107 protein-coding genes and 5 pseudogenes (2 of these 112 running past the window's edge) are annotated in these 112,151 nt (G+C 59.4%); 50 read left to right on the top strand and 62 right to left on the bottom strand.

The annotated features are described in order from the left end of the window. Positions 1–91, top strand: the 3' portion of a protein-coding gene (locus KHQ23_RS17845; RefSeq protein ID WP_004180069.1) for a YmjA family protein. It extends 155 nt beyond the left edge of the window; 91 of the gene's 246 nt are visible here — the last part of the coding sequence; its start codon lies off the left edge, out of view; the stop codon is at positions 89–91. Positions 92–158: 67 nt separating this feature from the next. Here the strand turns inward: KHQ23_RS17845 and KHQ23_RS17840 are convergent, their stop codons facing one another. Then, complete coding sequence (locus tag KHQ23_RS17840) at positions 159–1,052, bottom strand: LysR family transcriptional regulator (RefSeq protein WP_004200027.1); 894 nt, start codon at positions 1,050–1,052, stop codon at positions 159–161. 113 nt (positions 1,053–1,165) lie between these two features. Between KHQ23_RS17840 and KHQ23_RS17835 the strand changes: the two genes are divergently transcribed. Together KHQ23_RS17835 and sra are read left to right on the top strand one after the other, a co-directional pair. Next, positions 1,166–2,017 carry a Vmh family MBL fold metallo-hydrolase gene (locus KHQ23_RS17835; RefSeq protein WP_029602101.1) on the top strand — a complete coding sequence of 284 codons (852 nt, stop codon included), beginning with the start codon at positions 1,166–1,168 and terminating at the stop codon, positions 2,015–2,017. A 177-nt stretch (positions 2,018–2,194) separates the two neighbouring features. Further along, a complete protein-coding gene (gene sra / locus KHQ23_RS17830) occupies positions 2,195–2,335 on the top strand; it encodes a stationary-phase-induced ribosome-associated protein (RefSeq protein ID WP_004143727.1) in 141 nt (46 codons plus the stop codon). Here sra and KHQ23_RS17825 read toward each other — a convergent pair. Further along, positions 2,332–2,460 (bottom strand): hypothetical protein, encoded by a 129-nt coding sequence (locus KHQ23_RS17825; protein WP_002906122.1) that lies wholly within the window; start codon positions 2,458–2,460, stop codon positions 2,332–2,334. The two genes, sra and KHQ23_RS17825, sit on opposite strands and share 4 nt — an antisense overlap. A gap of 56 nt (positions 2,461–2,516) precedes the next feature. On the opposite strand from KHQ23_RS17825, the gene KHQ23_RS17820 reads away from it, so the two are divergent. From KHQ23_RS17820 to KHQ23_RS17810, 3 genes are all read left to right on the top strand, one after another. After that, entirely contained in the window at positions 2,517–4,214 is a 1,698-nt protein-coding gene (locus KHQ23_RS17820) for an NAD-dependent malic enzyme (protein ID WP_004200028.1), read from the top strand. A 183-nt stretch (positions 4,215–4,397) separates the two neighbouring features. Further along, the gene (locus KHQ23_RS17815) at positions 4,398–5,105 is read left to right on the top strand and encodes a hypothetical protein (protein WP_004214036.1); all 708 of its coding nucleotides are present in this window, start codon (positions 4,398–4,400) and stop codon (positions 5,103–5,105) included. A gap of 396 nt (positions 5,106–5,501) precedes the next feature. Next, positions 5,502–7,217: an ABC-F family ATP-binding cassette domain-containing protein gene (locus KHQ23_RS17810; RefSeq protein ID WP_211776855.1), complete on the top strand. Its 1,716-nt coding sequence runs from the start codon at positions 5,502–5,504 to the stop codon at positions 7,215–7,217. 36 nt (positions 7,218–7,253) lie between these two features. Here the strand turns inward: KHQ23_RS17810 and KHQ23_RS26365 are convergent. Further along, positions 7,254–7,580: pseudogene (locus KHQ23_RS26365) on the bottom strand (GNAT family N-acetyltransferase); the annotation flags it as partial. Here KHQ23_RS26365 and KHQ23_RS26360 point away from each other — a divergent pair. After that, positions 7,503–7,661, top strand: a pseudogene (locus tag KHQ23_RS26360) (hypothetical protein); the annotation flags it as partial. The pseudogenes KHQ23_RS26365 and KHQ23_RS26360 sit on opposite strands and share 78 nt — an antisense overlap. Positions 7,662–7,922: 261 nt before the next feature. On the opposite strand, the pseudogene KHQ23_RS26355 reads toward KHQ23_RS26360, so the two are convergent. Together KHQ23_RS26355 and KHQ23_RS17800 are read right to left on the bottom strand one after the other, a co-directional pair. Then, positions 7,923–8,138: pseudogene (locus KHQ23_RS26355) on the bottom strand (MarR family transcriptional regulator); the annotation flags it as partial. Positions 8,139–8,404: 266 nt separating this feature from the next. Then, positions 8,405–8,974 (bottom strand): inorganic diphosphatase, encoded by a 570-nt coding sequence (locus KHQ23_RS17800; protein ID WP_047694722.1) that lies wholly within the window; start codon positions 8,972–8,974, stop codon positions 8,405–8,407. Between the two features lie 252 nt (positions 8,975–9,226). On the opposite strand from KHQ23_RS17800, the gene adhP reads away from it, so the two are divergent. From adhP to KHQ23_RS17765, 7 genes and pseudogenes are all read left to right on the top strand, one after another. Further along, a complete protein-coding gene (adhP, locus tag KHQ23_RS17795; protein ID WP_002906221.1) occupies positions 9,227–10,237 on the top strand; it encodes an alcohol dehydrogenase AdhP in 1,011 nt (336 codons plus the stop codon). A gap of 169 nt (positions 10,238–10,406) precedes the next feature. Beyond that, positions 10,407–12,029: a TIGR04028 family ABC transporter substrate-binding protein gene (locus KHQ23_RS17790; protein ID WP_002906226.1), complete on the top strand. Its 1,623-nt coding sequence runs from the start codon at positions 10,407–10,409 to the stop codon at positions 12,027–12,029. A gap of 10 nt (positions 12,030–12,039) precedes the next feature. Next, positions 12,040–12,984 (top strand): ABC transporter permease, encoded by a 945-nt coding sequence (locus KHQ23_RS17785; RefSeq protein WP_211776856.1) that lies wholly within the window; start codon positions 12,040–12,042, stop codon positions 12,982–12,984. Continuing rightward, a complete protein-coding gene (locus KHQ23_RS17780; RefSeq protein ID WP_004180077.1) occupies positions 12,981–13,829 on the top strand; it encodes an ABC transporter permease in 849 nt (282 codons plus the stop codon). The genes KHQ23_RS17785 and KHQ23_RS17780 overlap by 4 nt, the downstream gene beginning before the upstream one ends. After that, positions 13,826–15,442: pseudogene (locus KHQ23_RS17775) on the top strand (dipeptide ABC transporter ATP-binding protein). Before KHQ23_RS17780 ends, KHQ23_RS17775 begins: the two are co-directional and overlap by 4 nt. Beyond that, complete coding sequence (locus tag KHQ23_RS17770; RefSeq protein ID WP_073553695.1) at positions 15,442–16,428, top strand: putative FMN-dependent luciferase-like monooxygenase; 987 nt, start codon at positions 15,442–15,444, stop codon at positions 16,426–16,428. The pseudogene KHQ23_RS17775 and the gene KHQ23_RS17770 overlap by 1 nt, the downstream one beginning before the upstream one ends. A 9-nt stretch (positions 16,429–16,437) precedes the next feature. Continuing rightward, positions 16,438–17,526 (top strand): alkylhydroperoxidase domain protein, encoded by a 1,089-nt coding sequence (locus KHQ23_RS17765; protein ID WP_211776857.1) that lies wholly within the window; start codon positions 16,438–16,440, stop codon positions 17,524–17,526. A gap of 6 nt (positions 17,527–17,532) precedes the next feature. Here the strand turns inward: KHQ23_RS17765 and araJ are convergent, their stop codons facing one another. Beyond that, the gene (gene araJ, locus KHQ23_RS17760) at positions 17,533–18,687 is read right to left on the bottom strand and encodes an MFS transporter AraJ (RefSeq protein ID WP_004189866.1); all 1,155 of its coding nucleotides are present in this window, start codon (positions 18,685–18,687) and stop codon (positions 17,533–17,535) included. 264 nt (positions 18,688–18,951) lie between these two features. On the opposite strand from araJ, the gene KHQ23_RS17755 reads away from it, so the two are divergent. From KHQ23_RS17755 to KHQ23_RS17740, 4 genes are all read left to right on the top strand, one after another. Continuing rightward, positions 18,952–19,392: a VOC family protein gene (locus KHQ23_RS17755; protein ID WP_002906451.1), complete on the top strand. Its 441-nt coding sequence runs from the start codon at positions 18,952–18,954 to the stop codon at positions 19,390–19,392. Between the two features lie 67 nt (positions 19,393–19,459). Then, on the top strand, positions 19,460–20,278 hold the full coding sequence (gene ppk2 / locus KHQ23_RS17750) for a polyphosphate kinase 2 (protein ID WP_004200045.1): 819 nt from the start codon (positions 19,460–19,462) through the stop codon (positions 20,276–20,278). A gap of 178 nt (positions 20,279–20,456) precedes the next feature. Next, complete coding sequence (locus tag KHQ23_RS17745) at positions 20,457–20,642, top strand: hypothetical protein (protein WP_004175994.1); 186 nt, start codon at positions 20,457–20,459, stop codon at positions 20,640–20,642. Then, entirely contained in the window at positions 20,639–20,965 is a 327-nt protein-coding gene (locus tag KHQ23_RS17740) for a CcdB family protein (RefSeq protein WP_020947744.1), read from the top strand. Before KHQ23_RS17745 ends, KHQ23_RS17740 begins: the two co-directional genes overlap by 4 nt. 52 nt (positions 20,966–21,017) lie before the next feature. Here the strand turns inward: KHQ23_RS17740 and fdnI are convergent, their stop codons facing one another. The 3 genes from fdnI to fdnG are packed head-to-tail and all read right to left on the bottom strand — an operon-like array spanning position 21,018 to position 25,610. After that, positions 21,018–21,674 carry a formate dehydrogenase-N subunit gamma gene (fdnI, locus tag KHQ23_RS17735; RefSeq protein WP_002906457.1) on the bottom strand — a complete coding sequence of 219 codons (657 nt, stop codon included), beginning with the start codon at positions 21,672–21,674 and terminating at the stop codon, positions 21,018–21,020. Next, positions 21,667–22,551, bottom strand: a complete 885-nt coding sequence (fdxH, locus tag KHQ23_RS17730; protein WP_004143747.1) for a formate dehydrogenase subunit beta — start codon at positions 22,549–22,551, stop codon at positions 21,667–21,669. Before fdxH ends, fdnI begins: the two co-directional genes overlap by 8 nt. A gap of 11 nt (positions 22,552–22,562) precedes the next feature. Then, positions 22,563–25,610 (bottom strand): formate dehydrogenase-N subunit alpha, encoded by a 3,048-nt coding sequence (gene fdnG, locus KHQ23_RS17725; protein ID WP_086523033.1) that lies wholly within the window; start codon positions 25,608–25,610, stop codon positions 22,563–22,565. A gap of 225 nt (positions 25,611–25,835) precedes the next feature. Between fdnG and yddG the strand changes: the two genes are divergently transcribed. Beyond that, positions 25,836–26,714, top strand: coding sequence for an aromatic amino acid DMT transporter YddG (gene yddG / locus KHQ23_RS17720; RefSeq protein WP_073553696.1), 879 nt, complete (start codon positions 25,836–25,838; stop codon positions 26,712–26,714). Here yddG and benD read toward each other — a convergent pair. The 7 genes from benD to KHQ23_RS17685 all read right to left on the bottom strand — a co-directional run bounded on the left by benD (position 26,711) and on the right by KHQ23_RS17685 (position 32,963). After that, positions 26,711–27,484: a benzoate diol dehydrogenase BenD gene (gene benD, locus KHQ23_RS17715; protein ID WP_004143751.1), complete on the bottom strand. Its 774-nt coding sequence runs from the start codon at positions 27,482–27,484 to the stop codon at positions 26,711–26,713. The genes yddG and benD overlap by 4 nt on opposite strands. A 9-nt stretch (positions 27,485–27,493) precedes the next feature. Further along, a complete protein-coding gene (gene benC, locus KHQ23_RS17710; RefSeq protein WP_032434606.1) occupies positions 27,494–28,510 on the bottom strand; it encodes a benzoate 1,2-dioxygenase electron transfer component BenC in 1,017 nt (338 codons plus the stop codon). A 9-nt stretch (positions 28,511–28,519) separates the two neighbouring features. Further along, entirely contained in the window at positions 28,520–29,005 is a 486-nt protein-coding gene (benB, locus tag KHQ23_RS17705; protein ID WP_004180096.1) for a benzoate 1,2-dioxygenase small subunit, read from the bottom strand. Then, positions 29,005–30,387 carry a Rieske 2Fe-2S domain-containing protein gene (locus KHQ23_RS17700; protein ID WP_023341627.1) on the bottom strand — a complete coding sequence of 461 codons (1,383 nt, stop codon included), beginning with the start codon at positions 30,385–30,387 and terminating at the stop codon, positions 29,005–29,007. The genes benB and KHQ23_RS17700 overlap by 1 nt, the downstream gene beginning before the upstream one ends. A gap of 109 nt (positions 30,388–30,496) precedes the next feature. After that, positions 30,497–31,423 (bottom strand): catechol 1,2-dioxygenase, encoded by a 927-nt coding sequence (catA, locus tag KHQ23_RS17695; protein ID WP_004175986.1) that lies wholly within the window; start codon positions 31,421–31,423, stop codon positions 30,497–30,499. 66 nt (positions 31,424–31,489) lie between these two features. Further along, on the bottom strand, positions 31,490–31,780 hold the full coding sequence (gene catC / locus KHQ23_RS17690; protein WP_004180100.1) for a muconolactone Delta-isomerase: 291 nt from the start codon (positions 31,778–31,780) through the stop codon (positions 31,490–31,492). A 19-nt stretch (positions 31,781–31,799) separates the two neighbouring features. Continuing rightward, on the bottom strand, positions 31,800–32,963 hold the full coding sequence (locus tag KHQ23_RS17685) for a muconate cycloisomerase family protein (RefSeq protein WP_072158546.1): 1,164 nt from the start codon (positions 32,961–32,963) through the stop codon (positions 31,800–31,802). A gap of 115 nt (positions 32,964–33,078) precedes the next feature. On the opposite strand from KHQ23_RS17685, the gene KHQ23_RS17680 reads away from it, so the two are divergent. Continuing rightward, a complete protein-coding gene (locus KHQ23_RS17680; RefSeq protein WP_009485870.1) occupies positions 33,079–33,969 on the top strand; it encodes an IclR family transcriptional regulator C-terminal domain-containing protein in 891 nt (296 codons plus the stop codon). On the opposite strand, the gene kmrA is transcribed toward KHQ23_RS17680, so the two are convergent. Beyond that, positions 33,964–35,463, bottom strand: coding sequence for an efflux MFS transporter KmrA (gene kmrA, locus KHQ23_RS17675; RefSeq protein WP_032434608.1), 1,500 nt, complete (start codon positions 35,461–35,463; stop codon positions 33,964–33,966). The two genes, KHQ23_RS17680 and kmrA, sit on opposite strands and share 6 nt — an antisense overlap. A gap of 123 nt (positions 35,464–35,586) precedes the next feature. Between kmrA and KHQ23_RS17670 the strand changes: the two genes are divergently transcribed. The 6 genes from KHQ23_RS17670 to narI all read left to right on the top strand — a co-directional run bounded on the left by KHQ23_RS17670 (position 35,587) and on the right by narI (position 44,487). Then, entirely contained in the window at positions 35,587–36,162 is a 576-nt protein-coding gene (locus KHQ23_RS17670; protein ID WP_004888643.1) for a TetR family transcriptional regulator, read from the top strand. 174 nt (positions 36,163–36,336) lie between these two features. Then, entirely contained in the window at positions 36,337–37,719 is a 1,383-nt protein-coding gene (locus KHQ23_RS17665) for a NarK family nitrate/nitrite MFS transporter (protein WP_032434610.1), read from the top strand. A gap of 114 nt (positions 37,720–37,833) precedes the next feature. Then, on the top strand, positions 37,834–41,574 hold the full coding sequence (locus KHQ23_RS17660) for a nitrate reductase subunit alpha (RefSeq protein WP_032434612.1): 3,741 nt from the start codon (positions 37,834–37,836) through the stop codon (positions 41,572–41,574). After that, positions 41,571–43,115: a nitrate reductase subunit beta gene (gene narH, locus KHQ23_RS17655; RefSeq protein WP_004148517.1), complete on the top strand. Its 1,545-nt coding sequence runs from the start codon at positions 41,571–41,573 to the stop codon at positions 43,113–43,115. The genes KHQ23_RS17660 and narH overlap by 4 nt, the downstream gene beginning before the upstream one ends. Continuing rightward, positions 43,115–43,810, top strand: coding sequence for a nitrate reductase molybdenum cofactor assembly chaperone (gene narW, locus KHQ23_RS17650; RefSeq protein WP_002906547.1), 696 nt, complete (start codon positions 43,115–43,117; stop codon positions 43,808–43,810). Before narH ends, narW begins: the two co-directional genes overlap by 1 nt. Next, complete coding sequence (gene narI, locus KHQ23_RS17645) at positions 43,807–44,487, top strand: respiratory nitrate reductase subunit gamma (RefSeq protein ID WP_004175972.1); 681 nt, start codon at positions 43,807–43,809, stop codon at positions 44,485–44,487. Before narW ends, narI begins: the two co-directional genes overlap by 4 nt. A gap of 551 nt (positions 44,488–45,038) precedes the next feature. On the opposite strand, the gene nhoA is transcribed toward narI, so the two are convergent. The 4 genes from nhoA to KHQ23_RS17625 all read right to left on the bottom strand — a co-directional run bounded on the left by nhoA (position 45,039) and on the right by KHQ23_RS17625 (position 49,343). Then, on the bottom strand, positions 45,039–45,884 hold the full coding sequence (nhoA, locus tag KHQ23_RS17640) for an N-hydroxyarylamine O-acetyltransferase (protein WP_023286503.1): 846 nt from the start codon (positions 45,882–45,884) through the stop codon (positions 45,039–45,041). A gap of 76 nt (positions 45,885–45,960) precedes the next feature. Then, complete coding sequence (locus KHQ23_RS17635) at positions 45,961–47,616, bottom strand: iron ABC transporter permease (RefSeq protein ID WP_032434614.1); 1,656 nt, start codon at positions 47,614–47,616, stop codon at positions 45,961–45,963. 57 nt (positions 47,617–47,673) lie between these two features. After that, complete coding sequence (locus KHQ23_RS17630; protein ID WP_004214344.1) at positions 47,674–48,642, bottom strand: ABC transporter substrate-binding protein; 969 nt, start codon at positions 48,640–48,642, stop codon at positions 47,674–47,676. After that, positions 48,639–49,343: an ABC transporter ATP-binding protein gene (locus KHQ23_RS17625; protein WP_004189827.1), complete on the bottom strand. Its 705-nt coding sequence runs from the start codon at positions 49,341–49,343 to the stop codon at positions 48,639–48,641. The genes KHQ23_RS17630 and KHQ23_RS17625 overlap by 4 nt, the downstream gene beginning before the upstream one ends. A gap of 211 nt (positions 49,344–49,554) precedes the next feature. Between KHQ23_RS17625 and KHQ23_RS17620 the strand changes: the two genes are divergently transcribed. Next, positions 49,555–50,136, top strand: a complete 582-nt coding sequence (locus KHQ23_RS17620; RefSeq protein WP_211776858.1) for a flavin reductase family protein — start codon at positions 49,555–49,557, stop codon at positions 50,134–50,136. A gap of 54 nt (positions 50,137–50,190) precedes the next feature. Here KHQ23_RS17620 and KHQ23_RS17615 read toward each other — a convergent pair whose 3' ends face one another. Next, on the bottom strand, positions 50,191–51,015 hold the full coding sequence (locus tag KHQ23_RS17615) for a helix-turn-helix domain-containing protein (RefSeq protein WP_004180112.1): 825 nt from the start codon (positions 51,013–51,015) through the stop codon (positions 50,191–50,193). A gap of 204 nt (positions 51,016–51,219) precedes the next feature. Between KHQ23_RS17615 and KHQ23_RS17610 the strand changes: the two genes are divergently transcribed. Genes KHQ23_RS17610 through KHQ23_RS17600 form a run of 3 tightly spaced genes read left to right on the top strand, consistent with a single transcriptional unit; the run spans position 51,220 to position 55,854 of the window. After that, entirely contained in the window at positions 51,220–52,788 is a 1,569-nt protein-coding gene (locus tag KHQ23_RS17610) for a family 78 glycoside hydrolase catalytic domain (protein WP_020804708.1), read from the top strand. Positions 52,789–52,811: 23 nt separating this feature from the next. Then, complete coding sequence (locus KHQ23_RS17605; protein ID WP_004151222.1) at positions 52,812–54,194, top strand: MFS transporter; 1,383 nt, start codon at positions 52,812–52,814, stop codon at positions 54,192–54,194. A gap of 43 nt (positions 54,195–54,237) precedes the next feature. After that, positions 54,238–55,854 (top strand): carbohydrate porin, encoded by a 1,617-nt coding sequence (locus KHQ23_RS17600; RefSeq protein WP_004151221.1) that lies wholly within the window; start codon positions 54,238–54,240, stop codon positions 55,852–55,854. A gap of 566 nt (positions 55,855–56,420) precedes the next feature. On the opposite strand, the gene nadS is transcribed toward KHQ23_RS17600, so the two are convergent. The 12 genes and pseudogenes from nadS to KHQ23_RS17535 form a co-directional block, all read right to left on the bottom strand. Next, positions 56,421–56,717, bottom strand: a complete 297-nt coding sequence (gene nadS / locus KHQ23_RS17595; protein ID WP_004148529.1) for a NadS family protein — start codon at positions 56,715–56,717, stop codon at positions 56,421–56,423. A gap of 75 nt (positions 56,718–56,792) precedes the next feature. Further along, on the bottom strand, positions 56,793–57,110 hold the full coding sequence (locus KHQ23_RS17590) for a type II toxin-antitoxin system RelE/ParE family toxin (RefSeq protein ID WP_021469727.1): 318 nt from the start codon (positions 57,108–57,110) through the stop codon (positions 56,793–56,795). A gap of 206 nt (positions 57,111–57,316) precedes the next feature. Beyond that, complete coding sequence (pptA, locus tag KHQ23_RS17585) at positions 57,317–57,544, bottom strand: tautomerase PptA (RefSeq protein WP_002906690.1); 228 nt, start codon at positions 57,542–57,544, stop codon at positions 57,317–57,319. A gap of 70 nt (positions 57,545–57,614) precedes the next feature. Then, a complete protein-coding gene (locus KHQ23_RS17580; protein ID WP_032425015.1) occupies positions 57,615–58,232 on the bottom strand; it encodes a glutathione S-transferase family protein in 618 nt (205 codons plus the stop codon). Between the two features lie 77 nt (positions 58,233–58,309). Beyond that, positions 58,310–59,161, bottom strand: a complete 852-nt coding sequence (locus tag KHQ23_RS17575) for a transporter substrate-binding domain-containing protein (protein ID WP_072198177.1) — start codon at positions 59,159–59,161, stop codon at positions 58,310–58,312. A gap of 38 nt (positions 59,162–59,199) precedes the next feature. Next, the gene (locus tag KHQ23_RS17570; protein WP_002906697.1) at positions 59,200–59,979 is read right to left on the bottom strand and encodes an amino acid ABC transporter ATP-binding protein; all 780 of its coding nucleotides are present in this window, start codon (positions 59,977–59,979) and stop codon (positions 59,200–59,202) included. Then, positions 59,963–60,889, bottom strand: coding sequence for an amino acid ABC transporter permease (locus KHQ23_RS17565; protein WP_002906700.1), 927 nt, complete (start codon positions 60,887–60,889; stop codon positions 59,963–59,965). The genes KHQ23_RS17570 and KHQ23_RS17565 overlap by 17 nt, the downstream gene beginning before the upstream one ends. 9 nt (positions 60,890–60,898) lie before the next feature. After that, a complete protein-coding gene (locus KHQ23_RS17560) occupies positions 60,899–61,408 on the bottom strand; it encodes a GNAT family N-acetyltransferase (protein WP_004180127.1) in 510 nt (169 codons plus the stop codon). Positions 61,409–61,419: 11 nt separating this feature from the next. Then, a pseudogene (locus KHQ23_RS26350) lies at positions 61,420–63,683 on the bottom strand (NtaA/DmoA family FMN-dependent monooxygenase). A 24-nt stretch (positions 63,684–63,707) separates the two neighbouring features. Next, positions 63,708–64,829 carry a M20 peptidase aminoacylase family protein gene (locus tag KHQ23_RS17545; protein ID WP_015958491.1) on the bottom strand — a complete coding sequence of 374 codons (1,122 nt, stop codon included), beginning with the start codon at positions 64,827–64,829 and terminating at the stop codon, positions 63,708–63,710. Next, positions 64,819–65,826: an MsnO8 family LLM class oxidoreductase gene (locus KHQ23_RS17540; protein ID WP_004151219.1), complete on the bottom strand. Its 1,008-nt coding sequence runs from the start codon at positions 65,824–65,826 to the stop codon at positions 64,819–64,821. The genes KHQ23_RS17545 and KHQ23_RS17540 overlap by 11 nt, the downstream gene beginning before the upstream one ends. A gap of 91 nt (positions 65,827–65,917) precedes the next feature. After that, a complete protein-coding gene (locus KHQ23_RS17535) occupies positions 65,918–66,469 on the bottom strand; it encodes an adenylate kinase (RefSeq protein ID WP_004180132.1) in 552 nt (183 codons plus the stop codon). Between the two features lie 273 nt (positions 66,470–66,742). Here KHQ23_RS17535 and KHQ23_RS17530 point away from each other — a divergent pair, with 273 nt between their 5' ends. Further along, positions 66,743–67,630: a LysR family transcriptional regulator gene (locus tag KHQ23_RS17530; RefSeq protein WP_002906776.1), complete on the top strand. Its 888-nt coding sequence runs from the start codon at positions 66,743–66,745 to the stop codon at positions 67,628–67,630. 189 nt (positions 67,631–67,819) lie between these two features. Continuing rightward, on the top strand, positions 67,820–69,274 hold the full coding sequence (gene ansP, locus KHQ23_RS17525) for an L-asparagine permease (RefSeq protein WP_002906778.1): 1,455 nt from the start codon (positions 67,820–67,822) through the stop codon (positions 69,272–69,274). A gap of 50 nt (positions 69,275–69,324) precedes the next feature. Here ansP and KHQ23_RS17520 read toward each other — a convergent pair whose 3' ends face one another. After that, complete coding sequence (locus KHQ23_RS17520; RefSeq protein WP_002906779.1) at positions 69,325–69,546, bottom strand: YgdI/YgdR family lipoprotein; 222 nt, start codon at positions 69,544–69,546, stop codon at positions 69,325–69,327. A gap of 168 nt (positions 69,547–69,714) precedes the next feature. Continuing rightward, positions 69,715–70,776 carry a YncE family protein gene (locus KHQ23_RS17515; protein ID WP_002906780.1) on the bottom strand — a complete coding sequence of 354 codons (1,062 nt, stop codon included), beginning with the start codon at positions 70,774–70,776 and terminating at the stop codon, positions 69,715–69,717. A 258-nt stretch (positions 70,777–71,034) separates the two neighbouring features. On the opposite strand from KHQ23_RS17515, the gene pqqU reads away from it, so the two are divergent. Continuing rightward, positions 71,035–73,140: a TonB-dependent receptor PqqU gene (gene pqqU, locus KHQ23_RS17510; RefSeq protein WP_002906783.1), complete on the top strand. Its 2,106-nt coding sequence runs from the start codon at positions 71,035–71,037 to the stop codon at positions 73,138–73,140. Between the two features lie 197 nt (positions 73,141–73,337). Next, the gene (locus tag KHQ23_RS17505; protein WP_029602928.1) at positions 73,338–75,044 is read left to right on the top strand and encodes an amidohydrolase; all 1,707 of its coding nucleotides are present in this window, start codon (positions 73,338–73,340) and stop codon (positions 75,042–75,044) included. Between the two features lie 97 nt (positions 75,045–75,141). Here the strand turns inward: KHQ23_RS17505 and KHQ23_RS17500 are convergent, their stop codons facing one another. Both KHQ23_RS17500 and KHQ23_RS17495 read right to left on the bottom strand, forming a co-directional pair. Then, entirely contained in the window at positions 75,142–75,441 is a 300-nt protein-coding gene (locus KHQ23_RS17500) for a DUF406 domain-containing protein (protein ID WP_002906788.1), read from the bottom strand. A gap of 89 nt (positions 75,442–75,530) precedes the next feature. After that, positions 75,531–75,761, bottom strand: coding sequence for a hypothetical protein (locus KHQ23_RS17495; protein WP_020324766.1), 231 nt, complete (start codon positions 75,759–75,761; stop codon positions 75,531–75,533). Between KHQ23_RS17495 and rihA the strand changes: the two genes are divergently transcribed. After that, positions 75,723–76,658 (top strand): pyrimidine-specific ribonucleoside hydrolase RihA, encoded by a 936-nt coding sequence (rihA, locus tag KHQ23_RS17490; protein ID WP_104467597.1) that lies wholly within the window; start codon positions 75,723–75,725, stop codon positions 76,656–76,658. The genes KHQ23_RS17495 and rihA overlap by 39 nt on opposite strands. Positions 76,659–76,721: 63 nt before the next feature. On the opposite strand, the gene KHQ23_RS17485 is transcribed toward rihA, so the two are convergent. Together KHQ23_RS17485 and KHQ23_RS17480 are read right to left on the bottom strand one after the other, a co-directional pair. Beyond that, positions 76,722–77,759 (bottom strand): NADP-dependent oxidoreductase, encoded by a 1,038-nt coding sequence (locus KHQ23_RS17485; RefSeq protein ID WP_002906792.1) that lies wholly within the window; start codon positions 77,757–77,759, stop codon positions 76,722–76,724. 65 nt (positions 77,760–77,824) lie between these two features. Continuing rightward, positions 77,825–78,406 (bottom strand): XRE family transcriptional regulator, encoded by a 582-nt coding sequence (locus KHQ23_RS17480; protein ID WP_002906794.1) that lies wholly within the window; start codon positions 78,404–78,406, stop codon positions 77,825–77,827. 162 nt (positions 78,407–78,568) lie between these two features. Between KHQ23_RS17480 and KHQ23_RS17475 the strand changes: the two genes are divergently transcribed. Then, positions 78,569–79,087 carry a GNAT family N-acetyltransferase gene (locus KHQ23_RS17475; protein ID WP_002906796.1) on the top strand — a complete coding sequence of 173 codons (519 nt, stop codon included), beginning with the start codon at positions 78,569–78,571 and terminating at the stop codon, positions 79,085–79,087. After that, the gene (locus KHQ23_RS17470) at positions 79,084–79,533 is read left to right on the top strand and encodes a DMT family transporter (protein WP_004180135.1); all 450 of its coding nucleotides are present in this window, start codon (positions 79,084–79,086) and stop codon (positions 79,531–79,533) included. The genes KHQ23_RS17475 and KHQ23_RS17470 overlap by 4 nt, the downstream gene beginning before the upstream one ends. 8 nt (positions 79,534–79,541) lie before the next feature. Here the strand turns inward: KHQ23_RS17470 and KHQ23_RS17465 are convergent, their stop codons facing one another. After that, entirely contained in the window at positions 79,542–79,775 is a 234-nt protein-coding gene (locus KHQ23_RS17465; protein ID WP_002906801.1) for a YdcY family protein, read from the bottom strand. A gap of 16 nt (positions 79,776–79,791) precedes the next feature. Next, on the bottom strand, positions 79,792–81,390 hold the full coding sequence (locus KHQ23_RS17460; protein WP_002906804.1) for an ABC transporter substrate-binding protein: 1,599 nt from the start codon (positions 81,388–81,390) through the stop codon (positions 79,792–79,794). 269 nt (positions 81,391–81,659) lie between these two features. Between KHQ23_RS17460 and KHQ23_RS17455 the strand changes: the two genes are divergently transcribed. After that, entirely contained in the window at positions 81,660–83,093 is a 1,434-nt protein-coding gene (locus KHQ23_RS17455) for an aldehyde dehydrogenase (RefSeq protein ID WP_015958499.1), read from the top strand. Positions 83,094–83,106: 13 nt separating this feature from the next. On the opposite strand, the gene KHQ23_RS17450 is transcribed toward KHQ23_RS17455, so the two are convergent. Both KHQ23_RS17450 and KHQ23_RS17445 read right to left on the bottom strand, forming a co-directional pair. Beyond that, positions 83,107–83,856 carry an alpha/beta fold hydrolase gene (locus KHQ23_RS17450; RefSeq protein ID WP_015958500.1) on the bottom strand — a complete coding sequence of 250 codons (750 nt, stop codon included), beginning with the start codon at positions 83,854–83,856 and terminating at the stop codon, positions 83,107–83,109. Between the two features lie 88 nt (positions 83,857–83,944). Further along, entirely contained in the window at positions 83,945–84,118 is a 174-nt protein-coding gene (locus tag KHQ23_RS17445; protein ID WP_002906888.1) for a GhoT/OrtT family toxin, read from the bottom strand. Between the two features lie 195 nt (positions 84,119–84,313). Here KHQ23_RS17445 and yncL point away from each other — a divergent pair, with 195 nt between their 5' ends. After that, positions 84,314–84,406, top strand: coding sequence for a stress response membrane protein YncL (gene yncL, locus KHQ23_RS17440; protein WP_002906891.1), 93 nt, complete (start codon positions 84,314–84,316; stop codon positions 84,404–84,406). Positions 84,407–84,457: 51 nt separating this feature from the next. Here yncL and KHQ23_RS17435 read toward each other — a convergent pair whose 3' ends face one another. Both KHQ23_RS17435 and KHQ23_RS17430 read right to left on the bottom strand, forming a co-directional pair. Continuing rightward, on the bottom strand, positions 84,458–84,709 hold the full coding sequence (locus KHQ23_RS17435; RefSeq protein WP_015958502.1) for a hypothetical protein: 252 nt from the start codon (positions 84,707–84,709) through the stop codon (positions 84,458–84,460). A 137-nt stretch (positions 84,710–84,846) separates the two neighbouring features. After that, positions 84,847–85,044 (bottom strand): hypothetical protein, encoded by a 198-nt coding sequence (locus KHQ23_RS17430; RefSeq protein WP_004189776.1) that lies wholly within the window; start codon positions 85,042–85,044, stop codon positions 84,847–84,849. A gap of 148 nt (positions 85,045–85,192) precedes the next feature. On the opposite strand from KHQ23_RS17430, the gene KHQ23_RS17425 reads away from it, so the two are divergent. Beyond that, positions 85,193–85,315, top strand: a complete 123-nt coding sequence (locus KHQ23_RS17425; RefSeq protein ID WP_004175940.1) for a small membrane protein — start codon at positions 85,193–85,195, stop codon at positions 85,313–85,315. A gap of 340 nt (positions 85,316–85,655) precedes the next feature. Here the strand turns inward: KHQ23_RS17425 and patD are convergent, their stop codons facing one another. The 6 genes from patD to KHQ23_RS17395 form a co-directional block, all read right to left on the bottom strand. Next, on the bottom strand, positions 85,656–87,083 hold the full coding sequence (patD, locus tag KHQ23_RS17420; RefSeq protein ID WP_004151216.1) for an aminobutyraldehyde dehydrogenase: 1,428 nt from the start codon (positions 87,081–87,083) through the stop codon (positions 85,656–85,658). Positions 87,084–87,105: 22 nt separating this feature from the next. Beyond that, entirely contained in the window at positions 87,106–87,912 is an 807-nt protein-coding gene (locus tag KHQ23_RS17415) for an ABC transporter permease (protein WP_015958503.1), read from the bottom strand. Next, on the bottom strand, positions 87,902–88,831 hold the full coding sequence (locus KHQ23_RS17410; RefSeq protein ID WP_004189770.1) for an ABC transporter permease: 930 nt from the start codon (positions 88,829–88,831) through the stop codon (positions 87,902–87,904). Before KHQ23_RS17410 ends, KHQ23_RS17415 begins: the two co-directional genes overlap by 11 nt. 1 nt (position 88,832) lies before the next feature. Next, positions 88,833–89,846, bottom strand: a complete 1,014-nt coding sequence (locus tag KHQ23_RS17405; RefSeq protein ID WP_004184243.1) for an ABC transporter ATP-binding protein — start codon at positions 89,844–89,846, stop codon at positions 88,833–88,835. Positions 89,847–89,862: 16 nt separating this feature from the next. Beyond that, complete coding sequence (gene ydcS, locus KHQ23_RS17400) at positions 89,863–91,008, bottom strand: putative ABC transporter substrate-binding protein YdcS (RefSeq protein WP_002907384.1); 1,146 nt, start codon at positions 91,006–91,008, stop codon at positions 89,863–89,865. Positions 91,009–91,312: 304 nt separating this feature from the next. Further along, positions 91,313–92,725, bottom strand: a complete 1,413-nt coding sequence (locus tag KHQ23_RS17395) for a PLP-dependent aminotransferase family protein (RefSeq protein WP_032417452.1) — start codon at positions 92,723–92,725, stop codon at positions 91,313–91,315. Between the two features lie 687 nt (positions 92,726–93,412). On the opposite strand from KHQ23_RS17395, the gene KHQ23_RS17390 reads away from it, so the two are divergent. The 5 genes from KHQ23_RS17390 to KHQ23_RS17370 all read left to right on the top strand — a co-directional run bounded on the left by KHQ23_RS17390 (position 93,413) and on the right by KHQ23_RS17370 (position 96,722). After that, positions 93,413–94,810, top strand: a complete 1,398-nt coding sequence (locus KHQ23_RS17390; RefSeq protein WP_004151214.1) for a cytochrome ubiquinol oxidase subunit I — start codon at positions 93,413–93,415, stop codon at positions 94,808–94,810. Continuing rightward, complete coding sequence (cydB, locus tag KHQ23_RS17385; protein ID WP_014907503.1) at positions 94,810–95,820, top strand: cytochrome d ubiquinol oxidase subunit II; 1,011 nt, start codon at positions 94,810–94,812, stop codon at positions 95,818–95,820. The genes KHQ23_RS17390 and cydB overlap by 1 nt, the downstream gene beginning before the upstream one ends. Further along, positions 95,820–95,945: a DUF2474 domain-containing protein gene (locus KHQ23_RS17380; RefSeq protein WP_004180143.1), complete on the top strand. Its 126-nt coding sequence runs from the start codon at positions 95,820–95,822 to the stop codon at positions 95,943–95,945. Before cydB ends, KHQ23_RS17380 begins: the two co-directional genes overlap by 1 nt. A 95-nt stretch (positions 95,946–96,040) precedes the next feature. Further along, positions 96,041–96,343 carry an acid shock protein gene (locus KHQ23_RS17375; RefSeq protein ID WP_021466040.1) on the top strand — a complete coding sequence of 101 codons (303 nt, stop codon included), beginning with the start codon at positions 96,041–96,043 and terminating at the stop codon, positions 96,341–96,343. A 148-nt stretch (positions 96,344–96,491) separates the two neighbouring features. After that, complete coding sequence (locus KHQ23_RS17370) at positions 96,492–96,722, top strand: DUF2554 family protein (RefSeq protein ID WP_004143781.1); 231 nt, start codon at positions 96,492–96,494, stop codon at positions 96,720–96,722. Between the two features lie 12 nt (positions 96,723–96,734). Here KHQ23_RS17370 and KHQ23_RS17365 read toward each other — a convergent pair whose 3' ends face one another. Continuing rightward, positions 96,735–98,696, bottom strand: coding sequence for a U32 family peptidase (locus KHQ23_RS17365; protein WP_002907469.1), 1,962 nt, complete (start codon positions 98,694–98,696; stop codon positions 96,735–96,737). 33 nt (positions 98,697–98,729) lie between these two features. Here KHQ23_RS17365 and KHQ23_RS17360 point away from each other — a divergent pair, with 33 nt between their 5' ends. Beyond that, positions 98,730–98,897 carry a hypothetical protein gene (locus tag KHQ23_RS17360; RefSeq protein WP_020806151.1) on the top strand — a complete coding sequence of 56 codons (168 nt, stop codon included), beginning with the start codon at positions 98,730–98,732 and terminating at the stop codon, positions 98,895–98,897. Between the two features lie 10 nt (positions 98,898–98,907). Here KHQ23_RS17360 and KHQ23_RS17355 read toward each other — a convergent pair whose 3' ends face one another. After that, positions 98,908–99,477, bottom strand: coding sequence for a helix-turn-helix domain-containing protein (locus tag KHQ23_RS17355; RefSeq protein WP_002907473.1), 570 nt, complete (start codon positions 99,475–99,477; stop codon positions 98,908–98,910). Positions 99,478–99,662: 185 nt separating this feature from the next. Between KHQ23_RS17355 and KHQ23_RS17350 the strand changes: the two genes are divergently transcribed. Continuing rightward, a complete protein-coding gene (locus KHQ23_RS17350) occupies positions 99,663–100,829 on the top strand; it encodes a benzoate/H(+) symporter BenE family transporter (RefSeq protein ID WP_015958506.1) in 1,167 nt (388 codons plus the stop codon). On the opposite strand, the gene KHQ23_RS17345 is transcribed toward KHQ23_RS17350, so the two are convergent. Next, positions 100,806–101,675: an AraC family transcriptional regulator gene (locus KHQ23_RS17345; protein ID WP_004151213.1), complete on the bottom strand. Its 870-nt coding sequence runs from the start codon at positions 101,673–101,675 to the stop codon at positions 100,806–100,808. The genes KHQ23_RS17350 and KHQ23_RS17345 overlap by 24 nt on opposite strands. Positions 101,676–101,855: 180 nt before the next feature. Here KHQ23_RS17345 and KHQ23_RS17340 point away from each other — a divergent pair, with 180 nt between their 5' ends. Beyond that, a complete protein-coding gene (locus tag KHQ23_RS17340; RefSeq protein ID WP_004175913.1) occupies positions 101,856–102,752 on the top strand; it encodes a DMT family transporter in 897 nt (298 codons plus the stop codon). Positions 102,753–102,798: 46 nt separating this feature from the next. Here KHQ23_RS17340 and KHQ23_RS17335 read toward each other — a convergent pair whose 3' ends face one another. The 3 genes from KHQ23_RS17335 to tehA form a co-directional block, all read right to left on the bottom strand. Next, positions 102,799–103,467 carry a DUF3313 domain-containing protein gene (locus tag KHQ23_RS17335; protein WP_004184252.1) on the bottom strand — a complete coding sequence of 223 codons (669 nt, stop codon included), beginning with the start codon at positions 103,465–103,467 and terminating at the stop codon, positions 102,799–102,801. A 260-nt stretch (positions 103,468–103,727) separates the two neighbouring features. Continuing rightward, positions 103,728–104,324, bottom strand: a complete 597-nt coding sequence (gene tehB / locus KHQ23_RS17330; protein ID WP_015958508.1) for a tellurite resistance methyltransferase TehB — start codon at positions 104,322–104,324, stop codon at positions 103,728–103,730. After that, the gene (gene tehA, locus KHQ23_RS17325) at positions 104,321–105,325 is read right to left on the bottom strand and encodes a dicarboxylate transporter/tellurite-resistance protein TehA (protein WP_015958509.1); all 1,005 of its coding nucleotides are present in this window, start codon (positions 105,323–105,325) and stop codon (positions 104,321–104,323) included. The genes tehB and tehA overlap by 4 nt, the downstream gene beginning before the upstream one ends. Before the next feature lie 111 nt (positions 105,326–105,436). On the opposite strand from tehA, the gene ydcK reads away from it, so the two are divergent. Continuing rightward, entirely contained in the window at positions 105,437–106,417 is a 981-nt protein-coding gene (ydcK, locus tag KHQ23_RS17320) for a YdcK family protein (RefSeq protein WP_015958510.1), read from the top strand. On the opposite strand, the gene rimL is transcribed toward ydcK, so the two are convergent. Both rimL and KHQ23_RS17310 read right to left on the bottom strand, forming a co-directional pair. Beyond that, a complete protein-coding gene (rimL, locus tag KHQ23_RS17315) occupies positions 106,403–106,981 on the bottom strand; it encodes a 50S ribosomal protein L7/L12-serine acetyltransferase (protein WP_004200103.1) in 579 nt (192 codons plus the stop codon). The genes ydcK and rimL overlap by 15 nt on opposite strands. Before the next feature lie 53 nt (positions 106,982–107,034). Continuing rightward, entirely contained in the window at positions 107,035–108,690 is a 1,656-nt protein-coding gene (locus tag KHQ23_RS17310) for a glucan biosynthesis protein D (protein WP_002907489.1), read from the bottom strand. 437 nt (positions 108,691–109,127) lie between these two features. Here KHQ23_RS17310 and KHQ23_RS17305 point away from each other — a divergent pair, with 437 nt between their 5' ends. Then, entirely contained in the window at positions 109,128–110,216 is a 1,089-nt protein-coding gene (locus KHQ23_RS17305; RefSeq protein ID WP_032434631.1) for an NAD(P)-dependent alcohol dehydrogenase, read from the top strand. A 46-nt stretch (positions 110,217–110,262) separates the two neighbouring features. Here KHQ23_RS17305 and KHQ23_RS17300 read toward each other — a convergent pair whose 3' ends face one another. Both KHQ23_RS17300 and KHQ23_RS17295 read right to left on the bottom strand, forming a co-directional pair. After that, entirely contained in the window at positions 110,263–111,768 is a 1,506-nt protein-coding gene (locus KHQ23_RS17300; protein ID WP_211776859.1) for a carboxylesterase/lipase family protein, read from the bottom strand. Between the two features lie 41 nt (positions 111,769–111,809). Beyond that, positions 111,810–112,151: the 3' end of a VOC family protein gene (locus tag KHQ23_RS17295; protein WP_004200106.1), read on the bottom strand. 1,002 nt of this gene lie beyond the right edge of the window; 342 of the gene's 1,344 nt are visible here — the last part of the coding sequence; its start codon lies beyond the right edge, outside the window; its stop codon occupies positions 111,810–111,812.

Raw genomic sequence — 112,151 nt, 5'->3', positions numbered from 1 at the left:
GGCGCAGCGAGAAATGGCCCGCGAGGCGGCCATTAACGAAAACCGCATTGACGATATCGCTAATTTTCTTAATCAGTGGGGCAACGAATAAAGCTCAACGTCAGCCTACCGGCGGAATTGCCTTCCGCCGGTGCTGCCTGGGCACGAAGCGCCTAGACTCAGCCGTGGCCAGTCTCCTCTCCCAGACGCCTCTGCAGCGCATCAAGAAATAGCGGTAATCCGTCAGGTTGGTAGTCGCGGGAAAGATAGATGCCGTAAACGCTCAACGCCTTTGGCGTCCACTCCGGAAGCACCACCTCCAGCGTGCCGCTGTCAATCGCGCCCCGGGCCTCCAGTTCGGGAAGCATCGCAATGCCGCACCCGGCAACCGCCGCCTCCAGCAGCAATGAAGATATCCCTGCGCTCAGATTACCGTTCACCGCCACCGACGCTTCCCGCCCCTGCGCATCGCTGAACTGCCAGTGCTGGCTGGCGAAATGGCTGTATAGCAGGCAGTTATGTCGTTGCAGATCGTCGGGCGTCGTCAACGGGCCATGCTGGCGCATCCAGCGCGGCGCGGCGCAGAGCAGCGAACGGCACACTCCGAGGCGACGAGCGATGGCCCCCGCTTCCGGGTTGTCGGTAATGCGAATGGCCACGTCGATACGCTCGCCGATCAGGCTGACCGGATGGTTATTGATATCCAGCTCCAGGCGCAGTAGTGGATAGCGGGCGAGAAAGTCCGGCAGCAGCGGAGAGATCAGCTGCATGGCGGTAAAGTGCGCGCAGGCGACGCGCAGTGTGCCGCTAGGATCGGCCCGCTGACGCTCGCCGGCGATTTCATCGGCGATCCGCGTCAAACCGCGGGTCTTGAGCAATACCTTCTCCCCGGCCGGGGTCAGCGTCAGCCGCCGGGTTGAGCGATGGATCAGCCGGGCGCCGGCCCAGCTCTCCATTTGTTCCAGATAACGGCTCACCATCGGGCGCGACATACCCAGCGCCCGCGCCGCGGCGCTAAGACTTCCCAGCTCGCAGATGCGCAGATACACCTGCGCAGCAATCACCCTGTCCATCACTCCCCCTGATCTGCACGTTTTATGAAACTCAGCATCTCTTGTTTCAGGAATTTTATCAAATAGCGAAATCCGTACAATGGAACGCATTCACCTGTTACTGAGAATAAATCATGAAATTATCTGCCCTTGCTGTTGCTACCGCCCTGTTCAGCGGCGCGGTCTTCGCGGCGCCTCTGACGCTGCAAACTTACAACCCGCAGGAAAAAGGACTTTTTGCCGTCAACTCGACCCTCGTTTCCGGTCCGCATGAAGCGGTACTTTTCGACGCGCAGTTCAGCGTCAAAGATGGGGAAAAGCTGGTGGAGATGATCAAGAAAAACGGCAAACCGCTATCGCGGATTGTGATCACCTCTGGCGATCCGGATTTCTATTTTGGTCTTGAGCCGCTGGTAAAAGCCTTCCCGCAGGCGGAGGTGGTCGCCACGCCGGAGGTCGTCAAACATATTGCAGCCACCAAAGCGGCCAAACTGGCGTACTGGGGCCCGCAAATGAAAGACGGCGCGCCGTCGCAGGTGTATGTCCCACAGGCGCTGGAGGCCAACAGCTTTACCATCGATGGCGAGAAAGTGACCATCATGCAGCCGCATGACTACGCGGCGTTCGTCTGGATCCGGGCGAACAAAACGATCCTCGGCGGCACCGGCGTGGCGTGGGGTATGCATCTCTGGACCGCCGACACCCAGACGCCGGCCAGTCGTCAGCAATGGCGTAATACGCTGGACCAGATGATCGCCCTGCACCCGCAGCGGGTGATCCCGGGTCATTATCTCGGCACCCCGCCGGAGGGAGACAGCGCGGTGCGCTTTACAAAAACTTATCTCCAGCAGTTCGAGCAGGCGCTGAAGACGCATTCGGATTCGGCCGGGGTGATCAAGGCGATGGAGGCACAGTGGCCGGGCCTGGCGGAGACCAGCTCGCTGGAGTTAAGCGCCAAAGTTAATACCGGTGAGATGAAGTGGTGACCCCTGCGGCGCGCAAGGAGGACTGTTCTTAATCTGGCTCCCCAGGGTTGCTATTACCGAGAAAATGGACCACCCTACCTGTGGCCGCACAAAAAACGCGCGGCCGACTTTGGGTTACATTTCATCCGGTCATTACCGGGTTTGCCCTTGAAACCAGAACAGGATAAAGGAGTCAGAATGAAATCGAACCATCAGGCACGTCATCTTCTCGGTCTGAACTATAAGCTTTCCCGGCAGAAAAAAGTGGTGCTGGAAGGCGATGAAGAAACCACCATCAACCACATCCATGCTACCGGCCGCAAACGCCGCGGTGGTTAATTTTCAGCCTGAGTGATGATAAACAACACCGTCCTGTTGCCAGGATGGTGTTTTTTTATGGCAATTGACTGCTTGTTTACCCGCTTGAAGACCTTCTGCTCTATACTCTGCCCGCTGCTTTCCACCCGCCCTTCGCTTATCGCCGCGCCGGGACTGTGGTCATGATCAAGGAGTTAGTGCGATGCAATTTACCCATAAGAAAAACCGTTCCCTGTACATCCCCTACGCGGGTCCCGTTCTGCTTGAATTCCCCCTGCTCAACAAGGGAAGCGCCTTCAGTATGGAAGAGCGCAGCAATTTCAACCTGCTCGGCCTGCTGCCGGAAGTGGTTGAAACTATCGAAGAGCAAGCGGAACGCGCCTGGATCCAGTATCAGGGATTCAAAACTGAAATCGACAAACATATTTATCTGCGTAACATCCAGGACACCAACGAAACCCTGTTTTATCGCCTGATCGGCAACCACCTTGAAGAGATGATGCCGGTTATCTATACCCCGACGGTAGGCGCGGCCTGCGAACGGTTCTCCGAGATCTATCGTCGCGCCCGCGGCGTCTTTATCTCCTACCAGAATCGCCATAACCTTGACGACATCCTGCAGAACGTCCCGAACCACAACGTGAAAGTGATTGTGGTCACCGATGGCGAGCGCATTCTCGGCCTCGGCGACCAGGGAATCGGCGGAATGGGGATCCCGATCGGTAAACTGTCGCTGTACACCACCTGCGGCGGCATCAGCCCGGCTTACACCCTGCCAATCGTGCTGGACGTCGGAACAAACAACCAGCAGCTGCTCGACGATCCGCTGTATATGGGCTGGCGCCACCCACGCATTACCGACGACGAGTACTATCAGTTCGTTGACGACGTGATCCAGGCGATTAAGGCCCGCTGGCCGGACGTGCTGCTGCAGTTTGAAGATTTTGCGCAAAAGAACGCCATGCCGCTGCTCAACCGCTACCGCAATGAAATCTGCTCGTTTAACGACGATATTCAGGGCACCGCGGCGGTGACCGTCGGGACGCTGATCGCCGCCAGCCGCGGCGCCGGAAGCCAGCTGAGCGAGCAAAAAATCGTCTTTCTCGGCGCGGGTTCGGCCGGCTGCGGTATCGCTGAACAGATTATCGCCCAGATCGTCCGCGAAGGACTCAGCGAAGAAGAGGCCCGCCAGCGCGTGTTTATGGTTGACCGCTTCGGCCTGTTAACCGACGGCATGCCTAATCTGCTACCGTTCCAGAACAAGCTGGTGCAAAAGCGTGAGCAGCTGCAGAGCTGGGATACCACCAGCGAGGCGCTGTCCCTGCTGGAAGTAGTGCGCAACGTGAAGCCGAACATCCTGATCGGCGTCTCGGGTCAGCCGGGACTGTTCACGGAAGAGATTATCCGCGAGATGCACAAGCACTGCCCGCGGCCGATCGTGATGCCGCTCTCCAACCCAACCTCACGGGTGGAAGCGACGCCGCAGAATATCCTGAGCTGGACCGACGGCGAGGCGCTGGTCGCCACCGGCAGTCCATTCTCCCCGGTTACCGTGAAAGGCAAGCAGTATCCCATCGCCCAGTGCAATAACTCCTATATCTTCCCGGGTATTGGACTGGGGGTGATCGCCTCCGGCGCGTCGCGGGTCACCGACGAGATGCTGATGGCTGCCAGCGAAACCCTGGCGCAGCACTCGCCGCTGGTCAACAACGGCGAAGGTCCGGTGCTGCCGGAGCTGAAGGATATCCAGACCGTCTCACGGGCAATTGCCTTCGCGGTCGGCAAGGTGGCCCAGGAGCAAGGCGTGGCGGTGAAAACTTCCGCTGAAGCGCTGCTGCAAGCGATCAGCGATAATTTCTGGCTACCGGAATATCGCAATTATCGCCGCACCTCGATTTAATCACGCTCACCGGGTCGACATATCGGCCCGGTTTTTAATAACGTCAGAATAATACCTCCCGCCACAGAAACGTTTTTTCCGCCTATATACATTCATCGTAAAAATATAAAACGGATAGCATTTGCCGCGCGCCCTCCGCTGTGCAAAATAGTTGTTTCTCACCCCCTCACAACGGAATGTGAAATGCTAAAATTAACCCCTGGCGCGAATAAAGCGAATGCGATTCTGATCCGTATTGTCTTGTTTCTTATCGGAGGTATCGCCATCATCACCGGAATGTGCCTCTTCAGCGGCGATATGTGGATGCTCACCCCGCGGGCGGAACAGTATCAGCCCGCCACCGGCGATCTGGTGGATGTCGTCATCTATGAACCGAGTAAATTTTTCTTCGCTCTGCTCTACGTGTTTATTATTACCCTGGTCTGGCTGTTGGCGGTACGTAAAATCCCCTGGCGGCCGATACAGCATCCTATATTACCGCTGATGGTACTGATTGCCGCCGGGATATTTATTTTCCTCCACCCGGAGGTCACCCCGGGTCGGGATGCCAGTATTCAGTACGGTAAACACAACATTTCTTACACTGCCATTTTCTGGAGCAAAACTAATTCAGATCGACATGTCACTCAACCCTCTAAATATGAAATTTTTGTTGAAGCGAAAGATCCCCGCTGGCTTATCGACAGAAACAATCTTGGCCGCGCCTGGCGCTGTGAAGTCAAGCGGCATACCCAGTTTTACACCCTGTCATTCAATGAGGGCTGGTTTCCGGACGGCGATCCGCAGGTCATGGCCCGCCAGTGTACTCAGGTAAGCGATCTGAATGCGCTCAGTGAAACGGCAATCATGATTGCCCGCCCGATCGCCACCGTCCCTGTGGAGGCACCGTAAATGAGCCAGCAAAAAAATGGTTCTGCAACCATGTTCTGGCAAACACATAAGCCCTCTGCGCCAACCCGGCATCGTAGACAAAGGCGGCGCAGGTGACAGCTGGCGGGGCCCCCTGCCAGTTTTGTCACTGGCGCGCTTTCCCTTTCCCCACTACACTGCCATCACCCATCCACTTACTGAATAAAAAAGGAGGCCCCCCATGCTGTATTGTGAAATGTTTATTGTTTCACATGCCTTAGGCAATTGCGCCAGCTCAAGCGTTATCGGTATCGTGCTGCGATAACTATGGCTTGAGCGAAGACCCTTCACGCAATCCCTTCTCTCCGGCTTACCGGGTTATCGTCAGCGAGTTTTGACGAGGCATTTGCATGCCTGTAACTCTTGAGTAAGTTGACTATGAGTACATTACTAACTGCCCATGCGCTCCACGTGGAGACGGCTTTTGGGCCGCTGTTTAACTCCCTCTCCTTCACCCTGAAGAAAGGCGACCGGATCGGTCTCATCGGCCATAACGGTTGCGGCAAAAGCACCCTGCTGCAAGTGCTGGACGGCACCCTCGCGCCCACCTCGGGCAGCGTCTCGCTCGCCGGTCAGTGTCTGATGGCCCGCGTTGAACAGCATCTGCCGGAGGCGCTGCATACGCAGTCGCTGCTGCAGGCGGTGCTGGCCCCATTACCCGCCGACGCGCGGGAAGCACAGCGCTGGCTGGCCGAGCGCCTGCTGGCGCAGATGGGCTTTACCCCGGCGGTGATGGAGCAGCAGACCGCCACCCTGAGTGGCGGCCAGCACACGCGTCTGCTGCTGGCCCGGGCGCTGATCCGCCAGCCTGATCTGCTCTTGTTGGATGAGCCGGGCAACCATCTCGATCTGCCCACCCTGCTGTGGCTGGAAAGCTTCCTGCAAACCTGGCAGGGGAGCTTTGTACTGGTGTCACACGACAACACCTTACTGGATGCTGTAACTAATGCGAGTTGGATCCTCCGTGACCAGACGCTACATTGCTTCGCCTTGCCCTGCAGCGCTGCCCGTCAGGCACTGCAGGAGCAGGATGAAAGCGCCGCGTTACGTCATAAGGCGGAGCAAAAAGAGATCGACCGGGTCAGCGCCAGCGCCCGGCGGCTGGCCACCTGGGGTCGGGTCTATGACAATGAAGATCTCGCCCGCAAAGCCAAACAGATGGAGAAGCAGGTCGCCCGCCTGAAAGACGAGCAGACCGAGCTCAGCGTCGGCCCGCCGTGGCGCCTGGTGTTACAGGGGGACGCCCTGCCGGCCGACCGCCTTTTGGAGATGGACACCCTTCCCGTCTCGCCCGCGCCGGGTCAGCCATCCCTCTTCACCACCGGCGTGGCGCGCCTGCGCAGCGGCGATCGCGTGGCCATCATGGGACGTAATGGCGGCGGCAAATCGTCCCTGCTGCGCCTGCTGTGGCAGCAGATGAACAAGGCATCGCCTCTCCCGGGGCTGCGCCTGCATCCCCGGTTGCCCCCCGGCTACTATGACCAGACGCTGGCGCAGTTGCCGGACGAGGCCAGCCTGCTCGAGGCCCTGACGCCGTTTGCCCCGTCGGCGGACACCCGTAAACGGGCGCTGATCGCCGCCGGGTTTGGCTGGGCGAGACATAGACAGAAGGTCAGCATCCTCAGCGGCGGCGAGCGATCGCGGCTGCTGTTCGTTGGCCTGTCGCTGGCGCGCTACAGTCTGCTGCTGCTGGATGAACCCACCAACCATCTTGATATGGAGGGTAAAGCGGCGCTGGCGCAGACGCTGCGTGATTACCCCGGCGGCGTGCTGCTGGTCAGTCATGACCGCCAGCTGATTAGCGAAAGCTGTAACCGCTTCTGGCTGATTGACAGCGCCGGGCTAACGGAGTGGCACAGCCTGGAGGAGGTCTATGCCCGTCTGCAGGCCGTGGCGCCCGCCCCGGACAGTCGGATCGCTTTGCAAAGTACACCCGCCGGGGCTGACGATGATGAGGAGGCGCTGCTGGCGCGGCTGATTGACCTGGAGCAGTGGCTGGCTGACGAAATGGCCCGCAAGCCAAAACATCAAAAGCCGTCACTGCAGGCACAGTGGCAAGAGGAGATTGCCCGCCTGCTTAACCAACTGACGTAATCTCCATGTCCCCCCACCGGCTAAGGCGCCACGCCCTTAGCCGGTGTTTCCGGACCGGGTAAATTGTTGCTCGGTCATTACCTTTCCCCACTGCTCCCCCTGCCATTCGCGGATTAAAGTGAAGCCAAAGGATTCATACAGTTTGCGGGCCGCGTCCAGCCCTTTAAAGGTCCACAGCTGCACCGCGCTAAACTGGCGACTATCGCAGAAAGCCATCGCCTCGCTGAGGAGCCGCCTGCCAATGCCGCTTCCCCGGCAGCTGTCATCGAGAATGAACCAGCGCAAATGCGCCTCCTGCTGGCCGAGGTCCTCGCCATCGATAGCCAGCGAGCCGACGATTTTCCCTTCGCGGATCGCCAGCCAGATCTGGTTGGCCGGGGAGGAGAGCCGGGTGGCAAATTCCGCTACGCCGCTGGCGACCTTGCCTTCAAAAAAAGCGCCAAAGTCATGATGACGGGCGTAATACTCCCCGTGCATCTGGGCTATCCGGCCGATCATCCCCGGCTGGTAGCCGGTCATCAACGAAATTTGCGGAGCCGTATCCGCGAGCGCGCTATCCCGACACTGCGCCAGCGCCCGGGCATAGGCCGCCAGTCCAGTGGCGACAGTTTGCTGCTGCGTCTCATCCAGATGGTCTAACGCCTCCACCACCTGACGGGTACCCCAGGCGTTAATTTTCGCCACCGTATCGTGCCCCTTTGCCGTCAGGGCGAGTGATTTCGCGCGCGCATCCTCCGCGCAAGGACGCTCCTCCAGCTCACCAGCCGCCAGCAGACGAGAGACCATCCGGCTGACGCTTGATTTTTCCAGTCCCAGCAACGTGACCAGCTGCGCGGCCGTCATCTCCCCCCTCATCGATACCTCAAGCAGGGTGTGCACCGCCGAAGGTGAATAATGGGTGGCGGCCAGCGTGGTGCTCATAAAGCCCAGCTCGCGCACCATTAACCGCGAGGCGGTACGAATCTGTTGGATTAAGGGGGTATCAGGCATAGCGGCGGGTCCAGAAAATGAAATGGTTGTACAATACAACCATCACCTTCATCCTGCGTCAAGATGCAATATGGTGGGATAAGCGTTGTCGTGTGACGTGTGATTTTGCCGCCATAGGGATCGTGAAAGCGAATGCCGCAGGCGCCGGACAGCGCCCGCGATGAATATTATTGCGGGTTCTTCGCCTTCCAGGCCTCCTAGGCCGATTTGATCTCCTGCTTCGCGGCCGCGGCGTCATTAAAGCCGGCCAGCTCGACCTTTTTACGCCCCTCCGGCAGTTCTTTATAGACCCGGAAGAAGGCCTCCAGCCGCTGCTGTTCTATTTTCGGCAGATCGGAGATGGTCTTGATGTCGTCGTAGGTCGGGTCAATTTTACTGGCCGGTACGGCGATGATTTTGTCGTCTTTCTCACCGCCGTCTATCATCTTCAGCACACCAATTGCCCGCAGCTTAATCAGCGTGCCCGGGGCCATCGGCGCGCGGGTATAAAACACCACGTCCAGCGGGTCGCCATCCCCGGCCAGCGACTGGGTCAGCGAGCCGTAGTTCGCCGGGTAGGCCACCGGCATCGACTGAAAGCGGTCGGCGACGATAAACCCCGTTTTAGCATCGGTTTCGTACTTAATGATCCCGCCCGTCGGGATCTCAGTGACGGCGTAAAATTCTTCCGGGTTGTTTTCCGGCTGGGGAAATTCCAGCACATTGTGGGCCTGGGCGGCGGCGGACAAAAGCAGACCGGCGGTGAGGATGGTTTTTACCAGATGCATTGTTGTATCACTCTGTTGTTATAAGAAATTGATGCGCAAAACAATAGATTCGAGTGATGACAAAAACATGACCATTCAGCGTCAATATTATTACCTACCAAATATAGCGATGTTGTCTGAATTTTGTGCTATCCCTGTAGCAAAAAGCCACATTCTGTACTAAGCGCCTTGTATTTTACCGCTCAGCGTCTAATCCTTATTGGGTACTATTGCATTAATTAAGTTAATCAATTCCCCCACAAGGAGACAGGCATGAAGGCAGCTGTTGTTACCCACGACCATCAGGTTAACGTCACGGAAAAAACGCTGCGCCCGCTGGAATACGGCGAAGCGCTGTTGAAAATGGAATGCTGCGGCGTGTGTCATACTGACCTGCACGTGAAAAACGGCGATTTTGGCGATAAAACCGGCGTCATTCTCGGCCATGAAGGGATCGGGGTGGTACAAAAAGTCGGCCCGGGCGTCACCTCCCTGAAGCCGGGCGACCGCGCCAGCGTGGCGTGGTTCTTCGAAGGCTGCGGCCACTGCGATTACTGTAACAGCGGCAACGAGACGCTCTGCCGCTCGGTGAAAAACGCCGGCTATACCGTCGATGGCGGCATGGCGGAGGAGTGCATCGTCACCGCCAACTACGCGGTAAAAGTTCCGGACGGCCTCGACTCCGCCGCCGCCAGCAGCATCACCTGCGCGGGCGTCACCACCTACAAAGCGGTCAAGGTCTCCCACATCAAACCGGGCCAGTGGATCGCCATCTACGGCCTCGGCGGGCTGGGTAACCTGGCGCTGCAGTATGCGAAGAATGTGTTTAACGCCAAAGTGATCGCTATCGACGTCAACGACGGACAGCTGGAGCTGGCGGCCTCGATGGGCGCCGACCTGACCATCAACTCCCGCAATGAAGATGCGGCGAAAGTGATTCAGGAAAAAACCGGCGGCGCCCACGCTGCGGTAGTAACCGCGGTGGCTAAAGCGGCCTTTAACTCGGCGGTGGATGCCGTTCGCGCCGGTGGCCGCGTGGTCGCGGTGGGCCTGCCGCCGGAGGCGATGAGCCTCGATATTCCGCGTCTGGTGCTGGACGGCATCGAAGTGGTCGGTTCGCTGGTCGGCACCCGTCAGGATCTGGTGGAAGCCTTTCAGTTTGCCGCCGAAGGCAAAGTGGTGCCGAAAGTCACCCTGCGTCCGCTGGAAGATATCAACGCTATCTTCAAAGAGATGGAGCAAGGTCAGATCCGCGGCCGTATGGTTATCGATCTGCGTAGCTAATCACCCGCGCCTCTCCCGTCCGGGAGAGGCGATCCCCCAGGCACGTCCTCTCGCTTCCCAACCCGGGAAGTAAATGCAATTTCCGCAAATGCTTAGCGCAATTCCTTGGTTCCTTTGTTTTTAGCCGCGCCCGATGATGGCAACACAATAGATAACAAAGGAATTCACCATGCATCGTCATTTTCGCCTGCCCGCGCTGGCCGCGCTGTTTCTCACCGGCGCCTTTTCCGTCTGGGCCGCCGACACGCCGGTTAAAGGCGGCACCTTAATTTATCTGGAGCAGCAACCGCACACCAATCTCTATCCGCCCGCCGGCGGATTTTACCCGAATGGCGGGATTCTCAATCAGATAACCGACAAGCTCACCTGGCAGAACCCGAAAACGCTGGAGATTGAGCCGTGGATCGCCGAGAGCTGGACCAGCAATGCCGATAAAACCGAGTACACTTTCCACCTGCGCAAAGGGGTCACTTTCTCAGATGGCACACCGCTGGACGCCGCCGCCGTCGCCAAAAACTTCGATACCTATGGTCTGGGAGATAAAGCCCATCGTCTGCCCGTCTCGGAGGTCATCAATAACTACCAGCGCAGCGAAGTGATCGACCCGCTGACGGTAAAATTCTACTTCAACAAGCCGTCGCCGGGCTTCCTGCAGGGAACCGCCACCATCGGCTCCGGTCTGGTATCTCTCAGCACCCTGCAGCGTAATTTTGAAGAGCTGGGCGATGCCCGACATATTATCGGCTCCGGCCCCTTCGTCGTGCAGGATGAAAAACCAGGCCGCGAGCTGACGCTGGTGGCGCGCAAGGATTACCAGTGGGGGCCGAAAAACATTGCCCAGCAGGGGCCCGCTAACCTCGACGGCATCACCTATATTGTGACGCCGGAAGACAGCGTGCGTATCGGCGCGCTGCTGGCAGGTCAGGCGGGCTTTATTCGCCAGGTGCAGGCCTACGATGAAAAGCAGGCTACCGATCAGGGATTTAAGATCTACGCTGCCCCTACCCGCGGGGTCAACGACAGTCTGAGCTTCCGCCCGGATAACCCACTGGTCGCCGACCTGCGGGTGCGTCAGGCCCTGCTCCATGCCACCAACGCCAGGCAGGTGGTGGAGACGCTATTCTCCGCTAACTACCCGCAAGCCACCTCCGTGCTGGCCAGCTCTGCCGCCGGCTATGTCAATCTCAGCGATAAACTCACCTTCGACCAGGCCAAAGCCCGGCAGTTGCTGGATGACGCCGGCTGGAAGCCCGCCGCCGACGGTATTCGCAGCAAAGACGGTCAGCGGCTGGCGCTGACCGTCTATGAGTCGCTGCCGCAGCCGCAAAATAAGGAAGTGCTGCAGCTGATCGCCCAGCAGTGGCGCCAGGTGGGTGTGGCGTTGACGGTCAAAGCCGGGGATGCCGGTAGCCGTACGCTGGATAACCTCGACCCGCAGAAAACCCCGCTCACCGTCTCAGAAGTGGGCCGCGCCGACCCGGATGTGGTGAAAAGTATGTTCTTCCCCAACAACCGCGATGCGCTGCTGCAGAAAGGCGGCTCCAGCGATAAAGTGCAGCGCTTCCGCGATGATAAGCTCAATGACCTGCTGACCGGCATCTCCGCGGCGGTTGAGCCGCAGCAGCGCTTGCAGTTAACCGGTGACGCCCAGCGCTATCTGATCGATAACGCCTATGTGATCCCTATTTTCGAAGAGCCGCAGGTGTTCGCCGGCGCGCCGTGGGTCAAAGGCGTCAGCTTCGAGGCCGTCGGTCGTCCGTCGTTCTACGGCGCGTGGCTGGACAAGCACTAAGAGGCCGGTTATGAGCGCTTATCTTCTGCGACGATTCGGCCAGGGGCTGCTGGTCCTGTGGGCGGCCTTTACCCTCACCTTTTTCCTGCTGCAGGTCCTGCCGGGGGATGCGGTGCTGATCAAGTTTCAGAACCCGGACCTTGGCCTGAGCCCGGCGCAAATTGCGGAGATGCGGCTGGCCTACGGCGCCGATAGCCCGCTGTGGCGCCAGTACCTGCACACGCTGCTGGCGATGCTGCACGGCGACTTCGGCTATTCCCTGCAGGCGGGTCTGGCGGTCAGCAGTCTGATTGCCAGCAACCTGCCGGATACCTTAAGCCTCGCGCTGCCGGCCTTCCTGCTGGCCGTGGCGCTGGCGTTCGCCCTCGCTTTCGCTTCGCGGCTGCCGGGGCTGCGCTGGCTGAGCAATTTTCTGCAGTCGCTACCGGTGCTGTTTATCTCTCTACCTACCTTTTGGTTGGGTATCGCCCTGATCCAGCTCTTCTCGTTTCAGTTGCGCTGGATCCCGGTGATCAACCCCGGCCCACTGGAAGGACTGATTTTACCGGTTATCGCCATCGCACTGCCCATTTCCGCCCCACTGGCGCAGATCCTGATGCGCAGCATGGATCAGGTGGCGGTTCAGCCCTTCGTCGCGGTCGCCCGCGCCAAGGGCATGAGCGAAACGGGCGTCCTCTGGCGCCATGTGATGGGGAATGCCCTGCTGCCGGCGCTGAATATTGCCGGGCTGCTGCTCGGCGAACTGATTGCCGGGGCGCTGATCACCGAGACCGTCTTCGGCCGCAGCGGCCTCGGCCAGCTGACCCAGCAGGCGGTCAATAACCAGGATATCGCCGTACTACAGGCGGTGGTGATGATCTCCGCCCTCGGTTTCGTCCTGATCAACCTGCTGGTCGACCTGGTCATGCCGCGACTGGACCCCCGACTCCATTTACAGACCGGAGGTGCGAAATGAGCCTGGTCGACTATACCATCGCGGTTCGCCGCCGCCCGGAGTGGCGTAGAGTGCGCCTGCAGCCTGGCCTGTGGCTGGCGTGGGCGGTGATGATCGCCGCCCTGTTAATGGCCATTGCCCCACAGTGGTTTACCTCCTCTAACCCGCTGGAGGGGATCCCCGGCGCTCAGCGCCTGGCGCCGCAGGCGCACTACTGGCTGGGTACCGACCAGCTGGGGCGCGACCTGTGGACGCGGGTGGTTTACGGCGCGGTGCATTCCCTGTCGGCGGCGCTGATCGCCGTCGCCATCGGCCTGGTGGTGGGTACCGCCCTTGGCACCCTCGCCGGGGCGCTGGCCGGACGCGTGGAATCCACCATCATGCGCCTGGTCGATGTCCTGCTGGCTATCCCCTCCCTGCTGCTGCAGCTCACGGTGATTATTCTGCTGGGTTTCGGCACGGTAAATGCGGCGGTGGCGGTTGGCGTCGCGGCTATCGCCAGCTTCGCGCGCCTGGCGCGAGCAGAAGTGGTGCGCGTGCGCCACAGCGATTACGTCGAGGCGGCCCGGGGCAGCGGCGGCACTTTTTTCGCCGTCTTCTGGCGCCATATTCTGCCCAACTCGCTCACTGCGGTGCTTGCTTTCGCGACGCTGCAGTTCGGTCAGGCGATGTTGGCCCTGGCCACCCTCAGCTTCCTCGGCTACGGCACTCCGCCGCCGGTCCCGGAGTGGGGACTACTGATCGCCGAAGGTCGCAATTACCTGTCAACCGCCTGGTGGCTGACCACCTTCCCCGGCCTCGCCGTGGTCGCCGTGGTCCTTGCCGCCAATCGTCTTAGCCGCCAGTGGAGTGGAGCACGCCCATGACCGTTTTGTCCGTTGAAGATCTACGCATCAGCTACCGCTCGCGGGGCGAATGGCGCGAGGTGGTGCACAACATCAGCTTTTCCATCCAGCGCGGCGAAATGCTGGCCTTCGTCGGAGAATCCGGCTCGGGGAAAACCACCACCGCGCAGGCCATTATCGGCCTGCTGGCGGATAATGCCCGCCGGGATGCCGGGCGGATTGTCCTCAATGGCGAAGTGATTAGCGACTGATCGGATAAACGCCTGAACCGCCTGCGCGGAGTGAGCATCAGCCTGGTCCCGCAGGATCCCGGTAATTCGCTCAACCCGGTAAAAACCATTGGTCAGCAGGTGGAAGAGATCCTGCGGCTGCATCAGTCCCTCTCCGCCGCTGAGCGCCGACAGCAGGTTCTTAACCTGCTCGCTAAAGTCGGTCTCAGCCACCCGGAACAGCGTTTTGACCAGTATCCGCATCAGCTGTCTGGCGGGATGAAACAGCGGGTGCTGATAGCCATCGCCATTGCCCTGCAGCCGGATCTGATTATTGCTGACGAGCCCACCAGCGCCCTCGACGTCACGGTGCAGAAGCGCATTCTCGACCTGCTCGATATCCTGCGTCGCGAGTCGGGTACCGCCGTGCTGTTTGTCACCCACGATCTGGCGCTGGCCGCCGAACGCGCCGACCGGATCATGGTGTTTCGCCAGGGAGAGATTCAGGAACAAGGCGCCACCGAGACGATTGTCCAGCGTCCACAGCATCCTTACACCCGCCAGCTGCTCCACGACCTGCTGGATGCGCCGTTGGGGCTGACGGCGGCGCGTCACCGGCCGCTGGCCACGCCGGCCATTCGCGTGGAGGGGATCAGCAAACGCTTCTCGCTGGGCAAACAGGCGCTGCAGGCGCTCGACAGCGTCAGCTTTGAGGTCAGACGCGGCAGCACCCATGCGCTGGTGGGCGAATCCGGCTCCGGGAAAACCACCCTGGCGCGGATCCTGCTGGGCTTTGAGCGCGCCGACGCCGGACAGGTCACCATCGACGGTATCGACGCCGGGCATCTCAGCCGCGAGGCACAGCGTCAGCTGCGGCGCAAGATCCAGTTTGTCTACCAGAACCCCTTCGCTTCGCTCGACCCGCGCCAGACGCTGTTTGCGATTATCGAAGAGCCGTTAAAAAACTTTGAGCGCCTCAGCGCGGCGACGCGTCGCCAGCGTGTGGAGAGCGTTGCCGCCCGGGTGGCCCTGGCCCCCGAGCTGCTGTCGCGTACGCCGCGGGAGCTTTCCGGCGGCCAGCGCCAGCGGGTGGCGATTGCCCGGGCGCTGATCCTCGAGCCGGCGATACTGGTCCTTGACGAAGCGACTTCGGCGCTCGACGTCACCGTTCAGGCGCAGATCCTCGCCCTGCTGCAGCAGCTACAGCAGCAGCTGGGACTGAGCTACCTGTTCATTACCCACGATCTGGCGACGGTCAGGCGGATCGCCGACAGCGTCACGGTGCTGCGCGCCGGCCAGGTGGTGGAGCATGGCGACGTAAACCGCCTGTTCGCCGCCCCGCAGCAGGCCTACACCCGCGAACTGATCGCCGCCATTCCCCAGGTTTTCTCCCGCTTAGCACAGGCCCACACGGAGAACGCATAATGCCAAAACGCCTCGGTTTTTTTACCCGTCTGCTCGATCAGGGCTCCGCGCAAACGCGCTACCGGCTGGCGGCCGAACAGATCCGCCACGCGGAGCGTTTGGGCTTCGACAGCGCATGGATTGCCCAGCACCATTTTCATGAACAGGAAGGCGGCCTGCCTTCGCCGCTGGTGTTTCTCGCCCACGTCGCGGCGCAGACCGACCGGATCCGCCTCGGTACGGCGATTATCACCTTGCCGATGGAAAATCCGCTGCGCGTCGCCGAAGACGCGGCGGTACTGGATTTACTCACCGACGGACGTCTGGAGGTGGGTTTTGGCTCCGGCGGCACGCCAACCTCGTTTCTGCCCTTCGGCCTGACCAGCGAGCAGCGCGGGGCGGCGTTTGCCGACCATCTGCACCTGATCCATAGCGCCTGGCGCGGCGACACGCTGAGCCACCCGGACAACCGTCTCTATCCGCCGGCGCCGCAGTTGGCGGAGCGTATCTGGATCGCCACCTTCTCTGCGGAGGGCACCATCCGCGCCGGTCAGGCGGGACACGGGCTGATGCTGTCCCGCACCCAGCCACGGCCACCCGGCGAGCCACGTCTGCCGCTGGACGCCATTCAGAACCCGATCATTGACGCCTACCTGGCGGCGCTGCCGGACGGCGTTGCGCCGCGGATCCTCGCCTCGCGCACCGCCTTCGTCGCCGACAGTCACGCCCACGCCCTGCAGGTCGCCGAGCCCGGTCTGCGCAAGCAGGCAACTCAGCACCGGGCGGCGGGTCATACGATAGAAGGTGACAGTGTCACCGACTATCTGCAACAGCTTGATGCCCACGTTGGCGATCCTGAGCATGTTATTGCCTCCCTGGCGCAGGACAGCGTGCTGGCCCGCGCCACCGATATTTCGTTTCAGGTGCACTCGGTCGAGCCTTCGCACCGGGATACGCTGCGTTCCATTGAGCTGATCGCTCAGCATATTGCCCCCCACATCAGATAAGGAGTCCCCATGACGCTGAGTCAGGATATTCTGGCCGAACTGGCGGAGATCGCCCCCGGTTCCCCGCTCGATCAGGCGCGCGCCGTCCGCGATGCCGCCACCCGTCACGCCCAGGGAAGTTATGAAGTGCTGTTCCGCCAGCAGGACGCTGACTTTCCTCTTGATGAACGCTTCGCGGTGGCCGCGAAGGTGGCGAAACTGCACCAGGCGGACGCGCTTGCGGCGCACTATGCCGGTTTCGGCCTCGCCGATCCGACCACCGATCGTCTGGTCCCGGCGCTGGCCTTTGCCCGCCTGCTCACCTTCACCCCCGTTGAAGCCACTCCCGGCGCGCTGCACACCTTAACCGGCGCGGGCTGGAGCCTGCGGGGCATCGTCACCCTGGCGCAGCTGGTAGCCTTTGTCAGCTTCCAGAGCCGACTGCTGCTGGGCCTGCGGGCGCTCAACCATAAGCCCATCGTCAGCGCAGGTACGCCGCTGGTCGCCGGATACTGGCATACCACCCCGTACGCGCAGAGCGGCAAAGCGGCCCCGGTTCGCTTCACCCGCGACGAGCTGCACTGGGAACCCTGGCTGGCCGATAAACCGCTGGAGGAATTCAACGCTGAAGAACAGGCGATTCTGGCCAAATATGGCCATAGCGACTCCCCCTACTTTCGCCTGCTGGCGCGCAACCAGCCGGTGCTGGAGCAGCGGACCCTGACCGATAGGGGCATTTTCTATACCGCGGGAGGATTGCCGCGCGCCGAACGCGAGCTGGCCGCCACGGTCGCCAGTAAAATCAACGGCTGTATCTACTGCGCCTCGGTGCATGCCCGCAAAGCGGCGCAGCTGGCGAAGGACGAGACCGCCGTCGACACGCTGCTGGCGGTGACGCCGGGAGAGGATCTACGCGATGGGCAATCGCCGCGCTGGCAGGCGGAAATCGACGCCGCCGCGCTATCGGTGACGCCACCCGCGTTAAACGCCGATCATCTGGCGGCGCTTGATGAGCAGGGCTTAGATACTCTGGCCCAGCTGGATCTGCTGCAGTCCGCGGCCTTTTTCGCCTGGGCCAACCGCCTGATGCTTACCCTGGGCGAACCCTGGCGTGAGTAGGCGTCGTTAGTAAGCTTGTCGCCGCTGATGACAGCCATAGATGAGCAAGGCGCTCATCGCCAGAAACGACAGCGCGGCGGCGGGGAGCGCCACGCTGTTCCAGCCAAAGCCCTGGGCGATCATCATTCCGCCGCAGAAGGCGCCGATGGCGCTGCCGAGGTTAAAGGCGATCTGTCCCCCGGCCGCCCCCAGCATCTCGCCGCCTTTGGCGTTCTGCAGCAGCAGGATCTGCAGCGGCGCTGACAGGGCGAATAGTCCCGCGCAGCAGATAAACGCCAGCGCCAGCGAAGCGACTTTCTGTTCACCGAAGGCAAAGATCAGCAGCAGCGTCACGGCAATGACCCCGTCGGTCATGGCCGCAATGCGCAGCGGGCTGTAGCGCCCGGAAATTTTGCCGCTGAACAGATTGCCGACCACCATTCCCAGCCCCGCCAGCATCATAATCAGCATCATCTTGCTTTCAGCAAAGCCGGAGACGTTGAGCATAAAGGGCTTGATATAGCTGAACCAGGCAAACACGCCGGCGTTACCGAACATGGTGGCGGCGAAAATCAGCCACGGCGCCGGGGAGGCAAGAAAACGGAACTGCTCGCGCAGCCGCGTGCTGGCCCGGTCATAAAGCGTGGGCACCCAGCAGAAGATCGCCAGAAATACCGCCACGTTAAATACCGCGATAAGCGCAAAGGTATAGCGCCAGCTGAAGTGATGCCCAAGCCAGGTTCCACCCGGGACGCCCACCAGGTTAGCGATCGTCATGCCGCCAATCATCCCCGCCACCGCGGCGGTCACCTTCCCCGGGGGCGCGATTTTCGACAGGATAATCGCGCCGACGCCAAAGAACGCCCCGTGGGGAAACCCGGAAACCAGCCGGCCAAGCGCCAGCATGGCGTAGCTACTGGAGAAGGTAAACAGGGTATTGCCGAGAATACACAGGCCAGCCAGGAACAGCATCACCGATTTCAGGGAAAACCGGCTGGAGAGCAGCGCCATGATCGGCGCGCCGATCACCACGCCGAAGGCATACCAGGCAATCATATTGCCGGCGGCGGGTATGGATATTCCGACATCGTGCGCCATATCCGGCAGCACGCCCATAATGCCAAACTCCGCCATGCCAAGTCCAAAGGTGCCCAGCGCCAGTGAAAAAATCGTTTTTTTCATACATCTTATAGGGGTATTGAGAGCCGGCCGGCATTATTTACCATCCCGCCCCGACACACCAGCTAAAAACGCCCGACGGCAGTTTCCTCCATACAACAGCCTGATTCGTTCATGTTCCCCAGCCGCGTGGCATACCGGCGGCGTGGTTTCGTAGAAACAATCCCCTATCAAAATCAGTGAGCTCAAAGAGATAAACACCTCATTGATCTCAAGTTAACTTGAGGTTGTAAAGTCAAAACATCGTTCACCTTGGGAGAATTATCCATGCAAAGTGTTGATGTCGGTTTTACTCATGTCGCCTTTACCGTCCGCTGTCTGGCCAGCAGCATCGATTTTTATACCCGCTATACCGCGATGACCGTCATTCACCAGCGCGAGCCCGACCTCCCCTCGGCGCGGAAAGTGGCATGGCTCAGCGACCGCACCCGGCCTTTCGCCCTGGTGCTGGTGCAAAGTGACGATCCGGCCGATACGCCGCTGGGACCGTTCGGCCACCTCGGCGTCGCCTGCGCCACCCAAGCCGAGATCGATGAGAAAGTGGCCCTCGCACGGCGGGAAGGTGTTTTACGCCGGGAGCCGGAGCAGCTGGGCGATCCGGTGGGCTATTTCGCTTTCTTTGCCGACCCGGACGGTAACACCCTGGAGCTGTCGTGGGGGCAGCGGGTGGGACTGGAAGTCATCCTGGCGGGAAAACCCGGCGAATAATTTTCCACCGCCTCGCCGGGGGAGGATTACACTTCAAAGGGATACCTCGGCAACACGGAGCATGGCGATGGGCAACAAGAAAAGCGGTAATCCGGTCGACACGGCGACAAAAATCGCGCCGCTCGACAACAAAGCGTACGAGAAAGCGCTGCGCAAACTCCACGTTGAGCTGGTGAAACTGCAGCGCTGGGTGGTACACAAGGGACTGAAAGTGTGCATTGTCTTTGAAGGCCGGGACGGCGCCGGGAAAGGCGGCACCATTAAGGCCATCACCGAGCGCGTCAGCCCGCGTATCTTTCGAGTCGTCGCCTTACCCTCGCCCACCGAGCGCGAAAAAAGCCAGCTCTACTTTCAGCGCTATATCAAGCATCTCCCGGCGGCCGGCGAAATCGTGATTTTCGATCGCAGCTGGTATAACCGCGCCGGCGTCGAACGGGTGATGGGCTTTTGTACGCCGGAGGAGGTGCAGAAGTTCCTCGACGGCGCGCCGATGGTGGAGCGCGGCATGGTCGAATCGGGCATTATTCTGCTCAAGTACTGGCTGGAGGTCTCTCCGCAGGAGCAGGAGCGCCGTCTGCGGGATCGCATCGACGACGGGCGTAAAATCTGGAAGCTCTCGCCGATGGACATTAAGTCTTTCAACCGCTGGGATGAATATACCGCTGCCCGCGACGCCATGTTCGCCGCCACCGATACCGCCTGGGCGCCGTGGTTCGTCGCCCGCTCGGAGGATAAAAAGCGCGTGCGTCTGAATATCATCACCCATCTGCTGTCGCAGATCCCCTATGAAGCTTTACCGGTGGAGCCTGTGACGCTGCCGAAGCGCAAAATTGGCAAAATGAAACAGACTAATTTTCCTTTCCGCTTCATTCCAGAGAAGTTTTGATTATTTCCCGTCGCGCTGGTTAATGCCAGCGCCAGGTTTATTACCATAACCATGAATATTTCAGGCTGTTACTTCCCTCTGGAAGCTGCTTCGCAAAATAAATATTAAACTTACTGCTGGTATTTATTTTTTAGTGGGTAAAGTAAATAATCACAGAACCAACCGCAAGGAGCCTATGATGAAAAGTAATACGCTACGTAAAAGACCCACTGACGTACCCGTCCAGAAGGCGTCAGAACAGCCAGGTAAGGATTTACGAGAAGCGGATAAACAGCGACAGCACAAGGAATTCATTGCCGCAATGAATGAATTTATTGCAAAAGGAGGCACTCTTACTGATGATGAATTTTTCAGGGTGCTATGATGCTTGAACAATTCAATGTTTATCGAAATTGTTCTGCTCAGACAAATAAAACCCTGCCATATTATATGATCGTGCAGAATGATTATTATGCAGACCTGGCCACGAGAGTCATTATTCCTTTAATGCGACCACAACAGTTACCACGCTGGCATCAGCATGTCGTACCAAGGATAAATATAGAATTTGACAGCTTTTTACTTTGTACGCCAATGATCAGTAACTTAAATAATAAACGGATCCCGCCACAGGATTTCGTCTGCAATCTGAGTCATGCGCGCCAGGGCGTTATCGATTCAATCGATACACTTATCACGAACTGCTGACTGCCGGGAACCCGCTCCGACATCCTCGGAGCGGGTTTCGCGCCGTGAAGGCTTACTTCATCCCTTCACGACTCTCTTTCATCGCCTCCAGGCGTTCGACATCGCGATACCAGCGCGGGTGATGTTTCTTCGCCCAGCGGCGGCTCACCTTGCCTTCGATCATGCCCTTAATCGACCCTTTGACCCAGAATGCCATATACATATGGATAAGGATGGCGTGGATCAGAATGATGGCCGACGTCGCATGAATCAGCAGGCTATAGCGAATCACCTGCATCGGGAAATATTCCGCAAAATATGGGCGCCAGATAATCACCCCGGTCACCAGCAGCACAAATATCATGCTCATGATGGTCCAGAACATCATCTTCTGCCCGGCGTTATACTTACCGACGCGCGCCACCTTATGCTCGTTGCCTTTCAGCACCTCGACGATGCCTTTCAGCCACGGAATATCCTGTTTATCAGGGATGTTGTGGTGGACAAAGCGCACGAACATAAACATCAGCGCGACAAAAATCAGCACCCCAAAGAACGGGTGCAGAATACGCCCCATCTGCGGCGTGCCGAAGGTTTCCGTTAGCCACTGTAGCGTCGGAAAGAAGAACGATATTCCCGACAGCGCCACGAGGAAGAAACAGATAACCACCGTCCAGTGACAGGCGCGATCGATAAACGTCGTGCGCACAATCATCTTCGATTTACTCATCATGCTTCTCCTCGTCGTCGTCAACTTCCTTGTTCGGCCCGATACCGATGTAGTGGTAAATCAGCCCGGCGAAGGTGGCGATAAAGCCCGCCGCCGCCAGCGGTTTCAGCGCCCCCTTCCACAGACTGATACTGGTATCGATCTGCGGTTCCTTCGGCAGCTTGTGATACAGCTCCGGCTGGTCGGCATGATGCAGGACGTACATCACGTGGGTGCCGCCGACGCCCGGCGGGTTGTAAATCCCGGCGTTGGCATAACCGCGTTTTTTAAGCTTAGCCACCCGCTCCTCGGCCACCTCCAGCATCTCTTTCTTCGTACCGAAGTGGATCGCGCCGGTAGGACAGGTTTTCACGCAGGCCGGCTCCTGGCCGACGCTGACCCGATCCACGCACAGGGTGCATTTATAGACCCGGTTATCCTCTTTATTGAGGCGCGGGACGTTAAACGGACACCCCGCAATGCAGTAGCCGCAGCCGATGCAGTTTTCCTGCTGGAAATCGACGATGCCGTTGGCGTACTGAATAATCGCCCCGGCGGACGGGCAGGCCTTCAGGCAGCCCGGCTCTGCGCAGTGCATACAGCCATCCTTGCGGATAAGCCACTCCAGTTTGCCGTTCTGTTCGGTCTCGCTAAAACGCATTACCGTCCAGGATTTGGCGCTGAGATCCGCCGGGTTGTCGTACACCCCGACGCAGTGCCCCACGTCATCGCGGATGTCATTCCACTCGGAACAGGCCACCTGGCAGGCTTTACAGCCCACGCAGGAGGAGACATCGATAAGCTTGGCGACTTCCGCTTTATAGTCCCGCGCGCGCGGCGCGGGGGTGATCGGGTTGGTCGCGGAGCGTTTAATAATGTCTTGGGTTTCCATCGCCATTGAATCGCTCCTTACGCTTTCTCGATGTTGACCAGGAACGCCTTGTATTCCGGCGTTTGCGAGTTGGAATCGCCAACGTTAGGCGTCAGGGTGTTGGCGATGTAGCCTTTGCGGGCCACGCCTTCAAAACCCCAGTGCAGCGGGATCCCGACGGTCTCCACCTGCTGGCCGTTGACGTTCAGCGTGCGCAGTCGGCGGGTCACCACGGCAACCGCGCGAATGAAGCCGCGCTTGCTGCTGACTTTCACCCAATCGCCGTTAGCGATACCTTTGCTTTTCGCCAGCCCTTCGCTGATTTCGACAAACTGTTCCGGCTGCGCGATGGAATTGAGCAACGCATGCTTGGTCCAGGTGTGGAAATGCTCGGTCAGACGATAGGTGGTCCCGACATACGGGAATTTATCCTTCTTACCTAAGCGAATGGCGTCCTCTTCATACAACCGCACCACCGGGCTGGAGACCACCTTCGGGTGCAGCGGGTTAGTGCCAAGCGGGGTTTCCATCGGCTCGTAGTGCTCCGGGAACGGCCCTTCCGCCAGTTTATCGAGCGCAAACAGGCGACCCAGCCCCTCCTGCTGCATGATAAACGGCCCGGTTTTGCTCCCTGGCGGCGCGGTATTGAAGTCCGGAATATCATTCCCGACCCACTTGCTGCCGTTCCACTGGATCAGCATCCGCTTCGCATCCCAGGGCTTGCCGTTGATATCGGCCGAAGCGCGGTTGTACAGCACCCGACGATTGAGCGGCCACGCCCAGGCCCATCCCAGCGTATTGCCCAGGCCCGAAGGATCGGCGTTATCACGATTCGCCATCTGGTTACCCTGCTCGGTCCAGCTGCCGGTATAGATCCAGCAAGACGACGCGGTGCTGCCGTCATCGCGCAGCAGCGCGAAGCTATTGAGCAGTTGGCCTTTTTTCGCCAGCAAAGTGCCATTTTGATCGTAGAGATCCGCCAGCGCGTAGCCGTTGTTCTCTTTTGCCACCTCTTCCGATTCCGGATGGTCCGGCTGCTTGTAGCGCCAGCTCATCTTCAGCAGGGGTTCCACGCCCTTCCCGCCTTCGGTGCGGTACAGTTCGCGCAGGCGATGGTAAATCCCGGCAAGGATTTCGCCATCATTGCGCGCTTCACCTGGGGCATCCTGACCTTTCCAGTGCCACTGCAGCCAGCGGCCGGAGTTGGCGATCGAACCGTCCTCTTCGGCAAAGCAGGTCGACGGCAGACGGAAGACTTCGGTCTGAATCGCCGACGGGTCGACATCATTAGACTCGCCGTGGTTCTGCCAGAAGGTCGAGGTTTCGGTCACCAGCGGGTCGATAACCACCATATATTTCAGCTTGCTGAGGCTGCGAACCACTTTGTTTTTATCCGGGAAGGAGGCAACCGGGTTAAAGCCCTGGCAGATATAGCCGGTGACGTTGCCGTTATCCATCATATTGAAGTATTTGATAACGTCGTAAGCCTGGTCCCACTTCGGTAACCACTCAAAGCCCCAGTCGTTCTCTTTTTGCGCCGCCTCGCCGTAGAAGGATTTCATCAGGCTAACGAAGAATTTCGGGTAGTTGCTCCAGTAGTTCACCTGCTCGGGCAGGGTCGCCTTCGGCGTGTTGGCGCTGAGGTAGCTTTGCAGATCGGTCTGTTTGTCCGATGGCAGCGTCAAATAGCCCGGCAGACTGGTCGACAGCAGGCCCAAATCGGTCAGCCCCTGAATATTAGAGTGGCCGCGCAGGGCGTTGACGCCGCCGCCGGCCATCCCCATATTGCCGAGCAGCAGCTGGATCATCGCCATGGTGCGGATGTTCTGCGCGCCGACGGTGTGCTGCGTCCAGCCCAGGGCATACAGGAAGGTGGTGGTGCGGTCCGCGGCGCTGGTTGAGGCCAGCACATCGCACACTTTAAGGAAGTCCGCTTTCGGCGTACCGCAGATGTTTTCGACCACCTCGGGCGTGTAACGGGAAACGTGCTGCTTCAGCAGGTTCCACACGCAGCGCGGGTGGGTGAGCGTTTCATCGCGTTTGGCGTAGCCGTTTTCATCGAACTGGTAGTTCCAGGACGATTTATCGTACTGGCGTTTTTCCGCATCGTAGCCGCTGAACAGCCCCTCTTCGAAGGCAAAATCATCCCGCACCAGCAGGCTGGCATTGGTGTAATGCTTAACGTACTCGGCATTGATCTTATTGTTTTCGATCAGGTACAGCAGTACGCCCGACAGGAAGGTAATGTCGGTACCGGAACGAATCGGCGCATAGATATCGGCCACCGACGCGGTGCGCGTAAAGCGCGGGTCGACGACGATCAGCGTGGCGTCGTTATTGTTTTTCGCCTCCATCGCCCAGCGGAAACCCACCGGATGGGCTTCGGCGGCGTTACCGCCCATCACCACCACGACGTTGGCGTTTTTGATATCCACCCAGTGGTTGGTCATCGCACCGCGACCAAATGTTGGAGCAAGACTTGCTACCGTTGGTCCGTGTCAGACGCGCGCCTGGTTGTCTACCGCCAGCATACCCAGCGATCGCACAAATTTTTGCGTTAGCATGCCGGTCTCATTGCTTGCCGCCGAGGCGCACAGCATGCCGGTGGAAAGCCAGCGGTTAACCGTCACGCCCTGTTCATTCTTTTCAATAAAGTTGGCGTCGCGGTCGGCTTTCATCAGTCGGGCGATGCGGTTAAAGGCTTCATCCCACGAGATGCGCTGCCATTTATCCGAGCCCGGGGCGCGGTATTGCGGATAACGCAGACGGTTTTCGCTGTGGACATAGTCCAGCAGGCCTGCCCCTTTCGGGCACAGCGCGCCGCGGCTCACCGGATGGTCCGGGTCCCCTTCGATATGGTAGATCGCTTCTTTGGCGTTTTTCGCACCGTCGCCGAGGCTATACATTAATAGCCCGCAGCCCACGGAGCAGTAAGTGCAGGTGTTGCGGATCTCTTTCGCACGCAGCAATTTGAAATTGCGTGCCTGAGCCAGCGCCATTTTAGGGGCAAAGCCCAGGGCGGCGGCGGTAGTTCCGGCCATACCGCCTGCGCAGATCTTAAAGAACTTTCTGCGGCTGACGTCCATTGCATTCCTCCATGCAGGATGTTGATTCATCGCGCGGAGGAAACTAACAGCAAAATCCCGGGAAAATTTGCGTCAAATCAAGGAGGAAAACCTTCGCCCCCTTAATCGCCAGCCCTGGCCATTTTCGCTAATCCCTAAGGGTTAGCAACGGCGGAAAATTTCGCCCCTCACCGATAAAAAGATGATATATATGCCGGCTGCATTTGCGTAACCATCAGGAAAAGCATGGAGAAAAAGAGAGCCACGACGATCGGCTTCGCCGCCATTATCTTATGGAGCACGATGGTCGGATTGATTCGCGGCGTCAGCGAAGGACTGGGAGCGGTCGGCGGCGCGGCGATGATTTACAGCCTTAGCGGCCTGCTGCTGATCTTTACCGTCGGCTTTCCCAACCTGCGCCAGATCCCGCGTCGCTATCTGCTGGCCGGCAGCGTGCTGTTTGTCAGCTATGAAATCTGCCTCGCGCTGTCGCTGGGCTATGCCGCCAGCCGCCAGCAGGCCATTGAGGTGGGAATGGTCAATTACCTGTGGCCCAGCCTGACGATTTTATTCGCCATTCTCTTTAATGGCCAGAAAAGCAGCTGGCTGGTGATCCCCGGCCTGATTCTCGCCCTGCTGGGCGTTGGCTGGGTGTTGGGCGGTGAGCATGGGCTACAGCCCGATGAGATTATCAGTAACGTCATTTCCAGCCCGCTTAGCTATCTGCTGGCCTTTGTCGGGGCGTTTATCTGGGCCGCCTACTGCACGGTGACGGCCAAATATGCCCGCGGTAAAAACGCCATTACGCTGTTCGTCCTGTTAACCGCCCTGACGCTATGGCTGAAATTTCTCGCCAGCGACCAGCCGCCGATGCTGTTTAGCTGGCCGGTAGTCATTAAGCTGATGACGGTCTCCGTGGCGCTGGGGCTGGCCTACGCGGCGTGGAACGTTGGCATCCTGCACGGCAACATCAGCCTGCTGGCGGCGGCCTCCTACTTCACGCCGGTGCTCTCCTCTGCGCTGGCGGCGATCCTGCTGAGTGCGACCCTGTCGTGGTCCTTCTGGCAGGGGGCCGGGATGGTATGTCTCGGCTCCCTGCTCTGCTGGTACGCCACCCGCCGTTAGCCGAGATCGCCTCCGGCTACCGGCAGCGTCACGCCGGTGATATAGCTGGCCTCATCGCTGGCGAGAAACAGGATCGCATTCGCCTGTTCCGCCAGCGTGCCGTACCGGTGCAGCAGACTGCTCGCCACCGTCTGATCGACGACCTGCTGATACCACGCCTTTTCCTGCTCGCTCGGCTGCTCTTCGTTACGCGGCGTCAGGCGCGGCGGCGCCTCGGTCCCGCCCGGGGCCACGGCGTTAATCCGAATACCGCTACCGCTGTACTCCATGGCAATCGACCGGGTCAGCGCGTTAACGCCGCCTTTCGCCGCCGAGTACGGCACCCGATTCACTCCCGCCGTCGCCACCGACGAAATGTTGACGATGCTGCCTTTGCCCTGCTTCAGCATCCATGGCAGCGCCGCGCGGCAGCCCCACAGCGTGGGGAACAGCGAGCGGCGGATCTCTTTCTCAATCTGCTCCGGCTGATATTCGGCAAAGGGGCGCGCCCAGATGGTGCCCCCAACGTTGTTGATCAGCACGTCGATACGGCCAAAATGAGCGACCCCGGCGGCAAACGCCTGCTCGGTACTTTCCCACGCTTCCAGATCCGCCTCCAGCGCCAGCACCAGACAGCCGGATTGCGCCAGCGTCGCCGCCAGCTCATGGACGTATGACGAGCGATCGATGAGCAGCAGAGCCGCGCCTTCTGCAGCCGCCTGCTCCGCCGTCTGGCGGCCAATGCCCTGCGCCGCGCCGGTGATGACGACGACTTTATCGGTAAAACGCATTTTGCCTCCTTATGCCGCCGCGCTCTGGCTGGCGATAAATTTCTCATACCAGAACCCCGCCGGGGTGATCCCGCGGTCGCGCAACGCCGTGGCAACCGCGTTAACCATCGGCGGCGGGCCGCAGAGATAGATGTCCACGTCGCCGTTGTTCAGCATCGCGTCGTCGAGATGGTCGGTGACAAAGCCGCGCTGCGGGCAAGTGCTGTTTTCATCGGCCACCACCGGTAGCCAACGATACCCCGTCAACTGTTGAATAAAGGTATCCAGCGCGTCGGTTTTCACCAGATCGCAGTCACGAGTAACACCGTACAGCAGCATCACCGGACGCTGGCTGCCCTGTGTCTGCAGGGTATGGAGCATGGAGAGCAGCGGCGCCAGGCCGGTACCGCCCGCCAGCATCAGCAGCGGACGTTCGCCGTGGCGCAGATAGAAGCTGCCCATCGGGCCGCTGAGGGTAAGACGATCGCCGGGCCGCGCCCGCTGGGTTAACCACTGGCTCATCATGCCGCCAGGCACGTTACGAATAAGGAAACGCCCTTCGAGGGAACCCGGTTGCGAGCTAAATGAGTAGGCGCGGACATGAAGCGTGCCCGGCACCTGAATGTTGACGTACTGCCCCGGCAGGAAGGCCAGCGGCTCATCGAGGGCGACCACCAGTTCGATGGCGGTATCGGACAGTAAATTCACCTGCCGCACCTGCGCCCCGGTGTTGGTCAGCGCGGTTTTACACTGCGCGGCGGCCACCGGCACATCGATCACGCAGTCGCTGGTCGGGACCATCTGACAGGTCAGCACCTGACGGGCCTGCGCTTCGTCGTCGCTTAACGCCTCGTCGAGATAATCTTCGCCCAGGTCGTACTCACCGCTGGCGCAGTGGCATTTGCAGGTACCGCAAACGCCGTCCGAGCAATCCATCGGCAGATTCACCTTCTGGCGATAGGCGGCATCCAGGACTTTCTCTCCGGCATTGCACTGAATAAAACGGGTTACGCCGTCCTCAAAATTAAGAGCAATATTGAAGGTCATAAGCGCCTCTTAAATGTGGTAAACGTCAATCACCTGACGGATATAATCGTTATTCAGGCGCACGGTTTTGCGCACGATCTGCGGTCTGCCGTCCTGTTCGATTAGCGTGCAGCAGGTAGAGCCAAAATAGGCATCAGTGTGCTGATAGCGATGGCTCCAGGTGACCCAGCTGTAACGCACCTCAAGCCCCTCATCGCTCTCCCCCAGCAGCTCAACGTTGCTGATGATGTGGGTGGTGCGCGGCTCCGGCGTACTGGCGCCGGAACGTTCGGTTTTAATGCGGTAGACGCGATCCTCCAGCCCTTCGCGGTTGGGGTAGTAGATAAGCGAAATTTCTTTTTGCGGGTCGCGGGTCAGCTGGTCATCGTCGCCCCATGCCGGCATCCAGTAGACCACCTGCGGGCTGTAGCAGCTGAGCCATTCGTCCCACTGACGATCGTCCAGCAGACGGGCTTCGTAGTAAAGAAACTGGCGAACCTGTTCGAGGTTAAGCATCAGGCCACCTCCACGCGCTGGGTAATGGACTGGTCGTAACGCTGTTGTTCCTGTTCAATGGCCGCCAGCATCAGCGTCTGCCAGTGGTGGTGATGGGCGATGTACAGCGCTTCGTCCTCCGATTTCACCCCGCTTAACCGCGGCGAAAAGCCGGCATGTTGCGCATGCTCATCCGCGCCATCGACCCAGCGCAGCGCGCCGCGGCTGAGATCGCTCCATGGCAGATTTTCGCCGAGAAAGCCGCGCTGGCAGGCGCTGAACTCTTCGAGGTCGTCCGGCGTCCCCATTCCACTGACGTTAAAGAAATCCTCGTACTGGCGGATACGCAGCGCTCTGGCCTGGTCGGATTCCCCTTTCGGCGCAAAGCACCAGATGGTGACTTCGGTTTTATCCACCGCAATGGGGCGGATCACGCGGATTTGCGTCGAGAACTGATCCATCAGGTAGACATTGGGGTACAGGCACAGGTTGCGGGTTTCGTTGACCATCTGGTCGGCACGGCGTTCGCCAAATTCCGCCTGCAGCCGTTCGCGGTGGGCATAGACCGGGCGCACTTCCGGGTTGAGCGCCCGGGTCCACAACAGCATATGGCCGTTATCAAATCCATAGCCGCCGCCGAGGCTTTTTGACCAACCGTTGGCATCCACCGCGTGCGTCCCTTCCGCTTCATAATTGCGGCGTGACATGGTTGAGGCGTAGTTCCAGTGGACCACGCTGACGTGATAGCCATCGGCGCCGTTTTCCGCGCCCAGTTTCCAGTTGCCCTCATATACATAGCTCGACGAACCCTTGAGTACCTCGAGCCCCTCCGGCGCCTGGTCGACGATCAGGTCGATAATCTTGCAGGTTTCCCCGAGATAGGCCTCCAGCGGCTGCACGTCGGCTTTGAGGCTACCGAATAAGAAACCGCGGTAAGACTGAAAACGCGGCAATTTTTGCAGGTCGTGGGAGCCGTCTTGTTTAAAGCTCGGCGGATAGCCGCCGGTGCTCTCATCTTTGGCTTTTAATAATTTGCCGTTATTACTGAAGGTCCAGCCGTGAAACGGACAGGTAAACGAATTTTTATTCCCGGTTTTGCGTCGGCATAACATGGCGCCGCGGTGGGCGCAGCTGTTAATTAATGCATGCAATTCATTCTTTTTATCACGGGTAATAATGACCGGCTGGCGGCCCAGCGTCAGGGTATAATAATCACCCGGCTGGGGAATTTGACTTTCATGAGCGAGAAATACCCAGTTACCTTCGAAAATATGCTTCATTTCAAATTCAAACAGCTGCGGGTCGGTAAATATAGAGCGGTGGCAACGGTAAATATGATTTTCACGGTCGACAACTAAGGCATTATTGATTTTGTCTTTGAGCGTCGAGAGCGTTTTTTGCATGAGTCGGTCCCTCCTGCAGGATTCAGGATGAAAGAAACAGGGTGAATTCTTCGTTTTCGAGTGCAATATCTGGCCCGGGCAGTAGCGTGCCCGGGGCCGATAATGCCGCTTACTCTTTGGCGCGCACGCGGATCCCGCGCTGCTCTTCGTCGGCGCTCAGCGCTTTACACAGGGTGAAATCAAAACAAACCTCGGTGTGCTCTCCCTCAAGATTGCGTTGCGCGATGATCTCGCGGTCGGTCACTTTTACCGGATCGGCAATCAGGCCGTCGCGGGTGGCAAAGGCAAAATCGTCCCACAGGTATTTATCGCCATTGAGGTTAATCTGGCTGGTCAGATGTTTATGACCCGGCGCGGAGACGAAAAAGTGAATGTGCGCCGGACGGTTGCCGTGGCGACCCAGTCTGTCCAGCAGTTTCTGGGTTGGGCCATCCGGCGGGCAGCCGTAGCCGGAGGGCATGATGCTGCGCACGCTGTAGCGGCCATCGGCGCCGGTGCGGATCCGCCGGCGCAGGTTGTACTCACTCTGGCCTGGGTCGAAGAAGGAATAATTTCCGAGGGTGTTGGCGTGCCAGATATCAACAATAGCGTTGGCCACTGGCCGGCCTTCGGTGTCTTTGACTTCACCGTGCAGCCACATCACTTCTCCGGCGTCGGCGCCGTCATCCATGCGGGCGTGCCCCTCCGCCAGCGGCGCATTAGCCACGTACAGCGGCCCTTCGATGGTGCGCGGGGTGCCGGTTTCCCGATGCGCTGCCGCGTCGATGGCGTCCTGGCGCAGATCGAGGAAATGCTCCAGTCCCAGACCCGCCGCCAGCAGCGCCGCCTCCTGACGCCCGCCCAGCTCGTGCAAATAGTTTACCGCGTGCCAGAACTCTTCTTCCGTAACGTTATAGTCGTCGATGAGCGTGCAGATATTTTCCAGCAGACGATGAATAATCGCCTTAAAACGTTCATCGCCGCCGGCAACATCTAATCCGGCACTGTCGCGTAATAATTTCTGAATAGCTGGTTGTTGTACGAATACATTACTCATACTGGTTCTCTCTTATATTTTGCAGGGTATACGCCGGTAATACCGGCGTGAGGTCAGATATTATTATTAGCGATCGTCATCGCGAATTGATGACGGATGACGACAGAGGGCTTCCACTTTTATCGCCATAAAGGGATATAGCGGCAATCCCATTAATATTTGATGCAATTCTTCGGCATCTTGAACATCGAAAATACTGACGTTGGCATAAAGGCCGGCAACGCGCCAGATATGCCGCCATTTGCCTTCCCGCTGTAATTGTTGCGAATAGGCTTTTTCGCGTTTTTTTATTTCCTCCGCCTCGTTGGCGGGAAAGCCAGGCGGAATATTGACGGTCATCTCCACTTTAAATAACATTTTTTTCTCCTGTTCCCCGCTACGGCTGGCGGGTATAAAAATGCAGTTTGTCTTCATCCAGCTCGACGCCAAGGCCCGGCGTTTGCGGCAGCGCCACCTGACCGTCGGCAAAGGTGAGCGGCACGCTGACAATATCGTCTTTCAGCAACAGCGGGCCGAACATCTCGGTACCCCACTGCAGCGGCAGCGTCGACCAGGCGTGCAGAGAAGCCACGGTCCCTACGGTGCCTTCCAGCATGGTGCCGCCGTACAGGCCAATCCCTGCCGCCTGCGCGACGCGGGCCAGCGCCAGCACGCTGTTCGGCCCCCCGGCTTTGGCGATTTTCAGCGCGTAAGCGCCGGTAAAGCCCTGCTGCGCCAGCTGATAACCATCGTAAGCGGTCGCGACCGCTTCATCCGCGAGGATCGCGGTTTCAATTTGCTGGCTTAACCGCACCAGGGCGGCATTATCGTGGGCGCTGACCGGCTGTTCGATAAGATCGACGCCCATCGCCGCCAGTTCGCGGCAGCCTTTCGCGCCGGTGGCGGCGTCCCAGGCCTGGTTGACGTCGACACGGATGCTGGCGCGGTCGCCTAACGCTTCAACGATGGCGCGGGTATGACGCAGGTCGGTGGCGAGTTCACGCGCGCCGATCTTCAGTTTGAACGCCCGGTGGCGGCCTTCGGCCAACAGTTTTTCTCCTTCAGCGATATCTTTCGCGGTATCGCCGCTGGCTAAGGTCCACAGCACCGGCAACGCCGTTTGCAGCGCGCCGCCGAGCAGGGCTGATATCGGCAGACCTAAGGCTTTGCCCTGAGCGTCGAGCAGCGCGGTTTCGATGGCGGACTTCGCAAAGGTGTTGCCTTTAATGGCGCCGTTCATGCGGGCGGTCAGCGCATTCAGGTTATCGGCCGGCTGCCCTTTCAACAGCGGCGTCAGATAATGGGTGATCGCCGACGAGATGGCCTCGGGGCTCTCAACGCCATAGCTCAAGCCGCCGATGGTGGTGGCTTCGCCGATGCCGCAGATGCCGTCGGAACGGGTAAGGCGCACGATCACCAGCGACTGGCAGCCCATGGTGGTCATCGACAATTTATGCGGCCGGATGGTCGGGACATCCACAATCCAGCTCTCGATTTGCTCTACGGTGGCAGTCATTTTCTGTTCCTGATGAGATATATAACTTTTTGTACCCACATCCATAACGGGGGTCTGTGCCATTGACAATAGGGTTCAGCCTGGCGGATGGTCAACGGCGATAATCGAAATGTTGTGCGATTATCGACGCGTTTGTTAAAAGACGGTTATTAATGTGATCGTGGTGGTAAAACCGGCACAATTCAGCGCGCCCCATTTTGCGCAAGGTATAGTGATCTGCCGTGAGCTTTACGCTGCAACGGAGAAGGATGCGATGAGCGACAATATCCCCAATACGCTGAGCGCCAGGCAGGCCGAGCACGACCCTAACTTTATGCTATCTCTGGCCCGCGGGCTGGAGGTCCTTAACGCCTTCACCCCCCAGCGCCAGCGGCTGACCATTTCCCAGCTCAGCCAGAAAACGCAAATCTCGCGCGCGGCGGTACGCCGCTGTTTGTATACCCTCGCCGCGCTGGGCATGGTGCACAGTCCGGATGGCCGTAGCTATGAACTGCTCCCCCGGGTGCTGGCCGTCGGCCACGCCTATCTGGCAGGCACGCCGCTGGCCAAGGTGGCGCAGACGGCGCTGGATAATCTTGGCAAAGCGCTCGGCGAATCCTGTTCGGCGGCGACGCTCGACGGGGATAACGTGCTCTATATTGCCCGCGCGGCGGTCAATAATTTACTGAGCATCGATCTGGGGCGCGGCAGCCGCCTGCCGGCGTGGGCCACGTCGATGGGGCGGGTGTTGCTGAGCGCGCTGCCGGAGGAACAGCTGGAAGTGACGTTGTCACGAGTTACGCTTATTCGCTACACTCCGCATACCCTGTGCGATTTGTCCGGTTTACGTGCAGAGATCGCCCGGGTGCGCATGCAGGGCTATGCCCTCGCCGACCGGCAGATCGAGGTAGGCTTGTGCTCGCTGGCGGTACCCGTGCTGTCGCGTCACGGTCAGGTGGTGGCCGCCCTGAATGTCGGGGTACCTGCCGCGACGGTCAGCGCCGCGGCGTTAAAAGAGAAGGCTCTCGCCCCGCTACGGCGCGCGGCGATGGATCTGTCGCTGCAGCTATAGCGCCGACTGCGGTTTCGCCACGGTGGCGAGGCTGCGCCAGATCCCAGCGGCCAGCAGCAGAAGCAATACACCCGCCGTCGCCAGCACCAGGCTATGAGCCTGAATAAAAGCCGTCTTCGCCGCCGCCATCAGCGCCTGCGCCACCCCGGCGGGCAGCGCCTGGGACAGACTCACCGCCTCGCCAATCGATGACGCCGCCTGCTGCGCCATGGCGCCACTCAGGCCAGACGGCAGCGCAATAGAGGCGCTGTAGCTGCGGGTCAGGATCAGGCCGAACAGCGCTATGCCGAGACCGGCGCCCAGCTCATAGGCCATGGTTTCAATCGCCCCGGCGGCCGCCGCTTTCTCCTTCGGCACTGCCGCCATAATCGCGGAACTGGAGGCCAGCAGCGCGCTGGCCACGCTAAAGCCCAGCAGCGTCATCAGCCCCCAGGCCAGCCACTGCTGGGTACTGAAATCGGTCAACGCCAGGCCGAGAAAGCTGAAGGCGCTGAGCAGCATCCCGCCGGTCGCCACCTCGCGCAGCCCAAGCCGCGACACCAGCAGGCCGGCAATCGGGCCGCTGAAGCCGCTGGCCACCATTACCGGCAGCATAAATATCCCCGCCTCGAACGGCGTTTTCTGGTGCACAAACTGCAGCTCCTGGGCCATCAGCAGCTCAAAACCGACCAGGGTAATCAGGGCCGTCATCGCCATCATCACCCCGCTTAAGATTATGCGATGGGTGAACAGGCGCATATCCACCATCGGGCGGGCCGCCGACAGCTGCTTGCGGATAAACCAGGTTAACATCGCCGCCCCGCCGAGCGCCACCAGCGCGGTGAGCCACAGCGCCAGCTGGCCCTTCAGCGCCGATTTCGCGCTAAACACCAGCATCAGGATCGCGGCAATCAAAACGAGCGCCTGCAGTAGATTGAGCGGCTGTTCGCGGCGCGCGGGCTGGCGCGGCACCACTTTCGCGTTAATCGCGATAACCACCAGTACGATCGGCACATTGATCAGGAACACCGACCCCCAGTAGAAATGCTCCAGCAGGATACCGCCCACCAGCGGGCCGAAGGCCGCGCCGCCGGAGCCGACCGCTGCCCACAGCCCCAGCGCCATATTGCGCTGGCTGGCCTCGGCAAAGGTGCTGCGGATCCCGGCCAGCGTCGCCGGGACGATCATCGCCGCCCCCACCGCCAGCAAAGCGCGTGAGGCAATCAGCGTCATGGCCGTCGGCGACAGCGCGGCGCACAGCGAGGCGATGCCAAAAATGGCGCTGCCGAGCAGCAGCAGGCGCTTAAAGCCGATCTTATCGCCAAGGGCGCCCATCGGCAGCACCATGCCGGCCATCACTAATGAGTAGATATCAATGATCCACAACAGCTCATTGCCGCTGCTACCCAGCGCCACGCTGAGGGTCGGCGCGGCCACATGCAACACCGTAGCGTCAATCGCCACCGGAATATAAACCAGCAAAATCGCCATCAGCGTCATCCATTGCCGTGACATAGCTTGTACCTCAATCAATATTGAATATTGGACGCACGTCCAGGATGGCGATCCTGCCGGATTGTTGAACACATGTCCAACTTTTTGTTACACTCGGCCAAAGCCAGATGACAGCGGGGTTCTATGCACTATTTACAACGTGATGCGCGACGGGAAGGGATTATGCAGGCCGCCATGCGCCTGGCGCTGCGCGGCGGCTTTGCCGCCATGACCGTGCGGCAGATCGCCCGCGAAGCCCAGGTGGCCGCCGGGCAGCTGCACCACCACTTCACCTCCATCGGCGAGCTGAAAGCGCAGGTTTTCATCCGCCTGATCCGCGAGATGCTCGACATGCCGCTGGTGGCTGAGGACGCCAGCTGGCGCGAGCGCTTGTTCTCGATGATCGGCAGCGAGGATGGCCGACTGGAACCCTATATCCGCCTGTGGCGCGAAGGCCAGGTGCTGGCCGACAGCGATCCGGACATCAAAGCGGCCTACCTGCTGACCATGAATATGTGGCATGCCGAGACCGTCGCCATCATCGAGCAGGGCCTCGCCAGCGGCGAATTTCGGTCGGCTGAGCCTGCGGCGGATATCGCCTGGCGCTTTATCGCCCTGGTGTGCGGCCTCGACGGGATTTATGCGCTGGACGCGCAGGCCCTGGATGAGGCGGCGTTTAGCCGCTATGTAAATAAGATGATTACGCTGGAGTTGTTTTAGGTATCTTTACATTTAGTAACAATTAATTCCGCTACGCTTACCACGTGCTCTCTGTCAGCACGTTTTTTTTATCTACGCTTCATAGATAACGCAAATTAAGCGTTATTCACTATCCCCTTGTATTCAGCTGTTGACCTTATTTATTTACTCCTTTCCGGGCAAGTAGAGGGCAATATGTCGGTGCAGAATGATAAAGATAATCATTACCTTTTGAACAACTGGCGGCCTGAAAACAAGGCGTTCTGGGAAAATAAAGGCCAAGCCATTGCGCGAAGAAATCTATGGATATCAGTGGCCTGTTTGCTGCTTGCTTTCTGCGTATGGATGTTATTCAGCGCCGTAGCGGTGAATCTCAATAAGGTCGGTTTTCATTTCACCACCGACCAGCTTTTTTTATTAACCGCCCTGCCTTCACTTTCCGGCGCGATATTACGGGTCCCCTACTCCTTTATGGTACCCCTTTTTGGCGGGCGCTACTGGACCGTATTAAGTACCGTTATCCTGGTCGTGCCTTGTATTTGGTTAGGGGTGGCAATCCAGAATATTACTACTCCGTTCTGGGTATTTATTATTATTGCGCTGTTGTGCGGTTTTGCCGGAGCGAATTTTGCTTCCAGCATGGGAAATATCAGTTTCTTTTTCCCCAAAGCGAAACAGGGCAGCGCGCTGGGAGTCAACGGCGGCCTTGGCAATCTGGGCGTAAGCGTGATGCAGATGGTCGCCCCGGCGGTCATCTTCCTGCCGCTCTTCACCTTTCTCGGCGTCCATGGCGTCACCCAGCCCGATGGTTCGACAATCACCCTGAGTAATGCGGCGCTCGTCTGGGTACCGCTGCTGCTGCTCGCCACCGTCGCGGCATGGTTCGGCATGAACGATATCGCCGGTTCAAAGGCCTCGATTCGCGATCAGCTTCCCGTGCTCAAGCGACCGCATATGTGGCTGTTAAGCCTGCTCTATCTGGCGACGTTTGGCTCGTTCATCGGCTTTTCCGCCGGCTTTGCCATGCTGGCGAAAACCCAGTTTCCCGCGGTCGATATCCTCAAGCTCGCCTTCTTTGGACCGTTCATCGGCGCGCTGGCGCGCTCGTTCGGCGGGATCATCTCCGACCGTCTCGGCGGCGTGCGGGTGACGCTGGTTAACTTCGTCCTGATGGCGCTGTTTACCGGCCTGCTGTTTCTGACCCTGCCAGGCAGCGGCTCCGGCAGCTTTCTCGCTTTCTACGTGGTGTTTATGGGGCTCTTTTTAACCGCCGGTCTGGGAAGCGGCTCCACCTTCCAGATGATCGCCGTCATCTTCCGCCAGCTCACCATCGACAGCGTAAAACAGCGCGGCGGCAGCGATGAAGAAGCGCAGCACGAGGCGGTGACCGATACCGCTGCCGCGCTGGGCTTTATCTCGGCGATCGGCGCCATCGGCGGCTTCTTTATTCCGAAAGCCTTCGGCACCTCGCTGGCGATGACCGGCTCACCGGTTGGCGCGATGAAAGTCTTTTTTGTCTTCTATGTGGTTTGCGTGCTGGTGACCTGGCTGGTCTACGGCCGCCGTAAATCCGCTTAACCATAACGATTTATCTGCCGGATAGCGGCTTACGCCTTATCCGGCCTTACGAGTTCGTTCGCTCATCCGGCCGGGTGGCACGATGCCGGACATCATCGGAGCAGGAGAAATGTCATGAGTAAACTTCTGGATCGCTTTCGCTACTTTAAGCAGAAGGGCGAGACCTTTGCCAACGGCCACGGCCAGGTCTACAACAACAACCGTGACTGGGAAGACAGCTACCGTCAACGCTGGCAGTTCGACAAAATTGTCCGCTCCACGCACGGTGTGAACTGCACCGGCTCCTGCAGCTGGAAAATTTACGTCAAAAACGGCCTCGTTACCTGGGAAACCCAGCAGACCGATTATCCGCGCACCCGGCCGGATCTGCCAAATCACGAACCGCGCGGCTGCCCGCGCGGCGCCAGCTACTCCTGGTATCTCTACAGCGCCAACCGCCTGAAGTACCCGCTGGCGCGTAAACGACTGATTGAGCTGTGGCGCGAAGCCCTGGCGCAGCATCCCGACCCGGTGCTGGCATGGGATAGCATCATGCAGGATCCGGCAAAAACCCGCAGCTATAAAGCGGCGCGCGGCAAAGGCGGTTTTGTCCGCTCCAGCTGGAAAGAGCTGAACCAGCTCATCGCCGCCGCCAACGTCTGGACCATCAAACATTATGGCCCGGACCGCGTCGCCGGCTTCTCGCCGATCCCGGCGATGTCGATGGTCTCCTACGCCGCGGGCACTCGCTATTTATCGTTGATTGGCGGCACCTGCCTGAGCTTTTATGACTGGTACTGCGATCTGCCCCCCGCCTCGCCGATGACCTGGGGCGAACAGACCGACGTGCCGGAATCCGCCGACTGGTACAACTCCAGCTACATTATTGCCTGGGGCTCCAACGTGCCGCAGACCCGAACCCCGGACGCCCACTTCTTTACCGAAGTGCGCTACAAGGGCACCAAAACTATCGCCATCACGCCGGACTATTCGGAAGTCGCTAAGCTCTGCGACCAGTGGCTGGCGCCGAAGCAAGGCACCGACAGCGCGCTGGCGATGGCCATGGGCCATGTGATCCTCAAAGCCTTCCACCTCGATAACCCGAGCGATTACTTTCTCAACTACTGCCGGACCTACACCGACATGCCGATGCTGGTGATACTCGAGCCGCGCGACGACGGCAGCTATACGCCGGGCCGTATGCTGCGTGCTTCCGACCTGCTTAACGGTCTCGGGGAAAGTAATAACCCGGAATGGAAAACCGTGGCCTATAACAGCGACGGCGAACTGGTGGCGCCGAACGGCTCCATCGGCTTTCGCTGGGGCGAAAAAGGCAAATGGAATCTCGAACAACGGGCAGACGGCAAAGATGTCGAGCTTAAGCTGTCGCTGCTGGATATTCGCGACAGCGTGGTGTCGGTGGGCTTCCCCTACTTTGGCGGCAACGAAAACCCGCATTTTCGCAGCGTAGCGCAGTCACCGGTGACCCTTCACCCGCTACCGGCTAAACAGCTGACGCTGGCCAGTGGCGAAAGCGGCCTGGTGGTCAGCGTCTATGACCTGATTCTGGCCAACTACGGTCTGGATCGCGGGCTTGATGATGTCAATGCGGCGAAGGATTTCGCCGAGGTCAAAGCCTATACCCCGGCATGGGCGGAGCAGATCACCGGCGTACCGCGTCAACATATCGAACAAATCGCCCGCGAGTTTGCCGATACGGCACATAAGACCCACGGCCGCTCAATGATTATCCTCGGCGCCGGGGTGAACCACTGGTACCACATGGATATGAACTACCGCGGGATGATTAATCTGCTGGTATTCTGCGGCTGCGTCGGCCAGAGCGGCGGCGGCTGGTCGCACTATGTCGGTCAGGAGAAACTGCGCCCGCAGACCGGCTGGCTGCCGCTGGCGTTCGCCCTGGACTGGAGTCGTCCGCCGCGGCAGATGAACAGTACCTCTTATTTCTACAACCACGCCAGCCAGTGGCGCTACGAAAAACTGACCGCGCAGGAGCTGCTGTCGCCGCTGGCCGACGCCAGCAAATTTAGCGGCAGCCTTATCGACTTCAACGTCCGTGCGGAACGGATGGGCTGGTTACCCTCTGCGCCCCAGCTCAACGTCAACCCGCTGACCATTAAGCAGCAGGCCGAGGCCGCCGGGCTCTCCCCCGCGGAGTTCACCGTCCAGTCGTTAAAATCAGGCGATATTCGCTTTGCCGCCGAGCAGCCGGATAGCGGCAAAAACCATCCGCGCAACCTGTTTATCTGGCGCTCAAACCTGCTGGGATCGTCCGGTAAGGGGCATGAGTACATGTTGAAATACCTGCTCGGGACCGACAGCGGTATTCAGGGTGATGAACTGGGCGCCAGCGATGAGGTAAAACCTGAGGAAGTCGAGTGGCAGACCGCGGCGATTGAGGGCAAACTCGATCTCCTGGTGACGCTGGATTTCCGCATGTCCAGTACCTGTCTCTTCTCCGATATTGTCCTGCCGACCGCCACCTGGTATGAAAAAGACGATATGAACACCTCGGACATGCACCCGTTTATCCACCCGCTCTCCGCCGCCGTCGACCCGGCCTGGGAGGCAAAGAGCGACTGGGAGATCTACAAGGATATCGCTAAATCCTTCTCGCAGGTCTGCGTCGGCCATCTTGGCAAAGAGACCGATGTGGTGCTGGTCCCGCTGCAGCATGATTCCCCCGGCGAACTGTCGCAGCCGTTCGAGGTGCTTGACTGGCGCAAGGGCGAATGCGATCTGATCCCCGGGAAAACCGCACCGTCGATTGCCCTGGTGGAACGCGACTATCCTGCCACCTGGGAACGCTTCACCTCTCTCGGCCCGCTGCTCGATAAGCTTGGCAACGGCGGAAAAGGCATTTCGTGGAATACGCAAAGCGAAGTCGATTTCCTCGGCAAGCTTAACTACGTCAAGCCCGATGGTCCGGCCAAAGGCCGGCCGCGGATCGACAGCGCCATTGACGCCTCTGAAGTTATTCTCAGCCTCGCGCCGGAAACCAACGGCCAGGTGGCGGTGAAAGCCTGGCAGGCGCTGGGAGAGTTTACCGGCCGCGATCATACCCATCTGGCGCTCAATAAAGAGGATGAGAAGATCCGCTTTCGCGATATTCAGGCGCAGCCGCGCAAAATTATCTCCAGCCCGACGTGGTCGGGACTGGAAAGCGAGCACGTCTCCTACAATGCCGGTTATACCAACGTGCATGAGCTGATCCCATGGCGCACCCTCTCCGGCCGCCAGCAGTTGTATCAGGACCATCCGTGGATGCGCGCCTTCGGCGAAAGCCTGGTAGCCTATCGCCCGCCCATTGATACCCGCAGCGTCAGCCAGATGAAGGCCGTGCCGCCAAACGGCTTTCCGGAAAAAGCGCTGAATTTCCTGACGCCGCACCAGAAGTGGGGGATCCACTCAACCTATAGCGAAAACCTGCTGATGCTGACGCTGTCGCGCGGCGGGCCGATCGTCTGGCTTAGCGAAACCGATGCGAAAGAGCTGGGCATTGAAGATAACGACTGGATTGAAGCGTTCAACGCCAACGGGGCTCTCACCGCGCGGGCGGTGGTGAGCCAGCGGGTGCCGCCGGGGATGACCATGATGTACCACGCTCAGGAACGGATTATGAATATCCCGGGTTCGGAAGTGACCGGTCGTCGCGGCGGCATTCATAACTCGGTAACCCGCGTCTGTCCGAAGCCAACGCACATGATTGGCGGCTACGCCCAGCTGGCCTATGGCTTTAACTACTACGGCACCGTCGGATCGAACCGCGACGAGTTCATCATGATCCGCAAAATGAAGAATATTGCCTGGCTGGATGATGAAGGTCGCGATCAGGTACAGGAGGCGAAAAAATGAAAATCCGTTCTCAGGTTGGAATGGTGCTGAATCTGGACAAATGCATCGGCTGTCACACCTGCTCGGTCACCTGTAAAAACGTCTGGAGCAGCCGCGAAGGCATGGAGTACGCGTGGTTCAATAACGTGGAGACCAAACCGGGCATTGGCTACCCCAAAAACTGGGAGGACCAGGATCAGTGGCAAGGCGGCTGGATCCGCGGCATTAGCGGTAAGCTGACGCCCCGCCTCGGCAATCGGGTCAGCGTATTATCGAAGATTTTCGCCAACCCGGTGCTGCCGGCGATCGACGATTACTACGAACCCTTTACCTATGACTACCAGCACCTGCACAACGCGCCGGAGGGCAAATATCTGCCGACCGCCCGCCCGCGCTCGCTGATCAGCGGCGAGCGTATGGATAAGATTAACTGGGGCCCGAACTGGGAGGAGCTGCTCGGCGGCGAATTCGAGAAACGCGCCCGCGACCGTAACTTCGAAGCCATGCAAAAAGAGATGTACGGCCAGTTCGAAAATACCTTCATGATGTATCTCCCGCGCCTGTGCGAGCACTGCCTCAACCCGAGCTGCGTGGCCACCTGCCCGAGCGGCGCCATCTACAAGCGTGAGGAAGATGGCATCGTACTGATCGATCAGGATAAATGCCGCGGCTGGCGGATGTGCATCAGCGGCTGCCCGTACAAAAAAATCTACTTTAACTGGAAGAGCGGTAAGTCGGAAAAATGCATCTTCTGCTATCCGCGCATTGAGTCCGGGCAGCCAACGGTCTGCTCAGAAACCTGCGTCGGGCGCATCCGCTATCTTGGCGTACTGCTGTATGACGCCGACCGTATTGAAGAGGCGGCCAGTACCGAACATGAAACCGACCTCTATGAGCGCCAGTGCGAGGTGTTCCTTAATCCAAACGATCCGGCGGTCATCGAGGAAGCGCTAAAGCAAGGGATCCCGCACAACGTCATTGAGGCGGCGCAGAAGTCTCCGGTATATAAGCTGGCGATGGACTGGAAGCTGGCCCTGCCGCTGCATCCGGAGTATCGCACCCTGCCGATGGTCTGGTACGTGCCGCCCCTGTCGCCGATCCAGTCTGTTGCCGACGCCGGCGGCTTACCGAGCAACGGCAACATCCTGCCGGCGGTTGAGAGTCTGCGCATCCCGGTGCAATACCTGGCGAATCTGCTGAGCGCCGGCGATACCGGACCGGTCTTGCGCGCGCTGAAACGGATGATGGCGATGCGCCACTACAAGCGCTCGCAAACCGTCGAGGGCGTCACCGATACCCGCGCCATTGAAGAGGTGGGCCTCAGCGTTGAGCAGGTCGAAGAGATGTATCGCTATCTGGCGATCGCCAACTACGAAGACCGCTTCGTGATCCCCACCAGCCATCGCGAACTGGCGGAGGATGCCTTTCCGGAACGTAACGGCTGCGGCTTTACCTTCGGCGATGGCTGCCACGGGTCAGATACGAAATTCAACCTGTTTAACAGCCGGCGGATCGACGCCATCGACGTCAGCGGCGTGCGTAAGCATGGGGAGGGCGAGTGATGCGGATCCTGAAAGTGATCGGTCTGCTGCTGGAGTACCCCGACGAGTTACTGTGGGAGAACCGCGACGACGCCCTGGCGCTGATCAGGGCCGATGTCCCTTCCCTGACGCCGTTTGTCGGTGAGCTGTTGACGGCTCCGCTGTTGGATCGCCAGGCCGAATGGTGCGAGGTGTTCGAGCGCGGGCGCGCCACCTCGCTGCTGCTGTTTGAACATGTGCATGCCGAATCCCGCGACCGCGGCCAGGCGATGGTCGACCTGATGAATCAGTATCAGCAGGCGGGTCTGCAGATCGATTGTCGCGAGTTGCCCGACCATCTGCCGCTGTATCTGGAGTATCTCAGTATTCTACCTCCCGCGGAGGCTCGTGAGGGGCTGCAGAATATCGCGCCGATTCTGGCGCTGATCGGCGGCCGTCTTAAGCAGCGAGCCTGCCCGTATTATCAGCTGTTTGACGCCCTGCTGGCGCTGGCTAAAAGCCCGCTCACCAGTGACAGCGTCACAAAACAGGTGGCGGGAGAAAAGCGCGACGATACCCGTCAGGCGCTGGACGCCGTGTGGGAAGAAGAGCAGGTGAAGTTTATCGAAGATAACGCGACCGCTTGCGATAGCTCGTCGATGCAAGCTTATCAACGACGCTTTAGTCAGGATGTGGCGCCGCAGTACGTTGACATCCGCGCCGGAGGCCCGAAATGATCCAGTATCTGAACGTCTTCTTTTACGATATCTACCCTTACCTGTGCGGCACCGTCTTTCTGGTGGGCAGCTGGCTGCGCTACGATTACGGGCAGTATACCTGGCGCGCCTCATCCAGCCAGATGCTGGATAAGCGCGGGATGGTGCTATGGTCGAACTTATTTCATATCGGCATTCTCGGCATCTTCTTTGGCCATCTCTTTGGCATGCTGACCCCACACTGGGTCTACTCGTGGTTCCTGCCGATGTCCCAGAAGCAGCTGATGGCCATGATCCTTGGCGGCATCTGCGGCGTGCTGACCCTGGTAGGCGGTATCGGCCTGCTGATGCGCCGCCTGACCAACCCGCGAATTCGCGCCACCTCCACGACCGCGGATATTTTGATCCTGTGCATTCTGCTGATTCAGTGCGCGCTGGGGCTGACAACCATCCCCTTCTCCGCCCAGCATCCGGACGGCAGCGAAATGCTCAAGCTGGTGGACTGGGCGCAGGCGGTGGTCACCTTCCACGGCGGCGCCTCGGCGCATCTGGACGGTGTCGCATGGATTTACCGCGTCCACCTGGTGCTCGGAATGACCATCTTTCTGATCTTCCCCTTCACCCGCCTGGTTCACGTCTGGAGCGCGCCGGTGGAGTATTTCACCCGGCGTTACCAGGTGGTACGCTCCCGGCGCTGAGCGCTGGCGGCGTTTACCATTCATCCTTACCGGTAGCCCGGACGAGGCCTTCGCGCCAAGTTCGGGTATTTATCGTACCTGGCTCCAGGTTTTATGCCGGGTGGCGGCTGCCGCCTTACCCGGCCTACAGGGTCCTCTCACAGGCTCAAACCTCGCAGGCCCGCGCAAGCGCAGCGCCGCCGGGCAAGATATCAGACACGGTACCTGTAATTTCGCCGGGTGGCGGCTACGCTTTGCCCGGCCTACAGGGTCCTCTCACAGGCTCATACCCCGTAGACCCGCGCAAGCGCAGCGCCGCCGGGTAAGATATCAGGCACGGTACCTGTAATTTCGCCGGGTGGCGGCTGTCGCCTTACCCGGCCTACAGGGTCCTCTTACAGGCTCAAACCTCGCAGGCCCGCGCAAGCGCAGCGCCGCCGGGCAAGATATCAGGCACGGTACCTGTAATTTCGCCGGGTGGCGGCTGTCGCCTTACCCGGCCTACAGGGTCCTCTTACAGGCTCATACCTCGCAGGCCCGCGCAAGCGCAGCGCCGCCGGGCATGGGGAGATTTACTTCCCGGCTTCCGGATGGGTATCGAACGCCGCCATCACCGCCGCCAGCGCCGCTTCGCTGAAGCCATGTTTAGGATCGTCCACACCCAGGCCGAAACGGGTCTGCAGCGCTTCATACAGCGCGGAGACATCGGCAAAATCGACCTTCTCCACCACATGGTTATTCTCCCAGTGGGTAAAGTGGAAGTTGGTGAGGGTCATTTTGCCGCCTTCCGGCAGATGACGACACATCAGCAGATGGTGCCGGAAGTGGGACTGCGGCCAGTGCGCCGACCAGAAGTTGCCCATCACATAATCAGACGCATACTGGCGGCCTAAATCGAAATGGTACATCGACTGCCAGTGTTCGTGATGGTTGAACTGCAGCGTCCACTCATCCCCTTCATGCACCAGACGATAGCTGCCGTGCGGCGTTTGCTGTGGGATATCGGCCAGCAGTTTGATCGGCGCGGTCAGCGTCTGGCCGCCGAAGCCGACGTCGGCGATCCAGCGCTCCCCCGCCACCTCCACCAGCAACAGACGGTGAGTACGCGGCGGCATCTGCGGCGGGTTGGCCAGCACCACGCGGCCCAGCAGGCTGCGGACGTTAAAGCCTATCTCGCGCAGCGCGCGCTCCAGCAGGCCATTCTGTTCAAAACAATACCCCCCGCGGCGGGCGGCGATCAGCTTCTCTTCCAGCGCCCCATCGTCAAGGTGGATTTCACGCGGCAGCAGGACGTCGAGGTTTTCAAAGGGGATGGCGCTGTTATGCTGCAGATGCAGTTCCCGCAGGGTATCAATGGAAACATCAGGCTCACCCGTCCAGCTCAGACGGGAAAAATAGGCGCGTAAAAAGGGACTCATCAGGGCCTCCAGCTGTAGGTGTCCGACATTTATAGCCTATTTTTCCGCGCCGACCGTCTTTTTTGTGCGCTTAGCGTTAACCGCGCGTGCGGCGCTGCATCAGCGCCAGCGCCGTCAGCATCAGGACCAGACCGGTCAACAACGTCAGGCTGGCCATCGCCATGCCCTGACCGACGGAACCCTGTTCGAACTGGCGCCAGATAAACACCGCCACGGTTTGCGTACCGGCCGGAGAGAGCAGCAGCGAGGTCACCAGCTCCCGGGAAGCCACCGCGAACACCATCAGCATCGCCGCCAGCAGCGCCGGAAAGACCAGCGGCAGGACAATCAACCGCAGCGCCTGCAGTGGCGACGCCCCGTGCACCCTGGCGGCGGGCTCAAGGTTCGGGCCCAGCTGGCGCAGCGCGCTGCCGACATAGCGCACCGGCCAGGGCAACAGCAGGCAGCAATAGGAGAGCAGCAGCATCCACAGCGTGTTATAGGGCGAGCGCGGCCAGAAGGGCTGATTCCACAGCAGGATCAAACCGACCCCCACCACCACGCCCGGCAGCGCCGCCGGCATCAGCGACAGCGCGTCCACCATCCCGCGCCCTTTAATCTTCCGCACCATCACCAGCCAGGCGGCCAGCAGGCCCAGCGCGCCGACGATTAGCGCCGAACCCAGGGCCAGCGACAGGCTGGTGCCGAGGGCCGACAGGGCATCTCCCTGCTGGTCAAACAGCGCCGCGAAATGACGCAGCGTGACATTCTCAACACTCACGCCACCGGAGAGCGTGCCCATCACGCTGGTGAGCATCATCGAGACGGCGGGGACGCCGACCGCCAGGCCGCCGACGGCCGCCATCGCCAGCACGGCGGGCAGCGTCATCCAGCCCAGCGATGCCCCGTGGTTCTCCCCCGGCTTACCGGTGACGCTGGTGACCTCTTTCTCCCCCACCAGCCGCCTTTGCAGCCACCAGGCGAACAACGCCACCGCCATCAGCAGCAGCGACAATAGCGCGGCGCCAGGGAGATCCACCGGCCAGTCGGCCAGCTTTTTCTCAATACCGACCGTCAGCATCACCACTCCCGCCCGGCTGCCCAGCGCCGCCGGTACGCCAAACTCCTCGATGGCGAGGGTAAACGCCAGCAGCATCCCCGCCGCCAGCGCCGGAGAGAGCATCGGTAGCGTCACGTGCCAGAAGGCGCGCCAGGCGCTGGCGCCATGGACGCGGGCGACCACCGCCAGCCGGGTCCCGCTCGCCAGCAGGCTGCGGGAGACGGCAAAGTAGACCACCGGAAATATGTTAAAGGTCATCACCAGCACGATCCCGCTGCGGCTGAACAGCAGATCGTTCAGCTGCCAGCCGGTCAGCTGCTGCAGATAGCCCTGGCTTTGCAGGGCCAGCATCCAGGAGAGCGCCGAGATATAGGGCGGCGTCAGAAAGGGGATCAAAAACAGGAGATCCCACAGCCGGGGCAGCGGCAGCGAAAACATACCGCGCAGGATGCCGAGCGGCAGGCCAATCATTACGCTGACCAACGCCACGCCGGCGGCGATCCACAGCGTACCGCCGAGCATCGCCGGCAGCTGAGGATCGGCCAGCAGCGCCGGGATGCCGCCAAAGGCGTCCCCGAGCGAACCGGCGCTAAAACGGGGAAAAATCGCCTGCAGCAGAATAAACACTAACGGTAACGCGACCAGCATCACCAGGGCGGCAAGGGTCGCGCCGGAAAGGAATGTTTGTTTCACAACCGGTTCCTGAAGCTGAGGGTCCTCCGGCGGCCAGCGCCGGAGAAACGGGATCAATTACTGCGCGTACAGCTGACTGAAGCGGGCGAGCACGGCGCCCCGCTCGCTGCTGCCCTCGCTGGTGGTGGGTAGCACCTTCAGCGCGTCCAGTAGCGGACGTTTAGCCGCCACGTCGCGGCGGGCGGGCATCAGCCAGGCGTCGGCGACCTTTGCCTGACCTTCCGGCGACAGCACGTAATCGATAAAGGCTTTGGCCTCGCCGGGATGCTGGCTGGTTTTGAGGATCATCATCGGGCGCGGGGCAATCACCGTTCCGCTGGCCGGGAAGATCACCTTCAGCGACTCGCCCTGCTGAATGTTGCCGTAGGAGACATAATCCACCGCGCCAAACACCGCCGCTTTCGCTCCCTGCATCACCGGCGTCACCGCCTGGGCGTTGGGTCCGCTGACTACCATGCCGTTCTTTTTCAGTTCGTCAAACAGTTGCCAGGCCTGGCCGCCCATGCTGTTTTGCAGCCCGATCAGCAAATCCAGCGACGCGCCGGAGAGCGCCGGGTCGGGGGTTGTCACCTTGTCTTTAAACGCCGGCTGGGTGAGATCCCGCCACTCTTTCGGTTCCGGGGTGCCGCTTTTACTGTTCCAGACAATACCCAGGGCGGAGACGCCCTGGGCGATATAGTCCGCCGATTTCAGGTTCGCCGGTACCTGGTCGGCGTTGGCGCTCGCAAAAGGCAACAACCAGCCCCGCTGGTGCAGATCTTCGGCGGTATCCCACGAGGCGGAGATCAGCACATCCGCCTGCGGGTTGGCCTGCTCGGCCTCCAGTCGGGCCATCACTTTGCCGGTGGTGGCCTGAAAAACGGTCACCTTCACCCCGGTCTGTTGTTCAAAACCGCTGGCCAGGCTTTTCGCCAGCGAGCCGGGTCCGGCGGTGTAAACGGTCAGCGCATGGGCGCTGGAGAGCATCATGGCGGAGAGAGCCATCGCGAGTACCACTCCTTTCTTAACGGTCATAACGGTGTTCATGCAACTTCCCCTGAGGTTGGCGTAACGGCGCGGACAGCGGCCACGCGGCCCGCGGATAAATAGACAATCTGGTCGGCTAACAGCTCGGCTTCACGTCGGTCATGGGTGACATACAGGGCGGTGATGCCGAGCTGTCGCAGCAGGCGGCTCATTTCGCCACACAGCGATTCGCGTAGTTCGCTGTCCAGGTTGGAGAGCGGTTCATCAAACAGCAGCACCCGCGGCGCGGCGACGATCGCCCGCGCCAGCGCCACCCGCTGCTGCTGACCGCCGGAGAGGCCTGAAGGCTTACGTTCGGCAAAGCCGTTGAGGCCTACCCGCGCCAGCGCCTCGCTGACCCGGCGCTCGCGTTCGCTGCGGGAGACGCCGCGCATGCGCAGCGGAAAGGCGACGTTCTGCGCCACGCTCATATGCGGCCAGAGGGCGTAATCCTGAAAAACCATGCCGATATCGCGCTGCTCCGGGGGCAATCCCCATCCTGCGCGGGCGACCAGCCTGTCGCCAAAGCGGATTTCGCCGCTGGCCGGCACGCTCAGCCCGGCCAGCAGACGCAGCAGCGTGCTTTTGCCGCAGCCGGAAGGGCCCAGTAGCGCCACGATGCGGCCGGGTTCGATATGCAACGTGAAGCGGTCAAGAATAGGGGTCTCTGCGAAGGCGAAAGAGACCTCCTGCAGGGTGATAGGGGTCAGCGTGCGCATCATCGCCCTCCCTTTCGGGACAGCGAGACCAGCCCGGCGGTCGACATCCGACGGGGCACGCTCACCTGGGATAGCATCAGGGGAGCCAACATATTGTGATCCTCTTTGGGACTTAGTGCTGGCGACTATAGTCAGACGAGATGACGTATTGATTACATTTTCATTGCGGCTTAACGTGTTACCTGCCAACCGACCCATTATTCAAGGAACGCCTATGAGCCGCTTTCGCCACGTTGAACTGCAGTACGCCAGCCGCCTGCTCAACCACGGCCCAACCATTTTGATCACCAGCTACGATGCCTCGTCCGACCGGCGCAACGTTATGGCCGCCGCCTGGTCAATGCCGGTGGAATTCGCCCCGCCGCGGGTGGCTATCGTGGTGGATAAAAGCACCTGGACGCGGGAGATCATCGAGCGCAATGGCACCTTCGGCATTGTGGTTCCCGGTGCCGCCGCCGCCAGCTGGACCTACGCCGTCGGCAGCGTCAGCGGCCGCGATGAGGACAAATTCAATGCCTGGGGGATCCCGGTAGTAACCGGTCCGGAGCTGGGGCTGCCGCTGATCGAGGAGAAATGTCTGGCATGGATGGAGTGCCGGTTGCTGCCGGCGACGGCGGCCCAGACCCAGTACGATACCCTGTTCGGAGAGGTGGTCTCTGCCGCCGCCGATGAGCGCGCGTTCGTCACCGGACGCTGGCAATTCGACGACGATAAGCTCAATACCCTGCATCATCTGGGCACCGGCAATTTTGTCGCCAGCGGCCGTCATGTGCGGGCAAACTCCCTCGACGAATAAGCGTGACTTGCCGCGGGCGGCCGGTTTTTCCCCTGCCCGGCCTGCGGCCCCCTTTTAACCCGGTGGGCGGCGGCGATCGGCGCTGGGGGTCAGGCCAAATACTTTTTTATACAGGGTGGTAAAGTGGTTGCTGTTGGCGAAGCCGCACAGATAAGCCACTTCGGTAATGGTCATCTCCGTTTCGCGTAATTTGACCCGCGCGGAGACCAGCCGCAGACGTTTCAGATAATTATCCGGGGTTAATCCGGTGGCCTCTTTAATATGGCGAAACGCGGTGCGGGTGGTGAGATGAAATTGCTCCGCCAGCTGCTGCCAGTTATGTTCTTCGAAACAGTGCTCCTGAAGCCAGGTGAGTAATTTATGCAGTTTATAGCGAGTGCTGCTATATTCGGCTTCCGACTCGGCTGTGAGAATGGTGGTCACCAGCTGGAAAAAGAGAGACTCCCGTAGCGGGGTATTATCCGCCGCCCTCAGCGCCGGGGAAAATATCTTTTCCACTAGTTCCCGGCAATAGCTGCGAGTCTCCGGCGCCAGCCAGCCATAGCAGGCGGCGCGCTGCGCGGATAATTGCTGCAGCAATCCCTCCATCTGCTGTAAATAGCCAAAGGCCACCGCCGGATTAATTAAGACATTAATCAGCTTCAGCGTCCCCAGCTCATCATAATAATGCACATCGCCAGGCTGGACGTAAAATACGTCTCCCTGTTGGATATACAGCGGGCGACCATTAATAACGTGTAACCCATGCCCCTCCTCGACGATCACCAGTTCGGCAAATTCATGGCCATGCTCCTGGCTATTATCCTCCGGGTCACTGGCGTACATGCCGAGCTTATCCTGGGGATGGGTGAAATAATACTCAACGGTCAGTGTCATCATTACAGCAAATCCTGAACAACCTATGGCGCAGGGGCACGATAATCTATTCCGGCCCTCGGCACGCGCCCGATGTGCGGATTTGTGATCGCCAGCGCCCCCACCTCATTATTCCTGCCATTTTCACTGACGGTTTGGCATTGCCAGAGTGGTAGCCGCGCCGGACGACGGCCTATGCTGCGCCTAACCTAACGGAGAGGACGCAGTATGTCACAAGCAATTCAATACAATTCCAGCGTGGCGATGATCCGTCATCCGCGCTTTTTACAGCGTGCGGCCGACCTGACGCCCGCGCTGCAACGCCTGCGCCAGACGCCGCAGGCCATCGTCGAGGCCGTCGCTGAACCAGGAGCGCTGAACGGCTGGCGGGGGAATACCGTCTGCACGCCGGAGCAGTTTTATCAGCAACCGCTCAACGTCGGCGACAGCATCATTATTGATTTTGGCAGCCATTTTGTTGGCTACCTGCAGTTCAGCTGCCGCAGCGTCGGCAGCCCGCCCGATGCCCCGGCCCATCTGCACTTCACCTTCGGCGAGACGCTGAGCGAAGTCTGTGAGCCGTTCAGCGAATACCAGGGATGGCTGAGCAGCAGCTGGTTGCAGCAGCAGGATCTGTGGCTTGACGTCCTGCCCGCCCGGGTCGCTCTGCCACGTCGCTATTGCCTGCGCTACCTGAAGGTGGAGGTCAAAGCGCTGTCGCGCAAGTTTCGTCTGCAGTTCGATGAGATCGCTCTGGAAACCGTCACCTCTGCCGGCAGCCCGCACCCGGCGGTCATCGCCGATCCGCAGTTGAAAGCCATTGATGACGTTGCCGTTCGTACCCTGAAAAACTGCATGCAGGAGGTGTTTGAAGATGGGCCGAAACGCGACCGTCGGCTGTGGCTGGGCGACCTACGCCTGCAGGCGCAGGTGAATGACGTGACCTTCGGCCACCACGATCTGGTCCGCCGCTGCCTGTATCTCTTTGCCGCCCATACCCGGGAAGATGGCATGGTTTCCGCCAATGTCTTTGTTCAGCCAGAGGTACGCGCCGATGACACCTTTCTGTTTGATTACTCATTGTTTTTTGTCGACGTGCTTTATAACTACCTGCAAAGCACAGGCGACACGGAAACCGTCGGTGAGCTGTGGCCTACGGCGCGGCGGCAAATCGAGCTGGCGCTGACCCGCTGCGATTCTCAGGGGCTGGTGCGCGACAGCGATGACTGGTGGGTATTTATCGACTGGCAGGCGGAGCTGAATAAACAGGCGTCGGCGCAGGGGGTACTCATCTACTGTCTGCAGCGCGCCCTCTGGCTGGCGCAGCGTTTTGAACCGCAGCGGGTACCCGACTACACTGCCACGCTCTGGCAGCTGAAGGAGGCCGCCCTCCACCACCTGTGGGACAACGATCGGCAGGTGTTTATCAGCGGCGCCGTGCGTCAGGTCTCATGGGCGTCGCAGATCTGGCTGGTGCTGGCGGAAGTTGGCACCGCCGGGCAGCGTCAGGCGCTGATGCGCCGCTTGCAGCAGCAGCCGCCCGCCATTGCCATGAACACCCCGTACCTGCGTCATCATCACATTGTTGCCCTGCTACAGTCCGGCCTGCGCGAGGAGGCGGTGGCGGAGATCAAAGCCTACTGGGGGGCGATGGTCGCCTACGGCGCCGACACCTTCTGGGAAATTTTCGACCCCCAACATCCTGACTTTTCCCCGTATGGCAGTAAGCTTATCAACAGTTACTGCCATGCGTGGAGCTGTACCCCGGCCTGGTTTATTCGCCAGTACGGACTTTAACAACAACGATAAGCGAGTGATTTATGGCAGAAACAACGTTTACCCTGTGGCGGCAGCGCCTTGGCTATGGCATTGCCGATCTCTCCTGCAACCTTGTGTGGCAGATGATCTCTCTGTATCTGATGTTCTTTTACACCGACGTCATGGGTCTCCCGGCCTATTATGTCGGCCTGATGTTCCTGGTCACCCGGCTGGTAGACGGCGTGGCCGACGTGCTGATGGGGCTGGTGATCGACAATACCACCACCCGCTGGGGGCGCTGCCGCCCCTGGCTGCTGATCGGCGCCCTGCCTTTTGGCCTGCTGTGTATTCTGGCCTTTTATGTGCCGGATTTCGGCACCACCGGCAAACTGCTGTACGCCTTTGTCACCTATCTGTGTCTGTCGTTCCTCTACACCCTGGTGAATATTCCGTTCTGCGCCATGCTGCCGTTTTTAACCAGTGATTCCGCAGAACGCACCACGCTGTCGGCGGTGCGCATTTTGCTGGGCTCCCTTGGCGCCACCATCGTCGCCGTGGCTACGCTGCCGCTGGTCGGCATGCTAGGCAAAGGCAACCAGCAGCAGGGATTCCTCTATACCGCGGTGATTTTTGGCGTACTGGCGGCCTTTTTCCTGCTGGTGAGCTTTCGCAACGTCGAAGAAAAGATCACCCTTACCGGGGAGCGCATGACCCTGAAACGCGCCTGGATTAGTCTGCGCGCCAATCGTCCGTGGTGGGTCTTCGCCAGCAATATCTTTCTGATGTGGGGTGCCTTTTTCTTTCAGACCGGGGCCCTGGTGTACTTCTTCCATTATTACGTCGGGAATACCGAGCTGACGGCGGTTATCGCCGGGATCTCCACCTTCGTTCCCCTGCTCGGCACCCTCACCGTCCCGCTGCTGGCCCGACGCATGAAAAAACGTCATGTCTATCTGGTGGCCAGCGCGGTCAATCTGCTCGGGATGGGGATTATGATGGTGTCTGGCGCCCACGTTCTGGGACTGATCGTCGGGGCCGTGATCCTCTCCCTCGGCGCCGGCCAACGCACGGCTATCTATTTCTCGATGCAGGCCGACCCGGTGGATTACGGCGTGTGGAAAACCGGGATTAATACCGCAGGGATCCTGACCTCGATAAACGGTTTTCTCGGCAAGGTGGCGATGGCTGGTGCCGGGGCTATCACCGGCGTGCTGCTCTCCTCCAGCGGCTATATCGCCAACCACACGCAGAGCGACAGCGCCCTGTTGGCCATCAAGGCCTGCTATCTATACATTCCGGCGCTATTGATCCTCGCCTCGATGCTGTGGATGGGCCGCTTCTACCGCCTCGACGATCAGTATGAGCAGATTCGTGCCGACCTTGATGCCGGACGCGGCGCCTCGCCAGCCCCGGCCCCGACCGCCGGAGAATCCCCCGCCATGTAAGGCGCCCCCGCTGATTTAACCTCTGGATAAATTAAGGATTTTTATGCGTATCTCTGTGATTAGCGCAGCGGTTTGCTGCGCCCTTTTTCCGCTCATCAGCGTCAGCGCCGCCGGCTTGAGCGTGGAGCAACGGCTGGCGCAGCTGGAAGCGCGCCTCAATCTCGCTGAACAGCAGGCCAGCGAGGCCAGCCGCCGCGCGCAGCGGGCAGAACAGCAAACTGCCGCCGCCGAGCAGCGCGCCGCGGCGGCGGAGCAGCAGGTGCAGGCGCTCAGCCAGCAGACCACGGCTCGCGAACAAAAACAGCAGGCCACTAATCAGCAACTGAGCGAGCAGCTGGCGAAGCGCGCCCCGGACGATGGGTTTACCTTTAACGCCTACGCCCGTTCCGGGATGTTAGTCAACAGCCATGGTAAAGGCGCCCGCGGCGGGCCGGGCGTCTCCCCGGCCAGTTCGCTCAACGGCGATGCCCATGTCGGTCGTCTCGGTAACGAAAAAGATAATTACGCTGAGCTGAGCTTTGGCAAAAAGCTCACCTTCAACGATGGTTCATGGGCGCGCTTTAAGACCATGCTCGCCGACGGGGCCACCAACCCGGATCCGTGGGTTCAGGATAACGACAGCCACCATCTGAACATTCGTCAGCTGTACGTCGAGATGGGTAACTTTGCCGAATTCACCGGTCCGTTAAAACGCGCCTCAATTTGGGCCGGCAAGCGCTTTGATCGGGATAACTTCGATATCCACTTTACCGATAGCGACATCATGTTCCTCGGCGGTACCGGCGGCGGGATCAATGATGTCGACTGGGGAAGCGGCCTGCGCGGCGACTATTCGGTGTATGCACGTAACTTCGGCGACCTTGGCAGCGATAATTACGCGGATAATGACATCCAGAATCTGCTGTTCACCGCCAACCATTTTTACGGCAACTGGCAACTGATGACCACGGTGATGACCGCCCAGGGCAACGATGATCTGAAAGATAATACCTCGACCACCGGGAGCTATGCCCTGCGCAGCGATAACACCGCCAAAAACGGCTACTACGCGATGCTGGCCCTGCACGACAAACAACAGTTCTACGGCCTGGCGCCGGGGGTGTCTGAAAGCGCCCTGCAATACGGCGTCGGGCTGGGCGCCGAAGCGCGTCAGCCGGGGAGCGATGGCGATCTGACCGAGAACGCGGCCTCCCTGCGCTTTGCGTCGTATGGCATCCTGCCGTTGGGGAAAAACTGGCAGCTGGCGCCGTCGGTGATAGCCCAGCATAGCGAAGACCGCTATCGCGACGGCGACCGCTACGACTGGGCGACGTTTAACCTGCGGGTATCACAGGGGATCTCCGCTCACTTCGCCCTGCTGTATGAGGCCTCGTGGCAGTATATGGATCTCAATCCGAACGGGCGCAGCTATCGCTATAATGACAACGTTTATCAGTATCAGGCGGTGCGCGGTGATTTCTACAAGCTGACCTTCGCCCCCACCTTTAAAGTGGGTGATGTGCTGGATATCAAGGCGCGGCCGGAAATCCGCTTCTTTGCCACCTGGATGAACTGGGATAAAGCGCTGGATCGCTACGCGATAAATGACGATTTCGGCAGCAAAGGCTTTACCGCTGGCGGGACATGGAACTTCGGCGTGCAGACGGAGATTTGGTTTTAATCAAACGGCCCGTCCGGCTCAAATGCCAGGACGGGTTGATTTAAATACACGCTGTTACTTTGTCACTATGCCAGTGCTGTATGAAGTAATATAAACTTATAAAATAAAAACCATAACAGGCTAAAAAGATAAAGGTTGTTTTTATAATTCCAACAGGTGACTTTCGTTTTTTCTCAACGATGAGAAGATCGTGAAACCTTTCTTGCTGTTGTTCTGGTGTTAAATTATCAACTATTTTATTTTTTATATCATCGTGAATCTTTTTAAACGTTCGCTTTTCACCTGGAAAGCTACCGTGTAGAAGAAACAAAAAAAATAAAGAAAAGCATAACGAATGCTAATATCCGAATACTGGGCTCAGTTACCCCCCAGCATCCAAGGGTAGCAATAAACAACCAGATACCATGAGTGTTTGCTCGCGCTCTAAACCTATCAATATGAGCGCTGTATTTCTTGATTTCTTTCAAAATAGAATCGTTGGTTTCCATACGTAATGCACGCCTTTTTAAAGACCCCGGTTACGAAAGGGGGCAAACTCTGCCATTTTCCTTGCGAAGAATAACCTTTCAAACAACCTTCAACAAGTTGATAATCAATGGATTACCCTGAAGCAATAAAAGCAGTTTTCTTGCTGCACCGGTTGGGTGACGTCGTTTCGTTTCCCAGCTTTTAACCAACTCGTAGCTAACGCCAACGGCCGCTGCAAAGTCCTGCTGTTTTAAACCTGTGGCTTCACGTATCGCTTTCACGTCAATTTCGCTGAAGGTATGAACGTGCTGCTCCATCGGCATTTGTTCACCTTTCTCGATCCTGACCATTTCTTCTGCACTCGCCAGCAGATCGGCAAACAATTCGTCTTTCATATACACCTCAGTTGGCTCTCTGGCGCTATCGACTTTTCCATCATTAATAGCTCAGCCTTACTTTATGTTTATATGCTAGTTTATTAAATCAGCCACTTGTCTCAACATCTTTTTTTGCTCCTGATTTAACTCATCCTGTTCATTTTTAGGATAGATGAGCGCCAGGTAAATTCTTCCCTTTTTCGTTACATTATAGTAAATCACTCGTACACCGCCGCGCTTCCCCATCCCGGGACGACTCCAGCGAATTTTACGAAAACCACCGGTTCCCGAAATTGTGTCCCCAGCCTCGGGATCGTTTATAAGGATTTCCTGAAAGGCCCGAAATTCATCATCCTGCAACAGCACCTGGCGTCGCTTACTGAAACCTTGTAGTTCAATAAAAGTCAACATCTCATTCCCTGATGTCCTGACGACTTACCAAATAACATACATGTACAGGGTACACTAATCAAGGAGTTTATGTACCCGGTACATTTTAAAAAATTCACCCATGACAAAATTCATCAATCAGCACTTCGCCAGAGAAACACCTGCCGGAGGCGGCGCAAAGCCGCTTGCCGTTGGACAAATGCGCAGCATCGCCTCCGGGTGTCGGGTTACATGCTATAACCCGGCTTCTTAATCAACTGCGCCATCTGCGGGGCGATCTCACTGTCCCACACGGCCTGCCACGCGTCCGGCTCAACCTGAGTGAGTGCGACGCTGACGGCGCTCTCTTTGCTGTTCAGATGGCGGATCAGCACCTCAGTGATGTCGGCGGCCAGCGCGGTTTTTTGTTCATCAGTCAGTTCACGGGGAAAACATTTAATATCAACATGCGGCATAGCAAAGACTCCTTGTGATCAGAGCCATAACGCTACCACAGAATGGCCGTTCTGGTTGGCATCGCGTGCGTTAAATCAGCTTGTTACGGCGTAGCGCCGCGGCCAGCTCCGGTCGCTGACAGACCGCCCGGGCGATGGCGGCGAATTTTGGCGCGTGGTCGTCAAACCACGCCTGGCGGGGTCCCCAGCGGTACATCGCCGCGATATAGCAATCCAGCAACGTTATCGTCGCGCCCAGCGCCCACGGCCCGGCGGCCAGCTGCTGTTCGAACCAGAGATAGAGATTTTTCCGGTACTGGCGACAATTCTCCACCAGCTGCTCCGCGGCGGCGGGCGCCCAGCGTTCTGGGTAATCGGCATAGGTAAAGGTAGGATAGACATTGGCCACCAGCCAGACCAGCAGGCGCTGAAACTGCGGACGCTGTGACGTCCCCGGCGCGGGGGCCAGATCGGGACGCTGGTCGAGGATCATCAGCGCGATGGCGGCGGTTTCGGTCATGATGCTCCCGTCGGCCAGCCTCAGGGTGGGCACCTGGCACAGCGGATTAATCTGCCGCAGACGCTCGCGCGCCGGACCGGGCTGGTCAAAGCCCTCCACGTCAACCACCTCGTAGGGAATATCGGCCAGGGAGAGCATCAGCTCGCTAATCGTCGAGCCCCATCCCGGCACGCCATAAACGGTTATCATGGTCGGCCTCCAGGGTAAAGCCTAAGTGTAGGCAGAAATTTGCCGCTCACCCACCCGGCACACCATGCCACTGGGGGTTAGTAGGTTATCCCCGGCGGGTTGACCACCGACTGCGCCACCGCTTCGCCCTGCTCCCCCCAACGCGCCAGCACCTGCTGATATTCACCGCGGGCAATCGCCCCGTCGAGGGCTGCCTGCAGGGCATAGACCAGACCGTTGCCTTTTTTGGTGGTTGTCGCCACCCACGCTTTTTTCGGCCCCAGGCCCACCACCCGGGTCTGGCCGTTAAGCGCCGCTTTATAGGCTGCCACCGACTGCGGGCCGAAAAAGATATCCGCCCGTCCGGACTGGATATAGAGATTGCCGGAGGCATCATCGGTCAGGTAGACCGGCTGGGCCTGCGGCCGTCCGGCGGCGCGGTTGTCCTCGTTCCAGCCCAGCAGGATCCGCTCCTGATTGGTGCCGGACCCGACGATCACTTTGCGCCCCGCGAGATCGGCGGGTCCGTTTACCGCGACGATATCGCTGGTGGATTTCACCGAGAAGGCCAGGGAGTCCACCCGGTAAGTCGCAAAATCGAACTTCTCTTTGCGCTTCTCGGTCACCGCGATATTGATCAGCGCCACATCGTAGCGGCCGGAGGCGATGCCCAGCGGCCAGTCCTCCCACGCGGTGGGCACCAGCCTGAGCTTCAGGCCAAGGCTTCCGGCCAGCAGGCGGGCTATATCCGGGTCGCTACCGATCCGCGTGCGGTTGTCGCTGGCCAGCAGGGCCAGCGGCGGCGAATTGAGCGCCGAGATCGCCACCGTTAGCGTCCCCGGCTCGACGAAGCGATAGCCCGGCGGAATTTTCGCTATCGCCTGCGGGTCGCGGGTGACCGGCAATGGCTGCTCATTGGCGCGCAGATCCAGCGCCGCGTGAGCGCTCATGGCAAAAGCGCTGAGAACAAGGGTCATTAGCGCTCTGTTCATGACGGCAGCACCCTGGATAAAAACTGCCGGGTACGCGGATGCTGCGGATGGTTGAGCACCTCGTCGCTGCTGCCCTGCTCGACGATCCTGCCGTCGACCATAAACACCACCTGGTCGGCCACCTCGCGGGCAAAGCCAATCTCATGGGTGACCACCACCAGGGTGGTGCCCGATCGCGCCAGCTTCTTGATGACATCCAGTACCTCGCCCACCAGCTCGGGATCCAGCGCCGAGGTGGGTTCATCAAACAGGATCACCCGCGGGTTCAGCGCCAGCGCCCGGGCAATGGCGATACGCTGCTGCTGGCCGCCGGAGAGATGCCGCGACCAGGCGTCGGCTTTATTGCGCAGTCCGACGACGTCCAGCAGTTCATAGGCGCGGGCAATGGCCTCTTTGCGCGTGACCTGCTGGTGGGCGATCGGCGCCTCTATCAGGTTCTCCAGCACCGTCAGGTGCGGAAACAGATTAAAGTTCTGGAAAACGTAGCCGACGTTGATCCGCTGGCGGAGGATCTCCTTCTCTTTCATCTCATACAGCTTGTCGCCTTTGCGGCGATAGCCGATATAGTCGCCGTCAATCTGAATAAATCCCTCATCGACCCGTTCGAGGTGATTTATGGTGCGCAGCAGCGTGGACTTGCCCGAGCCGGAAGGGCCGAGGATCACCGTCACCGTGCCCGGGGGGATCTCCAGCGACACATCGTCCAGCGCCTTGTGGCGGCCATAGTATTTGCTGACCCCGGTGATAGAGATATGGCCATTATGAGAGCTGGGCATGAACGGCCTCCTGCGGCTGCGCTTGACGTGCGGGTTGATTCAGACGGCTGCTGCGGGCGCTGTTTACCGCCGAGCGGCGCTCGCTGCGCGCCAGGCCCCGTTCCACCAGATACTGAATGGCGGAGAGGACGCTGGTGATCGCCAGATACCAGGCGGCGCCGACCATCAACAGCGGGATCACCTCCTGGGTACGGTTGTAGATCATCTGGATGGTGTAGAACAGCTCCGGCATCGCCAGGACATACACCATCGCCGTTCCCTTGGCCAGACTGATGATCTCGTTGAAGCCGGATGGCAGGATGGTGCGCAGCGCCTGCGGCAGAATAATGCGCAGCGTGCGCCGCCAGGCGGGTAGCCCCAGCGCGGCGGCGGCTTCATACTGCCCGTGGTCGACGCCGAGAAAGCCGCCGCGAATAATCTCCGCGGTATAGGCGCTCTGCACCAGGGTCAGGCCCACCACCGCCGTGGAGAATTGCCCCAGCACGTTAATGGTCTGATAGCTGGCCCAGGTCACGCCGGTAAACGGGATCCCCAGCGACAGGGTGTCGTAGAGATAGGAAAAGTTATAGAGAATGATCAGCACCACAATCAGCGGCAGCGAGCGAAACAGCCAGATATAGCCCCAGGCGAGACTGCTGAGCAGCCACGATGAGGACAAACGGGCCAGCGCCAGCAGGCCGCCGAAGATCACGCTTAGCACCGTGCCGAGCAGGGTCAGGAGCAGGGTTTGCCCCAGCCCCTCGAGGATCACCGGGTCGAAGAACCAGCGGGCGAAGACGCCCCACTCCCAGCGCGGGTTAAAGGCCACCGACTGGATCACCACCGCCAGCACCAGCAGGGCGACCAGAGCCCCGACCACCCGCAGCGGATAGCGCGCCGGCACCACTTTGATCGTTTCAGATGAATGCATAATGCCTCCTCAGGCGCTGTGGCTGTAGGCGCTCACCGCCAGCGCTTTAGTGAACCGCAGCCGGCCATCGTACGGCGGCTGACTGTACTCTTCCGGGTCTCGCGTGAGGTCAAACTGCGCCTCATACCCCTGGCTGAGATAGAGCTTTACCGCCTCCGGCTGACGGAAACCGGTGGTCAGGTAGATATGGCTGTACCCGGCCAGCACCGCCCGTCGCTCCAGCTCCTGGACCACCTTCGCCGCCAGCCCCTGCTGTCGCAGACGGCGGTGTGTCCAGATACGTTTGATCTCTGCGGTGTGGCGATCCTTCGGCTTATACGCGCCGGTGGCGATAATTTCACCCTCACGCTCAAGGACAATAAACAGCCCCTGCGGCGGCAAATACCACTCACTTAACTCCACTTCCGCATCGCGGGAAAAATAGTCGCCGTAGCGGGCGGCATATTCTGCAAACAGCCCGCTAATAATCGGCTGCAGCTCCGGAGCCTCCGGAGAAATATCGCGGAATGCTTCGCTCATCGCGCCTCCTGTCAGTCGCCCAGTCCGGGCGGATTGATTTCCGATTGCGGAATGCTTTCCACCCCTTCGCCCCAGCGGTTAAGCACTTTGGCGTAGTCCCCGCTGGCGATAGCCCCGTTCAGCGCCGCCTGGACGGCATTCACCAGCCCGCTGTCTTTTTTCAGCGTTACCGCGATATGCGCCGCTTTCGGCCAGCCGCCATCGACGCTGCCCACCAGTTTGGTTTTGCCGGTCAGCGCCGCCTTCCACGCGCCAATCACGTTGGGGCCGAAGAAGGCGTCGGCTCGTCCAGTCTGCAGGGCCAGCGTCTGGGCGGCATCATCCTTGGTGTAGACCGGGATAAACGGCTTCAGCCCCTTCTTGACGTTCTCCGCGTTCCACGCCAGCAGGATCGCCTCCTGGTTGGTGCCGGAGCCGACAATAATCTTTAGCCCGGCGATATCTTCCGCTTTGTCAATCTTGCTCAGCGGGCTGGTGCTTTTGACGTAGAAGCCCAGCGAGTCTTTGCGGTAGGTGGCGAAATCGAACTTCTCTTTCCGCTCTTTGGTGACGGTAATATTGCTGATCGCGGCATCATATTTGCCGGAGGTGACCCCCAGCGGCCAGTCTTCCCATGAAGTGGGAACCACGTTTACTTCCAGCCCGAGGCTCTCCGCCACCAGCCGGGCGATATCCGCCTCGCTGCCGAGCAGGGTTTTGTTGTCATCGGCAAAGACCGTCAGCGGCGGAGAGTTCAGGGCCGCCACCGCGACGGTGAATTTCCCCGGCACCGCCAGATGCAGATCTTGCGGCAACAGGGCAATGGCCTGCGGATTTTTCGCTGTGTGAATCGGCGTTTTGTTGGCCTCCAGGCTCACTCCGGTGCCATTGATCTTGACGTCCTGACCCCACGATGAGGCGCTAAATGCCAACGCGACGGCCAGCAAGAGTGTTGTTTTCTGCATAGCGTGATTCTCTTTTATTATTTTTGGAATTGATTAGCGGGTAGCGCCAGACCCAGACTTTCCCGCAGGGTGGTGCCCGGATAGTCGCGACGGAACAGTCCGCGCGCCTGTAACAGCGGAACCACCTCATCCACAAAGCGCGGGAAGGTTTCCGGCGTGCCGCCCTGAATAATGAAGCCGTCCGCCGCGTGCTGCTCGAACCACAGTTGCAGGCCATCAGCGACATCGCTGGCGGTGCCGGTAAAGCGCGGACGCGGGCTGGCTGCCTCCAGAGCCACCTGGCGCAGGGTTAAGCCCCGCTCGCGGGCGTGACGTTTAATCTCGTCGGTGGTACTGCGGAAGCTGTTTTGTCCGAGGTCGCCAATATCCGGGAACGGTTCATCAAGCGGGTACTGCGAAAAGTCATGGTGTTCGAAATAGCGCCCGAGATAATTCAGCGCATCCTCGATGGAGACCAACGCCGCGGTGGTCTGGTACTGCCGCTCCGCGTCCTCGGCGTCATCCCCGACGATGACGCTGACGCCCTGGAAAATATGCAGTTGGTCCGGACTGCGCTGATATGCGGCGAGTTGGCTTTTGACATCCCGATAAAATGCCTGCGCCTCGGCCAGCGAGTCCTGATGGGTAAAAATGGCATCGGCGTGGCGTGCGGCTAATTTTTTGCCGTCATCCGACGCGCCGGCCTGGAAAATAATCGGTCGGCCCTGCGGCGTGCGGGCAATATTCAGCGGCCCGGCGACTTTAAAGAAATCGCCGTGGTGGTCGAGCGTATGCAGTTTATTTTTATCAAAGAACTGACCAGTCTCCTTATTGCGCACAAAGGCATCTTCTTCCCATGAATCCCATAAGCCTTTCACCACCTGCAGGTATTCATCGGCAATGCGATAGCGCAGCGCATGATCCGGATGTTGGGCCCGGGAGAAGTTTTTCGCCGACCCCTCCAGCGGGGAAGTGACCACGTTCCACCCCGCCCGTCCCTGGCTTAAATGGTCAAGGCTGGCGAACTGGCGGGCGGTGGTAAACGGCTCGCTGTACGAAGTCGATAAGGTCCCCACCAGCCCCAGTCGCCGGGTGATCGCGGCCAGCGCGGAAAGTACCGTTAAGGGTTCGAAGCGATTTAAAAAATGGGGAATCGATTTTTCGTTAATATATAAACCGTCGGCGACAAAAATAAAATCCAGCTTCCCCGCTTCTGCTTTTAGCGCCGTCTGGGTGACGAAATCAAAATTAATACTGGCGTCCGCCTGGGCCGCCGGATGACGCCAGGCGGACATATTTCCCGATGCGCCATGCAATATGGTTCCCAGACGCAATTGTCGATTTTCAGACATAGCTACCCCTTCCCCTGTCATTCGTTAAATGTGTTGTAACGCTTCTTCCGCGAGACGGGCGAAATAGTGCGCCGCGGGCGCAATCAGCCGTTCATCCGGATTAAATGCCGGATGGTGCAAACCATATTCGCTGGCGCTGCCGATGCTGACGAACGCCCCGGGAATATGCTGAAGATAGACCGCAAAATCTTCGCCACCGAGATGCAGATCGGCATGGTGGGTGCGATACCCGGCCTGGGCTGCCACCTCGCTGGCGAAATCGGCCCAGCGGGCGTCGTTGACCAGCGCCGTCGGGCCGGCGTACCAGAAGACGTCAATCTGCGCGCCAAAGGCGCTGGCGAAACCGGCGGCAATCTCGCTGACCCGGGCCTTGACCCGCTGCTGCACTTCACTGCTGTGGGTGCGCAGCGTCCCCTCCAGCTCGACGCTCTCCGGCAGCACGTTCCAGGTATTGCCTCCCTGGATCCGCGTCACGCTGAGCACCACCGAGTCGAGGGTGTTCACTTCCCGGCTGGCCACGCTCTGCAGCACCGTCACCAGCTGGCTGGCCAGCAGGATCGCATCCTTTCCTTCATGTGGGCGGGCGGCATGCGCCCCCTTCCCGGTCACTTTCAAGACGAAGCGGTCGACGTTGGCGTAGAACGCGCCGCCGCGGGTGGCAAATTCGCCCACCGGCAGGCCGGGCTCATTGTGCATGCCGAAGATCGCCGACACCTCCTCCAGCGCCCCGGCGCGGATCAGGGTTTTCGCGCCGCCAAAATTTTCCTCCGCCGGCTGAAACAGGATCCGCACCCGCCCCGGGAGTTCCGCTTCCCGCTCCTTCAGCAGCAGCGCCGCCCCCAGCATCACGCTGGTGTGAATATCGTGGCCGCAGGCATGCATTACCCCTTGATTCTGCGAGCGGTAAGGCAGACCGGTCGCCTCCTCGATGGGCAACGCGTCGATGTCCGCCCGCAGGGCAATCACCTTGTCGCCGCTGCCGACTTCGGCGACCAGCCCGGTTTTCAGATCGTAGGGCAGCAGGGTCAGCCCGCCGCTCTGCAGCCAGTCGCGGATCCGCGCGGTGGTGGCCACCTCCTGCAGTGAGAGCTCCGGGTTCTGGTGCAGCTCGCGCCGCCAGCTAATCAGTTGTTGTTCAAAGGACATTCAGCACCTCCTTGCCGTAGTGAGCCTGCGCCAGCAGGCGCAGGGAGTGCAGGCGCGCTGGCCCGTCGCTAATGGGGGTATCAATGATGAGTTCATCCAACTGTTCTTCCGCCTGCAGCGCGTCAAGCCGGGCTTTAACCTGTTCGGGAGTACCGGAGATCAGCGAAGATTCACGGCGGGCAATGCGCGTCGGTCGGCTGCCGGCCTGGCGGGCAAAAGCGACGGCCTGCGCCTCACTGCCGACGGTCACCCGCTGGCCGTTCTCCAGCTCGACGCCCCACACCTCGACCTGCTGCGCCAGCGCGGCGGCGGTGGCCGGATCGTCAGCGACCACCACCTGGACGGCGACCATCGCCTCACGCGGGCTGAGCTCGCGCCAGCGGTTGAACACGGCACGGCGCAGCGCGCTGTCGCCATTGAGATGGGCGGCAAAGACAAAGTTCCAGTCAAGGCGGGCGGCCAGTTCAGCACTCTCCAGGCTGGCGCCGAGCAGAAAACCATCTGCCCGGCGCGGCGGGATCGGCGTGGCGCGTAGGCTCTCCTCTCCCCCGGGCTCAGTCAGCGACAGCCAGTTATCCAGCTGCGCCAGCTGATCGGCAAAGGTCCCTTTCTCCTCTTGATGCAGGCCCTGCTGCAGGGCGCGGGTGGAGAGCGGCAGGCCGCCAGGCGCCTTGCCGACCCCGAGATCGATGCGGCCCGGCGCGAGGGCGGCCAGCAGGTTAAAGTTTTCCGCGACCTTATAGGGGCTATAGTGCTGGAGCATGACGCCGCCGGACCCAAGACGGATCCGCCGGGTGTGGCCCAGCAGCCAGGCGATAACCAGCTCCGGCGAGGGGCTCGCCAGCTGATCGGTATTGTGGTGTTCGGCGACCCAGAAGCGGTGGTAGCCCCAGGCTTCGGCGTGTTGCGCCAGCGTTAATGTACGCGCCAGCGCCTGCGCGGCGGTTTCCCCGGCGGCAAGCGGACTTTTATCCAGAATACTGATTCGATAAGACATTTCGCAGGCTCATATGAAAGTACGTGCCTGCATTATTAAAATCTCTGCTAACTATTGAGAAACAATTAATTCACATGTGTACTGCTGAAAATTAGATATGCCCGGCTGAACGCTGCGCTTCCAGCTCGCGGAGCAGCGCCTCGGCCTGCCGCGGATTGCGCACCCGGACGAAGCGAATATGACGATATTGCGGATCCTGCATATCGGCCAGATAGCGTCGGCGATGCTGCCGCCAGGTTTTCAGCGTCCAGAGGATGATGGATTCCCGGCTGCAGAACGAACGGCGAAAACTCTCGCAGTTGCCCGTGCCCGGCCACAGCTCCTGATGTCGCCACGCCCGGCTCGCCGCCCGCCATACCGCCTGGCGCAGCGTGCGCCAGAAACCATAATCTACCCAGATCACCAAATCCACCGCACGCCATTTAACGCTGCGGCTGCGATTGTAATTGCCATCCAGCACCCAGCCCGGCGTGGCCGTCGCGGCGGCAATGGCGGCGAAAAATGCCTCATCCGGCGCGCCCTGCCAGTTCGGCCGCCAGTACAGGCGATCGAGCTCGATCCAGGGTAATTCCAGCCGGTGCGCCAGGCGCCGGGCCAAAGTGGATTTGCCTGAGCCGCTGGTGCCGACCACGTTGATATTCATCTCTGTTTCTCCCCGGTTACCAGACTCTGCCTGGCGATACTCTTGAATCATCTTTCGGGCTGCCGTCCCCCCGGTCATGCCGCGCCAGCGAATGTCGGTTCACCTGGCGCTGGCGTTTTTTGGGCCTACTACAATACCTGCCCTGCACAGAGGAATAAATCTTCCGCCATAACCATTCTGCTCCACTGCGTCCGGCCATCAGGCTGGCACAATCCTCAGGCCGGGCATACACTCTGCGTACCTGTGAGCAGTATTCATCAATCCGGAAAGATTATGCTAAAAGAGAACGTAAACGATCTGCTCTCCTTTATGGTGGTGGCGCGTGAACGCAGCTTTACCCGCGCGGCGGCCCAGCTTGGCGTGTCGCAGTCGGCGCTCAGCCATGCCATGCGCCATCTCGAAACGCGGCTCGATGTCCGGCTGTTGACCCGCACCACCCGCAGCGTGGTGCCGACCGAAGCGGGCGAGCGACTGATTCAGCGCCTCGGTCCGCATCTGGAAGAGATCGAGCAGGCCCTGGCTGCATTGCGCGACACCCGAGAACGCCCGGCGGGCAACCTGCGCATTACCGCCGGGGAGCATGCCGCCAGCGCGGTACTCTGGCCGGCGCTAAAGCCATTTATGCTGCAATATCCTGATATTAACATCGAAATCACTGTTGATAATGGGCTCACGGATATCGTGGGTGACCGCTTCGACGCCGGGGTGCGTCTCGGCGAACAGGTGGCAAAAGACATGATTGCCGTGCGCATCGCCCCGGATATGCGGATGGCGGTGGTGGGTTCGCCGGCCTATCTGCAGCGGGCCGGTACGCCGCAAACGCCCTGGGATCTTGCCCAACATCGCTGCATCAATCTGCGCCTGCCGACACGAGGGGGACTTTACGCCTGGGAATTTGCCCGCGATGGCCGGGAGATTCAGGTGCGGGTGGAGGGACAGCTGATCCTCAACAGCCTGCCGCAGCGCATCGACGCGGCGGAGGCGGGCCTCGGGCTGGCCTACGTTCCGGATGACTGCGTGGCGGAGGCCTTAGCCAGCGGCCGGCTGGTGCGGGTGCTGGCGGAGTGGACCCCCGCCTTCCCCGGCTACCATCTCTATTACCCCAGCCGGCGCCAGCATACCAGCGCTTTCACGCTGTTACTGGAAACTCTGCGACGCTGATCTCATTGATAAATCTGTCAAATGCTCTCGGTAAATGTTTTAGGTGCGTAACTATTAGGTTACGTGTAGGATTCAGCGCCATGTCTGAGCTTATCTCCTACGTCAGAATGATGAGAAAGCCAGCATAATGTGCCAGCCGTCCTCCATTCCGGCTGCAAACATGGGCATTGACAGGAAACTGATACATCAATGAATACGAAACACGAAAATGCAGCGGAGCATCATGCTGCAAAACGCCACTGGCTTAACTCACATGAAGCGGGTTATCACAAAGCGATGGGCAACCGTCAGGTACAGATGATCGCCATCGGCGGCGCTATCGGTACCGGTTTGTTCCTCGGCGCCGGGGCACGTTTACAAATGGCAGGGCCAGCGCTCGCCCTGGTCTATCTGGTCTGCGGCATCTTCTCCTTCTTTATTCTTCGCGCCCTCGGCGAACTGGTCCTCCACCGCCCCTCGAGCGGCAGCTTCGTCTCTTATGCCAGGGAGTTCCTCGGTGAAAAAGCCGCTTACGTGGCCGGCTGGATGTACTTCGTTAACTGGGCGATGACCGGGATTGTCGATATCACCGCCGTGGCGCTGTATATGCACTACTGGGGCGCGTTTGGCGATGTGCCGCAGTGGGTCTTCGCCCTCGGCGCGCTGGCTATCGTCGGCACCATGAATATGATCGGCGTGAAGTGGTTCGCCGAAATGGAGTTCTGGTTCGCGCTGGTTAAGGTGCTGGCGATCGTCGCCTTTCTCGTGGTCGGCACCATTTTCCTCGGCTCCGGTAAGCCGCTGGACGGCAATGCCACCGGCTTCCATCTGATCACCGATAACGGCGGCTTCTTCCCGCACGGCCTCCTGCCGGCGCTGGTGCTGGTGCAGGGGGTGGTCTTCGCCTTCGCCTCCATCGAGCTGGTGGGGACCGCGGCCGGAGAGTGTAAGGATCCGGAGACAATGGTGCCGAAGGCCATCAACAGCGTGATCTGGCGTATCGGTCTGTTCTATGTCGGTTCGGTGGTGTTGCTGGTGCTGCTTCTGCCGTGGAACGCCTACCAGGCCGGACAGAGCCCGTTCGTTACCTTCTTCTCAAAGCTGGGCGTGCCATATATCGGCAGCGTGATGAACATCGTGGTGTTAACCGCGGCCCTCTCCAGCCTTAACTCGGGTCTCTACAGTACCGGGCGTATTCTGCGCTCGATGTCGATGGGAGGCTCCGCGCCGAAGTTTATGTCGAAGATGAGCCGTCACCACGTCCCTTACGCCGGGATCCTGGCGACGCTGGGGGTATATGTAGTCGGGGTTTTCCTCAACTATCTGGTGCCATCTCAGGTATTTGAGATCGTACTCAACGTCGCCTCGCTGGGGATCATTGCCTCCTGGGGCTTTATCGTGGTGTGTCAGATGCGTCTGCGCAAAGCGATCAAGGAAGGGAAAGCGGCAAAGGTCAGCTTCAGAATGCCGGGGGCGCCGTTCACCTCCTGGCTGACGCTGCTGTTCCTGTTCAGCGTGCTGGTGCTGATGGCCTTCGATTATCCGAACGGTACCTATACCATAGGATCAATTCCGCTGCTGGCGGTATTGCTGGTGGCTGGCTGGTTTGGTGTGCGTAAACGCGTGCATGAGATTCACAGCACGGCGCCGACGCTGAGGAAGTAACTGGCAGGACTCCCGGTTTGTCCATCGCGGGCAAACCGGGAGGTCAGAACTTAATTATCTTCAACCAGCTGCGACACATCGCTGCTGTTAATTTCCCGCTTATTACCTGACTCATCGATATAGCTGGTCATCCCCGTTTCTTTATCCAGCTGCGGCTTGCCGTGGGTAACGATAGTTTGACCGCTCTTCGTGGTCATAACGTAGTTTGACGAACAACCTGCCAGCAGCGCCAGCATCGCGCCGGCGCAAATCACCATGAATGGCTTTTTCATTTTATCTCCACTGATTACCACTGCCCGCACGTGGCGGGAAAGGGTTAAGTGTATAACCATCTGGTTTGTCAGGCCAATAGGCGTTTGTAACAGAGGGTGAGTCGCCGGGCCTGGCCCGGCGGCATGCGGAGCGCGACCACCGTTTTCCGGTTTCGTCGCGCTGAGGTCTTAGAGGGCGATGCGGATCACATCGTCCGGCGCGGTGGCTTCTTTCTCACGGCTGGAAGCCTGTTTCACGCTAACGTACAGCGTTTTGCCGTCCTCGGAGAGCGCCAGGCTGTTGGGGTGAGTCGGCGTTTTAAAGGTCTTCACTACCTTGTAGCTCTTGCCGTCGATAACGCTGACTTCCCCGGCCTTACGATGCGTCACATAGGCTTCGTTGCGCGCCGGGTTAAACAGCACCGCCAGCGACTCCGGCGCGGCGATTTTCTCCAGCACCTTGCCGTCGCGGGTATCGACCACCAGCACTTCCGGCTGCTTGCTGTCGGTAATAAAGGCACGATGGCCGGCGGTATCGAGACTCAGGTTAAGATAGAAATGCGCTTTGCCGTCATCCTGCAATTTTTTTCGCGACGCAATCGTGTTGCTCTCGCTGTCGATGGTCAGCAGTTCGCCATCGGCGTTGGTGGTATACAGACGCTTAGCCTGCGGATCGATCGCCAGACCCGTCGCCATTGCCCCGGTGCCGGTAATGGTCGTTTTCAGCTTCAGGGTCGCGCCATCTACCACCCAAATCACGCTCTCTTTGCCCAGACCGGTAATGTAGACCGTGTTGGTCTGCTCATTGACCGCCAGCTCGCGCGGCTGCAGCGGGCGCACGGTTTCGCTGCGCTGACGCTCGTCCAGCACCAGGCGCCCCTTCACGGCGCCGGTTTTGGCGTCAATAGCGGTGACAGTGCTGTCGACGGTATTGCCAAACCACAGCGTGCCGGTGGCATGGTTGATAGTGGCGCCGAACGGCTTCAGATCGTTGTGAATAATCTGCGTCACGTCGAGGGTGGTGGGGTCAAGACGGTAAACCACCCCGCCTTTGTCCAGCGAACGACTCTGTGATGTGGCGACCCACAGCGCATTCTCCTGCTGGCTGTAGGCCATTTCGTAGGCCCCTTTTCCGACGGCCTTGCGCAGCATCTCTTCCGCGGCGTGGGCGCTAAAGCTGCCTGCCAGCAGCAGAGAAGTGACGAGCAGTGAATGGCGCAGACGCGGCGCGGCAAAATGACGTAATGACATGACGACTCCCTTTGATAAACCAGTATGTGCTGACCCGACATCGCTTCCGGCGGTAAAGTCCTGGCTTTACCCTTATTTTTGAATGCGAATAGTAATCATTATTTATCTCAAAGTGGAGCGCTAATTGTTGTTGTGCGGTAAATTCATGCCTGGCGAGCACTATCCGTTAACCAGTAGCAGTTAATAATTTTCAAATATTTTACAAACGAGGTAACATATATACATATGTTCCATTTGGTTCGTCTTTGAGTATTATCGATGAAAATCCTGTCCGTGCGTCACGCCGCCCTCCCGGCCCTGCTCTTGCCGCTCATTGCGGCAGCCCAGGCCGCAGATGAACAAACCATGGTGGTGACCGCCGCGCCAACCACGGTTTCTGAACTGGATACCCCCGCCGCCGTCAGCGTGGTGAATGGGGATGAGATGCGCCAGGCCGCGCCGCGCGTCAATCTCTCTGAATCGCTGGGCGCCGTGCCGGGCCTGCAGGTGCAGAACCGGCAAAACTATGCCCAGGATCTGCAGCTGTCGATTCGCGGCTTTGGCTCGCGCTCAACCTATGGCGTGCGCGGACTGCGCATCTATGTGGATGGCATTCCGGCCACCATGCCCGACGGCCAGGGGCAGACCTCAAATATTGATATCGGCAGCGTTGACACCATTGAGGTGCTGCGCGGCCCCTTCTCTGCCCTGTACGGTAACTCGTCCGGCGGGGTGATCAACGTCACCAGCCAGACCGGCACCCAGCCGCCCACCGTGGAAGCCAGCAGCTACTATGGCAGCTTCGGCACCTGGCACTACGGGATGAAAGCCACTGGCGCCGTTGGCGACGGCAGCCACGCAGGCGATGTGGATTACACGGTCTCAACCAATCGCTTCACCACCCATGGCTATCGCGATCACAGCGGCGCGCGCAAAAATCTGGCGAACGCCCGGCTGGGGGTGCGCATCAACGACGTCAGTAAGCTGACTCTGCTGCTGAATAGCGTGGATATCAAAGCCAATGACGCCGGTGGCCTGACCGCCGATGAATGGCGCGATAACCCGCGCCAGTCGCCGCGCGGCGACCAGTATAATACCCGCAAGAATACCCGACAGACCCAGGCCGGCCTGCGCTATGAGCGCCAGCTCAGTGCCCAGGACGATCTCAGCGTTATGATGTACGCTGGAGAACGTGAAACCACTCAGTTCCAGTCGATCCCGCGCGCGCCGCAGCTGAAGCCGAGCCATGCCGGCGGGGTGATCGACCTTACCCGTCACTACCAGGGGATCGATACCCGGCTGACCCATCGCGGAGAGCTGCTGGTGCCCGTCACGCTCACCGCCGGTCTCGACTACGAGAACATGAGCGAGCGGCGCAAAGGGTATGAAAACTTTGTGATGGTCAACGGCGCGCCGCAGTATGGCGAACAGGGCGCGCTGCGCCGTAACGAACGCAACCTGATGTGGAACGTCGACCCCTACCTGCAGACCCAGTGGCAGCTCACTGACAAACTCTCGCTCGATGCCGGGGTTCGCTACAGCTCGGTATGGTTCGACTCGAACGACTACTACATCACCCCAGGCAATGGCGATGACAGCGGTGATGCCAGCTATCACAAATGGCTGCCCGCGGGCTCGCTGAAATATGCCCTGACCGACGCGTGGAACGTCTATCTTTCCGCCGGCCGCGGCTTCGAGACGCCAACCATTAACGAACTCTCCTACCGCTCCGATAACCAGAGCGGCCTCAACTTCGGCCTGAAACCCTCCACCAACGACACGGTGGAGATCGGCAGCAAGACGCGGATCGGCAACGGGCTGTTCACCGCCGCCCTGTTCCAGACCAATACCGATAATGAGATTGTGGTCGACAGCAGCAGCGGCGGGCGCACCAGTTATAAAAACGCCGGCAAGACCCGCCGTCAGGGGATGGAGCTGGGGCTGGATCAGCAGTTTGGCGAGAGCTGGCGTCTGAAGGCGGCCTGGACCTGGCTGGACGCGACCTATCGCACTAACGTCTGCGACGACGCCAGCTGCAATGGCAATCGCATTCCGGGGATCGCGCGCAATATGGGCTACGCCTCCTTTGGCTATCAGCCGGAGCAAGGTTGGTACGCCGGGAGCGATATTCGCTATATGAGCGATATCATGGCCAATGACGAAAACACCGCCAAAGCGCCCTCCTGGACGGTGGTTGGCCTGACGACTGGCTATAAATGGAGCTACGGCAGGATGGATATGGATCTGTTCGGTCGCATCGACAACCTGTTCGACCGGGAGTACGTCGGGTCTGTCATCGTTAACGAGTCTAACGGGCGTTACTACGAGCCTGCCCCGGGACGTAACTACGGCATCGGCCTGAACCTCGCCTGGCGCTTCGAATAACACGCCCCTTCCCCGCCGATGGCTCTCGCGATCGGCGGGCAAAGCGCTTTTCCTTACCGTCTATTCCACCGCCAGGCGGACACCCGCCAACCACCCGCGCTTGACACTCCCCCCCCTTCGTAGTCATATAGTCACCACATAATCACCATGGTTACTATTTATATTGATCGGCACTTTTATCAGCCAGGGAGGGATAAATGGATAATGTCGTTTATGCGGACTGCGTATTGATTAATGGCAAGGTCGCCACGGTGGACGCACATTTTAGTTTTAAGCGCGCCATCGCCGTGAAGCAGGGATGGATTATTAACGTTGGTGAAGACCAGGAGATTCAGCAGCATATTGGTCCCCAGACGCAGGTCATTGACCTTGGCGGCAAACTCATTTTACCCGCCGCGCATGACTCACATATCCATATCGGCTGGCTCGCTGACAGCTGGCATTGCCTGAACTGCCAGGACGTGCGTTCCCTGGCAGTACTGCGGGAAAGACTGCGCGACCAGGCAGCCCGCACTCCCGCCGGGGCATGGATTCGTGTCTGCGGTCTGGATCCAAACGCAATCAAGGAGTGCGCGGCCGAGCAGCGCTCTCTGACGCGCTGGGATATTGACGACGTCACGGCCGATCATCCCACCCTGCTCGCCCTGTGGGACGGTCACTCCTGCATCGTCAACAGCCGGGCGCTGGCCCTCTCCGGTCTTGACGCCAGCACCCCTGATCCCCTCGGCGGACATCTGGGGCGAACGGCCAGTGGCGAACTGGACGGCAATTTCATCGACCTGCCCGCCCTGCATCTCGCATCCGGCACGATGCCCCGTCTGACCGTAGCGGCCCTCAAAGAGAACCTTCTGGCAGCCCAGCGCCTGATGAACAGCGAAGGGTATGCCAGCTACACGGAAGGCGCCATGGGTCCGGGGGAAAACACGCGCGAGGTGGGCGCTGCGGGGGATCGCGCCATCGCCGCCTACCGTGAACTGCAGGATGAAGGAAAACTCACCGCCCGGGTATCCATCGCCTTTTACTCCGCCGAGCGGGGCGTTCAGTCCTGCGCCACCCTGAAGCGCGATCTGGATAGCTTTGATTTCTCCCAGTTCACCGACCGGGACTGGCTGGACTGTCGGACCATAAAACTGTTCTGCGATGGCGTTCCCACATCGCACACAGCGTGGATGAATCAGGATTACGCCGACCGGCCGGGATATCGCGGACGCTCGGTGTTTGGTGGCCCCGAGGCGACCGAGGAAGCACAAGTTGAGGCGCTACAGCAGATGATTCTGCTGGCTCACCAGCGCGGTTTTCAGGTGGCAGTCCATGCGGTCGGCGATAAGGCGGTAAAAGTCACGATTAACAGCTTCGTGCAGGCGATTCAGCGCTATCCGGGGGAGAGCCGACGGCATTATGTGCTGCACGGCTCCATGGGCGATCGGCAAGATTTCGTGACGGCGGCAAAATACGGCATTCTGCTTTCCGAACAACCCTCACCCGGCGGCCCGGCATATGACTACGAACAGCGCGCCCGCTACTGTGGCATCAAGGGGGAAATCTGCAAAGGGCTACGGGATATCATCGACCTTGGGGTCATCGTCGCCGGCGGGTCAGATGGCATTATGGCGCTGGTGAACTGGCGCAAAATGGTTCAGGCAGCGGTCACCCGCAAATCATCTTCCAGCGGCAAGGTTATTCGCCCGGAGCTGGCAATTAGCGTGGCGGACGGCGTGCGGATGTACACCATCAATGCGGCCTATCAGGAAGGGAAAGAAGCGGTACGCGGATCGATAGAGGTCGGCAAAGTCGCTGATTTTCAGGTGCTGGACCGCGATATCTTCGCCGTAGCCCATGAGGAGATTGGCGCCAGCCGCGTGGTGATGACCATGGTTGGCGGAAACGTCGTCTTTCAAGACTAACCGCGCTCACCCGGCTCAGGTCGCCGGGCGGGCAGCGTGCTGCATCAGCGGAAGGCGTCTGCCCGCCAGAGCATCGCGCTTCCGCTACAGGAGCGAATTAAAGCAGATTTCGCAGGGATAACTCGAAAATGATCTTTTCTGCCTGGCAGGAGAAGGCGATGGAGAGGTCGAGTTTCACCGCGTCGCCAGCGGCGACGATGGTGTAATCGACCTGCGGCGGTTCACTGGCCGGCGCTGCGGCGGCAGCACGTTCGCGCACGGCGGCTACGGTGGATTCCGCTTCTTCGCGGCTTGGGAACACCTTCTCGGCCCGGTAGACGCAGTCCTCGTTATCAATGATCGTCCCGACATCAATGGCGCAGCCTTTGGTGCTGCATTTATCTACTACATCTTTCATCGTAATAACCTCTTGAGTTTTCTTAAGGATAAGAACCCGCCCGCCGAAAAGCAAACCATTAATATCCGTAAGGATTAGCAATTTTTCTATTATATCGCGCCGCGCCGGGCGCCATCTTGCGCCACCGCAAAACGAGGCACCATGTTTACGGACGGTCGCGTAACGATACGCGTTGCCCTCGCAGCAATCGTGGTCTCCATCACACTATTCTGCACACCATCTCGTCTGCCTCGACTCGCAGCGTTAGTCTGGTCACAGAACATCGCCAACAAGGAGCTGCTATGGCACTGCCGATTATGATTGATTGCGATCCGGGACATGATGACGCGATCGCCCTGGTCCTCGCCCTCGCCTCGCCGGAGCTGGAGGTGAAAGCCGTCACCGCTTCCGCGGGCAACCAGACCCCGGAGAAGACCCTGCGCAACGTGCTGCGTATGTTGACGCTGCTGAACCGGCCGGACATTCCGGTTGCCGGCGGCGCGTGGAAGCCGTTGATGCGCGATCTGATCATCGCCGATAACGTGCACGGCGAGAGCGGACTGGATGGCCCGAGCCTGCCTGAGCCGGCCTTTGCGCCGCAGAACTGCACCGCCGTCGAACTGATGGCCAGCGTGCTGCGGGAAAGCCAGGAGCCGGTGACCCTGGTGGCCGCCGGGCCGCAGACTAACGTGGCGTTGCTGCTCGCCAGCCATCCGGAGCTGCACGCGAAGATCGCCCGCATCGTGATCATGGGGGGCGCCATGGGGCTGGGCAACTGGCAGCCGGCGGCGGAGTTTAATATCTACGTTGATCCGCAGGCCGCGGAAATGGTCTTTCAGTCGGGGATCCCGGTGGTGATGGCGGGCCTTGACGTCACCCATAAGGCGCAAATCCTTCCCGCCGATATCGAGCGATTCCGCCAGATTGGCAACCCGGTGTCGACCATCGTCGCCGAACTGCTCGACTTCTTTATGGCCTACCACAAAGATGAAAAGTGGGGCTTCGACGGCGCGCCGCTGCACGATCCCTGCACCATCGCCTGGCTCCTCAAGCCGGAGATCTTTACCACGATCGAACGCTGGGTTGGCGTAGAAACGGAAGGCAAATATACCCAGGGGATGACGGTGGTCGATTACTACCATCTGACCGGCAATCGGCCCAATACCACCCTGATGCTGGATGTGGACCGCGAAGCCTTTGTCGATCTGCTCGCCCAGCGGTTAGCCTTCTACGCCTGACCTCTATGCCAGGCCCCTTTTCCCTGGCGGAAAAAGGGGCCTGTTAAGTCGAAGCCCGCCAGGTTAGTCGTCCGCCGCGACGCGGATCACTACCTTACCGAAGTTCTCACCTTTTAACAGGCCGATCAGCGCCTGCGGCGCCTGGTCCAGACCGTCGATAAGCTGTTCGCGATATTTAATTTTCCCCTCCTGCACCCAGCGCCCCATCTGCTGCTGGAATTCGGCGATCCGATGCCCGTAATCCTGGCCAATAATAAAGCCCTGCATCCGGATGCGCTTTTTGAGGATGGTCGCCATCAGCAGCGGCAGACGATCTGGCCCGTCCGGCAGCCCGGTGGCGTTATAGCCGCTCACCAGCCCGCAGACGGGTACCCGCGCTGCGGTATTCAACAGCGGCAGCACCGCGTCAAAAACCTTGCCGCCGACGTTTTCATAATAAACGTCAATACCCTGCGGGCAGGCCTGGGCCAGCTGTTCGGCAAAATCATCCGCACGATGGTCAAGGCAGAGATCAAAGCCTAACGTCTCAACCGCATAGCGGCATTTTTCCGCGCCGCCAGCGATGCCGACGGTGCGGCAGCCCTTAATTTTGCCGATCTGTCCAACCGTGGCGCCAACCGGCCCGGTCGCCGCGGCGACCACCAGCGTTTCGCCCGCCTTTGGCTGGCCGATGTCCAGCAAACCCATGTAGGCGGTGAAGCCGGGCATCCCCAGAACTCCCAGCGACCAGGACGGGTGTTGCGGATTGTCACCCAGCTTCACCAGTCCGCTGCCGTCGGAGAGTTCATAATCCTGCCAGCCGCTGTAGCCCAGCACCCAGTCGCCGGGTTGATAATCGGCATGATTTGAGCTGACCACGCGACTCACGGTCCCTCCCACCATCACCGCGCCAATGGCCACCGGCGGCGAATAGGACGGCGCGTCGCTCATGCGCCCTCGCATATACGGGTCGAGCGATAAATAAACGGTACGCAGCAGCACTTGACCCGGGCCTGGCGTCGGCACTTCGCTCTCTTCCAGGCGGAAATTCTCTGCCGTCGGTTCACCATGGGGGCGGGAAGCCAGTACCCAGCGGCGATGGCGTTGAGGTTGATCTGTCATAGCAAACTCCTCTTGTTAGCAGACTGTACTGAGGCTAGCTGCTTTATGCGCAACGTGCTTTACCATTAAGAGCCGGATGGCGATTGATTAAGGCGAACCACCAGATAGACGCAGGTCTCTGCGGATTCATTAATAAAGCGACAATCGTTGGGCGGGCCAAGCTCCAGACAATCCCCCGCCTGCATCTCATGGCGGGTATTGCCTTCGACAAACACCAGCTCGCCCTGTTGCAGCCAGATTAGCTGGCGGGCAAGCGCATAGGACGCGGCGGGCATCGGCACATCGCTACCGGGCGGCAGCTCAATCTGCACCAGATCGATCGGCAAATCGCTGCGCGGCGAAACGTGGCGGCGGAGATAGTGGCTTTGCGGGTCGCGCCATACCGGCTGGCTGGCAAAGCGCAGCAGCTTGCCCTCCTGCATTTCCGCGCGGGCGATCAGGGTCGACATACTGATGCCGAAGGCGCCGGAAAGACGGCCCAGCATCGAGGCGGTCGGGCTGCTTTCGCCGCGCTCGATTTTATGGATCATCGCCCGCGAGGCGCCGGCCCGTTCGGCAAGGTCGTTCAGCGACCAGCCGCGGGACTCGCGCTCGATGCGGATGCGCGCGCTGATGCGCTGATTGAGGTTGTCTTCTATAGTATTCATAACGTAACACTATAGTGTGCGCCCCCCTATTACACAACCATCCACCGAGACGCGTTATTCCCGGGTTAGCCGTTAAAATTATGCTGAAAACGGATGACAGCGTGGCGTTCATTATTGTAATAATATTGTACTACTATAGTGTACGAAAAATTGAGGTTTGCTATGTCCATTCGCCCTGCCATTAAAGACGACTGCGCGGCGATCGCCGAGATCTATAACCATGCCGTCGTCCATACCGCCGCCATCTGGAATGATAAAACTGTGGATACCGACAACCGCATCGCCTGGTTTGAAGCCCGCCAGCTGGCTGGATTTCCGGTACTGGTGAGCGAGGAAGACGGCGTCATTACCGGTTATTCCTCGTTTGGCGACTGGCGGGCGTTTGACGGCTTTCGCCATACCGTGGAGCATTCGGTGTACGTTCATCCCGAACATCAGGGGAAAGGGCTGGGCCGCAAGCTGCTGGTCGCCTTGATCGCCGAAGCGCGACGGCTGAATAAACATGTGATGGTCGCCGGCATCGAGTCGCAGAATCACGCTTCGCTGCATCTGCATGAAACGCTGGGCTTTATCACCACCGGGCAGATGCCGCAGGTGGGCACCAAATTTGGCCGCTGGCTGGATCTGACCTTTATGCAGCTGCAGCTGGATGCGCGTCAGGACCCGGACGGCAAAGCATGAACGCGTCGCTCACTCTCGCCTGCCTGATCGCCGCCGGCGTTGGCCTGGTAGTGCAGAACACTCTGATGGTGCGCATCACCCAGTCGGCGTCGACGATCCTTATCGCTATGCTGCTCAATTCGCTGGTCGGGATCGTTATCTTCGTGACGATGTTACTGCTGCGCCAGGGCGTCGCCGGCTTTCAGGAGCTGGCCCTGAGCGTGAAATGGTGGACGCTGATCCCCGGCCTGCTGGGGTCCTTTTTCGTCTTCGCCAGCATCAGCGGTTATCAAAACGTTGGCGCGGCGACGACCATTGCGGTACTGGTGGCCAGCCAGCTGGTGGGCGGGTTGATCATGGATTTAGTTCGCGCCCACGGCGTGCCGGTGCGGGCGCTGATCGGACCGTTATGCGGGGCGGTGATGCTGGTGGTGGGCGCCTGGCTGGTGGCCAGACGCCAGTTCTGAGCGCATCTTCAGAGGATCGCGCCGCCTTTGGTCAACTGCTCGCGGCGCGCGTCCTGCTCTTCCTGATGCTGTCGCCCATGATGGGCGATGGCGGTGCGCAGACGCTGCTGTTGGATATAGCGTTCCTCACGACTGAGTTGCGCATCATCACTCAGGGCGATTAGCAGCTCATTCATATGCGCGATAACGCCCTCGGCCAGGGTGTCATCGACTTTGACGATAACCTCATCCAGATGTGCCATCCTGTTCTCCTTTCGCTTAATTCAGCTTCGCTTTGGAAAAATCGCTCCCCATCATGCTGACGGTGTAGCCACTGACGTTGCTGCGCGTCGCATAGAAGGTTTTCCCGGTCGCCAGGGTGATCCATGGCGCCTGCTGATAAAAAATCTCCTGCGCCTGTTCGTAGAGTTTGGCCCGCGCCTGCGGATCGCTCACCAACAGCGCTTTCTTTACCAGCGCGTCATAGGATTTGTCACACCAGCGGGCGGCGTTGGAGCCAGTCTGGATATTATCACAGCTGAGCAATGTGCCAGCAAAGTTGTCCGGATCGCCGTTGTCCGACATCCAGCCATACAGGGCGCTGTCGTGCTCCCCTTTACGCATACCGGCAAGGTATTCGCCCCATTCATAGCTGACAATTTTGGCTTTCACCCCCACTTTCGCCCAGTCGTTTTGGATCATTTCGGCAATGCGTTTTGAGTTTGGGTTGTAGGGGCGCTGGACCGGCATTGACCACAGGGTCACTTCCGCGCCTTGCTCCAGACCCGCCTGCTTGAGCAGCGCTTTGGCTTTCTGCGGATCGTAATCGTAGTCCGGGAGATCTTTCTTATACCCGAGCATCGTCGACGGGATCGGTGATTTCGCCACGCTGCCGGAATCGAGGAATACCGCCTTGACGATCGCCTGCTTGTCGGTAGCGTAGTTTAACGCCTGGCGCACCAGCACATTATCAAACGGTTTTTTCTCGGTGTTAAACGCCAGATAGCCGACGTTCAGCGCCTCAACCGCATGCAGCGCCAGATCTTTATTGCCCTTAATCACCGGGAACTGTACCGGCGACGGCGCGGGAATAATCTGGCACTCGTTGGTCTGCAGTTTCGCCAGACGAGTCTCGACGTTCGGCGTAATGGAGAAGATTAAGTGCTTGGTCGGTACCTCGCCTTCCCAGTAGTGGGGATTGGCAATATAGCGGATTTGCGAATCCACTTTATACTGCTGCAGCGCATACGGCCCGGTACCGACAGGCCAGTTATCAACGTTTTCCGGCGTTCCTTTCTTCAGCATCGCCTCACCATACTCTGCCGACAGAATAGAGGCGAAGTCCATGCCCCAGTCGGCAAGAAACGCCGCGTTCGGCTCGTTGAGCTCGAACTGCACATGGTAATCATCCACCTTTTTCACCGATTTAATCAGCTTATCGAGGCCCACGTCGTGGAAGTATTCATAGTTCCCCTGCGACACCTTATGATAAGGATGCTGAGGATCCATCTGGCGCAGCACGGAGAACAGGACGTCGTCGGCGTTAAAATCGCGGGTCGGTTTGAAGAATTTGTTGCTGTTGAACTTCACCCCCTGACGCAGAGTAAAGGTCCAGGTTTTGCCATCCTCAGAGACGTGCCACTCGGTGGCCAGCGACGGGATCGGCGTATTTTTCACCGGGTCAAAGCTCACCAGACGGTTATACAGTACCTGCGAGCTGGCGACGAACGACGGACCGGAGCTGGCGATCTGCGGATTGAAGGACTCCGGAGAGGCTTCTGAGCAGTAGACCAGAGTGTCATTGCCTGCGGCCCAGGCGGCGCCGGCCGGCAGCAGTGCGCTCAGCAGCAGCGCCAGCGTGGTTTTCCCTGTAGACATGGTTATAAGTCCTGATTATTGATTATAAGAACAGTAATAACAGCACAGCCGCCTGACGGCGGCAAATAATCAATGGCTATCACCTTATGCAAAACGCGTGGAATTTGCTGGTTTAATCGACGTTGCGCTGCTTTTTACGCCAGAGGGCTTCGGGATGATGTGAGCCACACAAAATTCCTGCAAAAAAATGTGCGATAACCGCCCGGCTCACGCTTCCCGTCAGTGCCGCCCGGTACACTGGGGGAACCGCAGAACAAGAGGTTTCCACCATGACAATCACCTGCAATCTGTACATTAACGGCCAGTGGCACGATGCCGAAGGCCGCCGCACCTTTACCCGACGCCACCCGGCCCACGATGAGGCAGCCTCGGTGGCCGCTGCCGCCAGCCTCGCCGACGGCAAACGCTGCGTCGAAGCCGCGGCCTGCGCCTTTCCGCTGTGGCGCGATACTGCGCCGGCGGAACGACGTCGCTTACTGCTCGAGGCGGCGGAACAGATGCTGTTGCGGGAGGCGAAATTTATCGCCGCCATGGCGGCGGAGACCGGCGCGACCGCGCACTGGGCCGGATTTAACGTTCATCTGGCGGCAGATATTCTGCGTGAAGCGGCGGCGCTGACCACCCAGATTGAAGGGCAAATAATTCCGTCCAACGTGCCGGGTAACCTGGCGATGGGCGTCCGCCAGGGGGCGGGAGTGGTGCTGGGCATGGCGCCGTGGAACGCGCCGCTGATTCTGGCCACCCGGGCCCTGGCGACGCCGCTGGCCTGTGGCAACACGGTGATCCTTAAAGGCGCCGAACTTTCCCCCGCCACTCAGGGACTGATTATCGACGCCCTTGACGCGGCGGGCTTCCCGCCGGGCGTGGTGAACTATCTTACCTGTGCGCCTGAAGATGCGCCGGCGCTGGTGGAATCGCTGATCGCCCACCCGGCGGTGCGGCGCGTTAACTTTACCGGCTCCACACCGGTGGGACGCATTATCGCCCGCACCTGCGGACAGTATCTGAAACCAGCGGTGCTCGAGCTCGGTGGAAAAGCGCCCCTGCTGGTGCTGGACGATGCTGATATTGAGCAAGCGGCGGCGGGCGCTGTTTTTGGCGCCTTCGCCAACGCCGGGCAGATCTGCATGTCCACCGAGCGCATTATTGTCGACAATGCCGTAGCGGAGGCGTTTATCCCGCTGCTGGCCAAGCGCGCCGCCGCCCTGCCTGCCGCCCTCACGGGCCCGGTTGTCGATATGAACACCATCGCCCGCTGCAACGCGCTCATTGACGATGCGTTAGCGAAAGGCGCTCGCCTGCTGACCGGTGGTAAAGCCAACGATACCCATATGAGCCCGACCCTGCTGGACGGCGTGACCCGCGAGATGCGGCTGTGGCGTGAAGAGTCCTTCGGTCCGGTGAAAGCGATTATTCGCGTTCATAGCGAAGAGGAGGCGCTGGCGGTGGCCAACGACAGCGAGTATGGTCTTTCCGCTGCGGTCTACAGCCGCGACAGCGCCAGAGCGTGGAACGTAGCGCAACGTCTGCATACCGGGATTTGCCATATCAATGGCCCAACGGTGCATGATGAGGCGCAAATGCCGTTTGGCGGCTGCAAAGCCTCCGGCTATGGCCGCTTTGGCGGGCGGGCCGGGATCGCGGAATTCACCGAGCTGCGCTGGATAACGATCCAGACCCAGTCCCGCGAGCTTCCCTTCTGAGGCCCAGCGCCTCTTAACTATGGCTGGCGATAAGCTGCGCCAGCCCCTGCGGATTTTCCCACGCCATCGAGTGTCCGGCATGGGGCACGATGCCGACCGGGATCCCTTGTGCCTGAACGAGGTCGCTATCCGCATAAGGGAGCGACCGTTCTCCGACGATCAGCATTTTCTGGCAGCGCAGCTGGCATAGCTGGGTAAACCAGGGCGTGTCGCTGCCGCGTATCAGGCTGCAGGCGGCCCGCCAGACGGCCCAGGGGGCGCTGTTTTGTAAACAACCCGCCCACGGCGAGCGCTCCTCCGCCAGCAGCCTGGCATAGCCGTCAGCGACAAAGGCTGACTCTGACTGCGCCGCAATGCGCCTGCTGTACTCGCCGCCGCCGGCGAACAGATTAGGTTCCGAGACCAGCAGCGTGGTCACCCGCTCGCCCAGTAGCCCCGCCGCTTCGATGGCGATGCTCCCTCCCATGCTATGCCCGAACAGCGCGAAGCGCTGCAGGCGCAGGTGGCTGAGGAACTGCTCCAAAACTAAAGCCTGCTCATGTATGTTGTAACTAAACACGCGCGGTTTATCGCTATAGCCGAAGCCCGGCAGATCGATGAGTATTTTGCGCCGTTCGCGGAGCGCGGGATCGCTGGCAATGCGGGGATAATCGTAGGATGACGCGCAGCCAAGGCCGTGGATAAACACCACCGGAAGGCCATCTCCCGGGAAATCGTGCCAGCGCAGCGTGGCGCCAGCGACGGACGAATAAAAACCGTTCACCTGTATGCCTCCATGATAAGGTTACTGTTTTTTTATACAGTAACCTTATCCTTTGTGCTACCCCTTTCTGCCGTCTAGCGCCTGAGGGTTAAAACAGCGAGACGAGCAACGCCATCGGGAAGCTGAACGGCCAGGTGGCGCCGATCAGCAGGGCCGCCAGCAGGCGGATCATCCGGCTCTCTTTGGTTAAAAACCAGCTGATCACGGCGCATATCACGCCCATAATGGCGTAAAACACCAACATTTTTTGATATAACGTCATTCTTACTTTTTCCTTCCCTGAGGGGCGTTCCATGGTGGGATGATTATCTGCCATGACGTCGTGATTCAGAGATACCTGTATAACAAAATCAGAAACGGGCTGAATATTCAGAATAAAGCCTGATTCGTCTTAATCTGATAGCGCAACCGCTGGCGCCGTACTATACCTTTAGGACTTACTCATTAGGGTGGCGCTATGGATGTCTCCAGTAAAACCGTCGTTATGATTAATGTCTGCGCCGCGTTCGCGCTTATCAGCCTACTGTCCGTAAGATTTGGCTGGTTTTAATCATTTAATTCAGCAACGAAACCTAAAAAAGCAGCCCTGGAGGCTGCTTTTTTACGCGCGAACAACAGAGTTGTTATCTTGCTGTCGGGCGGCGGGGGCTAACTGCGCGGCAGCTATTACCTTATTAAGTCTGGGGTTATAGCGCGGCAGTACATTGACTTTTTCACTATCCCATTCGGCGGCGGCGCAGACGGCCTGCCCTACGCCCATCATCTCACAGCTTTGGATTCGTTTCGCCGGGGCATTACCATAGCTCAGCGCCACAGCGCCGATAGCCAGCAGAATAAAAGCAAAAATTTTCACAGCGACATCAACGTCAAAACCTAATATGCCCTAAATGATCGCATGAGCGGCGGCGGAAAGTCAAACCCGGGGCGCGCTACCGGGCGGCATCCGGTATTTGCCTCTGCCTCAGGGCTATAAAATATTCAGAACAAATATCATGCGATAACCGTAAATATTAAAAGCTTATCTCTAGCCGTGAAATACTTTCTGTTCAGGGGAGTTAATTTCGCTAATAAGGAAAATATTTCGCCGTCGGCAAGGGGAAAAGGATCGCCGCCTTCGCCACAGGCGCAATATATCGCGCGGGCCGTCATCGTAAGAAGATAAATGGCGATGGCAAGCCGTTGTAACATAACCTCTTCATCTCCGTCATCACGGATAAGAGCCAGAAATAGCGCTAAATGACAACAAATATCATTTGCCTTCGCGTCAGATAATACTTACATTCATAACCATTGGTAATGCTTTAGCGCAGTTCGCGCTGTGAATTTCGAGGTGGATATGTCCGGAATCATCACGCTGGTCATCGCGCTAATCCTGCTGGTCGCGGCGGTGTATAATCTTATTTCCTACATTCGTGACCGGCGCAGCGCCAGCCTGCCCAGCAAAAAAACCAAGCGCTGAAAGTAATTAAAGCGGTATTCTTGTTACCCCGGCGCGACTGGCCGGCTCATCTCTTCGCTCTTCTGCGAGCACAAAAAAGCCCCTGCCGACAGACAGGGGCCGCAATTCGGTCGCGAACCGCGATGTTGCCGCCCCACCCGCCGGGCGCTGTGCGCCCAGGGTGACTGGCGGACCCCATCCGGCGCTTATCTCCGGCACTCATGATGGCTTAGCTCTTGAAGGGGCATCAGAATAATCTCATATCCCCTGGGTTGAGTTTTGACAATTTTTGCCATTGTGACTATTAGCGGCCTAACACACCCATCGCGCAATAGTCGCCTGGCGCTAAATGATCAATCCTTTAGCTATGCTTAACCATCACATGGCGGACCACGGTATAATCCTCAAGGCCATACATCGACATGTCCTTGCCGTAGCCTGACAGCTTCTGGCCACCGTGCGGCATTTCGCTGACCAGCATAAAGTGGGTATTGACCCAGGTGCAGCCGTACTGCAGCCTGGCGCTAAGACGATGGGCGCGACCGACATCTTTCGTCCATACCGAGGAGGCCAGGCCATACTGAGAGTCATTCGCCCAGCTCAGGGCCTGCGCTTCATCGCTGAAAGGCGTCACGCTGACTACCGGACCAAACACTTCGCGCTGGACAATAGCGTCTTCCTGCCGGGCGCCGGCGAGCAGCGTCGGCTGGAAGTAATAGCCCGCGCCGTCAGCCCGACTGCCGCCGGTGACCACCTTAATGTGCGGCAGCGCCCTTGCGGCTTCCACCGCCGCGCTAACGCGCTCAAGATGGGCCAGCGAGCTCAGCGGACCCAGTTCGGTGGCAGCGTCCTCCGGCGCCCCCATTTTCAGGCTGGCCACCGCCGCCCCAAGTTTCTCCACCAGCTGGTCATAGATACCCTGCTGGGCGTAGATCCGGCAGGCGGCCGTGCAGTCCTGGCCGGCGTTGTAAAAACCGAAGGTCCGCACCCCATCCACCACCGCATCGATGTCCGCATCGTCAAAAACGATCACTGGCGCCTTACCGCCCAGCTCCATGTGGGTGCGTTTAATCGACGAGGCGGTATGGCCAATGATATGGGCTCCGGTGGCAATCGATCCGGTCAGGGAGACCATTCGCACTTTAACGTGGGCGGTCAAGGGGTCGCCCACCGTTTTACCGCGGCCAAACAGCACGTTGATAACCCCCTCCGGGAAGATATCTTTTGCCAGCTCCGCCAGCTTCAGCGCCGTCAGCGGGGTGATCTCCGAGGGTTTTATCACTACGCAGTTGCCCGCCGCCAGCGCCGGGGCCAGCTTCCAGGCCGCCATCATCAGCGGATAGTTCCACGGCGCGATGGAGGCCACCACGCCCACCGGATCGCGGCGGATCATTGAGGTATGCCCTTCGAGATACTCTCCGGCCGCCATCCCCGGCAGGCAGCGAGCGGCGCCGGCGAAGAAGCGGAAGACGTCGACGATGGCCGGCATTTCATCATTAATCACGCAGTGCAGCGGCTTGCCGCAGTTCAGCGACTCCAGCTGCGCCAGGGTTTCAGCCTGCGCCGAGATGGCGTCCGCCAGCTTCAGGAGACATTCCGCACGCGTCTTCGGCGTCGTCTGACTCCAGGCATCGAATGCCCGGTCCGCCGCCTCAACGGCGGCATCGACCTGGGCCGCTGTCGCTTCGGCAATCTCCAGGATCACTTCGCCGGTTGCAGGGTTATATACCGGAACCTTCTCGCCTTCACCTGCCACTAACTTACCGTTTATCAATAGATTGTGTTGCATAGCATTATCCTGTTTCATGGTTTTATTTCCCGTTTCCGGCGTCGTTATCGCCGTCGCGGGTGAGCCACCAGGCCCCTAAGATTGGTATCGTCGTTACCAGCATCACCAACAGCGCGACAACGTTGGTGACGGGCACATCTCGCGGCCGCCCCAGCTGATTCAGCAACCACAGCGGCAAGGTGCGTTCATGCCCCGCGGTAAAAGTGGTAACGATAATTTCATCAAACGACAGAGCGAATGCCAGCATTCCCCCCGCCAGCAGCGCCGACCCCAGATTGGGCAGCACTACGTAACGAAAGGTCTGCCAACCGGTAGCGCCTAAATCCATCGAGGCTTCCACCATACTCCACGAAGTCCGGCGGAAACGGGCGATGACGTTGTTAAACACCACCACCACGCAGAAGGTCGCGTGCCCCACCACGATCGTCAGCAGGCCAGGCTCAAGGCCGACCGCTTTGAACGCCGTCAGGAGTGCCAGGCCGGTAATGATCCCCGGCAGGGCGATAGGCAGCAGCAGCAGTAGCGACACCGCATTTTTGCCAAAAAAGGCGCTGCGCCACAGGGCTCCTGCAGCCAGCGTGCCAAGCACTAAGGCAATGGCGGTCGACAGGGCGGCGATCTTAAGTGACAGTGTCACTGCCTGCAGAATGTCGCTGCGCCCGGCCGCCTCGCTGAACCAGCGCAGCGTCAGCACCTGCGGCGGAAAGCTAAAGGCTGCATCTTCCGTATTAAAAGCATAGATGGCGATAATCAGCAGCGGAAAGTGGAGGAATATCACCCCGCCCCAGGTCGCCAGTCGCAGATACCAGGGCGCGCGTTCAGAGTGCATCGAAGGCTCCCAGACGTTTCACGAACGCCAGATAGAGGGCAATCAAGACGATAGGCACCAGGGTAAACGCCGCCGCCATCGGCATATTGCCGATCGCCCCCTGCTGCGAGTAAACCATATTGCCGATAAAGTATCCCGGCGGGCCCACCAGCTGCGGCACGATAAAGTCGCCTAGCGTCAGCGAAAAGGTGAAGATCGACCCAGCGGCGATGCCGGGAATGGCCAGCGGCAGCACCACGTAGCGAAAGGTCTGCCGCGGGGCCGCGCCGAGATCGGCCGAGGCCTGTAGCAACGATCCCGGAATACGCTCCAGCGCCGCCTGCACCGGCAGGATCATAAACGGCAGCCAGATGTAGACGAACACCAGAAAGCGTCCAAGGCCGGAGGTGGACAAGGTATTGCCACCGACCGCCGGGACGCTCAACAGCGCGTTCAGCGCCCCCTCCAGTCCAAGATGACCGAGGAACCACTGCGCCACGCCATCTTTCGCCAGCAGCAGCACCCACGCATAGGCTTTGACGATATAGCTGGCCCACATTGGCAGCATGACCGCGATATAAAAGAAGGCCTTCATTTTTCCGCTGGTGTAGCGCGCCATATACCAGGCCATCGGCAGCGCCAGCAGCGCGCTGGCCAGCGTGACGCACAGCGCCATCACCAGGGTCCGCACAATAATGTCGTAGTTGGCAGGGTTGAACAGCGCCCGCAGGTTAGCCAGCGTGAAGTCGCTGGTCACCGACATGGTGAAGTCGTCAAAGGTATAAATGCTCTGCCACAGCAGGGTCAGCAGCGATCCCAGATAGACGATGCCAAACCACATCAGCGGCCCGAGCAGCAGTAAAAACAGGCCCAGCGCCGGTCGGCGCCAGAAGATCCCCGATATGCGCCCGGTCTGCGCAGGAATTATTGCCATGGTCATCTCAGCCTCCGCTTTCCAGCGGGGTCATCGCCGAGCGCGACCATGACGCCTGTACTATTTCCCCGGTTCGCGGAACGCTGGCCGCCGCCGCGCCATCGATGTTGGCCTGGCTGACCAGCAGTTTGTCGCCATCCGCGAGGCGGAGCTCGATCCGCGTCGCCGCCCCCTGATACTGCACCGCCTGCACCACGCCCTGCACCTGCACCTCGCCGCCGCCCTGCAGGCGAACATGCTCCGGACGCAGCGACCAGCTGCCCGCCATCCCGCACAATCGTCGGGCCGCCTCGGCTGCAAAAACGTTGGCGGTGCCGACAAAACCGGCCACAAACGCGGTCCTGGGGTGCAGATAGAGATCCTGCGGGGCATCCACCTGCTCAATGCGCCCGTTGTTAAACACCGCCACGCGATCCGACATCGACAGCGCTTCGCTCTGGTCGTGGGTCACGAAGATGAAGGTGATCCCCAGCGACTGCTGCAGCTTTTTCAGCTCCACCTGCATCTGCTCGCGTAGTTTCAAATCCAGGGCGCCCAGCGGCTCATCGAGCAGCAGCACCCGCGGCTGGTTCACCAGCGCCCGGGCAATCGCGACCCGCTGCCGCTGGCCGCCGGAGAGCTGGGAGGGCTTGCGATGATGAGCAAAGCCAAGGGCCACCTTCTCCAGCGCCTCCTGGGCGCGGGCATGGCGCGCTTTCTTCGCCATGCCTTTGACCATCAGGCCGTAAGCGACGTTGTCAAGGATCGACATGTGGGGAAATAGCGCGTAGTCCTGGAACACGGTATTCACATCCCGCTGCCAGGGCGGCAGTTCGCTGGCCGGCTGACCAAAGATATGGATGGTTCCGCCGGAGAGCTGCTCAAAACCGGCAATCAGCCGCAGGCAGGTGGTTTTACCCGAGCCGGACGGACCCAGCATCGAGAAAAATTCTCCATCGCGTATGCCAATGCTAACCCCATCCACCGCCCGCACATCGCCATACAGGCGCGATACATTCTGGAACTCGACCGCGTACGTCATTGTTTGCCTCCGATCCTTAGCGGCCGCCCATTATCGCAATATAGTCCTGAGTCCAGCGGCTATAGGGCACGTATTTCCCGCCTTCCGCAACCGGCGTTTTCCAGAAGTGAATGCGGTTAAACTGCTCATAGCCGTTGGTCTCACAGCCTTTATCACCGAGCAGCGCGCTGGCTTTACAGCCCTCAGGCACCACCGGCAGCGAACCGAACCAGGCCGCCACATCGCCCTGCACCTTCGGCGTGAGCGACCAGTTCATCCATTTATAGGCGCAGACCGGGTGCTTCGCCTCGCTGTGCAGCATGGTGGTATCCGCCCAGCCGGTTACCCCCTCCTTCGGGAACACGGTGGCGACCGGCTGGCCTTCCGCCTTCAGGCCGTTGGCTTGATAGGGCCACGAACTGGAGGCGGCTACCCCTTCGTTTTTGAAGTCGTTCATCTGTACGGTGGCGTCATGCCAGTAGCGATGGATCAGCGGTTGCTGGTCGCGCAGGACTTTCAGCACCGCGTTGTACTGGGTTTCGGTCAGTTGATAGGGGTCTTCGATCCCCAGCTGCGGCTGGGTGGCTTTGACAAACAGCGCGGCGTCGGCGATATAGATCGGGCCATCATAGGCCTGCACCCGCCCCTGGTTGGTTTTACCATCCGGTAGATCCTGCTTGACGAACACCACGCGCCAGCTGTCCGGCGGCGTCGGGAATACGCGGGTGTTGTACATCAGCAGGTTCGGCCCCCACTGATACGGCGTGCCATAGACTTTACCGCCGACGTTAAACCACGCCCCCTTCGCAATACGCGGATCAAGGGAGCCCCAGCCGGCAATCAGCGCCGTGTTGATCGGCTGCACGCGTTTGCCCATGATCAGGCGCAGCGAAGCATCACCCGAGGCGGTGACCAGATCGTAGCCGCCTTTGGCCATCAGACTGACCATCTCGTCAGAGGTGGCAGCGGTTTTGACATTAACCTGGCAACCGGTGTCCTTTTCGAACTGACTCACCCAGTCGTACTGTTTGTCGGTCTGACCGCGTTCGATATATCCCGGCCAGGCAATAATATCGAGCCGCCCTTCCGGTTTATCCAGCGAGGTGAGCGGCTCTGCCGCCTGAACGGTCAAACAAGCCATACCCAGCACATAAAGGCTGCAACGGGCAATTTTTTTGCTCATCAGGTGTTACTCCTGTCACAAAGGAATTAGCGGCAGCCGTGCCGTAAAAATATCTCCTGAAATAAGGGTAGTCAGCGGATTAACGCCCCCAGGGGAATTTATTCAGGTTGTGACCCGGGACGCATTACGTAAAAATCGCCAACACAAGCAGGACTTTATGGATTATAGACAACGAGTTAGGGAATGAGGAGGGGTATGCATATTTCCTATGGTGAGCGCCGGTAAAATAATGACCGGCCTCGATAAAAATCCTCTTTCGCTTATTTTCGCAGAATGTTTATGATGAGAAAAATAAACGACAGGGTCAGGCAAGCAGTTCGCGAATAAGCTCCCCCAGGCGCTTCACCCCCTGCTCTTCGCGTTCCCCCCAGCCCCAGGCGGTATTAAAACGGAAAAACGAGGTCCAGCTGTCGGAGGTGGAGAACATTTTCCCTGGGGCAATACTGATGTGCGACGCCAGCGCCCGGGCGCTAAGTGCGCTAGCGTCGGCCCCTTCCGGTAGTTCGATCCACAGAAAGTAGCCGCTGTCGCTGTGGTGGACGATGACCTCCGGCGGCAGATGGCGCAGCAGCGCCTGCCAGGCCTGCTGTTTACGCTCCGCCAGCTGACGACGTAGACGGCGCAGGTGGGCGTCATAGCGCTTGGTGGACAGGTAATCCACCAGGGCTAACTGCATCGGCGAACTGGTGGAAAGCGTACTCATCAGCTGGAGCTGCTGGATCCGCCGCGCCTGTTTGCCGGCCGCCACCCAGCCGATACGAAAGCCGGGTACCAGACATTTTGAGAACGAGCTGCAGTGCAGCGTCATCTCCTGGCGATCCCAGAACTTCGCCGGTAACGGCTTTTCGCGGCCAAAATAGAGCTCGCTATAGACATCATCTTCGATCAACATCACGTTATAGCGCGCCAGCAGCGCCACCAGCGCCGCTTTTTTTTCAGCTCTGAGGGTGAAGCCGAGCGGATTCTGGCCGTTGGTCATCAGCCAACAGGCCTTCACCGGATAGTTTTGCAGGGCCGCCTCCAGCGCCGTCAGATCAATGCCTTCCCTGACGTCAGTGGCTACCGACAATGCTTTCAAACGCAGCCTCTCCAGCGCCTGCAGGGCGCCGTAGAAGCAGGGGTTTTCCACCACTACCCAGTCTCCCGGCTCGGTCACCGCCTGCAGGCTGAGGTTAAGCGCCTCCAGCGCCCCGGCGGTGATGACGATCTCGTCCGGCGAGACGTTCATCCCCTGCAGGGCATAGCGACGGGCAATGGCATGCCGAAGTTCTGCATTGCCCGGCGGCAGATTCTCAATGACGCTCATGGCGGTGGCGGTTTTACTCACCTGCGCCAGCGAGCGGTTGAGCTGCTGCAGCGGGAAGAGACGCGGGTCCGGAAAGGCCGAGGCAAAGGGCAGCATCGACGCCTGGCGGCTGGCCTGGAGCACCTCAAAGATATAGGTATTGATATCGACGGCTTCATCGCGAGTGACCTGGGCAGGCGGCGCCGGCTGGCGGAGCTTCACCGGCTGGGGGGCAACATAATAACCCGACTGCGGACGGGCGACGATGCGCCCCTGGCTTTCCAGCAGCTGATAGGCATGGCTGACGGTCATAAAGCTCATGCCGCTGCTGATCACCTGCTCGCGCAGCGACGGCAGCCGATCGCCAGGCAACCAGACGCCAAGGGCGATCTGCTCGGTCAGTTGCTGCGCCAACTGTTGATACTTTTTCATTGCGGCCGTCCCCGTACGATAACGTCCCATTATCATATATCAGTTATAAAAAAATCATAGTTTCCTGTAACTGTTATATCTGCAGCGGCGGCCGCGTCGCCGTGATAGCACGGGATGGGTTTAAAATATCACCACCCAGAATAGCGAGATTAAAACAAACCAGAAGATAATCATTACGCCAAGCGTAATGCACAGACTCTGTAATCCTTTTTCAGACATTGGCATTCCCTTTTATTTATTCCCGAGCTCATACAGTACAAATTAGCCGCGGAGCCGACAATTTATTATTATTTAATTTACGATTAACCGGCTCAGCGTTTTTACTTATTCTCATACTAATGAGTGACAATAAATCAGAGTAAAAATCCGTGGCGGATTTCGTAAGCCAAAATATGCGCTACGGCGGGTGGTAAGGATATATTATGCCGACCAGGTGACTACGCCATACCGGCGGCAGGGCCGCGTAGCCAGCCGTTAGCAATAACATGACAGACAGCGGAATAGACGCCTAATCACCTTCCGCAGGGATTAATCAAGGTTGCTCAAGGATATTTTCTCGCCCTGGCAACAGCTGAAAAATCATAACAGCGGCCAACTGTTATGATAAAAAATGGCGTGACTGCCTCTGCCCCTCAGTCGTCACTCCACCTAAAATTGCGCTGAATCAATTTTGTTGTGGAGTCCTGCATGTTCGGTCTTGATGCATTCCATCTGGCGCGAGTTCAATTCGCTTTTACGGTCTCATTTCATATTATCTTCCCCGCCATTACCATCGGACTGGCCAGCTATCTGGCGGTGCTCGAAGGCTTATGGCTAAAAACAAAAAATCCCGTCTGGCGCTCGCTGTACCATTTCTGGTCGAAGATTTTCGCCGTCAACTTCGGTATGGGGGTCGTTTCCGGGCTGGTGATGGCCTACCAGTTCGGCACCAACTGGAGCGGTTTCTCACAGTTTGCAGGCAGCATAACCGGCCCTCTGCTGACCTATGAAGTCCTGACGGCATTTTTTCTGGAAGCGGGCTTCCTCGGGGTGATGCTTTTCGGCTGGAACCGCGTGGGGCCGGGGCTACACTTTTTCGCCACCTGCATGGTGGCGCTGGGTACTATCATCTCCACCTTCTGGATCCTCGCCTCTAACAGCTGGATGCAGACCCCGCAGGGGTTTGAGATCGTTGATGGCCAGGTCGTGCCCGTCGACTGGCTGGCGGTGATCTTTAATCCGTCGTTCCCCTACCGATTATTGCATATGACAGTAGCGGCATTTCTCAGTAGCGCGCTGTTTGTCGGCGCCTCGGCGGCCTGGCATCTGCTGCGCGGCAATCAGTCGCCGGCGATCCGTAAGATGTTCTCGATGGCGCTATGGATGACGCTGCTGGTCGCCCCCGTCCAGGCGCTGATCGGCGATATGCATGGCCTGAATACCCTGAAGCACCAGCCGGCGAAAATCGCCGCCATTGAGGGGCACTGGGAAAATCCGCCGGGTGAGCCAACGCCGTTGCTGCTGTTTGGCTGGCCCGATATGGACCAGGAGCGCACCCGCTACGGGCTTGAGATACCGGCCCTGGGCAGTCTGATCCTCACCCACAGTCTTGATAAACAGGTGCCGGCGTTGAAAGAGTTCGCTCCTGAGGAGCGCCCGAATTCTACTGTGGTGTTCTGGTCATTTCGCCTGATGGCCGGGCTGGGCATGTTGATGCTGCTGCTGGGCGTGCTGGCCCTGTGGCTGCGTCGCGGCGACCGGCTATACCACTCGCGGCCGTTTCTGCGTTTTGCCCTGTGGATGGGGCCATCCGGCCTGATCGCTATTCTCGCCGGCTGGGTGACCACCGAGGTGGGCCGCCAACCCTGGGTGGTGTATGGCGTTCAGCGCACCGCCGATGCCGTTTCCGCTCATGGCGATCTGCATATGTCGGTCAGTTTATTGACCTTTATCGTAGTGTACAGCGCCGTCTTCGGCGTCGGCTACAGCTATATGCTGCGCCTGATCCGCAAGGGGCCGCAGGAGATGCTCCCGGCGACAACCGGTACGCCAGCCCGCCCGCTGTCCGCCGCCACTGAAGGTTATCTGCAGAAGGAGTCCCGCTAATGGGTATCGAATTATCGGTGATCTGGTTCGTGATTATCGTCTTTGCCACGCTGATGTACATCGTCATGGATGGCTTTGATCTGGGCATCGGCCTGCTGTTCAGCACGGTGCGGGGCGGCGGGGATCGCGACGTAATGGTCAACAGCGTCGCGCCGGTATGGGATGGCAATGAAACCTGGCTGGTGCTCGGCGGCGCCGGCCTGTTTGGCGCCTTTCCTCTCGCCTACGCGGTGATCATCGACGCCCTGTCGATCCCCCTGACCCTGATGCTGATCGGCCTGATTTTTCGCGGCGTCGCCTTTGAGTTTCGCTTCCAGGCCACGCCATCGCACCGGCCATTCTGGGATCGCGCCTTTTTTGGCGGCTCCCTGCTGGCAACCTTCAGCCAGGGCGTGGTGGTCGGGGCGGTGATCAACGGTTTCACCGTCAGCGGTCGCGCCTTCAGCGGCGGCATGTTTGACTGGCTGACCCCGTTCAGCCTGTTCTGCGGATTCGGACTATGCGTGGCCTATGCGCTGCTCGGCGCCACCTGGCTGGTGATGAAAAGTGAAGGCGCGCTGCAGCAGAGAATGCGCAGCGCATCGCGGCAGTTGCTGGGTGCCCTGCTGGCGGTGTTTGCCGTCATCAGCCTGTGGACTCCGCTGGCGCACCCGGCGATTGCTGCCCGCTGGTTCAGCCTGCCGAATCTCTATTTCCTGCTGCCGGTACCGCTGCTGGTGATCCTCGTTAGCGGCTGGCTGTGGAGCACGCTGCATCAGCGCGACCGCCATGTTTCGCCCTTCACGCTGACGCTGGGCCTGGTCTTTCTCGGCTTCAGCGGACTAGGGATCAGCATCTGGCCGCATATTATCCCGCCGGCCATCACATTGTGGCAGGCTGCCGCTCCCCCGCAAAGCCAGGGCTTTATGCTGGTGGGCGCCCTGCTGATTATTCCGGTCATTCTTGGCTACACCTGCTGGAGCTATTACGTGTTCCGCGGCAAAGTTCAGCCTGGGGAGGGATATCACTGATGCGTACTGCCTGGCCTAAACGTCTGCTGTGGCTGATCGCGCTCTGGGGAGGTAGCGTACTGACGCTGGCCGCCATAAGCCTGCTGTTTCGCCTGCTGATGACCGCCGCAGGGCTAAAAGTCTGAGTGGGATGCAGAGAGGTCCGAAAAGGGACTTCTCCATCTTATCTTCACTTTTGCCTGATGAAATACGGCGATACATCTGAAGAAAGGATATTGCTATGAAGAAGTTAGCTTTACTCTCCGCCGTAATGACGCTGGGAATGTCGTCATGGGCTTTTGCTGCCGACAACCCGCCGCCGCCGGAAAAAGGCGCGCAGCATCAGGGTAAACCGCCGGTGAAAAACGGCCAACACGAAGGTAAGCAAGCGCAATACAACAGCAAACAGCCACAACGAGACGGCAAACAGCCACAACGAGACGGTAAACAGCCGCAGCACGACGGTAAACAGCCGCAGCACAACGGCAAGCAGCCGCCAAAAGGGAGCGAGCACAGCGGGAAACCGCTGCCGCCGAAAGCGTAACACTCTGGCCTGGCTTCCGCGTCAGGCCTTTTTTCATCCTTCGTCAGCCATCGTTGACAAACTCTTGCCGTTCTTTGAGATGCCTGGAAAAAAGCCTGCATTGCGCCTGACATAGTATGTCCACGCCATTGTTCCGTCGAGAAAAGGTATGTTAAAGAGAAGCATAAGCGCCCTGCTGTTACTGTGCGCATTATTTTCCGGGCATCTGTTAGCCCATCGTCAGGGACACGAGTACTTTCCGGTGCAAAGTCTCGAACAGCAGCTGCTGCACGAAGCGGATAGCGATGAGCTTCGCAGCCAGCACGAGGAGGCCGCCGCAGACCTGCGCGAACATCACCGCTGGCAGGACGACCGTAAACCGCGGGCATCCTGCCAATAGCATCGACTCGAATCAGGCCCCTTTGCGCTTCGGCAGCGTCTTCATCAGATCGTCCGGGCTGACGGAGGCCACAATGCTGCCCGGGTGCGGCATTTTGAGGATATGGTTTTTGATCTTGCCGACCACGTGCATTTCGCACGGACGGCAGTCAAACTTCAGGGTCAGGACCTCATCGCCATGGATCAGCTGCATCGGCGTGGCTTTCCAGCTCTTGATGGAGCCTTTCGCCTGCTTCGGGCAGAGGTTGAAGGCGAACCGCAGACAATGCTTAGTGATCATCACCGGCACATCGCCCTTCTCTTCGTGCGCTTCATAGGCGGCGTCGATCAGCTGTACGCCATAGCGCTGGTAGAACGCCCGCGCCTTGTGGTTATAGACGTTGGCGAGGAAGGAGAGATGGGTCTCAGGGTAGACCGGCGGCGGTACGGAGACCGGCTTGCGGGTGCCGCGCTGCCAGGCGTTGAGGCGCGCTTCATCCAGCATCTCCGCAGTTTCCCGACGCAGCTGGTTGAGCAGGCTGTTGGGCACAAACAGCGGCGGCAGATTAACCTGCACCTCGCGCGCATAGTAAATGGTTTGCCCCAGTTTTGTGACACCGTCACGCAGGTTGGCCAGCGCTTTCTCCGCCTGGTTAGCTTCGGCGAACTCCCCGTCAAGGGTGTGGGTCACGCTGACGCCATCTTCACAGGTCATGGTGAGAACCAGCTGCTCCTGCCAGCCGCTCAACGTCACATCTACCGCGATGCGGCGTTCGCTGGAGGTCTTTAGCAGCGCCTGTTGCCAGTTATGATCGAGGTTGCGGTTGAGCGGCTGATGGGGGCGCACTTTATGCAGATCCGCTGGCATCTCGTTCGGCCATACCCGATAACGGTTTTCGCCGGTTTTTTCCACGGTATTAGCACGGAAGCCCACCACTTCGCGCTTAATCATCACGTTGAGACCATCGCCGTTGGTTAACGGTTCACTGACTTCAACGTCGAGATGGTCTTTGCCTACCTTCAGAACTTCACCCACCGGCAGGCCGATAAATTTCGGCGAATCAAAGGCGCCGATATCGCCTTTGCGGGCATTAACAAAGTAGTCAGTGCTGCCCCGGTGGAAGGTTTTATCCGTGGACGGGATAAAGAAATGCTCGGTGCGTCCAGCCGAGGCGCGCGCCAGGTCGCCGCGATCTTCGATAATGGCATCCAGCATTTGACGATAGTGCGCAGTGATGTTTTTCACATAACTCATGTCTTTGTAACGGCCTTCAATTTTGAAGGAGCGTACGCCAGCGTCGATCAGCGCCGCCAGGTTGGCGGTCTGATCGTTATCCTTCATCGACAGGAGATGTTTCTCATAGGCCACCACCCGCCCCTGATCGTCCTTCAGGGTATACGGCAAGCGGCAAGCCTGCGAGCAGTCGCCGCGGTTGGCGCTGCGTCCGGTCTGGGCGTGCGAAATGTAACACTGCCCAGAATAGGCCACGCACAGCGCGCCATGGATAAAGAATTCGATAGTGGCGTCAGTGTGGTCGTAAATGGCTTTGATTTGACTGAGGTTCAGTTCGCGCGCCAGCACGATCTGACTGAAGCCGGCGTCGGAGAGAAACTTCGCTTTTTCCACACTGCGAATATCGCACTGGGTGCTGGCGTGCAGCTCAATCGGCGGCAGATCCAGCTCCATGATCCCCATATCCTGCACGATAAGCGCATCGACGCCTGCGTCGTAGAGATCGGTAATCAGCCGCTGCGCCGGCTCCAGTTCATCGTCATGCAGAATGGTGTTCAGCGTCACAAATACCTTTGCGCCAAAGCGATGAGCGAAAGGCACCAGCCCGGCGATATCGCTCAGACTGTTGCTGGCGTTGTGGCGGGCACCAAAGCCAGGTCCACCGATGTAAACGGCATCGGCGCCGTGAAGGATCGCTTCGCGAGCGATACCGGCGTCGCGGGCAGGACTAAGAAGTTCAAGACGATGATTGTGCAGGCGCATACGCGTGTTGTTATCCAGTATAAGGGGGTCGAAATGGCGGCTATTGTAGTCAGAACCGGGCGCAGACGAAAACCTTTTCCGCCGTCGCTGGACGACGAATTTTCACTTTTCAACAAAGTATTGACGGAAAAGATATTTCCCTCAAATCACGGCGAAGAGTACTGTCATCACGTATTCCGGATTTTCCTCGTCACGTTGTGAGTGGTTATCATCAGTCATCTTGTCTGGCCGCGGGTTCGCTCGCGGTTTTTTCTTTTGGATAATGGATAAGAGAATGGAAATGGGCCGCCTGGGCGCCGCGGTTACGATACGCATGCGTCGCGTCGCCGGCGAAACGCCTACCCTCACCCGCCTGCAGCGAGTGCCACTCCCCTTGTAAGCACAAATCCAGCGTACCACTTATCACTACCACATGCTCAATCACCCCTTTCTCATGCGGCGTTGATTCGCTCAGCGCGCCGGGGGCAAGGGTTATCGAAAAATGGTCAAAGCGCAGCTCGGGATCCCACGGGAATACTGGCGTCACCACCATCGCCTGCTGCTGCGGATCAAACGCGGAGGGCGCGGCGCTGGCGTCCGGGACGATGAACGCCGAAAACGGTACGTTCAGCCCGGTGGCAATCTTCCACAGCGTCGCCACCGTTGGACTTGATTCATTCCGCTCAATCTGCCCGAGCATGGCTTTCGACACCCCGGTCTCTTCCGCCAGTCGCGACAGGCTCCAGCCTCGCTGCTGGCGCAGGGTTTTAAGCGTTGCCGCCAGATGTTGCGCAATATTCATCCTTCCTCCTGTTTTTACTGCGCAAAGTATACCGCCATTTGTCTGATTTTTTCAGGACGTTTAACGGCATCGTACGCCACTGGCGGCGAGTTTTTCTCCCAGGGTAGCTGCGCGAACCACCGCTTGTGCGCTATAACGCACAATGATACATTGAATGGATGTTATAACGCACATGAGAATCATCTATGCGCTCGTTTAGTCTTCCGCTTCCCACTCTGTTCGCTGGCTTCGTCGCCGTGTTGGTGGGGTACGCCAGCTCCGCCGCCATCATCTGGCAGGCCGCCGCCGCGGCCGGCGCTACCCCCGGGCAGATCGCCGGCTGGATGACGGCTCTTGGCCTCGCCATGGGCATCAGTACTCTCGCGCTGAGCGCCTGGCGGAAAGTTCCTGTGCTCACCGCCTGGTCAACGCCGGGCGCTGCGCTGTTAGTTAGCGGCCTGCAGGGGGTGACCCTCGCCGAGGCCGTGGGGATCTTTATTTTCGCCAACGCGCTAATCGTTATCTGCGGCGCCACCGGCCTGTTTGCCCGGCTGATGCAGATCATTCCCCATTCGCTGGCCGCCGCGATGCTGGCTGGGATCCTGCTACGGTTTGGTTTGCAGGCCTTCGCCGGCTTACAGGATCATCTGCCGCTGTGCGGCGGGATGCTCGCCGCCTGGCTGCTGTGTAAAGCGCTGTGCCCCCGCTTCGCCGTGGTGGCCGCGCTGGTGATTGGAGCGCTGATTGCGGCGGCGTCCGGGGATGTGGCTAGCGCCGCCGTGCCGCTGGCATTTGTGACGCCGGAATGGGTCGCCCCGCAGTTTACTCCGGCGCTTTTGCTCAGCGTCGGTCTGCCGTTCTTCCTCGTCACCATGGCCTCGCAGAACGCTCCGGGGTTCGCCACCCTGCAGGCATCAGGCTATACCGTACCGGTCTCCGCACTGATCGTCGTTTGCGGGGGGTTGGCACTACTGCTGGCGCCGTTTGGGGTTTATTCCATCTGCATCGCGGCGATCACCGCTGCGATTTGCCAGAGCCCGGAGGCGCACCCGGATCCGAACCAGCGCTGGCTGGCGGCCATAGCCGCGGGCGGTTTTTATCTGCTGGCCGGTCTGTTCGGCGGGTCAATCACCGCCCTGATGTCGGCCCTGCCGCCGGCGTGGATCCAGATGCTGGCGGGTCTGGCGCTGCTCGGCACCATCGGCGGGAGTCTGTTTCAAGCAGTGCATCAGGCCAGTGAGCGCGATGCGGCGGTGTTAACCTTCCTGGTCACCGCCAGCGGGGTGACGCTGGCGGGAATTGGCTCCGCCTTCTGGGGCGTGGTGCTCGGCGGGGTGAGTTACGGCGTGCTATCCGCGCTGCGCCGCCCGTAGCTGGGAGGGCGTCAGGCCGGTGGCGGCTTTGACCCGATGGCTGAAATGGCTGGGGGAGCTAAAACCACAGGCCAGCGCTATCTCGGTTAACGGCAGCGCGCTATGGCAGATCAGGTTTTGCGCCTTCGCCATTCGCTGCTGCATGACGTACTGATGCGGAGCCATATTTAGCGACTGACGAAACATACGAGCAAAATGAAACTCACTCAGACCCGCCTGCTGCGCCAGGTCGGCCAGGGTCAAGGGCTGATCGAGATGAGCATCGATCCAGGCCAGTACGTGACGCTTTACGCCTGGCGCCAGCCCGCCGGTGACCGTCGGCAAACGCCACTGCACGGTGGAATAGTGCTGGATCAGATGGGTAAGCAGTAAGCTGCTGGCGGCGCTGAGGGTCAGCTGGTTCGCCGGCTGCCGCCAGTCGTTAGCCAGCAAAAACTGACGATACACTGCGGTGATTTTATCATCGCTGGCGAAGGTCTTTTCCTGTAGGGTGAAATTCGCCGGGCTGCGGTCCCACACCTCCTCGCCGACGCGACGCAGGTGCGCATCGGTACAGTAAAGATGCACAAACGACAGATCGCCGCGGATATCCCATACGCTTTCATCGCCTTTCGGCATCAGACAAAAACGGTCCGGGCCGCCGCCATTTTTCCAGCCGTGCGGCGTCTTTTGATAGCTTTCGTAGCCATCAGCCACGTACAGACTTAAGGTATGATGGTCGCTGCGCACCGTCACGGTATCGCAATTGTTATACCAGGCGGCCAGTTGAATACCGGAATTCAGCTCCACGGTTCCCTTCAGCACCGCGTTCTGTCGCCGTAATGTTTCAAATGTCCCGTAACCCATCGTCTTCACACATTGTCTGTAAAAGCCCTAGTCTAGGGAGACTACGGCGCGGTTTCCAGTCCTCACCGCCAGCGGATGGCAAATAAGCGCAAGAATTTGCAAGCCGACAACAAACCGGTGAAAGCCGCAGCAGGCGGCAGCCGGCATACTCCTCCCATCAACAGGTAGAGGAGAACCAGGGTGAACGCATTACTCTATGCACTCGTTGTCGTGATCTGGGGTACAACGTGGATTGCGATTTTTTTACAACAGGGACCGGTGGCCGCGCCGGTATCGATTTTCTGGCGTTTCGCCGTAGCCAGCGTCACGATGCTGGCGATTCTGCTCGTCACACGACGCCTGCGGCCGCTGGGCGCGAAAGATCATCTCTGCTGCCTGCTGCAGGGCTGCTGCGTCTTCTGCTTTAATTTCTGGTGTTTTTATACCGCCGCCGCCTGGATCAATACCGGTCTGGAATCGGTGATCTTTTCGATGGCGGTACTGTTTAACGCCATCAACAGCTTTCTCTTTTTTCGCCAGCAGCCGCCGGGCCGCTTCTGGGCCGCCGCCGCGCTGGGTCTCGCCGGTATCGTCATCCTGTTCTGGGACGACCTGCTGGCCAACGGACTGAACGCCTCGCTGCTGTGGGGGATCGGGCTGAGCGCCCTGGGCACCTACGGTTTTTCGCTCGGCAATATGTTCAGTATTCGCCACCAGCGCCGCGGGCTGGAAACGCTGACCACCAACAGCTGGGCGATGCTCTACGGCACGCTGGTGATGGGGGCGATCGCTCTGCTGCGCGGCGATAATTTTATGCCAGAATGGACCGTCAGCTATCTGGGCGCCCTGCTTTACCTGGCGCTGTTCGGCTCGGTCATCGCCTTTGGCGCCTATTTCACTCTCGTTGGGCGCATCGGCGCCAGCAAAGCCGCCTACAGTACGCTGCTGTTTCCGCTGGTCGCCTTATCCATTTCCACCGTCTATGAAGGGTATGTCTGGCACAGCAACGCCGTGATCGGGCTGGCGCTGATCCTGCTGGGTAACCTGGTGATGTTTGCCAAACCGGAACAGCTATTGCTGCGCCGAAGGCTGGCCTGAGGAGGCTGAAGAAAAACAGCGCCGTCGTCAGACGGCGCTGGCACGATTAACGCTGAGAGGGATCGAATTTAACGGCGTCGACCGCCATATCATCGATAACCTGCTTCAGGGTATCGACGGTCAGCGGTGTATTCTCATTCGCCAGGGTTTTGCCTTCCCCTTTCCGAACGACCTTGATGACCGGCTTATTGGTGCTGGCGTCAATGACCTCCGCCTCAAAGTACAGATCGGTGTCCATGGTACGATGGCCGGTGGCGGCCTGGGTGCCGGCGACAATCATAGCGACCGGGATCACTTCATAGAACTGCAGCCCCTCTTTGCTGGAGTCCACCCCGGTGATCGCCCCGCGGAAGATGAGGCTGCGCTTGCCGGCGGTAGTGGCCAGCGGTTTACGCTCGGAAATAGCCTGTTTCAGCTCTTTGTTGGTGTAGTTAAGAATATCCTGCAGCGCCTTCTCCCCTACCTGGGTGGTCGGCTTCGGTACCGGATAGTAGGTCACCGGGTGATAAACAATATTGTCATAGTTGGCCGGATTGAAGTTCGGATCGATCCAGCGCAGCTCCGGCTTGCCGGAGGCAGAGGTCGTTTCTTTCAAACTGGAATAATCTTTTAAGAAGCCCGAATACTGATCCGGTTGCGCCACTTTCGCCGCACAGCCGGTCAACGCCAATATTCCCGCCAGAGCGGCGACTTTCAGTAAAACGCGAGTACGCATAGAGAGATCCCTGTAAATGCAGTTTTTTTTCGGCAGACGTTATAGCAAATAGGACCCACTAGTTTTGTGACAAAAAAAGGGCTTCGTCAAGGAAGATTTATAAATATTGATTGCCTGAACATTACGTTAATAAATAATCACTTAAAAGGGGTATCGCGCGGTTTTCCAGGCTCATTTTCGCCGCAACGGGTCTCTGTCTTGCCCAGGCTCTGGCGGGGAATGCGGCGCGGGCCATGCTCAGCTTCCCACGCCGCGGCGAATCAGGCAGGCTTGCGCGCCAACAGGGTGGCGAAGCGCAATTTGATGCGATTGCCGTTGGCGTCGGTGCGATGCAGCTCACCGACGTCCTCATTGTATTTCAGCAGCTCCCAGCCCTGGTAATAATCACGAAGCTCATCAGGTTTAAAGGCAAACGGGAAGCCGACGGTGCAGGGATAGTCTTCGGTATCCATCGCCGCCACAATCAGGTTATAGCCGCCGGCGGCGGTGCAGCGCTGCATATTGGCGATCAGGCCCGGGATGGTGTCAGGCTCGAGGAACATCATCACTACGGTGGAGAGGATCAGGTCATACTCGCCGCCAAAGCTCAGGCTGTTGAGGTCTTTCACCGCCGTTTGCAGATTATCCAGTCGCTCGGCGGCGCGAATACTTTCCAGATTGTTGACGCTCATCGGATTTTTATCCCACGCCGTCACCGCGAAGCCGTTCGCCGCCAGATAAAGGCTGTTACGCCCGTTGCCGCAGCCCAGATCCAGCGCCCGCCCCGGCGGCACAATCGTCGCGGCATGCAGCACCTCGGAATGGGTGCGGGTCAGGCTGTATTTTTGACTAAAATAATCCGCGTCACGCTTTGTCATGATCCTTCCTTCTTATTCAGGAGTGTTTCCCGGTCGACCTGGAGCAACAGTTTCCCGCTGACCAACAGCAACGCTGTACGCAGCAGCAGCAGGCCGACAACCAGATTGCTAAAAATAAATAGCGGCATCGCCAGATGATGAAAAAAGCCGTCTCCCCTGGCCTGGCCGAGATGCAGACCGGTGGTGGCCAGCGAGGAAATGCCGAACGAAAAGCTCCAGAAAGAAGCATTGAACGGCTGACGAAGATACCAGGGCATCAGACGGAGCATAAACAGTAGCTGCAGCAGGCCGTAACCAAACAGCAGCTTAGCGAAGGTATCGGCCTCCCCGCCGTTGACGCTGAGCCAGGCGCTGCAGGCCACCAGCGCAGGCGCCAGCTGGATCCCCAGCGAGGTGCGCAGCGGCGTCGGCAGCTCGCCTGCGCTGCGCAGACGCTGGAGGATCGCCGGCTCGAGGCTCAGCCAGGAGAAGACCCCGGCGCCGAGGAACACCAGTCCGGCATCGGAAAATCCCAGCGCGCCGCAGGCCATCGCGCTGATAAAATTATTGGCTACTGTCGGCAGATACAACCCCGGCGTGGTGGCCTCGCGAGGATGGTTCCCCCGCCATAGCCCACCGCTTTGCCAGGCGGCATAGGCGAGCTGCAGCGCCACGCCCGGCACAAACAGCCCGATCGCCAGCGGCCGGCACCAGGGAGCCAAACCAATCGCCACCAACAGCGTGGTGGCCGGAAACAGGCTGACGAAGCTGCTGCTCACCGGATGACGCATCTCCCGCAGCACGCTCGCCGGAAAGCGGATCGCCCGGCTGATAAACGCCATGCTGAGCAGGACCCACATCGCCATCGCCAGCGTCACCAGCCCATCACCAATGCTGCGGCTGACCGGCCAGAGGGTGCTGGCGTAACGCCAGGCGAAGCCCATTCCGATGGTGCCGAGCACCATGCCAAAATAACCCGCCGGCAGGTTTAGCACCTGCCGCGGCGTTTGCGTTTTATTCATTTTATTGATGATATCAATTTAATTTGAAGTTGCATTTTAAAGGAACCTTATCCCGCGCGCTATGGCGATCTTTGCTATGTTTATGTTAACCATAAGTAATAAGGATCGGCCATGCGTAAATACCGTCTCAGCGAACAGACCCGGCAGTATTGTTATGAGGAAGAGCATGGCAAACAAAGCGTCACCCTGCGCCAGATCGTGGCGCTTATTGATTTCGCTGACGTCAAAGCGGGCAGCGAAGGCGGCTGGGTGGATGAGGAATGCGCTCTCAGCCAGCAGGGGGAGTGCTGGATCTACGATATCAACAGCGTGGTTTTCGCCGGGGCGCGCATCCGTGACGACGCCCGCTTAACCGGGTTCTGCGTGGTCAGCCATGAGGCCACCATCGGCGGACGGGCCTGCATTCACTCCTCGCAGATCAGCCATCACGCGCAGATCAGTGACAACGTCACGGTTATGCAGAGCCAGGTGCGCGGTTATTGTCGCCTTGCCGACGAGGCGCGCCTTCTCCCCCACTGCCAGGTGATTGCCGCGCGCGGGTTAACCGCCGATCGCGACAAAGTCCTGCAGATCTATCAGCGAGCCACCGTCAGCGCCTCGCGCATTCTCCACCAGGCGCAAATCTACGGCGATGCCTTCGTTGAGCATGCGTTTGTCGAACATCGGGCGGAAGTGTTTGACCAGGCAAGACTTGAAGGGAACGAAGAAAACGACGTCTGGGTATGCGATAACGCCCGGGTATACGGGCACGCGCGCCTGATCGCCGGTCGCGGAGAGGATGCCATTCCCACCGTGCGCTACAGTTCGCAGGTGGCAGAGAATGCGGTGATTGAAGGCAACTGCCTGCTGAAGCATCGGGCGATGGTCGGCGGCGAGGCGCAGCTGCGAGGTGGTCCGATTCTGCTCGACGACGATGTGCTGATCCAGGGGCGGACAGTCATCACCGGCGATGTGATCGTTGAGCACCAGGTCTCCATCAATGACGAGGTGCAGATTGCCGCACAGGAGGGAGAGGCCATTCATCTGCGCGGCCCGAAAACGCTTGACGGCCAGCAGCACATCACCCGCACGCCGCTGTTAGGCGCGCTTTAATGCCTCATCGCGGTCAATAATGCGGGCGTAGATATTCTGATCGTCATAGCTACCGTTCAGATACTCGGCTTGTCGGAGACAGCCTTCCAGAACAAACCCGTTGCGCAACGCTACCTGGTTGCTGCGGGTGTTCGCCACCCGGCATTTGATCACAAACCGGCGCACCAGCCCGCTGGCGGCATAATGGCGGATAAAGGCCTGTAATGAACGGGAAAGCAGCCCTTGCCCCTGGTGCTCTTCATCGATCCAGTAGCCAATATAGGCCGTTTTATTCTGCGGCTCGATCTGATTGAACGACAGGACCCCGACTAGCTGCTTATCGAGAAACAGCAAAAACATTTTGGCGTAATCCCGCTGATGCAGCATCACGTTGCCCTGCACATGGCGGCGGGTCTCGTCTTCGCTGCGCACCTCGGCGGGCCAACTGAGCGACTGCTGTAGCCAGCGCTGGTTTTTGACCACCAGCTGGTGCAGGTCGCTAACGTAGCGCTCATCAATGGCGATTAGCGTCAGCGCGTCGGTTACCGGGATCGACTCAGGTACTGCTAGGATATCTGCGGTCATAGCGCTCTCTTCTGGCCCGCAGGGACTGCCTGCGGGCGTCGGGTGACTCAGGGTTATTTCATGATCCGATCGTCAACGTAGTTTCGTTTATCTGCTGCCGGCGGGAAATACTGATAGAGCCAGGTTTCGCTGATGGCTTCTCCCTGACAGCGCAGGAACAGACGCATCTCCACCGGGTCGGTTGAGTCGGTGGTCGGATACCAGTCGAAAAGGATCCGGTAGCCATCGAACGGCTCGACGTAGAGGATCTCAATCTGCTTCGCTTCCCCGCTGGAGAGGGTGATCACCGGTTCAATACCGCGCGGCGCGGCCGCCTTCAAATCGCCGCCGACAAAGTCGATGGCAAAACGACGCGCCCACTTATCCGGGTAGTGTTCACCCGGCGCCCATCCTTCGGGGAAGCCCCCCATCCCGGTGCGGGTGGCCAGAACGCGCGCCAGCGGAGTGCTCACCGGCGGCTGCGCGCTCCAGTAAAGACGGTAGCGGAAGTCCAGTTCGTCGCCCGCCTTCACCGCCTTTTCCGGCTGCCAGAAGCAGACGATATTATCCAGCGTTTCGCCGGTAGTTGGGATCTCCATCAGGCTGACCGCCCCTTTGCCCCACTGGTTACGCGGCTCAACCCACAGGCTGGGACGCTTGTTATACCAGCCCATCACATCCTGGTAGTGGGAGAAATCACGGTCCAGCTGCAACAGACCAAAGCCGCGCGGGTTCTTGTCCTGGAAGGCATTGAACTGCAGCTTCTGCGGGTTATTCAGCGGCCGGCAGACCCATTCCCCGTTGCCCAACCACATTGACAGCCGATCGGAGTCGTGGATTTGCGGATGGATGGTGTCGCACATCCGCCGCTCATTATTGCCGCAGCTGAACATACTGGTCATCGGCGCGATACCCAGCTGTTTGATATCCTTGCGGGCGTACAGGTGGTTTTCCACGTCCATGATAACCTGGGTATCCTGGCAGTGGATGGTGAACTTGTAGGCGCCAGTGATGCTCGGGCTGTCCAGCAGCGCGTAAACGGTAAACACCGTGGCGTCCCCTTTGACCGTTTCGAACCAGAACGACGTAAAGTCGGGAAACTCTTCCGGGGTATCGGTAAAGGTATCCACCGCCAGACCGCGGGCCGACAGGCCATACTGATAGGTGCTGTCTACCGCGCGGAAGTAGCTGGCGCCGAGGAACGCCACGATATCGCGGCGCGCCAGCTCCGGCGCTTTAAACACCCGGAACCCGGCGAAGCCGAGGTCAGACTGTCCTTCCAGCTGACGGGTATCCACACCGGCGTCATTGTACTTAAACAGCTCCGGACGGAAGTGGATCTCGCGCGCCTGCTGGGTGCTGGCGTCTAAAGAGAACATCCGCACGCGGCGACGGAACCCCATCCCGACGTGGAAAAACTGTATGTCCAGCTTACGCTCTTCAATATTGTTCCACAGCGAGTGGTTGGCATCGTACTGGATGCTGTTATAGGCCTGCGGGGTGAGATTGGCGAGCGTCGGCGGCAGATCGCGCGGGGCGCCGCCCCACGGCTGGCGCGCCAGATCGTGAGCCATCGCCTGCAGAACAGCATAATCAAAACGACGCGTTTGCCCGTCGGCAATGCCCGCGTCTTCGGCAAAAGCGGCCTGACTGAATAAGGAAGCGACTCCTGACGTTCCGCATACGGCGGCAACAGCCATGGAAGATTTAAGAAAACGTCTGCGGTTCATGCCTGAGAAAGCGTCCTTCTGCACGGGTGAATTGATTCGCAACGCGTCATCACGCTGCGTGATAATTTCCGCCCACTCTAGACAAAAACGATTAATAATCCAATTGTTGCCAGCAGAAAAAAGGTAAAAAAGCCCTGTCCAGAGGAACAGCCTGTTTTTTTCATTTCCTCTGACGTGTAGCCAGGGCATACACGCTGCCTGCCGCTTTTTACCCCTGACTATTCAAGGGAAATCTATTCTCCAGTGCTGAATATTCACCCCATGTATCGCTCCTCGCCGCGCGCGTTTTTTAGGCACGATTCGCGCAAATTTCCATCGCGCCTGGTGCTAACTTTTCCCCGATAACCGCTATCTTTCTTCACGTTAGCGGCCAACAGGGGAGAGCCGTTCGGGCTGTCCCGCCACGCTCTCCAGGGAATTCATTCAGGAGTCATGCCATGCAAGTGAAAGCAGCCGTCACGCTGGGCTACCAGCAGCCTTTTGTCATCAAAGACGTCGAGGTCGCCCCGCCGGGGAAGGACGAGATATTAGTGAAAATTGTCGCCACCGGCGTCTGCCATACCGACGCCGTGATGCGCGACAACCCCGGGGTTGTGCCTATGCCGGCGATCCTCGGCCATGAAGGCGCCGGGATCGTTGCCAGCGTCGGCGAGGCGGTTAGCGGCATCAGGGTAGGAGACCACGTGGTGCTCAGCTACGCCGCCTGCCACCACTGCGAAAATTGTTTAAGCAACCACCCTTCGGCTTGCGAAGATTTTAATACGCTTAATTTTGGCGGCCGACGCGGGGATGGCACCACCCCCTACCGGCTGGGAGACCAGGATCTGTCCCTGTTCTTTGGCCAGTCGTCTTTCAGCCAGTATGTGGTCACCCGCGCCAGCAACGCGGTCGTGGTCGACCCGGAGGTTGATCTCACCCTGCTCGGCCCGCTGGGCTGCGGTATCCAGACCGGTAGCGGGACGGTGCTCAACCGCCTGAAACCGGTGGTCGGCGAATCGCTGGTGGTGTTTGGCTGCGGCGCGGTGGGGCTCAGCGCCATCATGGCAGCGAAATTAACCGGCTGTTCACAGATTATCGCGGTGGATATCCATGCCAGCCGCCTCGCCCTGGCGGGCGAACTGGGCGCCACCCATCAGATCAACGGCAAGGAACAGGATGCCGTCGCCGTGATTAAACAAATCACCGGTAAAGGCGCCCACTACGCGGTGGAAACGACCGGCGTCTCCGCTATCGTTCTGCAGGCCGTACACGCGGTGAAACCGCTGGGAACGGTGGCGATTGTGGGCTTTACCGGAGATATCACCCTTAACGTGCAGAACGACCTGATGGCGGAGGGAAAATCGCTGGTCGGGGTGATTGAAGGCGACGCCGTGCCGGCGCTGTTTATTCCGCGGTTGGTGCAACTCTATAAACAGGGAAAATTCCCTATCGATAAGCTTATCGCCCGCTATCCGTTGGCCGATATCAACCAGGCCTTCGCCGATTCGGCGTCCGGCAAGGTGATCAAGCCGGTGGTGGTCATGTGAGATAACGTCGCCACCGGTCGGTGGCGACAGTTGCGCATTATGGGATTTATTCCAGCGTCACGTGATGCTTCATCACCCGGCGAAACAGCGCCAGTCTGGCGCGCATAAAGCGGTTCTCCACTTTAAACCCGGCGCGCTTATGCAAGCCAATGCGCAACAGGCGATCCCGCCCGCGCAGGCACGCCGGCCAGCGCACTGCGCCGGAAAGCGTCTGCTCGCCGCTGGCGAGGCGGGCAAACTGCGCCCAGTAGTCAGCGACCTGAGCGGCGAAGGCCAGATCCGCTTCGCTGGCGTACTGCCGCACCGGGTCGGTCAACCGCAGGTTATCAAACACGTAGGGCACCTCGTTGCCATGCCAGGCCCCATGCGGGTAGGCGTCATGCTCCGCTTCCGCGACATAATCAAACCAGTAGCGCCAGCACGGCTGACCCACGCGCTGTTGCGCCTGCATCACTACATAACCAAGGGTGGTGAAGGCCATGTCGCGGCATACTTCCCGCCCCAGCGCTTCATCGCCCTTCACGCCGGGATAGAGGAGTTTGATCAGCCCCAGCCCCAGACGGCGCTCTCGGCGCAGCTTCTGGATCTGCCCGGCAATATCGACGCCGAACACGGCCATCACGCTGGCTTCATCGCTATTGGAGCCGATCATCACCGGTATCGGATGCTGGCGGCCGGCAAAGAAGGTCTCCAGCATCGGCTGCGGCAGCACCGCGTCTCCGGCAATAGGCGCTGGCCCGGTATTCAGCGGCGCGGTGAGCGACCAGAAGGCCTCCGCGGGGATCGCCCGCAATTCCTCAGCGCTGGCTTGCGGTAAGGCGAAGTGTTCCGCCAGCAGGCGCCCTTTTTCCAGCGCTTTTTCCCGCGGCAGATCGGGTAGCGTATACCCGCTCTGAATAATCGCTTTATGAAACAGCCCTTTCGCTTTCGGGGAGGCCATTAGCGACAGCACGCTGCGCGCCCCGGCGGATTCGCCAAACAGCGTGACGTTGGCGGCATCCCCGCCGAAGGCGTGGATATTCTCCTGAACCCACTGCAGAGCGGCAATCTGATCGAGCAACGCGAAATTATAGAGACGTTCGCCCGCCTCTTCTTCCAGCGCCGGATGGGCGAAAAAGCCGAGATGGTCCAGCCGGTAGTTAACTGTCACCACCACCACGTCGCGGCTGGCAAGCGCTTTGCCATCGTAAGGCGGCAGGCTGCCGGCGCCGATGGTAAACCCGCCGCCGTGCAGCCAGACCATCACCGGCAGCGGCTGCGCTGCGCTGGCCGGGGCCCAGACGTTGAGATATAAGCAGTCTTCGCTGAAGGCGCCAGGATCGCCGCCGCCGAGCTCGCGGCAGTAGTCAATGTCCTGCCAGCTGGCGGCGGAAAAGGTCTCGGCTGGACGTACCCCCTGCCAGCGGGCGGCTGGCTGCGGCGCGCGCCAGCGCAGCGGGCCCACGGGCGGCGCGGCGTACGGAATGCCGCGCCAGATATGAATCCCCTGTTCTGCGCTCCCGGCCAGCGTTCCCTGACGGGTTTTCGCCAACGGTTTCGACGGATGTTGCATAACCTGCTCCCTGTAAGGCTGATGCCAGCAGGGTACTGATTTTACAGCAGACCGCAACGTCGTTTGCTGCGCTCCTCCGCCTGTCGGTATAGTTCAAACTCATCCTGCACCGGGCAGCCCAGAGCTGCCTCAAACGCCTCGCGACTGGCGTTCCCGTGGCTGCGCGCCTGGGTTTCGTTGCCCAGATTGGACTGAAAAATGCCCGCCGCGCTGACCGGTAAAAAATCTTCATAAATAATCGGCTGGGCGACCACCCACCCGCGCTCAATCAGCGGCTGCGGATCGTCGCCCGGGCGAAACGCCTGGCGATGTGCCTCACCCGTGGGCGTCAGGCGGTAGCGAAACCAGGCCAGCCCCTGCTGACGGAGCAGAAATTCGCTGTC

It is taken from the genome of Klebsiella sp. 64, from assembly GCF_018223915.1.
GTDB lineage: Bacteria > Pseudomonadota > Gammaproteobacteria > Enterobacterales > Enterobacteriaceae > Klebsiella > Klebsiella pneumoniae.
The sequence above is the reverse complement of the archived record's forward strand: the minus strand, read 5'-3'. Positions and strand labels throughout refer to the sequence as shown.

Bases quoted from the DNA above. Each gene is read 5' to 3' on its own strand.
- KHQ23_RS17425 (WP_004175940.1), top strand. From the start codon at position 85,193: ATGTCCGGAATCATCACGCTGGTCATCGCGCTAATCCTGCTGGTCGCG.
- KHQ23_RS17380 (WP_004180143.1), top strand. From the start codon at position 95,820: ATGCGTACTGCCTGGCCTAAACGTCTGCTGTGGCTGATCGCGCTCTGG.
- KHQ23_RS17605 (WP_004151222.1), top strand. From the start codon at position 52,812: ATGGCAGAAACAACGTTTACCCTGTGGCGGCAGCGCCTTGGCTATGGC.
- KHQ23_RS17590 (WP_021469727.1), bottom strand. From the start codon at position 57,110: ATGTTGACTTTTATTGAACTACAAGGTTTCAGTAAGCGACGCCAGGTG.
- KHQ23_RS17575 (WP_072198177.1), bottom strand. From the start codon at position 59,161: ATGAGCGCTCACGCGGCGCTGGATCTGCGCGCCAATGAGCAGCCATTG.
- benD (WP_004143751.1), bottom strand. From the start codon at position 27,484: ATGCGTTTTACCGATAAAGTCGTCGTCATCACCGGCGCGGCGCAGGGC.
- KHQ23_RS17405 (WP_004184243.1), bottom strand. From the start codon at position 89,846: ATGACGTACGCGGTCGAGTTCCAGAATGTATCGCGCCTGTATGGCGAT.
- ppk2 (WP_004200045.1), top strand. From the start codon at position 19,460: ATGGGCAACAAGAAAAGCGGTAATCCGGTCGACACGGCGACAAAAATC.
- KHQ23_RS17390 (WP_004151214.1), top strand. From the start codon at position 93,413: ATGTTCGGTCTTGATGCATTCCATCTGGCGCGAGTTCAATTCGCTTTT.
- benC (WP_032434606.1), bottom strand. From the start codon at position 28,510: ATGACCTTCAATATTGCTCTTAATTTTGAGGACGGCGTAACCCGTTTT.
- KHQ23_RS17470 (WP_004180135.1), top strand. From the start codon at position 79,084: ATGAACGCGTCGCTCACTCTCGCCTGCCTGATCGCCGCCGGCGTTGGC.
- KHQ23_RS17740 (WP_020947744.1), top strand. From the start codon at position 20,639: ATGATGCTTGAACAATTCAATGTTTATCGAAATTGTTCTGCTCAGACA.
- KHQ23_RS17515 (WP_002906780.1), bottom strand. From the start codon at position 70,776: ATGTCATTACGTCATTTTGCCGCGCCGCGTCTGCGCCATTCACTGCTC.
- KHQ23_RS17395 (WP_032417452.1), bottom strand. From the start codon at position 92,725: ATGAAAAAGTATCAACAGTTGGCGCAGCAACTGACCGAGCAGATCGCC.
- KHQ23_RS17780 (WP_004180077.1), top strand. From the start codon at position 12,981: ATGAGCCTGGTCGACTATACCATCGCGGTTCGCCGCCGCCCGGAGTGG.
- KHQ23_RS17630 (WP_004214344.1), bottom strand. From the start codon at position 48,642: ATGAACACCGTTATGACCGTTAAGAAAGGAGTGGTACTCGCGATGGCT.
- adhP (WP_002906221.1), top strand. From the start codon at position 9,227: ATGAAGGCAGCTGTTGTTACCCACGACCATCAGGTTAACGTCACGGAA.
- KHQ23_RS17505 (WP_029602928.1), top strand. From the start codon at position 73,338: ATGGATAATGTCGTTTATGCGGACTGCGTATTGATTAATGGCAAGGTC.
- KHQ23_RS17820 (WP_004200028.1), top strand. From the start codon at position 2,517: ATGCAATTTACCCATAAGAAAAACCGTTCCCTGTACATCCCCTACGCG.
- KHQ23_RS17530 (WP_002906776.1), top strand. From the start codon at position 66,743: ATGCTAAAAGAGAACGTAAACGATCTGCTCTCCTTTATGGTGGTGGCG.
- KHQ23_RS17475 (WP_002906796.1), top strand. From the start codon at position 78,569: ATGTCCATTCGCCCTGCCATTAAAGACGACTGCGCGGCGATCGCCGAG.
- KHQ23_RS17560 (WP_004180127.1), bottom strand. From the start codon at position 61,408: ATGAGCGAAGCATTCCGCGATATTTCTCCGGAGGCTCCGGAGCTGCAG.
- araJ (WP_004189866.1), bottom strand. From the start codon at position 18,687: ATGAAAAAAACGATTTTTTCACTGGCGCTGGGCACCTTTGGACTTGGC.
- yncL (WP_002906891.1), top strand. From the start codon at position 84,314: ATGGATGTCTCCAGTAAAACCGTCGTTATGATTAATGTCTGCGCCGCG.
- KHQ23_RS17465 (WP_002906801.1), bottom strand. From the start codon at position 79,775: ATGGCACATCTGGATGAGGTTATCGTCAAAGTCGATGACACCCTGGCC.
- KHQ23_RS17355 (WP_002907473.1), bottom strand. From the start codon at position 99,477: ATGAATATTGCGCAACATCTGGCGGCAACGCTTAAAACCCTGCGCCAG.
- KHQ23_RS17375 (WP_021466040.1), top strand. From the start codon at position 96,041: ATGAAGAAGTTAGCTTTACTCTCCGCCGTAATGACGCTGGGAATGTCG.
- KHQ23_RS17310 (WP_002907489.1), bottom strand. From the start codon at position 108,690: ATGAACCGCAGACGTTTTCTTAAATCTTCCATGGCTGTTGCCGCCGTA.
- KHQ23_RS17665 (WP_032434610.1), top strand. From the start codon at position 36,337: ATGTCGGTGCAGAATGATAAAGATAATCATTACCTTTTGAACAACTGG.
- KHQ23_RS17540 (WP_004151219.1), bottom strand. From the start codon at position 65,826: ATGTCTTATCGAATCAGTATTCTGGATAAAAGTCCGCTTGCCGCCGGG.
- KHQ23_RS17345 (WP_004151213.1), bottom strand. From the start codon at position 101,675: ATGGGTTACGGGACATTTGAAACATTACGGCGACAGAACGCGGTGCTG.
- KHQ23_RS17410 (WP_004189770.1), bottom strand. From the start codon at position 88,831: ATGACCATGGCAATAATTCCTGCGCAGACCGGGCGCATATCGGGGATC.
- KHQ23_RS17770 (WP_073553695.1), top strand. From the start codon at position 15,442: ATGCCAAAACGCCTCGGTTTTTTTACCCGTCTGCTCGATCAGGGCTCC.
- sra (WP_004143727.1), top strand. From the start codon at position 2,195: ATGAAATCGAACCATCAGGCACGTCATCTTCTCGGTCTGAACTATAAG.
- KHQ23_RS17755 (WP_002906451.1), top strand. From the start codon at position 18,952: ATGCAAAGTGTTGATGTCGGTTTTACTCATGTCGCCTTTACCGTCCGC.
- KHQ23_RS17840 (WP_004200027.1), bottom strand. From the start codon at position 1,052: ATGGACAGGGTGATTGCTGCGCAGGTGTATCTGCGCATCTGCGAGCTG.
- KHQ23_RS17600 (WP_004151221.1), top strand. From the start codon at position 54,238: ATGCGTATCTCTGTGATTAGCGCAGCGGTTTGCTGCGCCCTTTTTCCG.
- KHQ23_RS17300 (WP_211776859.1), bottom strand. From the start codon at position 111,768: ATGCAACATCCGTCGAAACCGTTGGCGAAAACCCGTCAGGGAACGCTG.
- KHQ23_RS17485 (WP_002906792.1), bottom strand. From the start codon at position 77,759: ATGACAGATCAACCTCAACGCCATCGCCGCTGGGTACTGGCTTCCCGC.
- KHQ23_RS17565 (WP_002906700.1), bottom strand. From the start codon at position 60,889: ATGCATTCATCTGAAACGATCAAAGTGGTGCCGGCGCGCTATCCGCTG.
- KHQ23_RS17815 (WP_004214036.1), top strand. From the start codon at position 4,398: ATGCTAAAATTAACCCCTGGCGCGAATAAAGCGAATGCGATTCTGATC.
- KHQ23_RS17790 (WP_002906226.1), top strand. From the start codon at position 10,407: ATGCATCGTCATTTTCGCCTGCCCGCGCTGGCCGCGCTGTTTCTCACC.
- KHQ23_RS17810 (WP_211776855.1), top strand. From the start codon at position 5,502: ATGAGTACATTACTAACTGCCCATGCGCTCCACGTGGAGACGGCTTTT.
- tehB (WP_015958508.1), bottom strand. From the start codon at position 104,324: ATGACAAAGCGTGACGCGGATTATTTTAGTCAAAAATACAGCCTGACC.
- KHQ23_RS17670 (WP_004888643.1), top strand. From the start codon at position 35,587: ATGCACTATTTACAACGTGATGCGCGACGGGAAGGGATTATGCAGGCC.
- fdnI (WP_002906457.1), bottom strand. From the start codon at position 21,674: ATGAGTAAATCGAAGATGATTGTGCGCACGACGTTTATCGATCGCGCC.
- narI (WP_004175972.1), top strand. From the start codon at position 43,807: ATGATCCAGTATCTGAACGTCTTCTTTTACGATATCTACCCTTACCTG.
- KHQ23_RS17545 (WP_015958491.1), bottom strand. From the start codon at position 64,829: ATGTCCTTTGAACAACAACTGATTAGCTGGCGGCGCGAGCTGCACCAG.
- KHQ23_RS17495 (WP_020324766.1), bottom strand. From the start codon at position 75,761: ATGTCCCGGATCGCAATCAATCATAATCGGCAGTGCCATAGCAGCTCC.
- KHQ23_RS17835 (WP_029602101.1), top strand. From the start codon at position 1,166: ATGAAATTATCTGCCCTTGCTGTTGCTACCGCCCTGTTCAGCGGCGCG.
- ansP (WP_002906778.1), top strand. From the start codon at position 67,820: ATGAATACGAAACACGAAAATGCAGCGGAGCATCATGCTGCAAAACGC.
- kmrA (WP_032434608.1), bottom strand. From the start codon at position 35,463: ATGTCACGGCAATGGATGACGCTGATGGCGATTTTGCTGGTTTATATT.
- patD (WP_004151216.1), bottom strand. From the start codon at position 87,083: ATGCAACACAATCTATTGATAAACGGTAAGTTAGTGGCAGGTGAAGGC.
- KHQ23_RS17350 (WP_015958506.1), top strand. From the start codon at position 99,663: ATGCGCTCGTTTAGTCTTCCGCTTCCCACTCTGTTCGCTGGCTTCGTC.
- KHQ23_RS17460 (WP_002906804.1), bottom strand. From the start codon at position 81,390: ATGTCTACAGGGAAAACCACGCTGGCGCTGCTGCTGAGCGCACTGCTG.
- rimL (WP_004200103.1), bottom strand. From the start codon at position 106,981: ATGACCGCAGATATCCTAGCAGTACCTGAGTCGATCCCGGTAACCGAC.
- KHQ23_RS17500 (WP_002906788.1), bottom strand. From the start codon at position 75,441: ATGAAAGATGTAGTAGATAAATGCAGCACCAAAGGCTGCGCCATTGAT.
- benB (WP_004180096.1), bottom strand. From the start codon at position 29,005: ATGCTTAACCTCGAACAGGTTCGCCAGTTTCTTTACTACGAAGCCCGT.
- KHQ23_RS17745 (WP_004175994.1), top strand. From the start codon at position 20,457: ATGAAAAGTAATACGCTACGTAAAAGACCCACTGACGTACCCGTCCAG.
- KHQ23_RS17625 (WP_004189827.1), bottom strand. From the start codon at position 49,343: ATGATGCGCACGCTGACCCCTATCACCCTGCAGGAGGTCTCTTTCGCC.
- KHQ23_RS17580 (WP_032425015.1), bottom strand. From the start codon at position 58,232: ATGATAACCGTTTATGGCGTGCCGGGATGGGGCTCGACGATTAGCGAG.
- pqqU (WP_002906783.1), top strand. From the start codon at position 71,035: ATGAAAATCCTGTCCGTGCGTCACGCCGCCCTCCCGGCCCTGCTCTTG.
- nhoA (WP_023286503.1), bottom strand. From the start codon at position 45,884: ATGAGTCCCTTTTTACGCGCCTATTTTTCCCGTCTGAGCTGGACGGGT.
- KHQ23_RS17370 (WP_004143781.1), top strand. From the start codon at position 96,492: ATGTTAAAGAGAAGCATAAGCGCCCTGCTGTTACTGTGCGCATTATTT.
- narW (WP_002906547.1), top strand. From the start codon at position 43,115: ATGCGGATCCTGAAAGTGATCGGTCTGCTGCTGGAGTACCCCGACGAG.
- KHQ23_RS17660 (WP_032434612.1), top strand. From the start codon at position 37,834: ATGAGTAAACTTCTGGATCGCTTTCGCTACTTTAAGCAGAAGGGCGAG.
- yddG (WP_073553696.1), top strand. From the start codon at position 25,836: ATGGAGAAAAAGAGAGCCACGACGATCGGCTTCGCCGCCATTATCTTA.
- KHQ23_RS17535 (WP_004180132.1), bottom strand. From the start codon at position 66,469: ATGAATATCAACGTGGTCGGCACCAGCGGCTCAGGCAAATCCACTTTG.
- KHQ23_RS17365 (WP_002907469.1), bottom strand. From the start codon at position 98,696: ATGCGCCTGCACAATCATCGTCTTGAACTTCTTAGTCCTGCCCGCGAC.
- nadS (WP_004148529.1), bottom strand. From the start codon at position 56,717: ATGAAAGACGAATTGTTTGCCGATCTGCTGGCGAGTGCAGAAGAAATG.
- KHQ23_RS17360 (WP_020806151.1), top strand. From the start codon at position 98,730: ATGGCGGCTATTGTAGTCAGAACCGGGCGCAGACGAAAACCTTTTCCG.
- KHQ23_RS17620 (WP_211776858.1), top strand. From the start codon at position 49,555: ATGAGCCGCTTTCGCCACGTTGAACTGCAGTACGCCAGCCGCCTGCTC.
- KHQ23_RS17700 (WP_023341627.1), bottom strand. From the start codon at position 30,387: ATGCAAAAAACGCTCTCGACGCTCAAAGACAAAATCAATAATGCCTTA.
- fdxH (WP_004143747.1), bottom strand. From the start codon at position 22,551: ATGGCGATGGAAACCCAAGACATTATTAAACGCTCCGCGACCAACCCG.
- tehA (WP_015958509.1), bottom strand. From the start codon at position 105,325: ATGAATAAAACGCAAACGCCGCGGCAGGTGCTAAACCTGCCGGCGGGT.
- KHQ23_RS17415 (WP_015958503.1), bottom strand. From the start codon at position 87,912: ATGCACTCTGAACGCGCGCCCTGGTATCTGCGACTGGCGACCTGGGGC.
- KHQ23_RS17445 (WP_002906888.1), bottom strand. From the start codon at position 84,118: ATGACGTTATATCAAAAAATGTTGGTGTTTTACGCCATTATGGGCGTG.
- ydcK (WP_015958510.1), top strand. From the start codon at position 105,437: ATGCGTAAATACCGTCTCAGCGAACAGACCCGGCAGTATTGTTATGAG.
- cydB (WP_014907503.1), top strand. From the start codon at position 94,810: ATGGGTATCGAATTATCGGTGATCTGGTTCGTGATTATCGTCTTTGCC.
- KHQ23_RS17480 (WP_002906794.1), bottom strand. From the start codon at position 78,406: ATGAATACTATAGAAGACAACCTCAATCAGCGCATCAGCGCGCGCATC.
- KHQ23_RS17800 (WP_047694722.1), bottom strand. From the start codon at position 8,974: ATGCATCTGGTAAAAACCATCCTCACCGCCGGTCTGCTTTTGTCCGCC.
- KHQ23_RS17610 (WP_020804708.1), top strand. From the start codon at position 51,220: ATGTCACAAGCAATTCAATACAATTCCAGCGTGGCGATGATCCGTCAT.
- KHQ23_RS17685 (WP_072158546.1), bottom strand. From the start codon at position 32,963: ATGGATGTGGGTACAAAAAGTTATATATCTCATCAGGAACAGAAAATG.
- KHQ23_RS17305 (WP_032434631.1), top strand. From the start codon at position 109,128: ATGCAAGTGAAAGCAGCCGTCACGCTGGGCTACCAGCAGCCTTTTGTC.
- KHQ23_RS17615 (WP_004180112.1), bottom strand. From the start codon at position 51,015: ATGATGACACTGACCGTTGAGTATTATTTCACCCATCCCCAGGATAAG.
- narH (WP_004148517.1), top strand. From the start codon at position 41,571: ATGAAAATCCGTTCTCAGGTTGGAATGGTGCTGAATCTGGACAAATGC.
- pptA (WP_002906690.1), bottom strand. From the start codon at position 57,544: ATGCCGCATGTTGATATTAAATGTTTTCCCCGTGAACTGACTGATGAA.
- KHQ23_RS17785 (WP_211776856.1), top strand. From the start codon at position 12,040: ATGAGCGCTTATCTTCTGCGACGATTCGGCCAGGGGCTGCTGGTCCTG.
- KHQ23_RS17455 (WP_015958499.1), top strand. From the start codon at position 81,660: ATGACAATCACCTGCAATCTGTACATTAACGGCCAGTGGCACGATGCC.
- KHQ23_RS17570 (WP_002906697.1), bottom strand. From the start codon at position 59,979: ATGCCCAGCTCTCATAATGGCCATATCTCTATCACCGGGGTCAGCAAA.
- KHQ23_RS17335 (WP_004184252.1), bottom strand. From the start codon at position 103,467: ATGCGTACTCGCGTTTTACTGAAAGTCGCCGCTCTGGCGGGAATATTG.
- KHQ23_RS17765 (WP_211776857.1), top strand. From the start codon at position 16,438: ATGACGCTGAGTCAGGATATTCTGGCCGAACTGGCGGAGATCGCCCCC.
- KHQ23_RS17520 (WP_002906779.1), bottom strand. From the start codon at position 69,546: ATGAAAAAGCCATTCATGGTGATTTGCGCCGGCGCGATGCTGGCGCTG.
- ydcS (WP_002907384.1), bottom strand. From the start codon at position 91,008: ATGAGCAAAAAAATTGCCCGTTGCAGCCTTTATGTGCTGGGTATGGCT.
- catA (WP_004175986.1), bottom strand. From the start codon at position 31,423: ATGAGTAATGTATTCGTACAACAACCAGCTATTCAGAAATTATTACGC.
- catC (WP_004180100.1), bottom strand. From the start codon at position 31,780: ATGTTATTTAAAGTGGAGATGACCGTCAATATTCCGCCTGGCTTTCCC.
- rihA (WP_104467597.1), top strand. From the start codon at position 75,723: ATGGCACTGCCGATTATGATTGATTGCGATCCGGGACATGATGACGCG.
- KHQ23_RS17430 (WP_004189776.1), bottom strand. From the start codon at position 85,044: ATGTTACAACGGCTTGCCATCGCCATTTATCTTCTTACGATGACGGCC.